The 113,699-nt window shown below is 69.7% G+C and carries 96 protein-coding genes, 2 tRNA genes and 1 riboswitch (1 of these 99 running past the window's edge); of the genes, 57 read left to right on the top strand and 41 right to left on the bottom strand.

Features of this window, described 5'->3' with window-relative positions:
• Together ACS5PM_RS24895 and ACS5PM_RS24890 are read left to right on the top strand one after the other, a co-directional pair.
• A protein-coding gene (locus ACS5PM_RS24895) for a methyl-accepting chemotaxis protein (RefSeq protein WP_439390467.1) crosses the window boundary here: on the top strand, positions 1 to 1,392 show its 3' portion. Its footprint begins 204 nt before the window's first position; only the last 1,392 of its 1,596 coding nucleotides appear in the window; the start codon falls outside the window, past its left edge; it ends in the stop codon at positions 1,390 to 1,392.
• 211 nt (positions 1,393 to 1,603) lie between these two features.
• Positions 1,604 to 1,813, top strand: a complete 210-nt coding sequence (locus tag ACS5PM_RS24890) for a hypothetical protein (protein WP_439390465.1) — start codon at positions 1,604 to 1,606, stop codon at positions 1,811 to 1,813.
• A 12-nt stretch (positions 1,814 to 1,825) separates the two neighbouring features.
• On the opposite strand, the gene ACS5PM_RS24885 is transcribed toward ACS5PM_RS24890, so the two are convergent.
• Complete coding sequence (locus ACS5PM_RS24885; RefSeq protein ID WP_439390464.1) at positions 1,826 to 2,029, bottom strand: hypothetical protein; 204 nt, start codon at positions 2,027 to 2,029, stop codon at positions 1,826 to 1,828.
• Between the two features lie 27 nt (positions 2,030 to 2,056).
• On the bottom strand, positions 2,057 to 2,215 hold the full coding sequence (locus ACS5PM_RS24880) for a hypothetical protein (protein WP_439390463.1): 159 nt from the start codon (positions 2,213 to 2,215) through the stop codon (positions 2,057 to 2,059).
• Positions 2,216 to 2,355: 140 nt separating this feature from the next.
• Here ACS5PM_RS24880 and ACS5PM_RS24875 point away from each other — a divergent pair, with 140 nt between their 5' ends.
• The 3 genes from ACS5PM_RS24875 (at position 2,356) to ACS5PM_RS24865 (ending at position 7,459) form a co-directional block, all read left to right on the top strand.
• Positions 2,356 to 3,918, top strand: a complete 1,563-nt coding sequence (locus tag ACS5PM_RS24875) for a YopJ family acetyltransferase (RefSeq protein WP_439390462.1) — start codon at positions 2,356 to 2,358, stop codon at positions 3,916 to 3,918.
• A gap of 146 nt (positions 3,919 to 4,064) precedes the next feature.
• Positions 4,065 to 4,994 (top strand): Gfo/Idh/MocA family protein, encoded by a 930-nt coding sequence (locus ACS5PM_RS24870; protein WP_439390460.1) that lies wholly within the window; start codon positions 4,065 to 4,067, stop codon positions 4,992 to 4,994.
• Between the two features lie 509 nt (positions 4,995 to 5,503).
• Positions 5,504 to 7,459, top strand: coding sequence for a hypothetical protein (locus ACS5PM_RS24865; protein ID WP_439390459.1), 1,956 nt, complete (start codon positions 5,504 to 5,506; stop codon positions 7,457 to 7,459).
• Between the two features lie 61 nt (positions 7,460 to 7,520).
• On the opposite strand, the gene flgF is transcribed toward ACS5PM_RS24865, so the two are convergent.
• The 5 genes from flgF to flgB are packed head-to-tail and all read right to left on the bottom strand — an operon-like array spanning position 7,521 to position 11,133.
• A complete protein-coding gene (gene flgF / locus ACS5PM_RS24860) occupies positions 7,521 to 8,255 on the bottom strand; it encodes a flagellar basal-body rod protein FlgF (RefSeq protein ID WP_439390457.1) in 735 nt (244 codons plus the stop codon).
• Between the two features lie 20 nt (positions 8,256 to 8,275).
• A complete protein-coding gene (flgE, locus tag ACS5PM_RS24855; RefSeq protein WP_439390456.1) occupies positions 8,276 to 9,529 on the bottom strand; it encodes a flagellar hook protein FlgE in 1,254 nt (417 codons plus the stop codon).
• 49 nt (positions 9,530 to 9,578) lie between these two features.
• Positions 9,579 to 10,220 (bottom strand): flagellar hook assembly protein FlgD, encoded by a 642-nt coding sequence (locus ACS5PM_RS24850; protein WP_439390455.1) that lies wholly within the window; start codon positions 10,218 to 10,220, stop codon positions 9,579 to 9,581.
• A gap of 31 nt (positions 10,221 to 10,251) precedes the next feature.
• On the bottom strand, positions 10,252 to 10,698 hold the full coding sequence (gene flgC, locus ACS5PM_RS24845; protein WP_439390453.1) for a flagellar basal body rod protein FlgC: 447 nt from the start codon (positions 10,696 to 10,698) through the stop codon (positions 10,252 to 10,254).
• 15 nt (positions 10,699 to 10,713) lie between these two features.
• The gene (gene flgB, locus ACS5PM_RS24840) at positions 10,714 to 11,133 is read right to left on the bottom strand and encodes a flagellar basal body rod protein FlgB (protein WP_439390452.1); all 420 of its coding nucleotides are present in this window, start codon (positions 11,131 to 11,133) and stop codon (positions 10,714 to 10,716) included.
• A gap of 160 nt (positions 11,134 to 11,293) precedes the next feature.
• Here flgB and flgA point away from each other — a divergent pair, with 160 nt between their 5' ends.
• The 13 genes from flgA to ACS5PM_RS24775 all read left to right on the top strand — a co-directional run bounded on the left by flgA (position 11,294) and on the right by ACS5PM_RS24775 (position 25,674).
• On the top strand, positions 11,294 to 12,055 hold the full coding sequence (gene flgA / locus ACS5PM_RS24835; protein WP_439390451.1) for a flagellar basal body P-ring formation chaperone FlgA: 762 nt from the start codon (positions 11,294 to 11,296) through the stop codon (positions 12,053 to 12,055).
• Positions 12,056 to 12,185: 130 nt separating this feature from the next.
• The gene (gene flgM, locus ACS5PM_RS24830) at positions 12,186 to 12,485 is read left to right on the top strand and encodes a flagellar biosynthesis anti-sigma factor FlgM (RefSeq protein ID WP_439390450.1); all 300 of its coding nucleotides are present in this window, start codon (positions 12,186 to 12,188) and stop codon (positions 12,483 to 12,485) included.
• 109 nt (positions 12,486 to 12,594) lie between these two features.
• Complete coding sequence (locus tag ACS5PM_RS24825; RefSeq protein WP_439390449.1) at positions 12,595 to 13,005, top strand: hypothetical protein; 411 nt, start codon at positions 12,595 to 12,597, stop codon at positions 13,003 to 13,005.
• Between the two features lie 391 nt (positions 13,006 to 13,396).
• Complete coding sequence (locus tag ACS5PM_RS24820; RefSeq protein WP_439390448.1) at positions 13,397 to 14,212, top strand: YopT-type cysteine protease domain-containing protein; 816 nt, start codon at positions 13,397 to 13,399, stop codon at positions 14,210 to 14,212.
• Between the two features lie 95 nt (positions 14,213 to 14,307).
• On the top strand, positions 14,308 to 15,090 hold the full coding sequence (flgG, locus tag ACS5PM_RS24815) for a flagellar basal-body rod protein FlgG (protein WP_439390447.1): 783 nt from the start codon (positions 14,308 to 14,310) through the stop codon (positions 15,088 to 15,090).
• A gap of 8 nt (positions 15,091 to 15,098) precedes the next feature.
• Positions 15,099 to 15,827, top strand: coding sequence for a flagellar basal body L-ring protein FlgH (locus ACS5PM_RS24810; protein ID WP_439390446.1), 729 nt, complete (start codon positions 15,099 to 15,101; stop codon positions 15,825 to 15,827).
• A 120-nt stretch (positions 15,828 to 15,947) separates the two neighbouring features.
• Positions 15,948 to 17,084: a flagellar basal body P-ring protein FlgI gene (locus ACS5PM_RS24805; RefSeq protein ID WP_439390445.1), complete on the top strand. Its 1,137-nt coding sequence runs from the start codon at positions 15,948 to 15,950 to the stop codon at positions 17,082 to 17,084.
• Position 17,085: 1 nt separating this feature from the next.
• Positions 17,086 to 17,964: a flagellar assembly peptidoglycan hydrolase FlgJ gene (gene flgJ, locus ACS5PM_RS24800; protein WP_439390443.1), complete on the top strand. Its 879-nt coding sequence runs from the start codon at positions 17,086 to 17,088 to the stop codon at positions 17,962 to 17,964.
• 29 nt (positions 17,965 to 17,993) lie between these two features.
• Complete coding sequence (gene flgK / locus ACS5PM_RS24795; RefSeq protein ID WP_439390441.1) at positions 17,994 to 19,955, top strand: flagellar hook-associated protein FlgK; 1,962 nt, start codon at positions 17,994 to 17,996, stop codon at positions 19,953 to 19,955.
• A 148-nt stretch (positions 19,956 to 20,103) separates the two neighbouring features.
• Positions 20,104 to 21,300: a flagellar hook-associated protein FlgL gene (gene flgL, locus ACS5PM_RS24790; protein ID WP_439390440.1), complete on the top strand. Its 1,197-nt coding sequence runs from the start codon at positions 20,104 to 20,106 to the stop codon at positions 21,298 to 21,300.
• Between the two features lie 14 nt (positions 21,301 to 21,314).
• Positions 21,315 to 22,529, top strand: coding sequence for an EAL and HDOD domain-containing protein (locus ACS5PM_RS24785; protein ID WP_439390438.1), 1,215 nt, complete (start codon positions 21,315 to 21,317; stop codon positions 22,527 to 22,529).
• 135 nt (positions 22,530 to 22,664) lie between these two features.
• Positions 22,665 to 24,932 carry a PAS domain S-box protein gene (locus tag ACS5PM_RS24780; RefSeq protein ID WP_439390436.1) on the top strand — a complete coding sequence of 756 codons (2,268 nt, stop codon included), beginning with the start codon at positions 22,665 to 22,667 and terminating at the stop codon, positions 24,930 to 24,932.
• Positions 24,933 to 25,050: 118 nt separating this feature from the next.
• Positions 25,051 to 25,674 carry a response regulator gene (locus ACS5PM_RS24775; protein WP_439390435.1) on the top strand — a complete coding sequence of 208 codons (624 nt, stop codon included), beginning with the start codon at positions 25,051 to 25,053 and terminating at the stop codon, positions 25,672 to 25,674.
• An 18-nt stretch (positions 25,675 to 25,692) separates the two neighbouring features.
• Here the strand turns inward: ACS5PM_RS24775 and ACS5PM_RS24770 are convergent, their stop codons facing one another.
• Positions 25,693 to 27,321 (bottom strand): sensor histidine kinase, encoded by a 1,629-nt coding sequence (locus ACS5PM_RS24770; RefSeq protein ID WP_439390434.1) that lies wholly within the window; start codon positions 27,319 to 27,321, stop codon positions 25,693 to 25,695.
• A 194-nt stretch (positions 27,322 to 27,515) separates the two neighbouring features.
• Here ACS5PM_RS24770 and ACS5PM_RS24765 point away from each other — a divergent pair, with 194 nt between their 5' ends.
• The 6 genes from ACS5PM_RS24765 to ACS5PM_RS24740 all read left to right on the top strand — a co-directional run bounded on the left by ACS5PM_RS24765 (position 27,516) and on the right by ACS5PM_RS24740 (position 38,761).
• Positions 27,516 to 27,917, top strand: a complete 402-nt coding sequence (locus ACS5PM_RS24765) for an Hpt domain-containing protein (RefSeq protein WP_439390433.1) — start codon at positions 27,516 to 27,518, stop codon at positions 27,915 to 27,917.
• Entirely contained in the window at positions 27,914 to 30,151 is a 2,238-nt protein-coding gene (locus tag ACS5PM_RS24760) for a putative bifunctional diguanylate cyclase/phosphodiesterase (RefSeq protein WP_439390432.1), read from the top strand. Before ACS5PM_RS24765 ends, ACS5PM_RS24760 begins: the two co-directional genes overlap by 4 nt.
• A gap of 167 nt (positions 30,152 to 30,318) precedes the next feature.
• Positions 30,319 to 32,067, top strand: coding sequence for a GGDEF domain-containing protein (locus ACS5PM_RS24755; protein WP_439390431.1), 1,749 nt, complete (start codon positions 30,319 to 30,321; stop codon positions 32,065 to 32,067).
• Entirely contained in the window at positions 32,055 to 33,425 is a 1,371-nt protein-coding gene (locus ACS5PM_RS24750) for a DUF2868 domain-containing protein (protein WP_439390430.1), read from the top strand. The genes ACS5PM_RS24755 and ACS5PM_RS24750 overlap by 13 nt, the downstream gene beginning before the upstream one ends.
• A complete protein-coding gene (locus ACS5PM_RS24745) occupies positions 33,418 to 34,821 on the top strand; it encodes a DUF3482 domain-containing protein (RefSeq protein ID WP_439390429.1) in 1,404 nt (467 codons plus the stop codon). The genes ACS5PM_RS24750 and ACS5PM_RS24745 overlap by 8 nt, the downstream gene beginning before the upstream one ends.
• A gap of 106 nt (positions 34,822 to 34,927) precedes the next feature.
• A complete protein-coding gene (locus tag ACS5PM_RS24740) occupies positions 34,928 to 38,761 on the top strand; it encodes a response regulator (RefSeq protein ID WP_439390428.1) in 3,834 nt (1,277 codons plus the stop codon).
• A 48-nt stretch (positions 38,762 to 38,809) separates the two neighbouring features.
• Here the strand turns inward: ACS5PM_RS24740 and ACS5PM_RS24735 are convergent, their stop codons facing one another.
• From ACS5PM_RS24735 to ACS5PM_RS24710, 6 genes are all read right to left on the bottom strand, one after another.
• The gene (locus ACS5PM_RS24735; RefSeq protein WP_439390427.1) at positions 38,810 to 39,760 is read right to left on the bottom strand and encodes a branched-chain amino acid ABC transporter permease; all 951 of its coding nucleotides are present in this window, start codon (positions 39,758 to 39,760) and stop codon (positions 38,810 to 38,812) included.
• 73 nt (positions 39,761 to 39,833) lie between these two features.
• Positions 39,834 to 40,718 carry a branched-chain amino acid ABC transporter permease gene (locus ACS5PM_RS24730; protein WP_439390426.1) on the bottom strand — a complete coding sequence of 295 codons (885 nt, stop codon included), beginning with the start codon at positions 40,716 to 40,718 and terminating at the stop codon, positions 39,834 to 39,836.
• A gap of 24 nt (positions 40,719 to 40,742) precedes the next feature.
• The gene (locus ACS5PM_RS24725) at positions 40,743 to 41,951 is read right to left on the bottom strand and encodes an ABC transporter substrate-binding protein (protein ID WP_439390425.1); all 1,209 of its coding nucleotides are present in this window, start codon (positions 41,949 to 41,951) and stop codon (positions 40,743 to 40,745) included.
• Between the two features lie 28 nt (positions 41,952 to 41,979).
• A complete protein-coding gene (locus ACS5PM_RS24720; RefSeq protein ID WP_439390424.1) occupies positions 41,980 to 42,684 on the bottom strand; it encodes an ABC transporter ATP-binding protein in 705 nt (234 codons plus the stop codon).
• Positions 42,685 to 42,686: 2 nt separating this feature from the next.
• The gene (locus ACS5PM_RS24715; protein WP_439390423.1) at positions 42,687 to 43,463 is read right to left on the bottom strand and encodes an ABC transporter ATP-binding protein; all 777 of its coding nucleotides are present in this window, start codon (positions 43,461 to 43,463) and stop codon (positions 42,687 to 42,689) included.
• Entirely contained in the window at positions 43,460 to 44,254 is a 795-nt protein-coding gene (locus ACS5PM_RS24710; RefSeq protein WP_439390422.1) for an IclR family transcriptional regulator, read from the bottom strand. The genes ACS5PM_RS24715 and ACS5PM_RS24710 overlap by 4 nt, the downstream gene beginning before the upstream one ends.
• Positions 44,255 to 44,442: 188 nt before the next feature.
• Here ACS5PM_RS24710 and ACS5PM_RS24705 point away from each other — a divergent pair, with 188 nt between their 5' ends.
• From ACS5PM_RS24705 to ACS5PM_RS24695, 3 genes are all read left to right on the top strand, one after another.
• Positions 44,443 to 45,315 carry a COG3904 family protein gene (locus ACS5PM_RS24705; RefSeq protein WP_439390421.1) on the top strand — a complete coding sequence of 291 codons (873 nt, stop codon included), beginning with the start codon at positions 44,443 to 44,445 and terminating at the stop codon, positions 45,313 to 45,315.
• 164 nt (positions 45,316 to 45,479) lie between these two features.
• Entirely contained in the window at positions 45,480 to 46,295 is an 816-nt protein-coding gene (locus ACS5PM_RS24700; protein ID WP_439390420.1) for a DUF72 domain-containing protein, read from the top strand.
• A gap of 129 nt (positions 46,296 to 46,424) precedes the next feature.
• On the top strand, positions 46,425 to 47,507 hold the full coding sequence (locus ACS5PM_RS24695) for a hypothetical protein (RefSeq protein ID WP_439390419.1): 1,083 nt from the start codon (positions 46,425 to 46,427) through the stop codon (positions 47,505 to 47,507).
• A gap of 73 nt (positions 47,508 to 47,580) precedes the next feature.
• On the opposite strand, the gene mddA is transcribed toward ACS5PM_RS24695, so the two are convergent.
• From mddA to ACS5PM_RS24680, 3 genes are all read right to left on the bottom strand, one after another.
• Positions 47,581 to 48,339, bottom strand: coding sequence for a methanethiol S-methyltransferase (gene mddA / locus ACS5PM_RS24690; protein WP_439390417.1), 759 nt, complete (start codon positions 48,337 to 48,339; stop codon positions 47,581 to 47,583).
• A gap of 163 nt (positions 48,340 to 48,502) precedes the next feature.
• Entirely contained in the window at positions 48,503 to 50,683 is a 2,181-nt protein-coding gene (locus tag ACS5PM_RS24685; RefSeq protein WP_439390415.1) for an alpha/beta hydrolase, read from the bottom strand.
• The gene (locus ACS5PM_RS24680; protein WP_439390414.1) at positions 50,680 to 51,381 is read right to left on the bottom strand and encodes a TetR/AcrR family transcriptional regulator; all 702 of its coding nucleotides are present in this window, start codon (positions 51,379 to 51,381) and stop codon (positions 50,680 to 50,682) included. Before ACS5PM_RS24680 ends, ACS5PM_RS24685 begins: the two co-directional genes overlap by 4 nt.
• A gap of 290 nt (positions 51,382 to 51,671) precedes the next feature.
• Between ACS5PM_RS24680 and ACS5PM_RS24675 the strand changes: the two genes are divergently transcribed.
• Positions 51,672 to 53,231 (top strand): methyl-accepting chemotaxis protein, encoded by a 1,560-nt coding sequence (locus ACS5PM_RS24675; protein WP_439390413.1) that lies wholly within the window; start codon positions 51,672 to 51,674, stop codon positions 53,229 to 53,231.
• A 16-nt stretch (positions 53,232 to 53,247) separates the two neighbouring features.
• Here the strand turns inward: ACS5PM_RS24675 and ACS5PM_RS24670 are convergent.
• From ACS5PM_RS24670 to ACS5PM_RS24650, 5 genes are all read right to left on the bottom strand, one after another.
• A tRNA-Ser gene (locus tag ACS5PM_RS24670) sits at positions 53,248 to 53,337 on the bottom strand.
• A 314-nt stretch (positions 53,338 to 53,651) separates the two neighbouring features.
• Positions 53,652 to 56,108, bottom strand: coding sequence for a TonB-dependent receptor (locus ACS5PM_RS24665; protein ID WP_439390412.1), 2,457 nt, complete (start codon positions 56,106 to 56,108; stop codon positions 53,652 to 53,654).
• A gap of 28 nt (positions 56,109 to 56,136) precedes the next feature.
• Positions 56,137 to 57,288, bottom strand: a complete 1,152-nt coding sequence (locus ACS5PM_RS24660) for an SO2930 family diheme c-type cytochrome (RefSeq protein WP_439390411.1) — start codon at positions 57,286 to 57,288, stop codon at positions 56,137 to 56,139.
• Positions 57,289 to 57,293: 5 nt separating this feature from the next.
• Positions 57,294 to 58,553, bottom strand: a complete 1,260-nt coding sequence (locus ACS5PM_RS24655; protein WP_439390410.1) for a parallel beta-helix domain-containing protein — start codon at positions 58,551 to 58,553, stop codon at positions 57,294 to 57,296.
• Between the two features lie 70 nt (positions 58,554 to 58,623).
• Complete coding sequence (locus tag ACS5PM_RS24650) at positions 58,624 to 59,523, bottom strand: LysR family transcriptional regulator (protein WP_439390408.1); 900 nt, start codon at positions 59,521 to 59,523, stop codon at positions 58,624 to 58,626.
• A gap of 83 nt (positions 59,524 to 59,606) precedes the next feature.
• Between ACS5PM_RS24650 and ACS5PM_RS24645 the strand changes: the two genes are divergently transcribed.
• Positions 59,607 to 60,131, top strand: coding sequence for a GNAT family N-acetyltransferase (locus ACS5PM_RS24645; RefSeq protein WP_439390407.1), 525 nt, complete (start codon positions 59,607 to 59,609; stop codon positions 60,129 to 60,131).
• 67 nt (positions 60,132 to 60,198) lie between these two features.
• On the top strand, positions 60,199 to 61,218 hold the full coding sequence (locus ACS5PM_RS24640; RefSeq protein WP_439390658.1) for an ABC transporter permease subunit: 1,020 nt from the start codon (positions 60,199 to 60,201) through the stop codon (positions 61,216 to 61,218).
• Here ACS5PM_RS24640 and ACS5PM_RS24635 read toward each other — a convergent pair.
• Positions 61,178 to 61,999 carry a symmetrical bis(5'-nucleosyl)-tetraphosphatase gene (locus tag ACS5PM_RS24635; RefSeq protein ID WP_439390406.1) on the bottom strand — a complete coding sequence of 274 codons (822 nt, stop codon included), beginning with the start codon at positions 61,997 to 61,999 and terminating at the stop codon, positions 61,178 to 61,180. The two genes, ACS5PM_RS24640 and ACS5PM_RS24635, sit on opposite strands and share 41 nt — an antisense overlap.
• 107 nt (positions 62,000 to 62,106) lie before the next feature.
• Between ACS5PM_RS24635 and ACS5PM_RS24630 the strand changes: the two genes are divergently transcribed.
• Together ACS5PM_RS24630 and ACS5PM_RS24625 are read left to right on the top strand one after the other, a co-directional pair.
• The gene (locus ACS5PM_RS24630; protein ID WP_439390405.1) at positions 62,107 to 63,411 is read left to right on the top strand and encodes a hemolysin family protein; all 1,305 of its coding nucleotides are present in this window, start codon (positions 62,107 to 62,109) and stop codon (positions 63,409 to 63,411) included.
• A gap of 2 nt (positions 63,412 to 63,413) precedes the next feature.
• The gene (locus tag ACS5PM_RS24625) at positions 63,414 to 64,181 is read left to right on the top strand and encodes a SapC family protein (RefSeq protein WP_439390404.1); all 768 of its coding nucleotides are present in this window, start codon (positions 63,414 to 63,416) and stop codon (positions 64,179 to 64,181) included.
• A gap of 42 nt (positions 64,182 to 64,223) precedes the next feature.
• Here the strand turns inward: ACS5PM_RS24625 and ACS5PM_RS24620 are convergent, their stop codons facing one another.
• Both ACS5PM_RS24620 and ACS5PM_RS24615 read right to left on the bottom strand, forming a co-directional pair.
• On the bottom strand, positions 64,224 to 65,465 hold the full coding sequence (locus ACS5PM_RS24620; RefSeq protein WP_439390403.1) for an MFS transporter: 1,242 nt from the start codon (positions 65,463 to 65,465) through the stop codon (positions 64,224 to 64,226).
• Entirely contained in the window at positions 65,462 to 66,757 is a 1,296-nt protein-coding gene (locus ACS5PM_RS24615; protein WP_439390402.1) for a GH1 family beta-glucosidase, read from the bottom strand. The genes ACS5PM_RS24620 and ACS5PM_RS24615 overlap by 4 nt, the downstream gene beginning before the upstream one ends.
• Before the next feature lie 69 nt (positions 66,758 to 66,826).
• On the opposite strand from ACS5PM_RS24615, the gene ACS5PM_RS24610 reads away from it, so the two are divergent.
• The 4 genes from ACS5PM_RS24610 to ACS5PM_RS24595 all read left to right on the top strand — a co-directional run bounded on the left by ACS5PM_RS24610 (position 66,827) and on the right by ACS5PM_RS24595 (position 70,569).
• Positions 66,827 to 67,444 (top strand): TetR/AcrR family transcriptional regulator, encoded by a 618-nt coding sequence (locus ACS5PM_RS24610; RefSeq protein ID WP_439390400.1) that lies wholly within the window; start codon positions 66,827 to 66,829, stop codon positions 67,442 to 67,444.
• A 168-nt stretch (positions 67,445 to 67,612) separates the two neighbouring features.
• Complete coding sequence (locus ACS5PM_RS24605; protein ID WP_439390399.1) at positions 67,613 to 68,659, top strand: TRAP transporter substrate-binding protein; 1,047 nt, start codon at positions 67,613 to 67,615, stop codon at positions 68,657 to 68,659.
• 81 nt (positions 68,660 to 68,740) lie between these two features.
• Positions 68,741 to 69,226, top strand: coding sequence for a TRAP transporter small permease (locus ACS5PM_RS24600; RefSeq protein WP_439390397.1), 486 nt, complete (start codon positions 68,741 to 68,743; stop codon positions 69,224 to 69,226).
• A 20-nt stretch (positions 69,227 to 69,246) separates the two neighbouring features.
• The gene (locus ACS5PM_RS24595) at positions 69,247 to 70,569 is read left to right on the top strand and encodes a TRAP transporter large permease (protein ID WP_439390395.1); all 1,323 of its coding nucleotides are present in this window, start codon (positions 69,247 to 69,249) and stop codon (positions 70,567 to 70,569) included.
• Positions 70,570 to 70,618: 49 nt separating this feature from the next.
• Here the strand turns inward: ACS5PM_RS24595 and ACS5PM_RS24590 are convergent, their stop codons facing one another.
• Entirely contained in the window at positions 70,619 to 71,809 is a 1,191-nt protein-coding gene (locus tag ACS5PM_RS24590; protein ID WP_439390393.1) for a choice-of-anchor tandem repeat GloVer-containing protein, read from the bottom strand.
• Positions 71,810 to 71,909: 100 nt separating this feature from the next.
• Positions 71,910 to 72,031: riboswitch (yybP-ykoY riboswitch) on the top strand.
• Between the two features lie 86 nt (positions 72,032 to 72,117).
• On the opposite strand from ACS5PM_RS24590, the gene ACS5PM_RS24585 reads away from it, so the two are divergent.
• Positions 72,118 to 72,687: a TMEM165/GDT1 family protein gene (locus tag ACS5PM_RS24585; protein ID WP_439390391.1), complete on the top strand. Its 570-nt coding sequence runs from the start codon at positions 72,118 to 72,120 to the stop codon at positions 72,685 to 72,687.
• Positions 72,688 to 72,698: 11 nt separating this feature from the next.
• On the opposite strand, the gene ACS5PM_RS24580 is transcribed toward ACS5PM_RS24585, so the two are convergent.
• Positions 72,699 to 73,868, bottom strand: coding sequence for a choice-of-anchor tandem repeat GloVer-containing protein (locus ACS5PM_RS24580; RefSeq protein WP_439390389.1), 1,170 nt, complete (start codon positions 73,866 to 73,868; stop codon positions 72,699 to 72,701).
• A gap of 275 nt (positions 73,869 to 74,143) precedes the next feature.
• On the opposite strand from ACS5PM_RS24580, the gene paaG reads away from it, so the two are divergent.
• Genes paaG through ACS5PM_RS24565 form a run of 3 tightly spaced genes read left to right on the top strand, consistent with a single transcriptional unit; the run spans position 74,144 to position 77,491 of the window.
• Complete coding sequence (gene paaG, locus ACS5PM_RS24575; RefSeq protein WP_439390387.1) at positions 74,144 to 74,959, top strand: 2-(1,2-epoxy-1,2-dihydrophenyl)acetyl-CoA isomerase PaaG; 816 nt, start codon at positions 74,144 to 74,146, stop codon at positions 74,957 to 74,959.
• Positions 74,960 to 75,409: a hydroxyphenylacetyl-CoA thioesterase PaaI gene (gene paaI / locus ACS5PM_RS24570; RefSeq protein WP_439390386.1), complete on the top strand. Its 450-nt coding sequence runs from the start codon at positions 74,960 to 74,962 to the stop codon at positions 75,407 to 75,409. It begins immediately after the preceding gene.
• Positions 75,410 to 75,430: 21 nt separating this feature from the next.
• Complete coding sequence (locus ACS5PM_RS24565; protein WP_439390384.1) at positions 75,431 to 77,491, top strand: M13 family metallopeptidase; 2,061 nt, start codon at positions 75,431 to 75,433, stop codon at positions 77,489 to 77,491.
• Positions 77,492 to 77,587: 96 nt separating this feature from the next.
• Here ACS5PM_RS24565 and ACS5PM_RS24560 read toward each other — a convergent pair whose 3' ends face one another.
• Entirely contained in the window at positions 77,588 to 79,705 is a 2,118-nt protein-coding gene (locus ACS5PM_RS24560) for a TonB-dependent siderophore receptor (protein WP_439390383.1), read from the bottom strand.
• A 298-nt stretch (positions 79,706 to 80,003) separates the two neighbouring features.
• Between ACS5PM_RS24560 and ACS5PM_RS24555 the strand changes: the two genes are divergently transcribed.
• Positions 80,004 to 80,999 carry a type 1 periplasmic-binding domain-containing protein gene (locus ACS5PM_RS24555; RefSeq protein WP_439390382.1) on the top strand — a complete coding sequence of 332 codons (996 nt, stop codon included), beginning with the start codon at positions 80,004 to 80,006 and terminating at the stop codon, positions 80,997 to 80,999.
• Between the two features lie 26 nt (positions 81,000 to 81,025).
• Here ACS5PM_RS24555 and ACS5PM_RS24550 read toward each other — a convergent pair whose 3' ends face one another.
• On the bottom strand, positions 81,026 to 81,952 hold the full coding sequence (locus ACS5PM_RS24550; RefSeq protein WP_439390381.1) for a diguanylate cyclase domain-containing protein: 927 nt from the start codon (positions 81,950 to 81,952) through the stop codon (positions 81,026 to 81,028).
• 183 nt (positions 81,953 to 82,135) lie between these two features.
• The gene (locus tag ACS5PM_RS24545) at positions 82,136 to 82,828 is read right to left on the bottom strand and encodes a Crp/Fnr family transcriptional regulator (RefSeq protein WP_439390380.1); all 693 of its coding nucleotides are present in this window, start codon (positions 82,826 to 82,828) and stop codon (positions 82,136 to 82,138) included.
• A gap of 243 nt (positions 82,829 to 83,071) precedes the next feature.
• Here ACS5PM_RS24545 and ACS5PM_RS24540 point away from each other — a divergent pair, with 243 nt between their 5' ends.
• The 11 genes from ACS5PM_RS24540 (at position 83,072) to ACS5PM_RS24490 (ending at position 92,927) form a co-directional block, all read left to right on the top strand.
• Positions 83,072 to 83,203 carry a hypothetical protein gene (locus ACS5PM_RS24540; protein WP_439390379.1) on the top strand — a complete coding sequence of 44 codons (132 nt, stop codon included), beginning with the start codon at positions 83,072 to 83,074 and terminating at the stop codon, positions 83,201 to 83,203.
• 212 nt (positions 83,204 to 83,415) lie between these two features.
• Positions 83,416 to 84,723, top strand: coding sequence for a phenylacetate--CoA ligase PaaK (gene paaK / locus ACS5PM_RS24535; protein ID WP_439390378.1), 1,308 nt, complete (start codon positions 83,416 to 83,418; stop codon positions 84,721 to 84,723).
• Positions 84,724 to 84,804: 81 nt separating this feature from the next.
• On the top strand, positions 84,805 to 85,806 hold the full coding sequence (gene paaA, locus ACS5PM_RS24530) for a 1,2-phenylacetyl-CoA epoxidase subunit PaaA (protein WP_439390377.1): 1,002 nt from the start codon (positions 84,805 to 84,807) through the stop codon (positions 85,804 to 85,806).
• A 20-nt stretch (positions 85,807 to 85,826) separates the two neighbouring features.
• Positions 85,827 to 86,117 (top strand): 1,2-phenylacetyl-CoA epoxidase subunit PaaB, encoded by a 291-nt coding sequence (gene paaB, locus ACS5PM_RS24525; protein WP_439390376.1) that lies wholly within the window; start codon positions 85,827 to 85,829, stop codon positions 86,115 to 86,117.
• A 10-nt stretch (positions 86,118 to 86,127) separates the two neighbouring features.
• On the top strand, positions 86,128 to 86,913 hold the full coding sequence (paaC, locus tag ACS5PM_RS24520) for a 1,2-phenylacetyl-CoA epoxidase subunit PaaC (RefSeq protein ID WP_439390375.1): 786 nt from the start codon (positions 86,128 to 86,130) through the stop codon (positions 86,911 to 86,913).
• A 53-nt stretch (positions 86,914 to 86,966) separates the two neighbouring features.
• Positions 86,967 to 87,488, top strand: a complete 522-nt coding sequence (paaD, locus tag ACS5PM_RS24515) for a 1,2-phenylacetyl-CoA epoxidase subunit PaaD (protein ID WP_439390657.1) — start codon at positions 86,967 to 86,969, stop codon at positions 87,486 to 87,488.
• 146 nt (positions 87,489 to 87,634) lie between these two features.
• On the top strand, positions 87,635 to 88,720 hold the full coding sequence (gene paaE, locus ACS5PM_RS24510) for a 1,2-phenylacetyl-CoA epoxidase subunit PaaE (RefSeq protein ID WP_439390374.1): 1,086 nt from the start codon (positions 87,635 to 87,637) through the stop codon (positions 88,718 to 88,720).
• A 12-nt stretch (positions 88,721 to 88,732) separates the two neighbouring features.
• Complete coding sequence (locus ACS5PM_RS24505; RefSeq protein ID WP_439390373.1) at positions 88,733 to 89,413, top strand: TetR/AcrR family transcriptional regulator; 681 nt, start codon at positions 88,733 to 88,735, stop codon at positions 89,411 to 89,413.
• Positions 89,414 to 89,454: 41 nt separating this feature from the next.
• Entirely contained in the window at positions 89,455 to 90,555 is a 1,101-nt protein-coding gene (locus ACS5PM_RS24500; protein WP_439390656.1) for an ABC transporter substrate-binding protein, read from the top strand.
• Between the two features lie 81 nt (positions 90,556 to 90,636).
• Entirely contained in the window at positions 90,637 to 92,682 is a 2,046-nt protein-coding gene (paaZ, locus tag ACS5PM_RS24495; RefSeq protein WP_439390655.1) for a phenylacetic acid degradation bifunctional protein PaaZ, read from the top strand.
• Positions 92,682 to 92,927: a DUF1653 domain-containing protein gene (locus tag ACS5PM_RS24490; protein WP_439390372.1), complete on the top strand. Its 246-nt coding sequence runs from the start codon at positions 92,682 to 92,684 to the stop codon at positions 92,925 to 92,927. The genes paaZ and ACS5PM_RS24490 overlap by 1 nt, the downstream gene beginning before the upstream one ends.
• A gap of 263 nt (positions 92,928 to 93,190) precedes the next feature.
• On the opposite strand, the gene gshA is transcribed toward ACS5PM_RS24490, so the two are convergent.
• The 3 genes from gshA to ACS5PM_RS24475 all read right to left on the bottom strand — a co-directional run bounded on the left by gshA (position 93,191) and on the right by ACS5PM_RS24475 (position 97,506).
• Positions 93,191 to 94,753 carry a glutamate--cysteine ligase gene (gshA, locus tag ACS5PM_RS24485; RefSeq protein ID WP_439390371.1) on the bottom strand — a complete coding sequence of 521 codons (1,563 nt, stop codon included), beginning with the start codon at positions 94,751 to 94,753 and terminating at the stop codon, positions 93,191 to 93,193.
• 70 nt (positions 94,754 to 94,823) lie between these two features.
• Complete coding sequence (locus tag ACS5PM_RS24480) at positions 94,824 to 96,764, bottom strand: B12-binding domain-containing radical SAM protein (RefSeq protein ID WP_439390370.1); 1,941 nt, start codon at positions 96,762 to 96,764, stop codon at positions 94,824 to 94,826.
• 13 nt (positions 96,765 to 96,777) lie between these two features.
• Positions 96,778 to 97,506 (bottom strand): BPSS1780 family membrane protein, encoded by a 729-nt coding sequence (locus tag ACS5PM_RS24475; protein WP_439390369.1) that lies wholly within the window; start codon positions 97,504 to 97,506, stop codon positions 96,778 to 96,780.
• A gap of 198 nt (positions 97,507 to 97,704) precedes the next feature.
• On the opposite strand from ACS5PM_RS24475, the gene ACS5PM_RS24470 reads away from it, so the two are divergent.
• Positions 97,705 to 98,316 (top strand): hypothetical protein, encoded by a 612-nt coding sequence (locus tag ACS5PM_RS24470; protein WP_439390368.1) that lies wholly within the window; start codon positions 97,705 to 97,707, stop codon positions 98,314 to 98,316.
• Positions 98,317 to 98,319: 3 nt separating this feature from the next.
• On the opposite strand, the gene ACS5PM_RS24465 is transcribed toward ACS5PM_RS24470, so the two are convergent.
• Together ACS5PM_RS24465 and ACS5PM_RS24460 are read right to left on the bottom strand one after the other, a co-directional pair.
• A complete protein-coding gene (locus ACS5PM_RS24465; protein ID WP_439390367.1) occupies positions 98,320 to 98,871 on the bottom strand; it encodes a methylated-DNA--[protein]-cysteine S-methyltransferase in 552 nt (183 codons plus the stop codon).
• 10 nt (positions 98,872 to 98,881) lie between these two features.
• Positions 98,882 to 99,886: a Bug family tripartite tricarboxylate transporter substrate binding protein gene (locus ACS5PM_RS24460; protein ID WP_439390366.1), complete on the bottom strand. Its 1,005-nt coding sequence runs from the start codon at positions 99,884 to 99,886 to the stop codon at positions 98,882 to 98,884.
• Between the two features lie 68 nt (positions 99,887 to 99,954).
• On the opposite strand from ACS5PM_RS24460, the gene ACS5PM_RS24455 reads away from it, so the two are divergent.
• Complete coding sequence (locus tag ACS5PM_RS24455) at positions 99,955 to 100,620, top strand: UPF0149 family protein (protein ID WP_439390365.1); 666 nt, start codon at positions 99,955 to 99,957, stop codon at positions 100,618 to 100,620.
• A 20-nt stretch (positions 100,621 to 100,640) separates the two neighbouring features.
• Here ACS5PM_RS24455 and ACS5PM_RS24450 read toward each other — a convergent pair whose 3' ends face one another.
• Entirely contained in the window at positions 100,641 to 101,324 is a 684-nt protein-coding gene (locus tag ACS5PM_RS24450) for a hypothetical protein (protein WP_439390363.1), read from the bottom strand.
• Positions 101,325 to 101,546: 222 nt separating this feature from the next.
• Positions 101,547 to 101,622: transfer RNA gene (locus ACS5PM_RS24445), tRNA-Thr, on the bottom strand.
• 100 nt (positions 101,623 to 101,722) lie between these two features.
• Here ACS5PM_RS24445 and ACS5PM_RS24440 point away from each other — a divergent pair.
• A complete protein-coding gene (locus ACS5PM_RS24440) occupies positions 101,723 to 102,712 on the top strand; it encodes a bifunctional heptose 7-phosphate kinase/heptose 1-phosphate adenyltransferase (protein ID WP_439390362.1) in 990 nt (329 codons plus the stop codon).
• Positions 102,713 to 102,714: 2 nt separating this feature from the next.
• Entirely contained in the window at positions 102,715 to 103,773 is a 1,059-nt protein-coding gene (gene rfaD, locus ACS5PM_RS24435; protein ID WP_439390654.1) for an ADP-glyceromanno-heptose 6-epimerase, read from the top strand.
• Here the strand turns inward: rfaD and ACS5PM_RS24430 are convergent.
• Entirely contained in the window at positions 103,760 to 104,368 is a 609-nt protein-coding gene (locus ACS5PM_RS24430) for a DUF1134 domain-containing protein (RefSeq protein ID WP_439390361.1), read from the bottom strand. The two genes, rfaD and ACS5PM_RS24430, sit on opposite strands and share 14 nt — an antisense overlap.
• Before the next feature lie 142 nt (positions 104,369 to 104,510).
• Positions 104,511 to 104,942, bottom strand: coding sequence for a response regulator (locus ACS5PM_RS24425; RefSeq protein ID WP_439390360.1), 432 nt, complete (start codon positions 104,940 to 104,942; stop codon positions 104,511 to 104,513).
• Positions 104,943 to 105,123: 181 nt separating this feature from the next.
• Between ACS5PM_RS24425 and ACS5PM_RS24420 the strand changes: the two genes are divergently transcribed.
• Complete coding sequence (locus ACS5PM_RS24420) at positions 105,124 to 105,441, top strand: EthD family reductase (protein WP_439390359.1); 318 nt, start codon at positions 105,124 to 105,126, stop codon at positions 105,439 to 105,441.
• A gap of 29 nt (positions 105,442 to 105,470) precedes the next feature.
• Here ACS5PM_RS24420 and rfaE2 read toward each other — a convergent pair whose 3' ends face one another.
• Entirely contained in the window at positions 105,471 to 105,962 is a 492-nt protein-coding gene (gene rfaE2 / locus ACS5PM_RS24415) for a D-glycero-beta-D-manno-heptose 1-phosphate adenylyltransferase (RefSeq protein WP_439390358.1), read from the bottom strand.
• A complete protein-coding gene (locus ACS5PM_RS24410) occupies positions 105,959 to 113,380 on the bottom strand; it encodes an O-linked N-acetylglucosamine transferase family protein (RefSeq protein WP_439390357.1) in 7,422 nt (2,473 codons plus the stop codon). Before ACS5PM_RS24410 ends, rfaE2 begins: the two co-directional genes overlap by 4 nt.
• Positions 113,381 to 113,699 lie beyond the last annotated feature (319 nt).

The raw sequence follows: 113,699 nt of genomic DNA, 5'->3' as shown, positions 1-113,699 counted from the left end.
GCGGCCAAGACGGCGGTGCTCGGTGCCCGGGACCTCGAGATCAAGCACAGCCGCACGGCGGACCAGAGCTACCAGTCGGACTACGAAGCGCAGATGGCCGATGCGGCCAAGGCGGTCGACAAGGCCCTGTCCGCCTATGAGGTGGAAGTGGCCGGCGATGAAGAGCGCGCCTTGGTCGACAAGTTGAAGAAGACCTGGGGCGCCTACCTTCAGTCGCAGCGGCGCGTCGTGGACCTGGGCCATGCCGGCAAGCAGACCGATGCGGCCGACATCAGCGACGGTGCCTCCAGCATGGCGGCCGACGAGGTGCTGCTGGCCCTGGAGGGCCTGTGGACCTTCAACTTCCACAGCGCGGCGCAGGCCAGCGAACGGGTCGAGGCCACTTACCAGCGGGTCCGGTGGGGCATGAGCGGTTTGCTGGCGGTGGCCGTGCTGGTCGGTGTGGGCGTGGCCTTGCTGTTCAGTCGCGCCCTGCTGCGTCGCCTGGGCGGCGAGCCCGGCCATGCCGTGGAGGTGGCCCGTGCCGTCGCGCAGGGGGACCTCTCGACGCCGGTGGCCGTGCGGGCGGGCGACACCACGAGCCTGATGGCCCAGCTGCACGCCATGCAGGGCAGCCTGGCGCGCGCGGTGGACGAGGTCCGCCACGGCTCGCAAGGCGTGGCGAGCGCCAGTGCCGAGATCGCCCATGGCAACCAGGATCTGTCCCGGCGCACCGAAGAGCAGGCCAGCGCCCTGCAGCAGACGGCCGCCACCATGGACGAGCTGGCCGCGACCGTGCGCAACAACGCCGACAACGCAAGACAGGCCAGCGAGCTGGCGCGGGGAGCCTCGGACGTCGCCCGGCGCGGCGGCGAAGTGGTGAGCCGGGTCGTGCAGACCATGAAGGGCATCCACGATGCGTCGAACAAGATCGGGGACATCATCTCGGTGATCGACGGCATTGCCTTCCAGACCAACATCCTGGCGCTCAACGCGGCCGTGGAGGCCGCGCGCGCCGGCGAGCAGGGAAGGGGCTTCGCCGTCGTGGCCGGCGAAGTGCGCTCGCTGGCCCAGCGAAGCGCCGCCGCCGCCAAGGAGATCCACGGCTTGATCACGACCAGCGTCGAGCGCGTGGGCCAGGGCGCGGCCCTGGTCGACAACGCCGGCAAGACCATGGACGAGATCGTGGTCGCCATTCAGCGGGTGACCGGCGTGGTCGGCGAGATCAGCGCGGCCAGCGCCGAGCAGAGCACCGGCGTCTCGCAGGTCGGCCAGGCCGTGGCGCGCATGGACCAGACCACTCAGCAAAATGCCGCGCTGGTCGAGCAGAGTGCCGCCGCGGCGGAGAACCTGCGGGAGCAGGCCCAGCGCCTGCTGCAGTCCGTCGAAGTGTTCAGGCTGCTCCAGGATTGACGGGCCGCTCCCGAGTTCCCTGACCCCCACGGGAGCCCCCGGAAGGCGCCGGTCCGAGCGATCTGCCTCCCCAGCCTTGGGGAGGCCGGGCCCGGTTGGTGTCCGGTATCTGGCGGGCAATCCGTTTGTCTGTATGACAACCCGTGAACTGCCGGCGCGTCCGAAAAGGCCGCCACCGCGTATCACCGGGCATGGACGAAGGAGCAGCGAAATGGATGCGAACACCACCCCCATGGCGCCCAGCGGCTACGAGCTGCGTTTCATGTCGCTGTTCCGCGAAGGGCGCGGTTTGAGCTTCCCTTGCGATCCCGATGGCGGCGTGCACCTGGACGAACTGAGCGAACGGGCCCGCACCAACTACTTCTACGCCCGCACCGTGATCGGCCGCGAGTTCGCCACCCCGGCCGTCGTGGCGCACTGAGGACTGCCGCCCCTAGCCGCGGTGGCCGAGGAGGCGGGCCGGCAGGAAGAGCAGGGCCTTCATCAGCGCGAAGACACCCTCCACCGCGATGCCGACCAGCCGAAAGGGCAGGGCGATCAGCCAGACGATGGGAAACAGCACCAGCGCCAGCAGCGCCACCGGCCAGGCCAGCACGAACAGGATGCACCAGCCGACGAACAGGATCAGGGCCTTCATGGTCACCTCGGTGAAACTCGCGCGAGCTTAAGCCTTGTCGTGCCGGCTGTCGGCCGGCTCCGACTGCTCCTGGCCGGGCCGGTTGGCCTGCGGCGGCGCGAACGGCGGCGGGAAGCCGACGAAGGCCAGGAACACCAGGATGGGCAGCAGCAGGTAGAAAAGCGGCCGCCTCCAGTTCAGGTTCATCTGCCCGTTGTGGGGATGGCGCGCTGGCGTTCAAGCCCCCGGTTCTTCGGGCCACCAGGCTGAGCTTCGCATCGCGGGCCTGGGCGTGCAGGGTCGGGTCATAGGCTGGACTCGTCCCCGCCGTCCCTTTGCGAACTCCCATGCCCAACCACGTCAGCCCATCCCACGCCCACCCAGGTGCCCGGGTGCGCGGAGCCGAAGACCATCCGCAGGCGCCTGCGGCACAGCGACGTCGCACAGGGGGCGAAGCCACGCCGGCATCAGGCCCGCTCGATGGCCTGGCGGCGCGGCAGCCGGGCCCCACGCTGCCGGTGACGCGGGCCCGAGCCGAACTCAACCAGTGGGTCCGGCAGCCCGGCCTTCTCATCGACAACCCGACTGCCTTGGAGATGGCCGGCGTGGAACGCCTGCCCACGGACCCGTCCGCGGCGGCCCGGGCCCCGTCCACCGCCGCGGTCAGTGACCTGCACCTGCCGGCCTCCCTTCCCATCCCCGAGGCGCCGCGAGTGCAATTGCCCGCCGGCGAGAGCGCCGAGGTGAGCGCCGCGCGACGCCAGGTCGTCGACTGGCTGGGCGAGCTGCGGCAGCTGTCCGCCGAGGTTCATGCCGAAGGCGTCAGCCCCGACGATGAGGCCGATGCCTTCAGCAAGCTCGACGTGCTGGCCATGCCGGCCATCGTCGCCGCGCTCAATGCCGAGAAGCCTGGCTTGAACCTGGTCTACGCCCATTGCATCGCCGAGGGCGACACCAGGGCGGGCAGCCGGGAGGGCTTTGGTTCTGTCGACTGGGCGTCCCTCATGCAGGACATGCGACCCGGTCGCTGGCGGGTGCTGATGGACAATACTGCGCACGGCATGGCGCTGGACGTGGCCGTGGTCAACGTACCGGGCCGGCCGCGGCCGCATGCGTCGGTGCTGGTGCTGAACGCCATGCAGTCGCCCGAGATGATCCGTGCCGGCGTGGTGGCCGAGATCGCGGATCAGCTGAAGCTGCCGCCGGATTGGCCACTGCTCGTGGCCGAGGTACCGGCGCAGAAGGATCTGCGCTCCTGCAGGATCTTTGCCTTGTCGATGGCCTTGAAATGCGGGGGCGGCACCTTCGACGGGCTGCATCTGGCCCGCCTGCGTGGTGAACAAGTGCCGCTGGCGCTGCGCGACATCGATGCCGCGCTGGCACGGCCCGACGAGATCGACAGCACAGACGATTCCTATTCCACCGGGCACAGCGACCCCGGCAGCGATTCGGACAGCGATGCCGAGAGCGTGAGAGGCCGCGGACGTGAGCGACAGCCGCCGACGCAGGCCGGCCCATCGGGGCCGATCATTCTGGGCCAGGAACTGCTGCACCCCGCGCAGATCATCGGCCCGCAGTTCATGAAGCACGCGCAGTCCAGGGGCGACGTCCAGAGTTACATCAGGGCGCGCGGGCCGCAAGCCCAGCAGGCGGTCAACAAGCAGCCCCAGACGCTGCTCGAGCGGCACGAAGCCCACCGCGTGGCCCGCTGGCCGGCACCCGCGCCGGGCGCCCGCGCCGCGGCGAGCGACCGCATGCCGCGGATCTCCAGCGCCTCGATCGAACTCAAGCGGATCAGCTTCCTCGACAAGGCCATCCGCCACGCGGCGACTTGCGACCCGGCGCAGGTGATGGCGATGGCGGGCGCCATGCGCACGGTCGACGCCAACTGGCGGGATCGCTACGCGTAAGGGCCACGCCGCCATGGCCGTCGTCTGCCTGCAGCCTGCCGCCACGCCGGCTCGCCTTCGTGCGGCCACGGCCCGGCCCTCCATGTCGGAGAGCTGAGAGTCGGCAGGCGGCTCGGTAACATCGGCGGTCAACTTCCAGGAAAGCCATGCCACTGAAGATCGGCCTGTTGGGGATCGGCAAGATCGCGCGAGATCAGCACATTCCGGCGCTCAAGGCGAGCGCCGACTTCGAGCTCGTCGCCTGTGCGAGTCGCAACGCGCGCGTCGAGGGCGTCGCGAATTTCACCGATCTCGAGACCATGCTGGCGCAGATGCCGGAACTCGAGTGCGTGTCCATCTGCACGCCGCCGCAGGCGCACTTTGCCGCGGCGCTCACCGCCCTGCGCGCGGGCAAGCACGTGATGCTCGAGAAGCCGCCCGCGGCGACGACGCGCCAGATCGCGCTGCTGGCCGACGAGGCTGCGCAACACGGGCGGACCTTGTTCCAGTCCTGGCACTCGCGCTTCGCGGCCAGCGTGGATGCGGCCCGCGAATGGGTGGGCACGCGCACGCTCACGGGCGGGCGAATCGTCTGGAAGGAAGACGTGCACCAATGGCACCCCGGGCAGCAGTGGATCTGGGAGCCCGGCGGCTTCGGCGTCTTCGACCCGGGGATCAATGCGCTCTCGGTGTTGACCGAAGTGCTCTCGAACGAGGTCTGCGTCGAGACCGCCGTGCTGGCGTTCCCCGAGAACCAGCAGGCGCCCATCGCCGCCGAGGTGCACATGCGCACCGAGGAAGGCGTGACGGTCGAGGCCGAGTTCGACTTTCGACAAAAGGGCGAGCAGAGCTGGGACATCGAGCTCTACACCACCACCGGCCGCCTGAAACTCTCGCAAGGCGGCGCGACGCTCGAGATCGACGGCGAGCTGATCGCGGCCGATGAGGGCCTGGCGGGCGAATACCCACGGCTTTATTCGCGCTTTGCGTCGCTGTGCTCGGCGGGCCGGTCCGAAGTGGACTGGCGGCCGTTCCAGCTCGTGGCCGACGCTTTCCTGATCGGTGAGCGGCGCATCGTCGCACCGCATCAGGTGTAAGACGCCGCCGGCGCGGCGGCGCCGGCCTGTACGTGTGTCGGATCAGCGCCCTGCGATGCCCGTCGGGCCGACCGGCCAGAACCGTCCCCGATGTTGATGATGCGCCTGCCCCCGGGCCGCCCGACATTCGGGCGCGGCCTGCCAATACCGCGGCGTTTGCGTCGCGGGCCGGCACATTCCTCGCGCAGCGTCTTACCCTAACAGGGCGCTGTGTTTGTGCGGCTGGCGGCGGGCCGTCTTTTCCAGCGCCGACGCCTTGTCAGTCCATTCGATCGCCTGGCGCGTGCGGTGCCTTACGGGCGCAGGCCGGATCTGTTCGATCAACTCGCGTTCCTTGAGTCTATCGACGCCTGCCTCGCCGCGGCCTGTGACAAACCTCCTACCGCGATACGGGAGAAAGCAGCCAGGCCGGCACGCACATGCTCCGCTGGCGTCGCCTGCATGACCACGCTACCGTGACTCGACCGGCCCATCGGCTGCCGGTTCAAGGTTCATGACGGGAGGGATCCATGCGTACGATGATCGCGGCCGTGCTCGCCGCAGTAACCCTGGCCTTGAGCGGCTGCGGCGGAGGCGGTGGCGGCTCGGACGAGACCGCCCAGGGCTGCACGCCCACGATGGCCGATCCGGATGCTTGCGCGCCCAAGCTGCAGCTGGTGCTCACGGACGCCGCGGGCGCGGAAACCACGCAGGTGTCTCCGGACAGTGCGGGCGTCCTGAGGGCCGTGCTGAAGCATGGCGATGGCGCCCCGATTCCCAACGTCGTGGTCACCTTCACCTCCACTGACAAGGGCGGCGCTTTTGTCCCGGCCTCCGGCACCGCGCTGACCGGGGCTGACGGGGTGGCGCAGGTCGGCTTGCCGGCAGGCCCCCTGGCCGGCGCCTTCACCGTCAGCGCGAGCGCGTCGGTCGAGGGCCGCGCGCTCAGCTCACCCGTCAACTATGCGGTGACCTTCCCGGTGCTCACGTTCTCACCGATCGAGATCAGTCCTTCGCCCTTGTCGGCTGGCGGCAGCGCGAGCGTGAGCGTCACCGTGATGAAGGGCGACGCACCGTATACGACGCCGCTGTCGGTGTCGTTCACTTCGTCCTGCGTGAACGTCGGCAAGGCGACGCTGGATGCACAGGTCACGACCCGCAACGGCGTGGCCACGGCGAGCTACGCCGACATGGCGTGCGCGGCGGTCGACACCATCACCGCTTCGGTCACGCTCGGCGGTGCGACCGTGACGCGCAGTGGCGACCTGACGGTGATGTCGGCCTCGGCAGGATCGATCAAGTTCGTCGGCACCGACACGCCCAACATCGCGCTCAAGGGAACGGGTGGCGTGGGGCGGCAGGAGTTTGCGGTACTGACGTTCCAGGCCTTCGACGACACCGGGCACCCGGCGGTGGGCAAGGGGGTGGATTTTGAGTTCTCCTATCCCTCGCATGCCGAGGACGTTTTCGGCCTCAAGCTGGGGCCCACTCACGCGACGACCGATGCGGACGGCAAGGTCACGACGACGGTGTTTGCCGGGACGATCCCCACCTCGGTTCGCGTGAAGCCTTCGATCAGCGACTCGCCCGACATCACGACCTTGTCCAACTTGCTGGTCGTCTCGACGGGAGTGCCCGATCAGATGCATTTCTCGTTGTCGACGGAGACGGGCAACTGCGAGGGCTGGAACTTCGACCAGCTGTGCAGCCGCGTCAAGGTCGTGATGGGCGATCACTTCGGCAACCCGGTGCCTGACGGTACGGCCGTGAGCTTCACGGCAGAGGGCGGAGTCATCGACCCATCGTGCGTCACGACCACAGGGACCTGCACCGTCGAGCTTCACTCGTCCAATCCCCGGCCCGCGGGGGCTCGGGTGACGGTGTTGGCCTTTGCGCTCGGCGAAGAGGACTTCTTCGATGCCGACGGCGACAACGTCTATGACGCGGCAGGCGACAGCTACACCGAGAAGAGCCCGGACATCTTCCGTGACGACAATGAGAACGCTGCATGGACGGCGGGCGAGCCCTGCGTCGGTCCGAACGCCAGCGGAGATTGCGCGACGCCGGGGAACGGCCAGTACGACGGCGTGCTGGGCATTCCGGACCCCAACAAGCGACAGACCTTGTATGTGTCCAGTCAGCTCGTGCAGATCTTCTCGGCCAGCGAAGCCGACATCCGGTTCAGTCCGGCGCACCTGAGCTGTTCGGGTGACACAGCCGACTTCCAGGTCACGGTGAAAGATGTCAACGGCAATCTGATGCCGGCGGGCACGACCATTTCGTTCACCGCGCTGTTCGGCATCTACTCGGCGCCCGTCGTGCCGAACAACATCGCGGTTCCCAATGTCGTGCTGGCGATGGGTGAGCCCATGTTGATCCCGACCTACACGGCAACGGTCGGATGTGCAGGTGGCAGCGGCACCTTGACCGCCACCGTGACCACGCCCAACAAGGTCGTCACTTACGCCAGCATCCCGATCAACTGAGCGCACGCCAGCAACGCAAAAGGCCCGCTGAGCGGGCCTTTTGAGTTGGGGGACGGCTTCGTCAGCCGTTCGCCGACAGCAACTTCGCCGCCGTCTGCTCCTGCTTCTCCGATGTCTGGATCAGCTTCATCTGGTGCTCGAACTGGCGCGCGGCCGAGATCATGGCGACCATGGTCTCGACGGGGCTGACGTTGGAGCCTTCGAGCACGCCGTCCTGCAGGCGCGCGTTGGGGTCGGCGGCGAGGTCGCCGTTGGCCGAGCGGAACAAGCCGTCGGTGCCGCGCTGCAGCTGGTTGTCGGCTTCGGGCGTGACCATCTTCAGCTTGGCGATGGCCTGGGGCTTGCCGCCTTCGACGGTGGCGCTGACCGTGCCGTCCGGCGCGATCTGCACCTCGGCCCGGGTGGGCACGCTGATCGGGCCGCCGTCGCCCATGACCTGCAGGCCGCCGCGCGTGACGAGCAGGCCTTCGGCGTTCACCTCGAGCGCGCCGGCCCGGGTGTAGGCCTCGGTACCGTCCAGCCCCTGGACGCTGAGCCAGGAGTTGCCCTTCATCGCGACGTCGAGGTTGCGGCCCGTCGGTTGCGCCGCGCCGGCGTCGGACTTGTAGCCCACGGTCGTTTCCAGCGCGTAGACGCGGGTCGAGGCGCCGTCGCCACGCACCGGCACCGCGCGGAAGGCGGCCAGCTCCTCGCGAAAGCCGGTGGTCGAGGCGTTGGCCAGGTTGTGCGCGAGCACGTCCTGGCGCGTCATCGCCGCCTTCGCGCCGGCCATCGAGAGGTAGATCATCCGGTCCATGGCGGTCCTCTAACTCACTGTTATCGCAAGTTCACCAGGGTCTGCATCACCTGGTCCATCGTCTTGATGGTCTGCGCGTTGGCCTGGTAGTTGCGCTGCGCGGTGATCATGTTGACCAGCTCGCCGGTCAGGTCGACGTTGGATTCTTCCAGCGCGCCGGCCTGCAGTGCGCCGAAGGCTCCCGAGGAAGGCGTGCCGAGGATGGGGTCGCCCGACGCGTAGGACGAGCGCCAGCCGTTGCCGCCCAGAGGCTGCAGTCCTTGCGGGTTGCGGAAGTTGGCGAGCTGGACCTGGCCGGCCGGCTTGGTCTGGCCGTTGGTGTAGCGGGCCATCACCACGCCGGAAGAATCGAAGGTGATCCCGGCCAGCGAGCCGGCCGAGTAGCCGTCCTGCTGCAGGTCGGTGACCGCGAAGGTCGCCTTGAACTGGGTCGAGCCGTCGAAGTTCATGGCGATGCCGGGGATGGCCAGGGTCTCCACGCCATTCGCGTCGGTGGTGGCCGGCACGTCCAACGTGCTGGCGCTGGAGGTGAAGGTCGAGCCGCTGCTGTCGAAGGTCAGGGTGGTCACCGGCTGCGGGTCGGCGTCGGTGCCGCCAATCGTCTTGCCGTTGGCCGTGGCGAAAACGTCCCAGGTATCGGTGGCCGTCTTCTGGAAGTAGTAGCTCAGGACGACCGGCGCACCCTTGGTGTCGTAGACCGTCATCTCGGTCGCTTCGGAGTAGGTGGCCTTCTTGTCGAACTCGATGCGCGGCGACTGGGTGGGGATCACGGCGTCGCCGGAGTTCAGGTTCATCTCCAGGTCGATCGAGCTCGTCGCGGCGGGTTCGATGCCGGCGGTCGGCAGCGTCAGCGGCACCGCGGCGCCGGGCTGGATGGTGCCGGTGCCGTCGGCCTGGTAGCCCATCAGCTTGGAGCCGGCGTTGTTGACGATGAAGCCGTTCTGGTCGACCTTGAACTGGCCGTTGCGGCTGTAGCTGATGGCGCCGCTCGTGTCGGTGAGCTGGAAGAAGCCGGCGCCGTTCAGGGCCAGGTCCATCGGGTTCTCGGTGGCGGTGATGCCGCCCTGGGTGAACTGCTGCGCCACCGAGGCCAGCGTCACGCCGATGCCGATCTGGTTCGTTCCCGCGCCGTTCAGGGCGGAGGCGTACATGTCGGCGAACTCGGCGCGCGAGCCCTTGGCACCGAAGGTGTTGGCGTTGGCGATGTTGTTGCCGATCACCTCCAGGCTCTTGGACGTGGTGTTCAAGCCTGAAAGGCCTTGCTGGAAGCTCATGGGTTGCTCCTGGGCGGATTCGCGGGGGTGGAGGTGATGGGGATGGAGTTCAGAGGAAGGCCCAGACGGCGTCGTAGGCCACCCGGTCGCCGTTGGCCAGCTCCAGCGCGAGCGTGTCGCCGAAGGTGCTGACGGCCTTGATGCGCTGGTGCTGCAGGGCCATGCTCTCGACGGCGGTGTTGCCGTTGGTGGCCGTGACCTTGAAGGTCAGGGGCGAGTTCTTGTAGCTGTCGGGCACGGCGTAGCTGAAGTCGTGCCGGCCGGACTCCAGGTTGGTCATGTCGACCGTGCCGATGGTGCTGCCGGCCGCGTTCTGGATCTCGACCTTGACGTTCTGGGCGGCACTGGAAAGCTCGAAGCCGCCATCGCCCGTGCCGTCGGTCACGCGCAGGCTGTTGCCCTCGACCGCGACGTCGCGGCCGATGAGCGCGGCGCTCTGCATCGCCTGCAACTGCACGAACTGGCCGTTCAGGCCGTTGACCGTGGTGTTGAGCTTCTCCAGGCCCGAGACGGTGCTGATCTGCGCCATCTGCGTCGTGACCTGGGCGTTGTCCATCGGGTTCAGCGGGTCCTGGTTCTGCATCTGCGCGACCAGCAGCTTCATGAAGCGGTCCGATTGCTCGGACGCGCTGGTGGCGCTGTTGGAGACCTGGCTGCTGGTGGTGGTGTCGGTGACGCCGCTGACGCTCATGGAGGGGTCCTAGGCTGTGAGGTGAGGGCGATCAGCCCTGGCCGAGCTGCAGCGTCTTCTGCAGCAGGGTCTTGGCGGTGTTCATCACCTCGATGTTGTTCTGGTAGGAACGCGAGGCCGAGATCATGTTGACCATCTCCTCCACCGGGTTGACGTTGCTGAAGGTCACGTAGCCCTCGGCGTCGGCCGCGGGGTGGCCCGGCTGGTGCACGCGGCGGCCGGGCGTCTGGTCTTCGCTGATGGTCGACACGCGCACGCCGGCGCTGCCATCCACCGGGTTGGCGGGGTCGCCGTTGGCCACGCTGCCGGAGGCGCCCATCAGCACGGTCTGGAACACGACCTGGCGCGCCTTGTAGGCCTGGCCGTCCGGGCCCGCCACGCTGTCGGCGTTGGCGAGGTTGGAGGCGACCACGTTCAGGCGCTGGCTCTGTGCCGAGACGGCACTGCCGGAAATATCAAACACCTTGAACATGCTCATTTCAAGCTTCCTTCATCAGCCCTGGCTCGGGCTCTTCATCGCATCCAGCATCTCGCGCACGTGGCCGTTGATGAAGCGCAGGGTGGCCTCGTACTTCACCGAGTTCTCGGCGAAGCTGGCGCGCTCGCGGTCCATGTCGACGCTGTTGCTGTCGAGGTTGGTCTGGCTGGGGGTGGCGTAGCGCAGGGCGGCTTCGGTGGCGGTGGCGCCGCCGGGCAGGGCCATGTGGCCGGCTTTCGTCGTGGCCATCTGCGCGGCGCCCGGGAGCTGGTTCGTCGCGGCCTTGAGCGCGGTCGAGAAATCCAGGTCGCGGGCCTGGTAGCCGGGCGTGTCGGCGTTGGCGATGTTGCTCGCGATCACGCGCTGTCTTTCGGCGCGCAGCGTCAGCGCCTGGGCTTGGAAGTCCAGCGTGCTGGTCAGGCGGTTGACGTTCATGGTGGGCCTTCAGTTCGGTGGCGGCCCGTCCGATAACCAGATGTAAGGCCGCGTTCACCGATTGTGGAAGTCGGCCCTGCCGCCAAAGCGCCGAATAGGGGCCTCCGCCCCCTGCATTTCCCCTCCTTGCCGGGGGACGGCCTGCCTAAAGTCACAGGCCATGAGCTGCCCCTTCGTCCTGACCTCACGCGCCCGTGCGTCCACCCGGTGGACATGGCATGCGGCCCTGCTCGCGCTGCTGGGCGGCGGAGCGGCCTGGGGCCAGCAGGCGCCGGCCGCCGCGTCCGAATCCGACCTTGCCGCCGTCAGCGCCCAGGTGCAGCAGATGGCCCGCGACAGCGCCGGCCGGGCCGGCCTCGGCTCGGCGCGCATCGAGGTCGAGGTGGGCAGCCTGGACCCGCGGCTCAAGCTGGCCCCCTGCCTGCGCATCGAACCTTATCTGCCGCCCGGCCTGCCGGTCTGGGGGCGCACCCGCATCGGCCTGAAGTGCACCCAGGGCGAGAAGCTCTGGAACGTGACGATGCCGGTGACCGTGCATGTCTACGCCCGATCCCTGGTCACCCAATCGGCCCTGCCGGCCGGCACGGTGCTGGCGCCCGAGCATTTCACCGAGGCCGAGGTCGACCTGGCTGCCGCGCCCGGGTTGCCCATTGCGCAGCCGGGGCTGGCCGTGGGCCGCACGCTGGTGCGCACGCTGGCCGCCGGCAGCGCCCTGCGCCAGGCCGATCTCAAGGCCCGCCAGTTCTTCGCCGCGGGCGAGACGGTGCGGGTCGTCGCCGTGGGCAACGGCTGGCAGGTGGTCACCGAGGCCGAGGCGCTCAATCCGGGCGTCGAGGGCCAGGTCGTGCGCTTGCGCACGGAATCCGGCCGCATGCTGCAGGGCCGCCCGGTGGGCGACCGGCAGGTGGAGGTGACGCTGTGAGTCCTCCTTCGGTTCTTGGGACCCTTGCGAAAAATAGTTCTAAAGTTGGGTCGGAAAGCTCCGAAACCCGATCCATGCCGAAAGGATCCTGCCAGGGTCCGGCTTCGGCGAAGGCATCCAGGAGAGCATCATGAAAATCGGTTCGCTTGATCCCAAGAACGCGGTGGCGCCGATGCAGAACGACCGCAAGTCGGCCGGCGCCGACAAGGCGGGCAGCCCGGCCAGCACGGCCGAGCCGAGCGCGACGGTCCAGATCTCGAGCGCCGCCAGCCTCATCAGCAGCGCGGACAGCGACGGCACCTTCGACGCCGAGAAGGTCCAGCGCATGGCGCAGGCCATCCGCGAAGGCAAGTTCGAAGTCGACGCCGACAAGATCGCCGACAAGCTGATCGCCAACACCCAAGAGCTGTTGCGCAAGTACTCGTCGTGAGGCCGGCGGCTCGGCTCCAGGCCGCGCCGGCTTTCCCGCATCTCTTTGCCAGGCCGCCGCCGATGCGCGCGCGGCCGGCTTCCGTTCACCTGGCATCACCCGAGGCACCATGCTGAGCTCGCCCGCCGAACAGAACGCGCTGCGCCTGACCTCCGACCTGGAGGCGGCCCTGGGCGCGGTGGAATCGCGCCTGGCCGAGCTGGCCGATGCCCTGAAGCGCCATGACGCCGACGCCACCGAAGCGGCTTCCACGGCGCTGCACCGCTCGCTGATCCTGGCCGTGGACCGCTCGACCCAGGCGGCCCGCAACGGCGGCATGCCCCCGGCCCTGCGCCGCCGCCTCGCCATGGCCGGCGGCCAGGTCGCCGCCCTGCGCGAGGCCATCGCCCGGGCCACGGTCTCGCTCGACAAGTCCATAGAGATCCTGCTGCCTGAAGCCGCCGCTGCGACGCCGTCGCCGGTCTACGGTGCCCAGGGCAACCCGTGGCGCGCGGCCTCCAGTGGGGTGGCCGAAGCCTGACCGGCTGTTCCTCCTGACTCGAACGGCTCGCCTCGGCGGGCCGTTTTGCTTCCGCGGGTGGGTGCTTCGGAATTCCCGCCAGGGCATCGCCTCTGCACAGCCGTGGACCCGCAACCGCCTCAACCATCCCAGCGGATGCCCCTCAAGCTGCGGAATCCCCATGCCCGAGCCGATCGCCCCGCCGCCCTCATTCCCTGCGATCCGTCCTGCGACGGCCCGACCGGCCGAGGGCTCCGCCGCGGCCGCGAGCAGCGGCCGGCCCGCTCCATCCCCGCTCGCTGCACCTGAGGGGCTCTCCCGGCGGCCACCCATTGCGGACCCGCGCAGCGAAGGCTCTCATCGCCAACCCCGGGCCGCGCAGATCCTGTCTGACCGGAACTGGGGCGGGGAGGTGTCCGATGTCCTGAAGGGCTATCTGAAGGCGCGGACCAATCAGGCCGGGGCGTTCCTGACGCACTTCTCGGAAAGCCACTACGCCAGGTGGACCGGAGCCTGCCTGGGCCAGACCTTCCTCTGGATGAGGCTGAACGCCGCCAATCCGGGGGCCGCCGCGACCGACCGGCTGGATGCGCTCGCTTCCTTCGAAGGGGCGACGCATGCCACCATCCACCAGCGGGCGTACGCCGACAACCGCTCGGAGGGCTACACCGTCTCCAGGATGTTCGGCATCGACAGCTGGAGCGCCAAGCCCGGCACGCACGACGCCGTCTACAACCGCCCGATGAACGAGCTCCACCGCATCGGGGCCCACGTCCATTCGCACACCGGCCTGACCCTGGAGCAATTGCCGCAGGCGTTGCGTGACGTCGACGGCTACGCCACCGTCGAGCTGGACCTGCCCCGCGGCGAACGCCACGCCTGGGGCCTGCACAAGACGAGCGAGGCGGAGGTCACGATCTTCGACTCCAACTACGGCGAATTCCGCGTGCCCGCCGGTGAGCTGCCCGACTTCCTGCGCCACATCAACCAACAGATTGGCGCGGATCTCGCCGGGCCCGTGGTCCGCGTCTGCGTTCGACCCTGCGTGGTGGATGCCCGCTACGAGGACACCCCGGCGGCCGATCTCTGTGGCTGGCTGGCGACTTCGGCGCCGGGTTCGCAGCAGGCGCCGGCCGTCCCCGAGGCTGTCATGGACGAGGCGCACCCGTCCGACCTCGATGCCGCCGCCCCCCTGCTCAGACGACGCCCCACGGCAGGAAGCCCCTGATTCGCCCCGCTTATCGGAGCCTAGCGACCCTCAAGTCCAACGGATCATCCTCGGCAAGACCCTTCGGGGCACGTCACACCGCGGGAGCCCGCCACATGATCCGCTCGCTCTGGATTTCGAAGACCGGAATGGAGGCCCAGCAGACCCAGCTGGACCACATCTCCAACAACCTCGCCAACGTCGCCACCAGCGGCTACAAGCGCGCTCACGCGCAGTTCGAGGACCTGATCTACCAGAACCTGCGCCAGTCGGGCGCGGCGAGCTCCGAGCAGACGCAGCTGCCGACCGGCCTGCAGGTCGGCCTGGGCACCCGCGCCGTGGCCACCGCCCGCAATTTCACGCAGGGCAACCTGCAGCAAAGCGGCGGCAACCTCGATGTCGCGATCAAGGGCAACGGCTTCTTCCAGATCCAGCTGCCCGACGGCGGCACGGCCTACACCCGCGACGGCTCCTTCCAGCTCGATTCGCAGGGCCAGCTCGTCACCAACAACGGCTACCTCGTTCAGCCCGGCATCACCATCCCGGCCCAGGCCCAGAGCGTGACCATCGCCGCCGACGGCACGGTCACCGTCGCGCTGCCCGGCCAGGCCACGCCGCAGTCGGTGGGCCAGCTGCAGCTCGCGAGCTTTGTCAATCCGGCCGGCCTGGAGCCGCGCGGCAGCAACCTCTTCGGCGAGACGGCCTCGTCCGGCACGCCCGCCAGCGCCTCGCCCGGCCAGTCCGGCCTGGGCAGCCTGCAGCAGGGCTTTCTCGAGACGAGCAACGTCAACGTGGTCGAAGAGCTGGTCTCGATGATCCAGACCCAGCGCGCCTACGAGCTCAACTCCAAGGCCATCTCGACCTCCGACCAGATGCTGCAGCGCCTGGCGCAGCTGTGAGGCGTGCCATGAACACCTTGCTCCGCGCCCTCGCCACGGCCCTTCCGCTGCTCTCGCTGGCGGCCTGCCAGTCCGTCCTGCCCACCGAGGCCAAGGTCGACTTCCAGACCGCCACCGCCCCCGAGATGCCGGCCTCCGGCCCGCCGCCCATGCCGGCGCAGACCTTCGTCGCCCAGGCCGCGATGCCGCAGGCGCCCCTCACCGGCTCGATCTACCAGGCCGCGGCCTACCGGCCCCTGTTCGAGGACCATCGGGCGCGGCTGGTCGGCGACACGCTCACCATCCAGATCGTCGAGAAGATCTCGGCCAGCCAGAGCGCGAACTCCACCGTCGACAAGACCGGCGAGATCTCCGGCAGCGTCACGGCCCTGCCCGGCGTGAAGACCTCCTGGCTGGGCGGCGCCAAGGTCGGCGCGTCCAGCAGCAACACCTTCGAAGGCAAGGGCGCGACGACCAGCAGCAATGACTTCACCGGCACCATCACCGCCACCGTGGTCGGCGTGCTGCCCAACGGCCATCTCGTCGTCGCCGGCGAGAAGCAGATCGGCGTCAACCAGCACGTGGACGTGCTGCGCTTCACCGGCCAGGTCGACCCGCGTGCCATCCAGCCCGGCAACTCCATCCCGAGTGCCCAGGTCGCCAATGTGCGGGTCGAAAAACGCGGCCGCGGCGCCATGGCCGACGCCCAGGGAATTGGCTGGTTGGCGCGGTTCTTCTTGAACCTTCTGCCGGTGTGAATTTGCACAGAATCGTTGGCAAGAGCCCTCAAGGAACGCCGGCTCGCTGCCGAGTTCCTTGACCCCTTGGGGGGCGGGATCGTCGAAGACGAACCCAGGGGGCACCAACCGGTTGCCGACATGAACACCCCCACCGACCGACTCCTGCGCGCAGCGATGGCACTGACCGCCCTGGTGGCCAGCGCGGCCCTGTGGTGGCCCTGGCCGGCGCAAGCGGCGCAGCGCATCAAGGAAGTCGCGACCGTGCAGGGCGTGCGGCCCAACCAGCTGATCGGCTACGGCCTCGTGGTCGGCCTGGACGGCACCGGCGACCAGACCCAGCAGACGCCATTCACGCAGCAGGGCATCACGTCGATGCTGCAGCAGATGGGCATCACCGTGCCGCCCGGCACCTCGATGCAGCTGAAGAACATCGCGGCGGTGCTGGTCACCACTTCGCTGCCCGCGTTTGCGCAGCCGGGCCAGCAGATCGACGTCAGCGTGAGTTCCATCGGCAATGCCAAGAGCCTGCGCGGCGGCACGCTGGTGGCTACGCCGCTCAAGGGCGCCGACGGCCAGGTCTATGCCGTGGCCCAGGGCAACCTCATCGTGGGCGGAGCCGGTGCTTCGGCCAACGGCTCCAAGGTGCAGATCAACCACCTGTCCGGTGGCCGCGTGCCGCAGGGCGCGACCGTCGAGCGTGCCGTCCCCACGCCGCTCAACCAGGGCGACTCGATCCAGCTCGACCTGAATTCGGCCGACTTCGCCACCGCCCGCTCGGTGGCCCAGGCCATCAATGCCGTCAAGGGCGCCGGTACGGCGCAGGCGGTGGATGGCCGCGTCGTGCGCGTGAAGGCGCCGATGGACAGCGACTCACGCATTTCGTTCCTGGCCGACATCGAGAACCTGCCGCTCGACCTGGCCAAGCCCGCGGCCAAGATCGTGCTCAACCCGCGCACCGGCTCCATCGTGTTGAACCAGTCCGTCACGCTCGCGCCCTGCGCGGTGGCGCACGGCAGCCTGTCGGTCACCATCAGTACTTCGCCCGTCATCAGCCAGCCCGGCGCCTTGTCGTCCGGCGAGACGGTGGCCAAGGAGAAGTCCGACATCTCCATCACCCAACAGGGCGGCTCCATCATCGCGCTGCCGGCCGGCGCGCAGCTGGCCGACGTGGTCAAGGCCCTGAACTCGCTCGGCGCGACGCCGCAGGACCTGCTCGCCATCCTGCAGGCCATGAAGTCGGCCGGCGCGCTGCAAGCCGAGCTGGAAGTCATCTGAAATGAGCGTCGGCAATCCCGCGTCACTCGCCCGCACCGGCTACGGTGACGCGCGCGGCCTGGAGTCGCTGAAGACCTCCGCGGCGAAGGATCCGAAGGCCGCGGTGCGCGAGGCCGCGAAGCAGTTCGAGTCGATGTTCATGCAGCAGCTGCTCAAGACCATGCGCGAGTCGACGCAGTCGTCGGGCATGCTGGACAACGAGGCCACCAAGCTGGGCTCGGAGATGCTGGACACCCAATGGGCCGGCAAGCTCTCGGGCCAGCCGGGCGGGCTGTCCGACGTCATCGCGCGCCAGCTCGAGCGGCAGATGGGCATGAACCCCGGCCCGATCCCGAAGAACGAGAGCGCCAACCGCACGCCCATCAATCCGTTCAAGCCGAATGCGGAAGTCAAGCTGCCGCAGCAGGCCGCCGCCGGCTTCGTGCAACAGCACCAGACCGCCGCGGCCCGTGCCGAGCAGGCGACCGGCATCCCGGCCTCCTTCATGATCGCCCAGGCCGCGCACGAGACGGGCTGGGGCCGCAAGGAGATCCGCCACGAAGACGGCACGCCGGCCCACAACCTGTTCGGCATCAAGGCCGGCAGCAACTGGAACGGGCCGACCGCCGACGTGGTGACCACCGAGTACGTCAACGGCCAGCCGCGCAAGATGGTGCAGAAGTTCCGCGCCTACTCGAGCTACGCCGAGAGCTTTGCCGACTATGCGCAGCTGATGAAGACCAACCCCCGCTACGAGCAGGTGGTGGCCGCGCGCAACAACGCCCACGGCTTCGCCCAGGGCCTGCAGCGCGCGGGTTATGCCACCGACCCGGCCTACGCCGAGAAGCTGTCCAAGGTCATCAACACCACGCTGCGCCTGCAACGCAGCACCACCGCCTGACGGCGCACGCCTGCTGACGGGAGCCACGCATGCCCAGTTCCACCCTTATGTCGATCGGGATGCGGGCGATGTTCGCCAACACGGCGCAGCTCAACGTCACCGGCCACAACATCGCCAACTCCAGCGTCGAGGGCTACTCGCGGCAGGAGGCCGAGCTGGCCACGGCCAACGGCCAGTTCACCGGCGCGGGCTTCTTCGGCAAGGGCGTCAACGTCGTCAACGTCAAGCGGGCGCACGACCAGTTCCTCACCATGCAGGCCGCGGCCGCCAAGGCCATGGCCTCGGCGGATGACGCCCGCCACACCCAGCTCACGCAGCTCGAGGACCTGTTCCCCACCGGCGAGCAGGGGCTGGGCTATGCGATGGGCGACTTCTTCTCCTCCATGGTCGACCTGGCCAACGCGCCGGCCGACAACGCGGCGCGCCAGGCGGTGCTGGCCCGCGCCTCCGACGTGGCCGATCGCTTCTCCAACACCGCGGCACGGCTGGACATCCTGCAGGCCGGCGTGAGCAGCGACATGAAGACCTCGGCCGCCACGGTCACCGCGCTGGCCGCCCGCGTGGCCGACATCAATGCCCAGATCTCGGCCAATCGCGGTTCGACGCAGCAGCCCAACGACCTGCTCGACCAGCGCGACCAGCTCATCGCCAAGATCAGCGAGTACGTCAACGTGACCACCATCCCCGCGTCCGACGGCACCATGGGGGTCTTCGTGGCCGGGGGCCACCGCCTGGTGCTCGGCGCCGAGTCCGCCACGCTGACGGTGCAGACCGATGACCTGGACCCTTCGCGCGTGTCGCTCGCCATTTCTTCCGACGACCAGTCCCTGGCGCTGGGCGACGAGCTGATCACCGGCGGCTCGATGGCCGGGCTGCTGAAGTTCCAGAACGAGGACCTGGTCGATGCGCGCAACCGCGTGGGCCAGATGGCCGTGGCCTTCGCCGCCGAGGTCAATCATGCTCAATCGCTGGGCGTCGACCTGAACGGCAACACCGGCAGCCCGCTGTTCACCATCGGGGCGCCGCAGGCCCTTGCGGCCGCGAGCAACGCGCGCGATGCCAACGGCGAGCTGATCTCCGACGTGACGCTGGACGTGTCCGACGCCAGCCTGCTGCAGGCCAGCGACTACTCGCTGCAGGCGGACCCGAACAACGCCGGCCAGTACAAGCTCGTGCGACTGTCAGACGGCGTGACCCGCAGCGTCGCCGACGGCGACTCGGTGGACGGCTTCACCATCCACATCGGCACGCCCGCGCCCGCGGCCAGCGACCGCTTCCTCCTGCAGCCGGTGGGCCGCGCGGCGGCCGGCATGGCCCGCGCCGTCGACGACCCGAACGGCATCGCCGCCGCGCAACCGGTGCAGGCCGCCATGGGCGTCGACAACACCGGCACCGCCTCGGTCGAGAAGCTGTTGATGACCGACGGCAGCGTCGACCCCAACCTCACCGCCACCATCACCTTCAGCAACGACACCGGCAGCTACACCTGGGAGCTTAGGGACCGCAACACCGGCGCGCTCAACAGCAGCGGCACCGGGACCTGGACGGCGGGCGAGCCCATCGAGATGAACGGCTTCGCGCTTTCGCTCAACGGCGTGCCGGCCACCGGCGACAGCGTCACCGTCGACAAGACGCTCTACCCGGCCACCAACAACGGCAATGCACTCGCCCAGGCCGGCCTGGCCGACGAACGATTCGTCGGCCGCACGCTGGACGCGAGCGGCAATTACATCGAAGGCTCCAAGGTCACCGACGCCTATGCGGACACCATGGCCGACGTCGGCGTGCGCGTGCAGAGCGCCAGCGTCTCGGCCGACATCTCCGCCGCCGCGTCGACGCAGGCCCAGGAAGCAGTGGCCTCCAAGACCGGGGTGAACCTCGACGAGGAGGCGGCCCGCCTCATCCAGTACCAGCAGGGCTACCAGGCCGCCGCCAAGGTGCTGCAGGTGGCCCAGTCGGTGTTCGACACCATGCTGCAGATCGGCAGCTGAACATGAGGCCCCCACGCTCCCTGCCGGTCGCTGCCCCCCGAGGGGGCTTTTGCAGCGGACCGGCAAAGCCGGATCCGCGCAAATCCCTTGGTTCGGTTGATGGCGTGTCATCCGGGACGCGTTGGACTCACTGAGACGAAATACCACGATGCGTACCTCCTCCTATCTCAACTACGCCGCCTCCATCAACAACCTGCAGACCCGGCAGAACGAGCTGACCGACGCGCAGCAGCGTCTGACGAGCGGCCTGCGCGTGCTGCGCGCGAGTGATGACCCGACCGCCGCGGCGCGCGCCGAGCGGGCGCGGGCGCTGATCCAGCGCTCGGAGTCCACCCAGCGTGCGGTCGACGCGAGCCGCACCTCGATGACACTGACCGAATCGGCACTGGCCGATGGGGGAGAGCTGATCCAGCAGGCCCGCGAACTGGTCGTGGCGGCCGGCAATGCCAGCTACAGCGATGCCGAGCGCGCCGACGTGGCCAACCAGATCGCGGCCATCCGCAAGCAGCTGATGAGCGTGGCCAATCGCAGCGATGGCTCGGGCGGCTACGTCTTCTCCGGACAGGGGGCCGGGCGCCCGCCGTTCCTGGAGCGCCCGGGCGGCGTCGACTATGTCGGCACGGGGGGTGCGGTGCGCGTCGCATCGGAAGAGCCTCTGCCCTTGACGCTGGACGGCGGCGAGGTGTGGCTGTCATCGCCCAGCGGCAACGGCATCTTCGAGACGCGCAACGTCGACAGCACCAACGCCTGGATCGATGCGGGCCGCGTCACCGCGCCCGACAAGATCACCGGCGCGAGCTACACCATCAGCTTCAGCAACAGCGGCGGCTCGACGACCTACTCGATCACCCGCTCCGATGGCGTGGACACCGGCATCGCCAACCAGCCGTTTGTGTCGGGCCAGGCGATCGAGGTCGACGGCATGGCCGTGAACATCACCGGCACGCCCGCCGACGGCGACGACTTCGAGCTGGCCCCGGCCAGCGACGACCTCAGCGTCTTCGACGCGCTGGACCGGGTGGTGAGCGAGCTCAAGACCCCGCTGCGCACAGGGGCCCAGGTGACCCAGACGGTGCAGAATGGCCTGCGCGACCTCGATGGCGCCGCGGACCACCTGCAGTCGGCCCGCGCCATGACCGGCGAAGTCCTCAACCGCATTGACGCTGTCGACGGCCGGCTGGATGATCTCAAGCTGTTCGGCGAGTCGACCCGCTCCGATGCCGAGGACCTCGACATGGTCCAGGCGATCTCGGATTTCCAGAACCAGCAGACCGGCTACCAGGCCGCGTTGCAGACCTACTCGACGATGCAGCGCATGTCGCTGTTCGACTACATCAAGACCTGAGAAAAGCACCGCCCATGAGCAATGCCCCCGGCACGCATCCCATCCTCGAGCACCTCGTCCTCGGCTGCGGGGCGATGTTCGATGCCAAGCGCCAGCCGATGGCGGTGCGGCTGACGGTGCATCCGGCCAGCGAGGCCACGCCGGTCGACCCCCACGGGCTGATGGCGGCGCTGCAGGAGGCCTGGCCTTCCGAGTCGGGCCCGATGTCGCTGAACCTCACCAGCGAAGGCTGGCTCGCGGCGCTGATGGACATCAAGACGCCGCCTCACCTGATGGTCGAGGTGCCCGCCTTCCTCGCCGGCGAGCCCGCCTGGGGCGAACGCATCCGCCAACGTGCCGGCGAAGGCCTGGCGATGGTGCTCAAGGGCCGTCCGCTGGCGCCGTTGCCGTCCGACCTGATGACCTGCTTCAAGCTCGCCATCGTCGACCGCGCCGACGACCGCCGCCTTACCAACGCGCCGCCCCCGGCCGGCACCGCACGCGTCCTGCCCTTCGTGCAGTCCGGCAATGCCACCCCGGCCGAGGCGGGTGAAAGCTTCAAGCGTGGCGCGCAGGCCGTGCTGGGCTGGCCGCTCGGCGAGGCGCCGGACGGCAGCAAGCCGAAGAAGGGCGTCCCGGGCAGCGTGCAGGTCGTGATGGACCTGATCCAGCGCGTCGATCGCGAAGAGCCCGCGGCGAAGCTGGAGGCGGTGCTGCGCAGCGACCCGTCGCTGGCCTTCCGGCTCATGCGCTACATCAACTCGCCGGGCTTCGGCCTGTCGGTGGAGATCAACTCCTTCTCGCACGCGCTGATGATGCTGGGCTACGGTCGGCTCAAGCGCTGGCTGGCGCTGCTGATGACCAGTGCCATCGACGATCCGGACCTCAAGCCGATGATGTTCCTCGCCGTGCGCCGGGGCGTGCTGATGGAAGAGCTGGCCCGCCAGCACGGCGATGAGACGACCCGCAACGAGGTCTTCCTGTGCGGCGTGTTCTCGCTGCTGGACCGGATGCTGGGACAGACCTTCGGCCAGCTGCTGGGCACGCTGCCGGTGCCCGAGCGGGTGCAGCAGGCGCTGGTCGATGGCGAAGGCCCGTACCAGCCCTACCTCGACCTGGCCATGGCGGTGGAGATGGAGTCGCCCATAGACATCCGGGAATGCAGCAGCGCCATGCTCATGTCCTCGGGCGAGGTGAACCGCGCGGCGCTGAAGGCCATGGGCATCGCCCGGCAGTTGAGGAACGAGTAGCCCTTCGGATCCGCGCACGCGCCTGGAGGCCCGCCGCGGGGCGGGACCGGTCAGGAGTGCCAATTCGTGCGCGGCGCGGTCGGTCCGGGCGCAAAAGACGGCCCTTAAACTCGGCCGGTTGTACCCTCGCTGCCCATGCCACCCATCTTCTCGTCCCGCCGCCAGCAGAACCGATTGACGCAGGACGAGGGCGGCCACGAGGTGTCGGCCGAGCTTCGAGCGCTGTTCGAGCTGAGCCCCGTGGGTTTGGCCCTGGCCGATCCCGGCGGGCGGCTGCTGCGCACCAACGGGCCGTGGGAGGCCCTGAGTCCTGCAGGTGCCGATGCGCGAGGATTGCCCGCACTGCCACCAAGCTGGCAACACCTGCTGGGCTGGCAGGCCGGGCAATGGCTGGGCTGGCCGGAGGACGTCGCCGAAGAAGCCTGGGTCGATGGTGTCGGCGGCCGCCGCGTGCACGTTCGTGCGCGGGTGCGCCGACTGGTCGCACCCACTCTCGGTTCGCCGGCGCGCTGGCTGCTGCAGGTGGAGGACCTGGCCCTGCAGGATGACGCGGCCCGTGCGGCGGTGCAGATCAACGCGCTGATGGGCACCGCCGGGGTGGGCGTGGCCACCTGGGATGTCGAGCAGGGCTGGACATCGGCAGCCGCACTGCGTCCGCCGGCCGGTGCGCAGACGGCAGCAGCGGTTTCCGGCAGCTCCTCTACGTCGCAGCTCTCGCAGCTGTCGATCGGCCGCGACGTCGTCGAGAGCGAATCGCTGGCCGACTACGGCCGACTGCAGCAGGCGTTGCGCAGCCGCGAGCGCGTCGAGGTGCGCTACGCGGTGCGTCACCCCGACACCGGCCGGCGCTGGCTGCTGACCCGCGTCGAGCCCGCCGAGCTGGGGCCGCAACGGCCGGCCATGAGCGTGGTCACGCTCGACATCACCGACGAGGAAAACGCCCGCCGCCACAACGAGCTGCTGCTGGCCGAGCAGGCGAGGGTGCGCGAATCGCTTCTGCTGCAGACCGACCGCACCCGCGCGGTGCTGGATTCGGTGCTGGTCGGCATCGTCACTGTCGACGCCAACCGCATCGAGTGGATGAACCGCTCGGCACGCCGGATGTTCGGCGGCGAGCTGGCGGACTTCCAGGGCCAGCCCATTTCGGTGGTGGCCTCGCCCGAGCCAGGCCACCCCTTGCGCCGCACGGACTGGGCCAGCATGCTGGCCGAAGGCCAGGCCGAGACCTTCGAGTGCAAGCTGGTCGCGCGCGACGGGCGCGAGTTCTGGGTCGTCGGCAATGCGGTGCTGACCGGCAGCGAGGCCGGTGCCGGGCAGCTGACGTTCGCCTTGCTCGACATCGAGCGCCGGCGCCAGGCCGAGAACCAGATCGCGCAGGCCCAGGCGAGCCTGCAGCGCATCATCGAGACGGCTCCCCTGGCCATCGCGCTGTTCGACGGCCGCGGGCTGCAGGTGCTCCAGCTCAACCAGATGCTGTCGGAGTTCGCGCGTCGTCCGGCGGCCGAGATCATCGGCCGGCCGCCCTCGCTGTGGCTGCCCGGCCCCGAGGCGGCGGCCCTGTCCACCGACTTGCACCACGCCGTCGCGACGCGGGAGGTGGTGAGGCGCGAGCTGCACCGCGATGCCGACCCGGACACCGGCGAGCCGGCGCGCGAGTGGGACGTGCGCATCGTCTCTCTGCGCGACACCGCCAATGGCGGCGAGGACCACCTGCTGCTGGTGGCCAGCGACGTGACCGAACAGCGCGCTGCCGAGCAGGCCCGTTTCGACGCGGCCATCGCGCAGCGCGAGATGCTGGTGAAGGAAGTGCATCACCGCATCAAGAACAACCTGCAGGGTGTCGCCGGCCTGCTGCAGCAGAACGCGCAGCGCCACCCCGAGGCGGCGGCGGCCCTGGCCGAGGCCGTGGGCCAGGTGCATGCGATCGCGCAGGTGCACGGCCTGCAGGTGGGCATGACCGGCCCCTTGCGGGTGCGCGGGGTGATCGAGGCGATCTCGCAGTCGGTCCAGCGCATGTTCGGCCGCGCCATCCGCTGCGAGGTGAACGGACCGGCGCCGCACCGCTTTGCGCTGACCGAGGCCGATTCGATCCCGATTGCGCTGACCGTGAACGAACTGCTCACCAACGCCGTCAAGCACAGCGCGCAGCAGGGCGGCGAAGCCTCCGTGGCCTGCCGGCTGGATTGCGAGGCCGCCGCGGTGCGCATCTGCGTGAGCAGCCACAGCCGCCTGCCGGCGGGCTTCAACCTGGCCCAGGTGCCCCCTGGCATCTCCGGCCTGGGCCTGGTGCGGGCCTTGCTGCCTCGCAAGGGCGCCGCCATGACGCTGGAACAGCAGGGCGAGGAGGTGGTGGCAACGCTGCGCCTGGAGCGGCCGGCGGTGACGCTGCTGGAGCCGCTGTGAGCAGCGCTTGGGCGACAATCGTGAGGACGGATTCCGCGGAAAATCGCGCGGAGGGATTCCGCGGAAATGAGCGCCGCCCGGCCGCCGGGATCGATGCAAGGCATCGCAAGGGATTGAAATGAGCGCCACCGGCATGAAGGGCAAGATCCTGGTCGTCGACGACGACCGGCTGGTGCTGGCCACCGTCACCCACGGCCTGGCGCGCGCCGGCTACGAGGTGATAGACGCCGACAACGGCGACGACGCCATCCTCCTGGCCCGCGAGCACAAGCCCGACCTGGCGCTGCTGGACATCCGCATGGAGGGCAAGTCGGGCTTCGACGTCGCCGCCTACCTGCGCAGTTCGCTGGGCACGCCGTTCATGTTCCTCTCGGCCTTCGCCGACGACGCCACGGTGGCGGAGGTCAAGGCCCTCGGCGCCGTGGCCTACCTCGTCAAGCCGCTGGACATCTCGCAGATCGTGCCGACGGTGGAGGCGGCGCTGTCGAGCGTGCGCGCCCGCCGCATCCCGACACTCCCGGGCCCCCAGCCAAGCGCGATGGCAGCCGCACCGGCGGGCGACGCCTTGTCAGATCCGGTGCCCATCGCGGTGGGGGTGCTGATGCACCGCTACTCGCTGCCCCGCGCCGAGGCCCTGGCTCGATTGAACCGCCTGGCCGAAGCCGACGGCCGCTCGCTGCACGCGCAGGCCACCGCCCTCATCGACGCCGTCGAACTCCTCTCCCGCCCCGGCGCCGGCTAGCGTGGGGGCTTCAAGTCCTCAGCTCAAGGTGAAGTAGAAGCGGGCGCCTTTGCCGACTTCGGCCTCGGCCCAGATGTCGCCGCCGTGGCGGCGAATGATGCGGCGAACCGAGGCCAGGCCGACCCCCGTGCCCTGGAAGTCGTTGGCGCTGTGCAGGCGCTGGAAGACGCCGAAGAGGCGGTCGGCGAAGCGCATGTCGAAGCCGGCGCCGTTGTCGGCCACCATCAGCACCCGCTGGTTCTGGTGCGACTCGTGGCGGAACTCGATCTTCGCCACCGGGACCTGGCCCGAGTACTTCCAGGCGTTGCCGAGCAGGTTCTCCAGGGCGATGCGCAGCAGGGTCGGGTCGCCGTGCACCAGCATGCCGGGCTCGACGTGCGCCTCCACCACCCGGTCGGGATGCTCGCGGCGAAGGTCCTCGAGGATGTAGGTGGCCAGCTGGGACAGGTCGACCGGCTTCTTCGACAGCGGTTGCTGCTGCAGCCGGGACAAGGCGAGCAGCGCGTCGATCATGCTGTTCATGCGCGCGGCGGCGGCCAGCACCCGCTCCAGGTGGTCGTTGCCGATGCGGTCCAGGAAGCGGCCGTAGTCTTCCTTCAGGATGCGGGCGAAGCCTTCGACCACGCGGATGGGGGCGCGAAGGTCGTGCGAGACTGAATAGGCGAAGGAGGCCTGCTCTTCGACCGCCGCGGCGTCGGCCGGCTCGGCGGCCGTCTTCGGCCGCAGCAGCAGCAGGCGGCCTGCGCAGGCGCCATCCTCTTCGCCCAGCTTCAGCACGCAGGCGGTCCAGTCGCCCGCGTCGAGGGTCTGCCCGGGCTCCAGCGTGTCCAGCGACTCCGCCAGGGGGGCCGGCAGCCGGCTGCGGGCCTCGGTCCAGGTGGGCAGGGCGCCGTCGTGGGACTCGCCCCATTGCAGCAACTGGGCCGCATTCGAAGACAGCGCGGCGACCTGCCAGTGGCCGCCGTCGCGCGCCCTGGCGCCGTGGCCCCCGTCACGCAGCGCCAGGGCGGGCACGTCCAGTTCGGGCCAGACCTTGGCGAGCAGCGCCTGCGCGAAGCGCCGCCGCTCGTCGTCGCCCAGCGGCTCGGCGGTGCCGACGTAGCCGTTGAAGCGACCTTCGCCGTCGAACTGCGGGTAGGCGCGCAGGCGCCAGGGTTGTGCATCGGCCTGGCGGCGCACGCGCAGCGGCTCCAGCGGCGCCTGGGCCTCCAGCCGCGCCCGCAGCGCGCCGGCGTGCTCGTCGCCCAGATCGAACTGCTCCCACACCGGGCTGCCCAGCGGACGGGCATCGGCCCAGTCCGCGGCCGGTGCGCCAGGCGGCGGACGCCACTGGCGCAGGCGGTGTTGAGCGTCGCTCTCCCAGAGCCAGGCATCCACCAGCTGCGAGGCGAGCTGCTGGCCCAGACGCGCTTCGCGCAGGCGGCCGGCGTTGCGCTGGTGGCTCCACGCCATGCCCGCCGCGGCACACGCCGCACCGAATGCGAGCATGGCAAGCCATGCATAGCTGGCTGCCGGGGACGTGGCCGACGGCACCGCGATCTGCCACAGCAAGGCCACGATGCCGGAGATCAGCGCCGAGACGATCAGCGCCATCGTGAGGCCGCGCCCGCGCAGGAGGCCACGAGGCGGGCGGGTGAGGCGAGCCATGCGGTCCATTGTAAGGAGCGCCCCTGCATCCGCTGCGGTAGGAACCCCTGTGCCGAAGGCGGTCGCCGCTGTCAAAAGATCCGCAAAAAAGACGGGATCGGCGGATTTTGCGGGCCAATGCAACCTTGACGCGACACCTCGGCTCGACCGATGCTCTCAGGATGTATATTGGGTCCGCAGCCCCCCTTGGAACCATGTTGGAAGCCCGGCCCACGTCCTCTGCCGACGACCCGAACCGCACCGTGCTCGACCCGGCCAGCCTCGATCAGCTGCGCCAGCTGGATCCGAGCGGCGGCACCGGCTTCGTCGCTCGCGTGCTGGGCACCTATATCCGCTCGCTGGAGCGTCACGAGGCCGAAGCGCGCCAGGCCCGCGCCAACGGCCAGTGGGATGTCCTGGCCCGTGCGGCGCACACGCTGAAGTCCGCCTCGGCCAGCGTCGGCGCCTTGCTGTTCTCCGACATCTGTGCCGATGTCGAAGGCCGGATCCGGCGCCAGGAGTTCGACCAGCTCGAGCCCCGCCTCGACCGGTTCTTCAGCGAGGCGGCCCGCGTGCGCGATGCAGTCCAGGCGCAACTGGGGCCGGCAGCCTCATGACGGCCGCGGGTACCAATCTCGGATTCAGCCATGCCGAGCGGCCCCGTGTGCTGCTCGTCGACGACGATGAGGTGAACCTGATGCTGGTGTCGGCCGCGCTGACCCAGCACGGCTTCGACATCACCGAGGCCACCGATGGCGAATCGGCCCTGCGCCTGCTGCGCGACTGGACGCCCGACCTCGTCGTGCTCGACGCCCGCATGCCAGGCCTCGACGGCTTCGAGACCTGCCGCGAGCTGCGGCGCATGTACGGCTTCGAGAACATCCCGGTGCTCATGCTCACCGGCCTGGACGACGAAGGCTCGATCAACAAGGCCTACCAGGCCGGCGCGACCGACTTCTTCGTCAAGTCCAACCAGTGGAGCCTGCTCGCCGGCCGCCTGCGCTACATGCTGCGCGCCTCGCGCACCAACCTCGAGCTCGCGCGCAGCAAGTCCAAGCTGGCCCGCGCCCAGGATCTCGCCCGCATGGGCAGCTTCGACTGGTGGTACGACCCCAGCCAGCCGCTGAGCCGCGGGCTCGACCTGTCGGAAGAAGCGCTGCGGGTGTTCGGTTTCGGCCCCGACGACCAGCCGGGCCTGAACTACCTGATGCGCTCGATCCCGCCGTCGGATCGCCGCGCGCTGCTGCGCTCCGCGCGCGAGGTGCTGCAGCAGGTCTCGGTCTTCGCCACCGACGTGCCGATGAACCTGCCCGACGGGCGCTTCCGCATCCTGCACGTCGAGGCCGAGCCCGAGTTCGCCGAGCACGGCCACTGCATCGGCTACACCGGCATCGTGCAGGACGTGACCGACCGCCGCCAGGCCGAGGACACGGTGCGCCGCCTGGCCAACAACGACGCGCTGACCAGCCTGCCCAACCGGCGCCAGCTGGTCTGGCGCACCGAGCGCGCGCTGGAGTACGCGCGCCGCCTGGGCCACCAGGTGGCCCTGCTGATGATCGACCTCGATCGCTTCAAGAACATCAACGACACGCTCGGCCACACCGCGGGCGACGAGCTGCTGATCGAGGTGTCGGCCCGCCTGCGTAGCTGCGTGCGTCACTCCGACCAGATCGTCGAGGGCGTCGTCGAATCGGCCGGCACCCGCACCCACCGCTCGCTGGAGGCGGTCGGTCGCCTGGGCGGCGACGAGTTCATCGCCCTGCTGCCCGAGGTGGGCGACGAGCACGATGCCGAGCGCGTCGGCCAGCGCATCCTCGATGTCCTTCGCGAGCCCGTCTACGCCGGCGGCCAGGAGTGCTTTGCCACCGCCAGCGTCGGCATCGCGCTGTACCCGCGCGACGGCACGAACGTGCACGACCTGATGCGCAACGCCGACGTGGCGATGTACCGCGCCAAGGACGACGGCCGCAACCGGCTCGCGGTCTACAGCCCCCAGGGCGCCACCCGCGGGCGCGAGAAGCTCGAGCTCGAGACGGCACTGCACAAGGCGATCGAGCGCGACGAGCTGGTGCTGCACTACCAGCCGCAGGTCGAGGTCTCCACCGGCCGCATGGTCGGCGTGGAGGCCCTGATGCGCTGGAAGAGGGGCGACCAGCTGGTGCCGCCCAACGAGTTCATCCCCCTGGCCGAGGTGACCGGCCTGATCGTGCCGATGAGCGAATGGGTCCTGCGCGAGGCCGCCAAGCAGGCCCGCGAATGGCAGCAGGAGTTTGGCTTCGACGGCACGGTGGCGGTCAACATGCCCTATCGCATGTTCCTTCAGAAGGACATGGTCGAGCTGGTGCACGCCGCGGTGAGCCCGCACGGCCTGCCGCACCGCATGATCCAGCTCGAGATCACCGAGGAAAGCCTGGTCAAGGACTTGCAGAGCATCCAGCCCACGCTGCAGCGCCTGAACGAGATGGGCGTGCAGATCTCGGTGGATGACTTCGGCACCGGCTACTCCTCGCTCTCGCGCCTGACCGACCTGCCCATCTCCGAGGTCAAGATCGACCGCTCGTTCGTCAAGAACATGGCCGTGACCCACAAGGGCACGGCCGTGGCGAGGACCATCATCTCGCTGGCCCAGGTGCTGGAGCTCAGGGTGATCGCCGAAGGCGTGGAGACGCTGGCGCAGCAGCAGGCGCTGGTCAACGAGGGTTGCGACCTGATGCAGGGCTTCCTGTATTCGCGCCCGGTGCCGGGCCACCAGATCGGCCCCTGGAACCAGCAGCAGATCATCGCCGGCCAGGGCGACTGGCAGCGCAGCCCGGCCCTCGCGCCGCGGGCGCGGCGCGAACACGGCACCTGACATGGAGCCCCCACGGCCCCTCCCGGGGCCTGCCCCCGAGGGGGCTCGAGACATGGTGCCCCCACGGCCCCCTGCCAGGGGCCTGCCCCCCGAGGGGGCTCGCGCAGCGGACCGGCGGAGCCGGATCCGCGCACGCCCTGGGGTGGTTCGCGTAGTCGCAGGGTGAGATGAACACGCCGGCTCAGATCGCGAAGGCCGCCTTGCGCCGCTTGGCGCTGGCGAAGCTGGAGCCCACGCCAGAGAACTACGCTCAGGCGTGGGCAGAAGAAAGCGGCGAGGCGCGCGCCACCGGCGGGCTGCCCGCGCGTGCCAGGCCGCTGGCCGAGCGCATCGCGCAAAGACTGTCCGAAGACCCTGCGCAGCGGGCCGAGCTGGTGCAGCTGCTGCAGAACGGCGAATGGGACGACGCCCTGCGATGGCTGGAGCGCAGCGGTGAAGCGGCGGCGGCGCAGTCGCAGGCCTGGGCGCAATTGATCGAGCGGCTCACGCGCGGCCTGGAGCGCGGAGGCAAGCAGTGGACGAGCGCGCGCAAGAAGGAGAGCCTGCAGCGCGTGCTCGATTCCAGCCGCGGTGACATGCAGCGCCTGCTGCATCGGTTGCGCCAGCTGGTCGGATCCTGGGATGGCGACGAGGGCTCGGCGCCCTCGGCGCCCGGCACCGAAGAGGCCCCCGCCGCGCCGGCCGAGGCGGCACACGCGCCGCCTGCCCTGGCCGCGGAAGTGCCGGCCGCCTGGCCGGACGTCGTCGCCCCTTTGCACGGCACGGTGCAGGCCGCGCTGCCCGCGGATTCCGAGCGGGCGATGGAGCTGGCCGACGAGCTGAAGGCCGTCGCCAGGCGGATAGCCCACGAAGGCGCGACGCCCGAGCTGGCGGCCGAGACCAGCGCCCTGTGCCAGCGCGCCAACCGCCTGCTGGCGCACAGGCATCACCTGCTCGACCAGGTGCACCGCTTCAGCCGCGAGCTGACCGAAGGCCTGACCGAGCTGGCCGAGGACGACAGCTGGGTCCAGGGCCAGGTGGCCAGCCTGCGCGAGCGCCTGTCCGGGCCACCGAGCGCGCGGGCCGTCCAGTCGGCCAGCCTGCTGCTGGCCCAGGCGCGCGCCCGCCAGCAGGAGCTGCGCGGCGATCGCGACAAGGCGCGCGATGCACTCAAGCAGCTCATCCAGCGCATGCTGGCCGAGCTCGGCGAGCTCGACCAGCACACCGGCCGCTTCAGCGAAGGCATGCTGCGCTATGCCGAGACGGTCGAGCGCGCCGATTCGCTGGAGTCGCTGGCTGGCGTGGTGCGCGAGATGGTCGACGACAGCCGCGCGGTGCACGGGCTGGTGTCCAGCACCCGCGAGCGACTGGCCGGCGAGCACCAGCGTGCCACTGAACTCGAAGAGCAGGTGAGGTCGCTGGAGCTCGAACTGCGACGCCTGTCCGACGAGGTCGGCACCGACGCGTTGACCCAGGTCGCCAATCGCCGGGGCCTGATGCAGGCCTTCGAGGCCGAGAGGTCGCGCCTGGAGCGCGACGGCGGCCCGCTGGCCGTCGGCCTGCTCGACATCGACAACTTCAAGCGCCTGAACGACAGCCTGGGCCACGCCGCCGGCGACCAGGCCCTGGTCGCGCTGGCCCAGCACGTGCGGCGCTCCCTGCGGCCGGTCGACGTGGTCGCCCGCTTCGGCGGCGAGGAGTTCGTCGTTCTGCTGCCCGGCACGCCGGTCGACGAAGCCCAGAAGGTCCTGACGCGTCTGCAGCGGGATCTCAGCGCCAGCCTGTTCATGCACGACGGCAAGGAGGTCTTCGTCACTTTTTCCGCCGGGGTGACGCCCTACCGCATGGGCGAGAAGATCGAATCGGCACTGGAACGCGCCGACGAGGCGCTGTACGAGGCCAAGCGCACGGGCAAGAACCGCACGTGCGTGGCCTGAGCACCATGGGACGCTCGCGCTGGCTCGATGCCATCGTCGTGCGCACGGTGCGATCGGTCGACCAGGCGTCGGGCCTGGCGGATGAGCAGGAGGCCGTGCAGGCGGGGGCGCGTGCCTCGGGCGGCGCGCGCGAACGCATCGTGGCCTGGGCCTGGGCACGGGCCGGCCGGCTCGGGCTGACCGACGAGATCGAGCGCTGGCGATCGCTCCTGCCCTGGCTCGTGGGCGGCGCCGCCGTGGGGGTGGGGCTGCTGTCGGTGCCGCTGCTGAAGTCCGTCATCGGGCACGACCGCCACATCAACCTGCTGGGGGCGCTGGCGGCCGTGCTGGCCTTGCCCACGCTCAGCCTGCTGCTGTGGTGCGGCAGCCTGATGATGGGCCGTGGCCATGCCGGCGGCGGGCTCGCACGCGGGGTGGTCTCCCTGTCGATGCGGCTGCCCGGCCTGCGCACCCGCCACAGCCCGCACCTGTGGGCCGCGGCGATAGAGACCTTGCGCGAGGCCGGTCTCGGCCTGTGGGCCCTCGGCGCGCTCAACCACGGGTTCTGGATCCTGGCCTTCAGCGGCATCCTGATGGGACTGCTGGCAAGCTTTGCCTTCTGGTCGTACACGCTGGGCTGGGAGACCACCATCCTCAGTCCCGGCTTCTTCGCCTCGGTCGTGCAAGCCATCGGCTGGTTGCCGGCGAGCCTGGGCTTCCCCCTCATCGACCCGGGCCTGGCCAACTCCACGGCGGCCGCCGGCGACCAGGCTTCGCGCGCGTGGTGGTTGATCGGTTGCACCCTCGTCTATGGCCTGCTGCCCCGCCTGGTGGCTTTGGCCGGCTGCGCCATCGTCGCCTGGCGGCGCTGGCCCGCCTTGGGCCAGGCGGACATCGAATCCGCCGCGGGCCGAGAACTCGCCGAGCGCATGGCCCGCATAGCCGCATCGGCCGCAATCGGAGCGCTGCAGACGCGCACCGACGGCCCGCGCGTGCCCCTGGCGCTGCTGGGCTTCGAGCTGCCTGCCGACACCGCCTGGCCGCCCCAGCCGCTGGGCGAGCCCCTCCCCACCGGCGCCTGGTCACGGGCCATCGCGGGGACGGCCGAGGAGCGCCGCGCTTGCATCGAGCAGGCGCTGGCCACGCGCCCGCACCGTCTGCTGGTGGCGTGCCGCGCCGCTGCCACGCCGGACCGGGGCACGGAGCGGTTCCTGCAGGCGCTGTTCGCCCCCGCAGGGCAGGGTGCGCTCTGGCTTCAGGGCGAGCACGAGCATCCGGCCTGGCAGGCCTGGCTGCAGGCATCGGCCTTGCGCGGGCTCGCGGTGGTGCGCGATGGCGACTCCGCCAGGGCCTGGCTGGCCGGACGAGGCCATGACTGACCGGCCGCTGCGGCTGGTCGTCGTCGGCCACGTGAACGCCGGCAAGACCACGCTGATCCGCTTGCTGGCCCGGCAGCCGGGGTTTGGCTCGGTGAGCGTGCAGCCAGGGAGCAGCGACCGCATCGAGCCGCTGCCCCTCCGACTGGGCGATGCGCTGCTCGACTGGGTCGACACCCCGGGCTTCGAGGACCCGATCGCCCTGTGCGAACGCCTGGCGCGGCTGGCCCAGCCGGCGCCGGCCGAACGCCTGAAGGCGCTTCTCGGCCAGCCGGAGGTGGTCGCCGAGCATGCGGGCGAATGGCGGGCGCTGGGAGCGGCGCTGGAAGGCGACGCCATCGTCCTGGTGCTCGACAGCGTCGAACTGGTGCTGCCCAAGCACCGCGGCACGCTGGAGCTGCTGCGGGCCTGCGGCCGGCCCGTCGTGGCGCTGCTGAACCGGCCCGGCCACCCCGCGGCCCGGCCGGATGAATGGGCCGCGGTGCTGGCCGGCCATGGCGTGAACGAAGTGCTGCGGCTGGATGCCTTCGCGCCCGATCCGGCCGCCGAGCAGGCGCTGATGCGCGCGCTGGCGGGCCTGCTCGCCGGGCGGCAGCCCTTGGCAGGCGGCCTCGAGGCGGCCTGGAGGTCCGAGAGGGAACGGCGTCGCGAAGCCGGCCTGGCCCTCATTGCCGACACGGTCGTCAGCCTGGCGGCCCGGCGGGAGACCTTGTTCAAGGCGGATGTCACGGATCCTGCACGCAAGCAGCAGGCCATCGAGCGGTTCCGGAGCGCGGTGATTGCCGAAGCCGAAGCCTGCGAGCGCCGTCTGATCGCCCAGCATGGCTTGCCGCCGGAAGAGCCGGGGCCGCAGCCGGCGAGCCTGGTCGACGGCGTCGCCGGCCGCTGGGAGGACGACCTGTTCAACGCCGAGGTGCTCAAGGATGCCGGCGGCAAGCTGGCGGGCGGTGCGGCCCTGGGTGCGGCGATCGGGCTGGGTGCCGACGTGGCGCTGGCAGGGCTGTCGCTCGGGGCGGGGGCTGCCCTCGGGGCGGCGGTCGGCAGCATCGCCAGCCAGGGCCTGGCACCCACCGGCCGGAAGCTCCTGCACCGCGTCACCGGCCAGCTCGACCTGACGCTCGAAGATGCTGTGCTCGTGGTGCTCGCCGGACGGCTGACGGCCGTGCAGGAGGCCGTGGAGCGTCGCGGCCATGGAGCAAGTGGCCCCTGGCCGCGGGCGGTCGTTCCGGCCATCGATCCGGCAGCCGCCGAGGCGCTGGTGCGCCTGGTCACCCCGGCCCGGGGGCACCCCGAATGGGCCGCCGGTGCGCAAGGGCAGGACACCGGGGATCCGGCGCGCCGCAAGCTCGTCGCGCGGCTGGCCGGCCCCCTGGGCCAACTGCCCCGAAGCCCGCCGTGAACGGGTGAGACCTGATGGCGGATTCGGCGGCGCAAGGGCGAAATATGATCCAGACCCGGCGCACGCCAGCGTAGTCGAGGGAAGCTGGCGGCCCGACACCACCCCCATGTCCAAGCTGAAGAGCTGCCCCGGTTGGTTCGCGTCCTCGTGCGCATGGGGGCTGGCGGCGGCGCTGGCCTGGGCGCTGCCCGTGCATCCGGCATGGGCCGCCTCGCCGCTGGAGGATTGGCGAGCGCAGGTCACCCAGACCCGCAAGCTGGCCGACAACGACGGCCCCGCAGCGTATGAGCAGGCTTTGAAGTTGCAGGCGCTGCCGGCGCAAGCGACGGAAGCCGACAGGGCGCGTGCGCTGAACCTGCTCTCTCGCACCGAGATCCACCTGTTGCTGACGAAGGAAGCCGGGCAGCACGCCAGCCACGCGCTCCAGATCGCCACGGCGGCCGGCGACCGCATCGGCCAGGCCGAGGCCGACATCAACCTGGCGCTCACGGCCATCAACGAAGGGCGGATGGACGACCTCGTGCAGTCCACCGTGCAGAGCATCTCCATCCTCGAGGGCATCACCGACCAGCCCGGCGTGCTCGCCGAGGCCCTGCTGCGATGCGCCGTCATGTACCGGCGGATCGGCCAGGTCGACGATGCCGTGACCATGTCCATGCAGGCCATGGACATCGCGCAGCGATCCGGCGACTCGGTCGCCCTCGTCTATGCCCATCACGGCATGGCGATCTCGTACGACCAGAGCGGACGCTTTGCCGAGGCGATCGAGGAGTACCAGCAGATGCGCCGCTATGCCCAGGCGATAGGGTCCAGGATCCTGGAGGGCTACGCGCTGATGGGCATTGCCGGGATGGCGGGCCAGCGGGGGCAGCCCGAGGAGCCAGACACGGCGGAATCCCTGGTGCGGCAAGCGATCGACATCTTCGCGGCCACCCGCACGCCGGGGAACCTGGCGCTGGGCCACTACACGCTGGCCTACCACCTGCACCGTCGGGGCCGTCTGGACGAAGCGATGGCGGAGATCGGCCGGGCCGTGGCGATCTACGAGGAGAAGCCGCATCGCATCGGCATGTGGTTCGCGCTGAAGGAGCGCAGCGAACTGCACGAGGCGCTGGGCGATCGGGCCGCGGCGGTGATCGATGCCGATCGCGGCTATGCGGTGGCGCAGGACATGGGCTTCCCGTACTACCGCGCCGAAAGCGCGCGCCGGCTGGCGCACCTGGCCGCGGCCGCGGGGGACTACAAGCGTGCCTACGCCCTGACCACCGAGGCCACCGAGATGCAGACGCGGGCCGCCAACGACCGCAGCGCGACCCGGATGCTGGAGCTGTCCCAGCGCTACCGCACCGAGACGCGCCAGCGCGAGCTGGCGGAGCTTCAGCGGCGAGGTGAGCAACAGGCTGCCGCGCTGCAGGCGCGCGAGCTGCAGCAGCGCTGGTTGTGGACGGTGCTGACGGGCAGCGTGGTCGCGCTGCTGGGCACGGTGGTTTTCGTGCTCCGCCTGCGCCGCTCGGGGACCGAGCTGAGGGACCAGACCCGCATCCTGCGCTCGGTGCTCGACGGGATCGGCGACTCGGTGCTGGTCGTCGATGAACACGCCGAGCTCGTGCTGATGAACCCGGCGGCCGAAAAGCTGGCGGGGCCGGGTCTGACGACCGGCCGGCACGGCAACTGGCCGCAGCGCTTCACCCTTTACATGGCCGATCGGAGCACGCCTTTCCCCATGGATCAGCTGCCCATAGCGCGGGCGCTACGCGGCGAGTCGGTCGATCACCTGGACCTGTTCATGCTCCGCACCGGCGAAACGCAGGATCAGGGCCGGTGGCTCACCGTGAGCTGCCGTCCCCTGCACGATGAACGCGGGACGGTGCGCGGAGCGGTCGCGGCGTTCTCCGACACCACGGTGCGCCGGCGGGCGGAGGAAGAGGTCCGCGCGCTGGCCGCCGGCCTGGAGCAAAGGGTGAAGGAGCGCACCGAGCAGCTCGAATGTGCACAGCGCGCCGCCGAGGCCGCCACGCAGGCCAAGAGCGAGTTCCTGGCCAACATGAGCCACGAGATCCGCACGCCGATGAACGCCATCCTCGGCATGTCTCACCTCGCCTTGCAGACGGGGCTCGATGCGCGGCAGCGCAACTACGTCGAGAAGGTGCACCGGTCGGCGGAGTCGCTGCTGGGCATCGTGAACGACATCCTTGATTTCTCGAAGATAGAGGCCGGCATGCTCGAGATCGAATCGATCGCTTTCGATCTGCACGACGTGCTCGACCAGTTCGCCAGCGTGGTCGGCACGCGGGCGGACGAGAAGGGCCTGGAGCTGCTGTTCGAATTGCCGATCGACCTGCCCACGGCGCTCGAGGGCGACCCTTCGCGGCTCGGCCAGATCCTGCTCAACCTGGGCAACAACGCCGTGAAGTTCACCGAGCATGGCGTGATCACGCTGGCCGTGCGCGAGGCCGCGCGCGAGCAGGGGCATGTGACCTTGCGCTTCGAGATGCGCGATACCGGGATCGGCCTGGACGAGCAGGCCCGCACCCGGCTGTTCCAGCCTTTCACCCAGGCCGACGCGTCGACCAGCCGCCGCTATGGCGGCACGGGACTGGGCCTGGCGATCTGCCGGCACCTGGTGCAGACCATGGGAGGCGAGATCGGCGTGGAAAGCGAGCCCGGCCACGGCAGCTGCTTCGGCTTCAGCCTTCGCTTCGGGTGCGGGCCGGTGCAGCCTGCGCCCATGGGGCGCGAAGCGCTGCAGGGCACGAGGCTGCTGATCGTCGAGGATGGCGCGGCCGCGCGGTCCCTGCTGTGCCGGCTGGCCGCCGACCTCGGCATGCAGGCCGAGTCGGCGCCCGACGGCCCGTCGGCACTCGAAGCCGTGCAGCGCGCCGCCGCGCAAGGCCAGCCGTTCCAGCTGCTGCTGCTGGACAGCGCGATGCCCGGCATGGACGGCGTCGATTGCCTGGTCGAGCTGAGCCGGCGCAGCGAGCCCGTGCCTCCGGCGGTCCTGATGGTCGGAGCGTTCGACGGCGACGAACTGGAGCGCCAGATGAAGCTGCGCCGGCTGCGGGCGGTGGTCGCGATCTCCAAGCCGGTCGTCCCGGCCGCCCTGGCCAAGGCCTGCGCGAACGCGCTGGGCCATTCGACGGCCGCTCCATCGAGCCGCGAGGGCTCGGGCCAGACGCCGCTCGAGCGGCGGGACGAGCTCGCCGGAGCACGCATCCTGCTGGTCGAGGACAACATCATCAACCAGGAGCTCGCGAGCGAGCTGCTCAGCCGAGCCGGCATCGTCGTCAGCCTGGCCGAGGACGGCCGCGAAGCGCTTGAGGCCGTGCAGCACGGCAGCTTCGACGCGGTCCTGATGGATTGCCAGATGCCGGTGATGGACGGCTATGCGGCCACGCGGGCCCTGCGCCAGCATCCCGAGTGGAAGGACCTGCCGGTGATCGCGATGACGGCCAACGCGATGGCCGGCGACCGCGAGAAGGCCCTCGAGTGCGGCATGAACGATCACATCGCCAAGCCGATCCGCGTCGAAGAGTTGTTTCGCACCCTCGCGCGTTGGGTCAAGCCCGCATCCGGCCACGGCAATGGCCGCCGGCTGACCGGCCTGCCCGGGCTGGATGCCAGCGCCGGCCTGGCCGCCGCCATGGGCGATGAAGCCTTGTACCTGCGGCTGCTCGGGATGTTCCGCGAGCGCGAGGCCAGCTTTGCCTCACGCTTCCAGAAGGCGCGCGAGGCGGGCGACGCCGCCGCCTGCGCCCGCTACGCTCACGACCTGAAGAACGTGGCCGGCAGCCTCGGCATGGTGACTCTGCAGCGCGCCGCCGCCGCCCTGGAGGCGGCCTGCCAGCAGGCCGGCAGCCGGCTCAACGGGGTGCCGATGGACGAGGTCGTGCTGGTGCTGGAGCCGCTGCTCGGCGCGCTGCGCCGCGAACTCGCCGAGTAGCCGGGAAAGCGGGCGGCATGCCGCCCGCCTGGCGATTGACCGAGTTGCCTAGTGCCCCTTCGGCGGGCGACGCTGCCGTGCAAGGAGCTCGCCGACGAAGCCACGGCGGAAGGCCACCACGCACACCACGAAGATGGCGCCGATGATCACGGTGACCCACGAGCCGACGCGGTCGGCCAGGAAGTTCTGCAGCCCGATGATGGTGAAGGCCCCCACGACCGGGCCGGCGAAGGTGCCCATGCCGCCGAGCAGCGTCATCAGCACCACCTCGCCCGACAGCGACCAGTGCGCATCCGACAGCGTGGCGAAGCCCAGCACCAGCGCCTTCATCGAACCGGCCAGCCCGGCCAGGGCCGTGGAAAGCACGAAGGCCAGCAGCTTGTAGCGGTCGACGTTGTAGCCCAGCGAGACCGCGCGAGGCTCGTTCTCGCGGATCGCCTTGAGCACCTGGCCGTAGGGCGAGTGCACCACGCGGATCACGAACAGGAACACGGCGACGAAGACGGCCAGCACGACGAAGTACATCGCCAGGTCGTTGTCCAGCGGCACCACGCCGAGCAGCTTGCCCCGCGGCACGCCTTGCAGCCCATCCTCGCCGCCGGTGAAGGGCGACTGCAGGAAGACGAAGTACACCATCTGCGCCATCGCCAGCGTGATCATGGCGAAGTAGATGCCCTGGCGCCGGATCGCGATCGCGCCGACGACCAGCCCCACCGCCGCCGAGATGACGACGCCGGCCAGCACGCCCAGTTCGGGCGGCCAGCCGGCACTGCGCACCAGCCAGCCGGTGGCATAGGCCGCGGCGGCCAGGTAGGCCGCATGGCCGAACGACAGCAGCCCCGTGAAGCCCAGCAACAAGTTGAACGCGCAGGCGAAGATCGCGTAGCAGAGCGCGGTCATCATGAAGATGGGGTAGACGCCCAGGAAGGGCGCCGCCGCCAGCAACGCCAGGCCGATGGCCCAGGTCCAGCGCGAGCGGGTCACCAAGGCGGCGCTCATCAGTGCACCCTACGGCCTACGGCCGGTCCCGCCAAGCGGGAATGAGCCTCTACGGGCGGCCGGTCGTGGCTCATCAGCGCTCCTTCCCGAACAGGCCGGCCGGCCGGATCATCAGCACGATGGCCATGATGACGAACACCACGATGTTGGAGGCCTCGGGATAGAAGACCTTGGTCAGGCCCTCGATGACCCCCAGGCCTAGGCCGGTGAGGATGGAGCCGAGGATGGAGCCCATGCCGCCGATCACCACCACCGCGAACACCACGATGATGAGGTTGCTGCCCATCAGCGGCGTGATCTGGATGACGGGCGCGGCCAGCACGCCGGCCAGTGCGGCCAGCCCCGCACCGGCGGCGTAGGTCAGCATCACCATCACCGGCACGTTGATGCCGAAGGCCTGCACCAGCGCCGGGTTCTCGGTGCCCGCGCGGAGGTAGGAGCCTAGCCGCGTGCGCTCGATGACGAACCAGGTGCCCAGGCAGATCACCAGCGAGGCGACCACCACCCAGCCGCGGTAGTTGGGCAGGATCATGAAGCCCAGGTCAGTGGCGCCCTGCAGCGCCTCGGGCACCGAATAGGACTGGCCCGAGACGCCGAACTGGTCGCGGAAGATGCCTTCGGCGATGAGGGCCAGGCCGAAGGTCAGCAGCAGGCCGTAGATCGGGTCGATCTTGTACAGGCGCTTGAGCAGCGTGCGCTCTATCACCACGCCGAGGGCGCCGACGACGATGGGCGCGACGATCAGCGCCAGCCAGTAGTTCAGGCCGAAGTTCTCCAGCCCGTACCAGGCGACATAGGCGCCGATCATGTAGAGCGCGCCGTGGGCGAAGTTGACGATCCCCAGCAGGCCGAAGATCACCGCCAGCCCGAGGCTGAGCATGGCGTAGAACGAGCCGTTCACCAGGCCGAGCATCAGCTGGCCGAGGAAGGCCTGCAGGGGGATGCCGAAGATGTCCACGACGCGCGCCGCTTCAAGAGCCCGTCATTTCCAGAGCGAGCACTTGGTCTCGGCCTTGGTCGTCCAGGCCTCTTCGCCCTTGAAGGTCTGCACCACGCTGTAGTAATCCCAGGGCTCGGTGGACTTGTCCGGCGACTTCACCTGCATCAGGTACATGTCGTGGATCATGCTGCCGTCGCCGCGGATCCAGCCGCCCTTGGTGAAGATGTCGTTGAACTTCATCTTGCGCAGCTGGGCCAGCACCTTGTCGGGGTCGTCGCTGTTCACCGCCTTCACCGCGTTCAGGTACTGCAGCGTGGCGGAGTAGTCGCCGGCCTGCAGCGAAGAAGGCATGCGCTTGACCTTCTCGAAGAAGCGCCGGCTCCAGGCGCGTGCCTCGGGGTCCCGGTTCCAGTACCAGCTGTCGGTCAGGTACATCCCCTGCGTGGTCTTCAGGCCCAGGGAGTGGATGTCGTTGATGAAGACCAGCAGGCCGGCCAGCTTCATCGACTTGGTGATGCCGAACTCGTTGGCCGCCTTGATCGAGTTGATGGTGTCGCCGCCGGCGTTGGCCAGGCCCAGGATCTGCGCCTTGCTGGACTGCGCCTGCAGCAGGAAGGACGAGAAGTCGCTGGCCGACAGCGGGTGCTTGACCGAGCCGACGACCGTGCCGCCGGCGGCCTTGACCACCTCGCTGGTGTCGTTCTGCAGCTGCGCGCCGAAGGCGTAGTCGGCCGTGAGGAAGTACCAGGTCTTGCCGCCGGCCTTGACGACCGCGTTGCCGGTGCCCTTGGCCAGCGCCATGGTGTCGTAGGCCCAGTGGATCGTGTAGGGGTTGCACTGGTCGTTGGTCAGTGCCGAGGTCGCGGCGCCGATCGAGATGAAGGGCCGCTTCTTCTCGGCCGCCACCTTGGCCATGGCCAGGTTGGTGCCGGAGTTGGTGCCGCCGACCAGCATGTCCAGGCCCTGGGTGTCGAACCACTCGCGGGCCTTGGCGGCGGCCACGTCGGCCTTGTTCTGGTGGTCGGCGTAGACCACCTCGACCTTCTTGCCGCCGACGGCTCCGCCCATGTCGGCCACGGCCATGCGGATCGCCTCGACGCCGGCGGGGCCGTCGATGTCGGAGTACAGCCCCGCCATGTCGGTGATGATGCCGATCCTGATCACGTCGCCGGAGTACTGGGCGTGGGCGGTGGAAGCGCCCAGTGCCGCGGCGGCGAGGGTGCAGGCGGCAGCGATCTTGGTCAGTTTCATGCGGATCTCCTTCAGGGACGGCGGGGACTCAAACACCGAGGTATTCATGCAGCCGCTCCATGCGCGACGGCAGCTCGGCCTGGGTGAACTGCTGGATGACCTGGCCGTGCTCCATCAGCAGGAAGCGATCGGCCAGCGGGGCGGCGAAGCGGAAGTTCTGCTCCACCATCACGATCGTGTAGCCCTGCCGGCGCAGCGCGACCACCATCTCGGCGAGCTTGTGCACGATCACCGGGGCCAGGCCCTCGGAGATCTCGTCGAGCAGCAGCAGCTTCGCGCCGGTGCGCAGGATGCGGGCGACCGCCAGCATCTGCTGCTCGCCGCCCGAAAGCCGCGTGCCCTGGCTGGCCGCGCGCTCCTTCAAATTGGGGAACATGGCGTAGATCTGCTCCAGGCCCATCCCGCCCCGGGCCAGCACGGGCGGCAGCAGCAGGTTTTCTTCCGCCGACAGGCTGGAGAAGATGCCGCGCTCTTCCGGGCAGTAGCCGATGCCCATGCGCGCGATGCGGTGGGTGGGCAGGCCGATGGTCTCGGTGCCATGGACCTTGACCGAACCCTTGCGGAGGCCGGTGAGGCCCAGGATGGCCCGCAGCGTGGTGGTGCGGCCCGCGCCGTTGCGCCCGAGCAGGGTGACCACCTCACCCTCGTCGACGTGGAAATCCACGCCGTGCAGGATGTGGGACTCGCCGTACCAGGCGTGCAGGCCTTTGACCTCGAGGAAGCGAGAGGCCATGCTCAATGCGCTCCCTTGAGCTCGACGTTCGCCGTGCCCATGTAGGCCTCGATGACGGCCGGGTCCTTCGACACCTGCTCGTACGGACCTTCGGCGAGCGTCGCCCCGCGCTGCAGCACGGTGATGGTGTCGGCGATGCTGGCGACCACGCTCATGTTGTGCTCGACCATCAGGATGGTGCGGTCGGCCGAGACCTTCTTGATCAGTTGCCGGATGCGGTCCACGTCCTCCAGGCCCATGCCCTGGGTGGGCTCGTCGAGCAGCATCAGCTTTGGGTCCATGGCGAGCGTGGTGGCGATCTCGAGCGCGCGCTTGCGGCCGTAGGCCAGCTCCACCGCGGGCGTGGCGGCGTAGGCGCTGAGGTCCACCGCGGCGAGCAGTTCCATCGCGCGGCCATTGAGCCCGTCGAGCGTGCGCTCGCTGCGCCAGAAGTCGAAGGAATGCCCGCGCTGCCGCTGCAGGGCGACGCGGACGTTCTCCAGCACCGTCAGGTGAGGGAACACGGCCGAAATCTGGAACGAGCGGATCACGCCGCGGCGGGCGATGCGCGCGGAGCTCTCGCCGGTGATGTCCTGCCCGTCGAAGACGATGCGCCCCGCGCTCGGCGTGAGGAACTTGGTCAGCAGGTTGAAGCACGTCGTCTTGCCTGCACCGTTCGGGCCGATCAGCGCATGGATGTGGCCGCGCCGGACCCGAAGGTTCACCTTGCTGACCGCGACGAAGCCCTTGAACTCCTTCGTCAGGTCCTCGGTCTCGAGGATGTAGTCGCCACTGGTCATTTCGGCAACCTTGCCCCCAATCGCTGAGACAGCGTCCGCGCCGCCTGTTGCACCACCAGCCGTTGACGCTGGAGCTGCTCGTCGTTCAGCACGGCCTTGTTCAGGCACACCCCCAGGCCCGCCACCGGCTGGCCGGTGGCATCGAAGATCGGCGCGGCCAGCGCCACCACGCCTTCACGGATGCCCTCGTCGTCCAGGCTGTAGCCCTGCTCGCGGCACTCGGCCAGTTCGTCCATCAGCGCTTCGACAGAGGCGGGCCCATGGCCGGTGAGCAAGGGCAGCGGGCCGGCGGGCAGCAGGCTGTGCACCCGGGCCGCGGGCAGGAAGGCCAGCATCGCCTTGCCGGTGGCCGCCAGATGGGCTGGCAGGCGCATCCCGACCGTGAAGGCGAGGCCCAACGGGCGCGATCCATTTCGCACCGCCACGTAGACCACCTCGGCGCCTATGAGCACCGACAGGATCAGCGTCTCGTCCGGCGCCGGGGCGCCGCGCCACAAGGCCTCGAACTCGCCGGCGACGCTGGTGCTGGCGACGAAGGCCTCGGCCAGGCTCATGACGCCAGGCCCGATCTGCAGCGCGCCGTCACCGGCCCGGCGCAGGTAGCCGAAGCTGAGCAGGGTGTTGCACAGGCCATGCACGCTGCTCTTGGGCAGCTCCAGCGCGGCGGCGACGTGGGCCATGCTCATCGGCTGGCGCTCGCGTGCGATGAGGTCCATGACCGCCACCGCACGGGCCACGGCGGGCACCAGCGCAGGCGCGCGCGGTGTGCCATGGGTGCTCGGGTGGGTCATGCGATGAAAGCTCCGGTTCGATGGGCTGAACACGGTTCAGTGCTTCGAACGCCGAGTCTTGAACGGCTGTTCAGGCGCGTCAACCGGGGCAGCGCGAAGCTGAGGGAAAACACCGATCGGCCGAACTGAAGCCGGATTCGCCGGGTTCTCCCTCATTCCACGCGGCAGGCCGTTCCTAGCATGGCTCCATGCAGCGCACGGATGGCCTTTGCACGGACCTCGCGCCGGCCCCGGCCGGCACGCAGGCGGGGCAGCGCCCGCTGGCCTGGCTGGCCGCTGCGATCCCCTTGTGCGCCTTGGCGGGGCTGACCGACCTCGGCGCCCGGACCGCCTCCAGCCTGGCCGGATCGGCCACCTGGCAACTGGCGGGCATGGCCTTGATGCTCGCGGCGCTGGTCTGCGCCGAATGGGGCGCCTGGCACGGCATCGGCCGATGGGAGCGTGTGCAGGGCGCGTCGGCCCGCACACGCCTGGCACGGCTGCTCGTCATCGCGCTGGCGCTGGCGGGCGGATCGGCGATGGTGATTCGCCACCGGGCCGAGCAGGCCCTGGAGATGGCCCGCATCGCGATCGGTCGCGATCCGCTGCCGGCCGTCGAGCTCCGGCTGGAAGGCGAAGGCCGCGTGCTTCGGCTGGTCGGCCCGCTCGGCGCCGGTTCGTCCGAACGGGTACGGCAGGCATTGCAGGTCTCGACGACCGTCCGGCTGGTCCGCCTGGACTCGCCCGGCGGGCGGGTGTTCGAGGCGCAGGCCATCGCGGCCGAGATCCGCCGCCGCGGGCTGGATACCTACGCCGAGGGCCTGTGCGCCAGCGCCTGCACCATGCTGCTGCTGGCGGGGCATGACCGCGGTGCGGCGCCGCAGGCGCGCATCGGCTTCCACCGGCCGCAATTCGCGGGCCTCGATGACGAGCAAATCGGCGACAGCCATGCGCTGCTGGCCGCCTACCGCGAGGCCGGCCTGGGCGCCGCCTTCGTGGCCCGCGTGCGGGCGACCCGCAGCGACGCCATGTGGTACCCCAGCCGCGGCGAGCTGCAGCGCTGGCAGGTGCTCACACGCTGAGGCGCTGACTCCCTGGCTGGGGTCTGGACGCCCCTCGCGCCACCTACGGCCCCGGCCACCGGGATCCGTCGCTGGGGGCCGCCCGCAGACGCGCGAGCCCGTTATGCTCGCCGGCCTGGCGCCGGGCGACCTGCCGGGCGCGCCCACTCGTACGGGAGCCACAAATGACGAGCAGCTCGGCCACCATCCGCGTCGGCATAGGCGGCTGGAACTTCGAACCCTGGCGCGAGACCTTCTATCCCCAGGGCCTGCCGGCCAGCCGGGAGCTGGAGTACGCCAGCTCGAAGCTCTCGGCGATCGAGGTCAACGGCACCTACTACAGCAGCCAGAAGCCGGCCACGTTCGCCAAGTGGCGCAGCGAGACGCCCGAGGGCTTCGTCTTCTCGCTCAAGGCCTCGCGCTTCGCTACCAACCGCCGCGTGCTGGGCGAGGCGGGCGAGTCGGTGCAGCGCTTCGTCGACAGCGGCATCTCGGAGCTGGGCGACAAGCTCGGGCCCATCGTCTGGCAGTTCGCCCCCACCAAGCGCTTCGACCCGGCGGATTTCGAGGCCTTCCTGAAGCTCCTGCCGGCCGAGGTGGCCGGGCTGCCGCTGCGCCATGTCATGGACGTGCGCCACGACAGCTTCAAGGTGCCCGAGTACCTCGCGCTGGCCCGCCGCTACCGGGCCGCGACGGTGTTCACCGACTCCGACCACTACCCCTCGTTCGCCGACCTCACCGCCGACTTCGTCTACACCCGGATGATGCGCACCGACTCCAGCCTGGCGCTGGGCGTGACGCCCGAAGCGCTGGACCAGCTGGCCGCGTGCGGACGGGCCTGGCGCGACGGCGGTGAGCCGGCCGAAGTGCCGCGGGTGGAGCCGCCCACCGGCCCGGCGGCACCGCGCGACGTCTTCATGTTCTTCATCAGCGGCGCCAAGGAAAAGGCACCGCTCGCCGCGATGGCCCTGCGCGAACGAATCGACGGAACAGCGGGGTGATTTGCCCCAGATGCTTCAGGTTGTAGTGGCGCGCCCCGGATCGGGGCGCCCTTGTGACATGCGTACACAGGGGGGTATAGGCCGCACCCTATCGTCCGCCGCTCGATGACTTACCCATTTGTGGCCACGATGACCCGTCAACCCACCCGCCGATTCGCCCAGGCCTCCCGCTGGGCCTTTTCAGTTTTCGCCCTCGCCGCCACGGCCTCCTGGGCCGCCGGCAACCCCGATGGGCATTGCACGGTGCCCGTCGAAGCCCGTGCCGACAGCATCGCCAATCCCGCGCACGTGATCGGAAACGGCACCCCGGCGAGCTGCACCTCGGCCGCCTTCGTCGCCGCAGTCGCCCAAGGGGGCGTCATCACGTTCAACTGCGGGCCGGATCCGCTGACGATCGTCCTGAAGCAGACGGCCAAGCTCTTCAACGACAAGCCGAATGTCGTCATCGACGGCGGCAACAAGATCACGCTGAGTGGGTATGGGTCGCGCCGCATCCTGTACATGAACACTTGCGACGAGGCCCAGCACTGGACGAGCGAGCACTGCGATACCCAGGACTATCCCCGCCTGACGGTGCAGAACATCACCCTGATGCGCGGCAACTCGACTGGACAGAGCTACGGTTTGTCCGAGGTTTACGGCGGGGGCGCGATCTTCGTGCGCGGCGGCCGGCTCAAGGTGGTCAACAGCCGCTTCGTCAAGAACGTGTGCGAGTCGACAGGGCCGGATCTGGGCGGTGGCGCCATCCGGGCCTTCGGAGGTGCGCCGGGGGCTTCGGTCTACATCACGAAAAGCAGCTTTGGCGGTGGCGCTGGCTACGGCAACACCTGCTCCAACGGCGGGGCCATCAGCGGTCTCGCGACCAACTTCGCGGTCTACAACAGCCTGTTCAAGAACAACACGGCCGTCGGCTGGGGTGCCAACCCCGCTCGCGGCGGCACCCCGGGCGGCGGCAGCGGCGGCGCCATCTACCAGGATGGCAACACCATCTCGCTGAAGTCCTGCGGCAACCAGGTCGAGAGCAACCACGCCAACGAAGGCGGCGGCGCCTTCTTCTTCGTCAGCAACAACCTGACCGGCACGATGTCCATCACCGACTCCGTGCTGCGCGGCAACCCCAATGACCAGTTCGAAACTGACGGCCTGCCCGGCATCTTCGTCCTGGCCAAGCCGGGGCAGCCGGTGATCACGAATTCGATCATCGAGCGCTGAGGAAGCTGGCCGAAGCCAGCTCTTCCACCCATGAGCAGGACGGCGGGCCAGGGCCCGCCGTCTTCGCTTGCGGTCAGGATTGGGCCGGGCCCTTGCGGTGGCGGGTGCCGATCCTGGGCAGCAGCATGCCCACCTGCTGGCGATAGGCGAGATAACGCTGGCCGAACTGCGCGATGAGGTCACGCTCCTCGAACCAGATGCCGATGAGGATGTAGCCCGTGCTGGCGGCGGCGAACAGCAGATGGCCGGCCGTCATCTGCGGCGTGGCCCAGAAGGCGAGCACGAAGCCCAGGTAGATCGGGTGTCGCACGTGGCGGTAGAAAAGCGGCGTGTGGAAGACCGGCGCCGGCAGCGGCTGGCCCCGCAGGTTCGCCCACACCTGGCGCAGCCCGAAGAGCTCGAAGTGGTTGATCAGGAAGGTGCTGACCAGCAGCCCGCCCCAGCCGAGCCAGAACACCGCCGCCAGGGCGAAGCGGCCCACTGGGTCGCTCACCGACCACAGCACCGGCTCGGCCATGGGCCGCCATTGCCACAGCAGCAGCGCGAGCGCGGCCGTCGCGGCCAGCACGAAGGTGCTGCGCTCCACCGCTTCCGGGATCACTCGGGTCCACCAGCGCTTGAAGCCGCGCCGCGCCATGACGCTGTGCTGCATGGCAAACAGCCCCAGCAGCGCGAGGTTGACGGCCAGTGTTTCGACGAGCGGCGCGGCGGTGCCGCTGTCGATCGTCCTGGGCAGCAGCGGCAGGTTGCCGACGAAACCGATGGCATACAGGAAAGTGGCGAGGAAGAAGAGGTAGGCCACCACGCCGTAGACGGCATTGAGGATCGCCATGGGGGATCTCCCGGTGAGAAAGTGCGGACGAACTCACCCAGACCCGCCGCGGCGGGCCCGGGAAGTTCGACGAGGAAGGGCCGGCAGCAGCGGCCGCGCTACGGCACTTCGCAGCCCGGCGGCGTGTGCGGCGGGCGGCCGTCGATGGCGTGGGCTTGCCGGCTCATCGCGCCCACCCACGGTTGTCCAGCACCTGCGCGATGCGCAGGGCGGCACGCGCGGCGCCGTCGGTCTCCACCGGCCGGTAGCGCACCGGCTCGTGCATCGCCTCCAAGGCGCGCCGGGCCAGTTGATCGGGATCGAGCGTCGCCGCGTAGTCCATCGAGCGGTCGGCGGCGTAGTTGGCCAGGCGCTGCCGCACGTGGACGCACTGCTCGAAGTGGCGCTGCAGCGGGAAGCTCAGGAACGGCCGGCGCGTCGCGACCAGCTCCATCGTCGTCGACAGCCCACCCTGCACCAGCGCGAGGTCGCAGCAGGCCAGGTGCTCGTACAGGTTGTGGACGTAGGGCCGCAGCTCCAGCCCGGGCTGCGGCTCGAACCCTTCGGTCGACAGCCGCGGGCCGGTGACCATGATGAGGCGCAGCTCGGGCAGCTCGCGCTTCATGCGCGGGAACGCCGCCGCGATGCGCTTCAGCAGGTGGCCGCCGGTGGCGGTGCCGCCGACCGCGGCGATGGCGATCTTCTCGTCGCTGCGGTAGCCGTGAAGCGCGCGCAGCCGCTCGGTGTCGGCCAGCGCCTGCGGATCGAAGGGCAGGCAGTAGCCGCAGTAGCAGAAGTTGCGGTCGGTCCATTCGCGGATGACGGGCAGGCCGGGGCCGAAGGTCTGCTCGGTCACGTCCTCTCGGTTGCCGACGAAGATGGCCGCGTCGCGCAGGTACGGGTAGCGGGCCACGTGCTCGATGTCGTCGGCGTTGCGGTCGGCGCACAGGGCGGCCTCGCGCTCGTTGCCCTCCTCCATCGGCAGGCAGCCGACGAAGTCGGTGAGGAAGACATAGGGCTGGCGCTTGAGCTCCGGGTTCTCGTGGTAGTGGTAGTCCACGTCCCAGGCCTCGTCGCCGATCACGATGTCGTAGTGCTCGCCCTCGACCAGGTCGACGAAGGTCATGAAGTTGCGGCTCATGATCTCGTCCATCGTGCGCAGGGCGAAGAAGGCGGACAGGTCGTGCTCGTCACCCGCGGCGGCCACCTGCTCGAAGTGGCGGCTCTCGTTGGCCAGGCGCTGCGTGATGGGGTGCAGGCGCTCGCCCTCGCGCTCGAGGTAACGCGCGGCGGGGTCGACCGTGAACCAGTCGATGGCCAGGTCCGGCTGCAGCTTTCGCAGCTCGCGGGCGATGGCGAGGTCGCGTTGGACGTGGCCGAGCCCGATGGGGCTGGAGATGAACAGCGCGCGGCGCGGGCGCTTCATGCCGCGCACCCAGGTGCGCTCGCGCGGCGACCCGGCGACGAAGTCTCGCAGCGCGCGGTTGAAGGCCACCGGGTCGCGTGCCGCGGTGACATGCCCGCCGCCGGCGATGGTCAGCATCTTCGAGCCGGGCACGAGCGCATGGATCTCCTCGCCCTTGGCATGCGGGACGCGCCAGTCGTGGTCGCCGTGGATCACGAGCGTGGGGCAGCGGACGCGGCGCGCCAGCTCGCGCACGTCGTTGCCCAGCCAGGCGTTGCGGCACCAGCCGAGCCATTCGGCGCTGGTGGCCCAGGCGTAGTGGGCACCATCCTCGTAGGGCTTGGTCGAATGCGGCTCGTTGAAGATGGTGTTCATGAACCAGTCCACGTAGGCGGGCCAGTCGCTGGCGAGCAGTTGCCCCTCCATCTTCAGCCGCTGCGCGAGGGCTTCGTTGCTCGGCAGCGAATCGGCGAATCCTCCGGCCGTGACGACGTGCGTCACGCGCTCCGGCTGTTCGGCCGCCACGCGCAGCACGGTCATGGCCGCGGCCGAGATGCCGACCAGCGCCACGCGATCGGCGCCGACCTCGTCGAGCACGGCCACGAAATCGGCATGGAAGTGCTCAAAGCTGTAGGCCTGCTGCCCGTTCGGCCGATCGGAACGACCGTTGCCGCGGCCATCGGTCGTGACGACGCGGAAGTGCTGCGACAGATACGGCACCGTGCCCTTGAGCATCTGGCTGTGCACGATCTGCAGCGGCGGCGCGAAGGCGAGCCAGGGGCCGCTTTCGCCCCAGACGGCGTACCAGATCTTCACCCCCTCGCGGTCCACGAAACCCTGGCGGACGGGCTGCACCGTCTCGTACGGCGAGGCTTCGGCTGCCGGCACCGCACCGGGCTCGGGCAAGGGCCCCGCGAACCGGTCCAGGCGTTCGGGCCGGGGGCCACCGGAAGTGCTCATCTCGGGCTCCTTCGGCGAGGGGCGGGCGGGGTCGCCTTGCCGGCCTGGGCGTCCAGCCACTCCAGCAGCCACTGGACGGCGTCCAGCGCCGCAAGGTGCTGCATGTCCTCCTCCTTCACGCCGAGCAGGTCGCTGAATTCCATGCCAAGCCAGAACTCGGAGATCCAGCAGGCGATCACATCCGGCGTGAACGGAGGTGGCAGCCGGTTGCCGTGGGCCTCCAACGCGTTGATGGCCTCGCGCACCGCCTCGAGCACCAGCTTCTTCCAGGCCAGCACGCGCGGCACGAACTTCTCGCGCAGCTCCGGGTTGGAGAAGCTCGCCGCCCACAGCTCGGCCTGCAGGCGCACGAAGCCCGAGGCGAGGTCATCCTCGTAGAAGCTCCGGGCACTCGCCCACTTCTGGGCGAATCCCTCGCCGCTCGCGTACATCGATGCCTGGCGTGCCAGCAGCCGCTGGTTCATGGCATCCAGCACGTCGATCACCAACTGATCCTTGCTGCCGAAGTGGTAGTTGATCAACGCGTGGTTGACGCCGGCATCGGTGGCGATCTCGCGCACGCTGAGCGCCGCGTAACCCTGCGTCACCAGTCGACGGAAGGTCGCATTCAGGATGCGATCGCGCGTCTGGCCGGCGTCTGCTTCGCGCAGGTTCGGCGTGGCGGTGCGGGACTTGCGAGCCACCGGGTCTGAGGCCATGGTTGAACGCCTGGTTTAAACAGTCGTTCAAGTATTGGTCGGGCTCGTGGGACTGTCAATCCCTGTGGATGAGGGGGCGCCCGGGGGCGACTCCGAGGCTTCGGCGTGGCGCGGGCAGGCGCTCCCAACCGACCCGCCTGCTTCCATCGCTTACAGCTCTGGGAGAACGAGGGCACGCCTGGGGCTCAAGCGCCGTCTGAAACGGCCGATAAGTCTCTGACAAGACACAACCGTCTAGGGAGTCACGAGCGGGCGCAACGGCGCGCTGCGCTCCATCACCGGGATGAGTTGTGAACACATTGAAGATCTCGACGCGGCTGGCCCTTCTCATTGGCCTTTTCGCCCTCTTGCTCGCCGCTTCGGGCACCCTGGGGCTGTACGCCGCCAGCCGAGCCAACGACTCCCTGCAAACCGTCTACGAGGACCGCACGGTCTGCCTCGCGCAGCTCGCCGAGGTCGAGCGGCGCATGCTGTCCAACCAGGTGGCACTCCATGACGCCGCGTTGGCGAGCGCCAGCGCCGAAGCCGTCGCGGCAGGTGTCGCCACCGTCGAAGACAACATCGCGGCGATCAGCAAGGTCTGGAAGGACTACACCGCCACCTACCTGACACCCCGCGAGGCCGAGCTGGCGAAGACTTTCGCGCAGGAGCGCGGCGCCTTTGCGGAGCAGGGCCTGCGGCCCGCGCTGCAGGCGCTGAAGGCGGGCAACCGGGAGGCTGCGCAGCGCCTGATGGTCGAGCAGGTCGGGCCGCTGTTCACGGCGCCGGCGCGCACCCTGCACCAGCTGGTACAGCTGCAGATCGACGTGGCCAAGCAGGAGAACGACGCCGCCGTGGCCCGCTACGCGACGATGCGCTCGATCGCCATCGGCGCGATCGTCCTGGGCGTGCTGGCCGGCTCCCTCTTCGGGGCCGCGATGGCACGCGGCATCGTCCGCCAGCTCGGCGGCGAGCCGCACGAGGTGCTCGGCATCACGCGTGCCATCGCCGCCGGCGACCTGGGGACCGAGATCCGCGTGCCCCCCAACGCATCGGCCAGTGTCGTCGCCGGCATGGCCGAGATGCAGCAGTCCCTGCGAGAGATCGTTCGCACCGTGCGGGCGAGCAGCGAATCCATCGCGACCGGCTCGTCCCAGATCGCCACCGGCAACGCCGACCTGAGCCAGCGCACCGAGGAGCAGGCGTCGAACCTGCAGCAGACCGCGGCGTCGATGGAGCAGCTCAGCGCCACCGTGAAGCACAACGCCGAGACGGCGCAGGAGGCCTCCCGGATGGCCTCGTCGGCGAGCAGTGTCGCCAACCGCGGCCAGGAGGTGGTGAGCCAGGTCGTCAGCACGATGGACGACATCTCGCAGGGCTCGCACCGGATCGCCGACATCATCGGCGTGATCGACGGGATCGCCTTCCAGACCAACATCCTCGCGCTGAACGCCGCGGTCGAGGCCGCACGCGCAGGCGAGCAGGGACGCGGTTTCGCCGTCGTGGCTGGAGAGGTGCGGTCGCTCGCGCAGCGCTCCGCTCAGTCAGCCCGCGAGATCAAGCAGCTCATCGAGACGAGCGTCGACAAGGTCGCCACCGGCGCCAGCCTGGTGGCCGATGCCGGCAGGACGATGGAAGAAGTGGTGGGGCAGGTGATGCGCGTCAACCAGCTCATCTCCGACATCAGCGCCGCAGGCCACGAGCAGACGACCGGCATCGGCCAGGTGAGCAACGCGGTATCGCAGCTGGACCAGGTCACGCAACAGAACGCCGCGCTGGTGGAGGAAAGCGCCGCCGCCTCCGAGAGCCTGAACCAGCAGGCCCGCAGGCTGGTGGAGGCGGTGGCGGTGTTCAAGCTCGCCGCCGCCTGAGCCGAGTGCCGCCGGGTGGCGGAAGCGGTGAGATTCGAACTCACGGAGGGGGTAAGCCCTCGCCGGTTTTCAAGACCGGTGCCTTAAACCACTCGGCCACGCTTCCACAGGTTGGCGGCGATCGTACCGCCGGTTTTGCCTGCGCTCACATCGCTGGCGCGATATGAGCACTGGCGCAATGTCCGCAAGCGGCCATTGTCAAGACCGGTGCCTTGAACCACTCGGCCACGCTTCCACAGGTTGGCGGCGATCGTACCGCCGGTTTTGCCTGTGCTCACATCGCTGGCGCGATATGAGCACTGGCGCAATGTCCGCAAGCGGCCATTGTCAAGACCGGTGCCTTAAACCGCTCGGCCACGCTTCCGCGGTAGGAAGGGCGCTACTTTAGCGCAGGGGCCGGACCCTTCCTGCGCGGACGCGTCAGAGCTTGACCTTCACCTCCAGCTGAATGCGCCGCGGGTCGGTCAGGCCGGCGTAGTACGGCGAGCCCACGACAGACGACAAGTTGCTGAGGAACCGCACGTACTGCTTGTCGAACAGGTTGTTCACGATGAGGCCGACGCCCCAGCGTTTGGACGGGGCCTCCCAGCCGATGCGGGTGTCGACGCGGGTCTGGGCTTCGCCGACTTCCCAGCCGGGGGCCTTGAGGCAGCTGCCCTGGGCGACCGAGTCGTCGTTGCAGCGGGTGCGGCCGAGGTAGGAGCCCTGCAGCGTCCAGTTGGCCGTGCCGTCGGCCAGGGCCCATTGCACGTCGGTGCCTAGCGTCAGGGTGTTGATCAGGGGCGTGCCGTAGGGTTGGCCGGAGAGGTCGGGCTGGTCGCCGGCCAGGTGCCGCTGGCGCTTGTAGGTCTGGTCGATGTATTCCATCGAGCCGAAGAGGCGCCAGCCGCGCGAGACCTGCCATTGAGCCTCGAGGTCCAGGCCGGTGGCCTGCACGTCGGTACTCGTGACGACGTAGGCCGGAATGGGCAGGCTGCGGTCCAGGACGATGCTCTGCAGGTCCTTGAACACGTAGTGGAAGAGCGACGCACCGTAGCTCAGGCCGCTGTTTCCCAGGCGACCCTTGATGCCGAGCTCGTAGCTGGTGATGTTCTCCGGCGCAAAGTTGCCGCCGTTGACCGAATTGAAGCCACCCGCCTGGTAGCCCCGCGTCGCCGAGGCGAACACCATGGTGTCCTTGTCGAGGTGGTGGTCCAGCACCAGGCGGGGGCTGACGTTGTTCCAGCGCTTGCTCGCGTAGACCGGGGCGGCGCGCCAGTCGGGGTTGTCGAACTCGACGTTGTGGGTGCGCAGGTAGTCGGCAAAGAAGGCGAGCTGCGCGGCGGTCGCGGGATCGAGCGCGCCGGCGGCCACCAGGGCGTCGAAGAACTCAGGCGTGAAGACGGCGAGCTGCGGATCCAGTCCCGGCGCCGAGCGCAGCGGGTTGTACCAGCTGAACTTCTTCTCGTCGCGGGTGAAGCGCACGCCGGTGGTCAGGTTGGTCGACGGGCCCAGGTGCCAGATCAGGTCGCCGAAGACGGCGTAGGCCTTGGCATCCAGCGTGTTGTGCATGTCCTCCTGCCAGGTCTGGCCGAGCAGGTCGATCTGCGGCAGCCCGGCGGCGAGCGCGAGCTGGTCGAAGGTGAGGAAGGGCGCGAAGCCGACGTCCGGGTTGTGCGAGAACAGCGTGTCCAGCGAGGTGCTGCTGGTGTTGATCTGGCTGGTCTGCTCGGCCTTCTCGCGTGAAAGGCTCAGGCCCGCCAGCCAGTCCACGGTCTCGTTGTTGCCGGCCAGTCGGAACTCCTGCTGCCAGGCGGTGTTCTTCTCGAAGTTGCTCGTGTTCAGTTGCGAGGCGATGTTGTCCGTGCCGTCGTTGTCCTGCGCGTTGGCGCTGTTGAAGTGGCGCCAGCCGGTCAGGCTGGAGAAGGTGGCGAAGCCCAGGTCGTGCTCCAGGCGCAGCGTGAGGCTGTCGAGCTTGCGTTCCTCGCGTCCATCAGCCGGGTCGTTGCGCAGCGGCTGCTTGCGCGGGTCGACGAAGCTGGAGGTGTCGGTCGGGAAGACCGGCGTCGTCGCGGTCACGGCCCAGACCGGGCGCGGCCGCTGGTCCAGGTCCTCGTGCTCCCAGGCGAGCACGGCACTGGTGGCACTGGCCGGGTTCCAGCCCATCGCCAGCCGGGTGCCCCAGGCGTTGTCCTGCGGTGCGCGCTGGGCGGTGGTCACGTTGGTGGTCCAGCCCTCGCGACGCTGGGTGACGGCCGAGAAGCGCAGCGCGAGGTCGTCGGTCAGGGGTTGATTGACCATGGCCTCGGTGTGCAGGGTGGCCTGGTTGCCCAGGCGCACCAGCCCGCTGGCGGCGAACTCGCCGACCGGGTCGTTGGTGACGATAGAGATCGCGCCGGCGGCCGAGTTGCGGCCGAAGAGCGTGCCTTGCGGGCCCTTGAGCACCTCGATGCGCTTGATGTCGTTGAAGTTGACGAGCGCACCGCCCGTCTTGCCGGCGTAGATGCCGTTGACGTAGACGCCCACCGGCGAATCGGTGCCTATGCCGAAATCGGCCGTGCCCAGGCCGCGGATGGTGAAGTTGGGCTGGGTCGGCTCGGTGGCGTCGATCTGGACGCCCGGCGTGAAGCTGGAGATCTCGGCGATGTTCACCGCGCCGACCTTGGCGATCTGCTCGGGGCCTATGAGCTGGATGGCGATCGGAACCTGCAGCACCTCCTGCCGGCGGCCTTGGGCGGTCACCTCGACGACCTGGGCGTCGTTGCCCACTGGCTTGGCATCGCCGGCGGCCGGCTGCGCCTGCCCCCAGGCCGAGGCGCCGAATCCGGCGACGGCGCACAGCGCGGCGGTGGCCAGCGCGCTGCGGCGAAGGGGGATGCATCGGGTGAATCGGGTCATGGGGACTCTCCTCCGGATCACGAATTTGTCAGGGCGAGGTGCAGCGGCCCGGCAGCGAGGCTATCCATTGCCGCACCAGCCTCAGGCCGTCCTCGTGGACCGTGTTGCGGCCCAGCTCGGGCATCATCACGCCGCCCTCGTTGCTGGCCAGGCGGAAGGCCATGATCGAGGCGTCAGGCTGGCCCGGCACGATGCCGAACAGCCGGTCGCCCGTGCCCTTGCCGGCCGCCACCGGCGGCTTGCACAGGCCCATGTGCCAGTCCACCGGCGCGAAGGCATCGAGCCGCAGGGCGGTGTTGCTGGCCGTGGCGTTGGCCTGGTGGCAGTGGGCGCAGTTGATGTCGAGGTAGGCGCGGGCACGCTCGGCCAGTGGGGCGCGCTCGTCGCGCCAGTCGGCCGCGTGCGGCAGCTCATGCCAGTCGGCCGAGGTGGGCACGCCGGTGAGGAAGCCGGCCTTCACCCAGCGCGCCAGCTGGTTGTCGTTGCCGTCCGCGTAGTGCAGCTCCCGGTTCAGATGCCGCGCCTTGGGGCCTATGGGCGTGAAGACCTTGTTCTTCAGGTTGACGACGTGGCAGGAGGCGCACTGGTTCTCGTTGGGCACGACGTAGGTGAAGCGCTGGTGCCGGCCGCGGTCGTCCACCAGCTCGAGCTGCTTCTGGTCGCCGGTGCGCTCCAGCGTGGCCTCGGTCTGCGCCTCGTTCCAGACGTAGGGCAGGGCCTCCCAGCCGCTGTCACGGCGCACCAGCAGGCGGGTCTCTATGAGGCGCACCTGGGTGAGATCGAGGCCTTCGGCGGGCGAGGGCGTGGAGATGGCGCTCGTCTGCCGTACCAGCGCCGAATCGGTGGGCGCACCATCGACCTTGGGGTAGTAGAAGGTCTTGCTGAGGATGGTGCCGACCGGAAAGTCGAAGGCCTGTTCCGCGTCATAACGAGCGGCCCGGCCGGCCGGCACCCAGACGGTTCTCAGCTTGTGGGCGTGGTCGCTGAACAGGGGCGTGTTCAGGTCGTAGGGCAGCACCCCGGCGTTGAGCTGCAGCCGCTGCCCGCTGCGCTCGACGACATGCCAGTCGGACAGCTTCTCGGGCTTGCCGTCGGCAATGAAGTTCACCGGCGCAGGGGCGCGCTGGCAGGCCGCCAACAACGAAGCGAGCGCCAGCGGCGCAACCCAACGACAGCGCATTCGGATCAGGATGATTTGGCGGTCAGCGTCACTTGAGACAACCGCGGCAGGTCGCAGCGCATCTCGTCGGTCACCAGGCGGGGGTTCTTGTACTTGTTGGGCCCGTCGGCGTTGAGCACCCCGGCCTGGCCGTTGTTGACGCAGACCCGCGCCTCCGGCTGGCCGGCCGTCTTGGGGTCGGCGTAGCCGTCCCACAGCACGTCGGGGAAGCGACCGTTCAGGCCGAACATCGCGGTCTTCAGCACCTTGAGGTCGACGCCGTCGGGCGAATCCCCACCGCCGGAGAAGCGGTTGTCGTGCACGTAGATCGCCTTGGGGTACGGGTCGTAGCCCGGCTCGACGCCCTTGTCGCTGTAGTAGCCGGTGGAGAAGTAGCTCGAGATGATGACGTTGGCCGTGCGGTTGTCGAGCACGTCGTTGTCGAAGATCTCGACCTTGGCGTTGGAGTTCACCACCACGCCGGAGCCTGCCGGCACGCTGGCCACCGCCGTGCCCTTGGCGCCGAAGTTGCCGAGGTTGTTCTGCTCGACGCGGTTCTTGTAGACGCGGGTCGAGTGCCCCGGCTGCGAAAGGTTGGGCATGTTGAACACCAGGATGCCGCCGGTGTTGCCGGTGGCCACGTTCTCGGTCACGTCGGCATCGATGGTGTTCTCGATCTCTATGCCGGCCACGTTCTGCTCGGCGCGGCAGCGGCGCACGATCACGTTCTTCGACTGGCCGACGTAGATGCCGGCATCCGAGGCGCCGAAGGACTGCGAATCCTCGATCAGCACGTTGCGGGTCTTGACCGGGTAGATGCCGTACGCACCGTTGCTGGTCTTGGGGCCGTCGGTCCAGCGCACCCGCACGCTGCGGATGGTGATGTTCTCGCCGTCGTTGATCTTCAGGCCGTCGCCCTGGCTGTCCTCGATCGTCAGGCTCTCGATGGTGAAGTCGCTGGCCTGCACCATGAGCCCTTCAGGGCCGGCGACCTGGCCGCGGAAGGACAGGATGGTCTTGTCCAGGCCGGCACCGCGCAGCGTGACGCCGTCGACGCGCAGCGACAACCCGCGGTCCAGGTGCCAGCGGCCGGCCGGGATCTCGATCACCGAGCCGGGCTTGGCATCCAGCAGCTGGGTCTGCAGCTTCTTCTGGAAGGCCGCGTCCACCGGCAGGTCCCCGGCGCGCTGGTTCGCGTCAGGAGCCGTCTTGCTGCAGCCGGCGAAGCCCAGCGCGGCTGCGGCGGCGCAGGCCGCCGCACGGCGGCTCCATCGTGACAACTGCATGGATTGACCTCGCTCAAATTCCTCGGGCTGAAGAAAATGTAGCAAAGGCTATCGTTTGCGGCGTCCGGAGTTACCCCGGTGGCCGTCCGCCCAACTGCTCGCGCAGGTGATCGACGAACACGCGCACCTTCGGCGAAAGCTGCCGGCTCGAACTCCACAGCGCGTTGAATCGGCCGTTGGCGCCGACGAGATCCGGCAGCACGGGCAGCAAGCGGCCGTCGGCCACGGGCTCGCGCACCAGGAAGTCCGGCAGGCACACGATGCCCAGGCCTCGAAGGGCGGCGCCGAGCACGGCCTCGATGTGGTTGCAGGCCAGCGTGGTGCGCACGCGCAGTTCGGCCGTGTTGGCGTCGTCGAGCAAAGGCCAGTCGAGCAGCTTGCCGGAGTTGGGATGCCTGAACCGCGCGGCGGTGTGCCGCTCCAGGTCGCGCAGCGTGGCGGGCGCTCCCATGCGACGCAGGTAGCCTGGCGAAGCCCAGAGCCCGAGGCGGAAGGCCTGCAGCGGCCGGCAGACGAGGCCGGAGTCGGGCAGGTCGCCGCTGCGGATGGCGACGTCGATGCCGGCCTCGACCAGGTCCACCGTGCGGTCGGTGAAGTGCAGGTCCAGCTCGATCTCGGGGTGGCGCGCCAGGAAGTCGGGCAGCACCGGCAGCAGGAAGTGGTGGCCGACGACAGGCGCGCTGATGCGCAGCAGGCCGCGTGGCGCCTCACGCGAACGGGCCAGCGTTGCCTGTGCATCGTCGAGCTCATCCAGGATGCGCCGGCAGCGCTCGTGGAAGAGGCGGCCCTCGGGGGTCAGCTGCATGCGCCGGGTGCTGCGCTGGAGCAGGCGCACGCCGACCTCCTGCTCCAGCCGCGCCACGGCCTTGCCGACGGCCGAAGGCGACAGCCCCAGCGCACGGCCCGCGGCGACGAAGCTGCCGAGGTCGGCGGTTCTCACGAAGGACATCAGTCCGTTGAGTTTGTCCATGAACGGATTGAAGCGATTTCTTCCGCAATGTACCTACCGAACGGACGTTCTTGGCCTATTCAAGCTGGGATAGCCTCTGTGGCATGCCCGCACTGACCTTTGTCGCCGTTCGCTCCTGGCCACCACCCGACGGGGTGGAGGAGCTGCTTCGCGAATACAAGGCCTGGCTCTTTCGCGAGGCGGCGCAAGGTGGGTTGGCGCTTGACCTGGAAGGCGGGCCGAGCGGGGCCCACGACGAGGTGCTGGCCGCCATCTGCTCCGCGACCCCATCGGCCGGTGCGCTCTACCTGCTGACGATGGACGGCCAGCCCGCGGCGTTGGGCGGCTGGCGCGTGCTGCAAGACGGAGTAGCGGAGATCAAGCGCCTGTACGTGCGCCCCTCTCTGCGCGGGTCGGGCCTGGGGCGGCGGATGCTGCAGCAGTTGATGTCCGACGCGCGGAGGCAAGGCTGCCTCGAAGTCTGCCTCGACACCGCGCCGTTCATGGCGTCGGCGCGCCGTCTCTATCTCGCGGAAGGCTTCGTCGACGGCGCTGCGTGCGAGGGCACCGAAGTTCCGGTCGAGTGGCATGCAAGGTGGCACTTCATGCGGCGTTCGCTGCAGGAGTAAGTCCGTGCTTTCGTGCCGGTCACGCGCCTCGCTGCGCCTTGTCTTCGCACTCGTGCTGCTGCCCTTGATGCTGCAGGCGGTGGGCCTGCACTGGGTACGGATGCTGGACACCTGCCTGCTGTACGTGATGCTGGGCCTCGGCATGAACATCGTCGTGGGCTATGCGGGCCTGCTCGACCTGGGCTATGTCGCCTTCTATGCCGTCGGCGCCTATGCCGGCGGCCTGCTCGGGTCCACGCACCTGACCGACCACCTGGGCGCACTGGGCGCGATGTTCCCCGGCGGCCTGCATGCGCCCTGGTGGCTGACGCTGCCCCTCAGCGCCGCGCTGGCCGGCCTGGGCGGCATGCTGCTGGGCGCGCCGACGCTGAAGCTGAGGGGCGACTACCTGGCCATGGTGACGCTGGGCTTCGGCGAGATCGTGCGCCTGTTGATGGTCAACCTGACGGATCCGGTCAACCTCACCGGAGGCGCGCGAGGCCTGGGGCCCATCGACGCCATCCGCCTGGCCGGGCTGGACCTGGGCCGGCCGCTGTCGATCGGCCCGTGGGAGATCGCCTCGGTGACGCTGCATGGCTACCTGCTGCTCGCGCTGGCCGGCCTGACGGTGCTGGTGAGCCATCGGCTCCAGCGCTCCCGCATCGGCCGCGCGTGGATGGCGATCCGCGAGGATGAGCTCGCCGCTGCCGCGATGGGCCTCCGGCTGCGCGACCTGAAGCTCGCCGCCTTCGCCATCGGCGCCAGCTTCGGCGGCGTCACGGGCTGGGTCTTCGGCTCGCTGCAGGTCTTCATCTCGCCTGAGGCCTTCAGCCTGCAGGAGTCCATCCTCATCGTGGCCATCGTCGTGCTCGGCGGCCCGGGCCAGGTGCGCGGCGTGGTCCTGGCCGCTGTTCTCCTGTCGGGCCTGCCCGAGCTGCTGCGCTACCTGGTGGTGCCGCTGCAGGCACTGAGCGACGGCCGCCTGGACGCCGGGGTGATGCGGCCGCTGTTCATCTCGCTGGCCATGGTGGGCACCATGCTTTGGCGCCCTCAGGGGCTGTGGCCCGCTATCCGGGAATCTGCGACTGCGCGCAACGGACCTGGGTGACCTCGCGACGGCCCCCGTCCACGCGCACGGCGGTGAGTTCGCCGCCCCAGACGCAGCCGGTGTCGAGCGACAGCAGGTCGGGCCGGTTGATCAGGCCCAGCGTCGACCAGTGGCCGAAGGCGATCGGCTGGCCGGCGCTGGCCCGATGCGGGTGCTCGAACCAGGGTGCGAAGCCCGGCGGCGCGGTCTCGGCCGCGTCCTTGCTGTCGAACTCCAGCGTGCCGTCGGCCGAGCAGAAGCGGATGCGGGTCAGCACGTTGACGATGAACCGCATGCGCTCTATGCCGGTGTGGGCCTCGTCCCATCGCACGGGCTCGTTGCCGTACATCTGCGGCAGGAAGTCGCGCAGCGCCGGGCCGCGCAGCATGGCTTCGACTTCGCCTGCCAGTGCCATCGCGCGCTCGGCGCTCCACTGCGGCACCAGGCCGGCGTGGACCAGCAGCCAGCCTTCGGCCCGGTCCGCCAGGCGGCCCTGGCGCAACCATTCGAGCCAGGCCTCGCGCCGGGGGTGGTCGAGGATGTGGGTCAGCGTGTCGCGCTTGTGCGCCGGGCGCACGCCGGCGGCCACTGCCAGCAGGTGCAGGTCATGGTTGCCCAGCAGGTAGCCGGCGCTGGAGCCCAGGCCGTGCAGGCGCTCCAGCACCTGCAGCGAGCCCGGACCGCGGTTGACCAGGTCGCCGAGCACGTGCAGGCGGTCGCGCGAGGGCGAGAAGCCGATCTCTTCGAGCAGGCGCTCGAAGGCGTCGCAGCAGCCTTGAAGGTCGCCGATGAGGTAGTGCATTTGGTGATTCCGTCCTGGAAGTGGCGGCCGTCGCGGGCGATTCTGCTACGCTCACGCCCCATTTCCTGTCTCTCCCGCGGCGCCTGCGTCCCCCCGGCCCGCCCCTCATGGACGTCGCGCTCCTCGTTTTCCTGATCCTGCTCAACGCCTTGTTCGCCATGTCCGAGATGGCGCTGTCGGCCAGCCGCAAGGCACGCCTTCAGGTGATGCTGGAGGCCGGTGAATCCGGGGCCCAGGCCGCGATCGACCTGCACGACAACCCCACCAAGTTCCTCTCGACGGTGCAGATCGGCATCACCTCGATAGGCATCCTCAACGGCATCGTCGGCGATGCGGCGTTCTCCGGGCCGCTGTCCGCCTGGCTGACCGGCACCTTCGGCCTTTCGGAGCGCCCGGCCGACATCACCGCCACCGCTCTGGTGGTCTTCATCATCACCGTGCTGTCGATCATCTTCGGCGAGCTGGTGCCCAAGCGCCTGGGCCAGATGTACCCCGAGACGGTGGCGCGCCTGGTGGCGCGGCCGATGGAGTGGCTGTCGGCCGCAACCCGTCCGCTGGTGGCGGCGCTGGCCTTCTGCACCGAAGGGATCCTGCGCCTGATGGGCGTGCGCGGCGGCCCGCCGCGCAGCGTGACCGAGGAAGAGATCGCCGCCAGCCTCGAAGAAGGCCTGGACGCCGGCGTGATCGAGGCGCAGGAGCACCAGATGGTGCGCAATGTGTTCCGCCTCGACGACCGGCAGATCGGCTCGATGATGATCCCGCGCGCCGAGATCAAGTGGCTCGATGCGAACGCCTCGCTGGAGGAGGTGGTCTCCACCGTCACGTCGGAAGAGCATTCGCGCTATCCGGTGTGCCGCGGCGGCCTCGACGACGTGATCGGCGTCGTCGCCGCGCGCAGCCTGCTCAGGCCGCTGGCTGACGGCACCATCACGGCGCTGGCGGATCACCTGCAGGCGCCTGTGTTCGTTCCAGAGACGCTGTCGGGCATGGAGCTGCTGGAGCACTTTCGCACCTCCGGTGCCGAGCTGGTGTTCGTGGTCGACGAGTACGGCGCGGTGCAGGGCGTGATCACCGTACGCGACGTGCTCGAGGCGATCACCGGCGAATTCGGCACCCCCAGCGACGACGATGCCTGGGCGGTGCAGAGAGAGGACGGCAGCTGGCTCATCGACGGCCTCATCCCCGTGCCGGAACTGAAGGACCGACTCGAACTGAAGGACCTGCCCGAGGAAGACCGCGGGCGCTACAACACCCTGGCCGGCATGATCATGCTGCTGCTGGGCCGGCTGCCCCGCATCACCGACCTGGTGGAGTGGGAAGGCTGGCGTTTTGAGGTGGTGGACCTCGATGGCAAACGGGTCGACAAGGTGCTCGCGACGAAGCTGCACGACCCGCACGATTCTGGAGACTGAAAGTGATCAACCCCGAGCTGCACAAGAAGCCCATGGCGCTGGACCGTGTGGCGCACCGCGACCTGAAGATCCGCCGCGAGCTGAGCGCGCTGGACGCCACCGCGCACCTCAACGCGTTCTTCATCACCGCCGCCGAATTCTCGGACGCCTGCAAGGAGTACCCCATCCTCTTCCTGCGCGCGGGCAAGGACAACGAGGGGCGCGAGCTGTGCGCGCCGGTCACCGTATTCGGCCTGCAGAAGGGCGAGAACCTGGTCTACCGCCACGGCCGCTGGAATGCGCGCTACGTGCCGGCACTGATCCGCGCCTACCCGTTCGCGATGGCGCCCACGCCGGACCAGCAGTACGTCGTCTGCTTCGACGAGACCTCGCCGGTGTTCTCCACCACCGAGGGTCAGCCGCTGTTCAAGGAGGACGGCGAGCCCACGCCCTACCTCGAGGACGTGCGCGGCTTCGTCGAGAAGATCGAGGTCGAGGTGGACCGCACCCGGCTGGCTGGCCGCAAGCTGATGGAGCTGAAGCTGCTGCAGGACAAGCGCTTCGATGCCACGCTGCCCGACGGCAGCAAGGTGGTGGTGGACGGCTTCATGGCGATCGACGAGGAGCGGCTGAAGAACCTCTCCGACGCGGAGGTGCTGGAACTGCAGCGCACCGGCCTGCTGGCGCTGATCCACTTCCACATGACCTCGATGAGCAACATGAGCCAGCTGCTCGAGATCCATGCAGAGAAGCGTGCCGCCGAAGCGGCCAATGCGTCGCCTGCGTCCTGACAAGGCTGCAGGCCAACGGCAGCCGCGGCGCTCGGCGCGCGGTCACTCCACGGCGCGGATCTTGCGCACCAGCATCCCGCCCAGCAGCGTGACCACCGCCGAAGCCGCATACAGCGCCGGGTAACCCCCGGCCTGGGTGACCAGCACGGCGGCGACTGCCGGCGCCAGCACCTGCGGCGCGGAGTTGGCGATGTTGATCACGCCGAGGTCCTTGCCGCGGTCGCAGGCGGCGGGCAGCACTTGCGTGACGAGCGCCTGGTCCACGGCCAGGTAGATGCCGAAGCCCAGGCCCATCAGCACCGCGGCGGCCATCGCCACCGGCCACGTGGGCCACAGCGCCAGGAGCGCGTTCGCGGCGGCCATCACGACGCCCGACAGCAGCACATGCGACTTGCGCCGGCCCGTGCGGTCCGACCAGGTCCCGCTGGCGAACGCGGCCGCCAGCACGCCCGCGGTGTACAGGCCGATCAGCAGGAGCAGGCCATCCTCGGCACGCTCGCCCGGGAACAGCAGCTCGTAGTGCACCGCGTCGCGCAGGAAGTACAGCAGGTACAGCGTCGCCAGCGCGTTGCCCAGGTTCAGCAGGAAGCGCGTGAACCAGGCCCAGGCGAAGTCCGGCGCCCGGCGCGGGCTGATCCACAGCCCCAGCAGTGCCTCGCGCCAAGGGGCCGACGATGCACCCGGCACGGCCGGCACGCGCCACACGAACGGCAGCCCGGCGGCCACCAGCAGCATCGCGACCAGGGCGTAGCCCGTTTCGATGCCGTGGCCATCTCCGGTCGTCGCCACCGCCGTGACCACCACGGTGCCGAGCACCACGCCCAGCGGCTGGCTTACCCCGGCCCAGGCACTGCAGCGGGCGCGCTGCGACACCGGCACCTGGTCCGGCACCTCGGCCGTCAGCGCCGAGAGCATCGCGTTCAGCGCTGCCTGCGCGAGGCACCACCACAGCGCGATGCCGGTCAGCGTGGCCTGGCGCCCCAGCATCACGAGCGCGCCGGCGCCGACCAGCGCGCCGCCCAGGGTCCAGGGATGACGGCGGCCGAGGCGCGTGCGCGTGCGGTCGGAGGCGGCCCCGAACAGAGGATTGGCGATCATGGCCACCAGCGCCCCGGCGGCGGTCACGTAGCCCAGCGCTGCTTCCTTGGCCGCCGGCGCCACGGCTTCCATCTGCTGCGCCAGCAGCACCTGGATAGGCGCGAACAGCGCCATCCACAGCCCCAGGTTCGCCAGCGCCAGCAGCACCATGAAGGCGGTGCCGACAGGGCGGGTCGGCTCGTTCACCGTTGCGCCGCGATCAGGGCGCGGTACCAGCGGTACGAGGCCTTCGGGGTGCGCCGCTGCGTCTCCCAGTCCACGTGCACGAGGCCGAAGCGCGGCCGATAGCCTTCGGCCCACTCGAAGTTGTCCAGCAGCGACCAGACGAAGTAGCCGCGCACATCGACACCGGCGTCCATCGCGTGGTGCAGTGCCTGCAGGTGGCTGTCCAGATAGGCGATCTGCCGCTCCTCGGGCAGCGCGGCGCCGTTCTCGGTGATCAGGATCGGCGGAAGGCGCTCGCCGAAGCGTGCCTTCAGGCCGACCAGCGCCTCGGTGAAGCTCCCGGGCAGCACCGGCCAGCCCATGTCCGTGCGTTCGACCCCGCCCGGCGGCTCGGCCTCGACGATAGGCACCGGGGCGTCCGCAGGCGCGGCACGCACGATGTTGGCGTTGTAGAAGTTGATGCCGAGGAAGTCGAGCGGCTGCGCAATCGTCTCCAGGTCGCCCGCCTGCACGACTCCAGGGTCGACCATCGGCAGCTCAGAGTAACGGCCCCGCAGCAGCGGCTCGATGTGCAGACCGAGGTGCAGGCGGTCGAGCAGGGCCGCGGCCTCCACATCGGTGGCCGCGTCGGACGCGGGCCATGCCGGCGCAAGGCTTTGCGCGATGCCCACCTGCGCCGCCGGCGACTCGGCCCTCAGCACCTGCACGGCCAGCCCGTGCGAAAGCAGGAGGTGGTGCACCACCGGGAACAGCCCGAGGCCGAGTTCGAGCGCCGGCGCATGCGTGCCCAAGGCGTGCCCGAAGACCGCATGCTCGAAGGTTTCGTTGTGCGTGATCCAGCGCGCCACCCGGTCACCGAGCCGCTGCACGATGAGTTGCACGACATCGGCGAAACGCTGTGCCGTGGCGCGGTTCAACCAGCCGCCGTCGTCTTGCAGGGCCTGCGGCAGATCCCAGTGGTACAGCGTCGGCAGCGGCTCGATGCCGCGAGCGAGCAGGCCGTCGACCAGGCGCTCGTAGAAATCCAGGCCGACGGCGTTCGCCGGCCCCTGTCCGCTCGGCTGCACGCGAGGCCAGGCGATCGAGAAGCGGTAGGCTCCGACGCCCAGGTCGGCCAACAGGGCCAGGTCTTCATCGACGCGGTGGTAGTGGTCGCAGGCGACCTCGGCAGTCTCGCCGCGCGCGATGCGGCCCGGCTCTGCGCAGAAACGGTCCCAGATCGACGGCCCGCGACCGCCCTCGGCCAGCGCGCCTTCGATCTGGAAGGCCGAGGTCGAGACGCCCCAGAGGAACCCGGACGGGAAGCGCTTCACGGGCCGACCCTCCTTGAACATGAGCATTGATCAGAATATATTGTGAGCGTTGATCATGTGTCAAACCCGATGACCCTCGAACACCGCGCCCCCCGGCAGCAGCGCAGCAAGGACCGGGTCGAAGCGATCCTGGAGGCCGCGCTCGGGCTGGTCGTCGAGCAGGGCGCCGAGGCGCTGGCCATGCGCGAGGTCGCGCGCCGGGCGGGCGTGCAGATCGGCTCGATCTACCAGTACTTCCCATCCAAGGCGGCCGTCATTCGCGAGCTGGCCTGTCGCAACCTCGAGCGCGTGCACGAGTTGCTGGCCCACGAGGTGGAGCAGCTCTTCGCGGGCCGGCGCCGGCCGGCGCCGTCGACGGCGGTCAACCGCGTGGTGGATGCGTACTTCGCGCACTACCGCGACCAGCCCGAGGCCATGGCCGTGTGGGCGGGTGCGCAATCCGACCCCGAACTGCACCAGCTCGAGGTGGAGGACACCCGCAGCACGGCGCGCTTCATGGTGTCGCCGCTGGCGAAGGTCCTCCGCCGTGACGACGAGGAAGCGATCTACGCGCTGGCGCTGCTGATGAACGAGGTCACCAGCGCGGCGGTCCGCCTGGCGCTGTCGGTGGAGTCGCCGCTGCGCGAGCAGCTGGTGAAGGACCTGAAATCGATGCTGATTGCCACGCTGCTGGCACAGCGCGCATGACCCCAGCGAGGCGAAGCATGAGGATGCCGCTCGAATCTTGGGCTGCCGATATCTGCCCGCCATGGCAGCTATGGCCAGGCGGGCCCGGCAACATGGGAGTTCCCCGCTTGGGCTGCCGGCAAGCCGCGGCGTAAGCTGCCGCGGCTGTCCCCACCGAGGAGCTCCCGCATGAACAGAACGATCCGCTCGTTGGCCGGCTTCGCCGCCGCGATGGCCGGTGCCCTGCTGGCCGCCCCTGCCGCGGCGCAGGAAGTGACGCTGAAGTTCCACCACATCTGGAACCCGCAGGCCATGGCCTCGGTGAACCTGATCCAGCCCTGGTGCGACAAGGTGGCCAAGGAGTCGTCGGGCAAGCTCAAGTGCCAGATCCTGCCGGCCATGTCCGGCGGGGGCACACCACCGCAGCTGGTGGACCGCGTCAAGGACGGCGTCGACGACCTCGTCATCACGCTGCCGGGCTACACCGCCGGCCGATTCCCGGCGATGGAGGTCTTCGAGCTGCCCTTCATGTGCAACTCGGCCGAGGCCGGCGCCCGCGCCGCCTGGGATTACCTGCAGAAGTACGCGCTCGGCGAGTTTCCGGGCACCAGGATCCTGGCCATCTGGGTGCACGACGAGGGCTACATCCACACCCGCGACAAGCAGGTGAAGACGCTGGCCGACTTCAAGGGCCTGAAGATGCGAGCGCCCACCCGGCAGACCAACAAGCTGCTGGCCTCGCTGGGCGCCTCGCCGGTGGGCATGCCGCTGCCGGCCATCCCCGACGCGGTGAGCAAGGGCACGATCGACGGCTTCCTGCTGCCCTGGGAGGTGATGCCTTCACTGAAGCTGCAGGAGCTGGTCAAGTACGACAGCGAGACCGATCCGAGCCGGCCGGCGCTGTACAGCGCGGTTTTCATCTTCGCGATGAACCAGGCCAAGTACGACAGCCTGCCGCCGGACCTGAAGAAGGTGATAGACGCCAACAGCGGCGCTGCCTTGTCGCAATCCGTGGGCAAGCTGTGGGACAACAGCCAGGCGGCCGGCCGCAAGGCCGCGGTGGACCACGGCAACGTGCTCTACACCATCCCCGGCACTGAGCTGGACAACTGGGTCAAGGCCTCGGCGCCGCTGTACACGGCCTGGGTGTCCGACGTCGAAGGCAAGGGCCTGCCCGCCAAGCAGATGCTGCAGGATGCGAAGGACCTGCTGGCCAAGTACAAGACCGCTCCATGACGATCTCCAACCGGCCCACGGCCCGGTCCGTCGTCGGGGAGCGGTCGCGTTGCGTGCGGCTGCGGTGACAGGCAGGCCGCTGTGAACCACTTGCTGCGACAGCTGTCGCTGCTTTTCGCCGTGCTGGGGGGCGGGGTCGCCTGCATCGTCGCTGCAATGACGGTGACCTCCATCGTCATGCGGGCCGGCCTCTCGCGCCCCATCGCCGGCGATGTCGAGCTGACGCAGTTCGGCATCGCGCTGGCCATCTCGCTGTGCCTGCCCTGGGCCCAGCTGCACGGCGCCAACATCATCGTGGACTTCTTCACCCAGGCGCTGCCCGAGCGGGCCAACCGCCGGCTCGATGCGTTGGGCGCGCTGCTGCTGGCGGCGATGTGCGCGCTGCTGTCGTGGCGCACTTCGGTCGGCGCGATCGCGGTGCGCGAGGCGGGCGAGACCTCGATGATCCTGGACCTGCCGATGTGGTGGACCTACGCCTCGCTGGCGCCGGGGCTGGCCTTGTCCGCGCTGGTGGCGCTGGTGCAGGCCTGGCGAGGCGGTCGCGGGCAGGCCCTGGTCGAGAACTAGAAGCTTTTTCAGAGGGACGCATGGACCCGTTGTGGATCGGGCTGGCGATGTTCGCCGGCATGCTGCTGCTGATGGCGCTGCGCGTGCCCATCGCCGCCGCCATGTTCATCCCCGGCGCGCTGGGCTACTGGGCGATGACCAGCGAGCCGGCGCTGCTGAACCAGCTCAAGGGCAGCGCGGTGGCCCGGCTGACGGTGTACGACCTGTCGGTGATCCCGCTGTTCCTGCTGATGGGGCAGTTCGCCACGCAGGGCGGTCTGTCGCGCTCACTGTTCCAGGCGGCTGCGGCGTTCGTCGGCCACATCCGCGGCGGCCTCGCCATGGCGGCCGTGCTGAGCGCGGCGGCCTTCGGCGCCGTGTGTGGCTCGTCGGTCGCGACCTCGGCCACCATCACGCAGGTCGCCTATCCGGAGATGAAGGCCCACGGCTACAGCGGCCGGCTCGCCACGGCCACGCTGGCCTCGGGCGGCACCCTGGGCATCCTCATCCCGCCTTCGGTGCCGCTGGTGGTCTACGCGATCCTCACCGAGCAGAACATCGCCAAGCTGTTCGCCGCGGCGATGGTGCCGGGCATCCTGGCGACGATCGGCTACCTCATCGTCATCGCGCTGGTGTGTCGCTGGCGGCCGGCCCTGGCGACGCCGAGCGAGCCGCTGCCGTGGCCCCAACGCTGGCGCGCGTTGGCCGGCGTGTGGCCCATCGTCACCATCTTCCTGGTCGTCTTCGGGGGCATCTACGGCGGGCTGTTCTCGCCGACGGAAGGCGCCGCGGTGGGCGCACTCGGCACCTTCGTGGCCGCCATCGCCAGGCGCGAGCTCAGCCGCGCCGGCGTGGTGAAGAGCTTCATCGGCACCGCCGAGACGTCGGCGATGGTGTTCATGATCTTCCTCGGCGCCGACATGATGAATGCCTCGCTGGCCCTCACGCAGATGCCGCGCCTGCTGGCGGACTGGGTGGCTCACCTGCATGTCGCGCCGCTGCTCATCGTCGGCGCGGTGATGCTCTTCTACCTGCTGCTGGGCTGCGTGATGGACGAGCTGTCGATGATGCTGCTCACCATCCCCGTGCTGTTCCCGGCCATCATGGGCCTGGAGCTGTGGGGCCTGAACCCCGAGATGAAGGCGATCTGGTTCGGCATCCTGGTGCTGATGACGGTGGGCATCGGCATGACGGCGCCACCCGTGGGCCTGAACGTCTACGTGGTCAACAGCATCGCCAAGGACGTGCCCATGAGCGAGACCTACAAGGGCGTGTTCCCCTTCCTCGCCACCGATGTGCTGCGAACGCTGGCGATGCTGTTCTTCCCGGGGCTGTGCCTCGGGCTGGTGGAGTTGTTCTACTGAGCGCCCCGGGAGGTTCGGGCCCTCTCGGGGTGACGCGGCACCCGGATCGTCAGCCGCCCGTCCTCAGCCGGTAGATCCCGCCGCCCGAGTCGGTGGTGCCGTACAAGCGCCCGTCCTGCGCGAGCAGCAGTTCCCCGGAAGGCCAGAAGCCGTTGACGTAGTCATCCTCGACGAATCGGTGCAGGAGCTTCAGCGTCCCGTCCGGGTTCAGGCGATAGACGGTGCCGGCCCCCAGGCCACCTTCTTGGGTGACGCCGTACAGGCGGCCCGCGGCATCGCTGATCACGCCGCCGCTGGGGCTGGCGCCGTCGTGCGGTTTGCCGGTGAAGTGATGCAGCACGGTCAACGCGCCGTCGGTGCCAAGCCGGAAGATGGTGCCCTGTCCGAGCGGCCCGGGGCCGTCGCCGCCGAGGCGCGCGGTGCCGACGAGCGAGCCGTCGGGCATCGGCAGCAGCGGCGTGGAGGGCACCATGCCGTCCGGATCCTTCCAGCCGAAGAAGTGGACCTCCTCCTCGCTCGATCCGTCACGCGCGAAGCGGAGGATGGAGCCGTTGCCAGTCTGTCCGCCGTACTCGGTCACGGTGTAGAGGTAGCCGTCCGCCGCCTCGGCGAGCCTGGCGGAGGCGGTGGCGCTCTCCACGCTGCGCATCGCGGTGAAGACGCCATCGGGCGTCAAGCGGTAGAGCACGCCGTGACCGTACTGGCCGCCACTCTCCGTGACCCCGTAGAGGCTGCCGTCGCTGGCGCTCAGCGGCGCGGTCATCGGGTAGGAGCCGTCGCTGCCGGCAAAGGAGTGCACGAGCGTGGCCTGGCCCGCGGCGTCGACGGCGAACAGGGTGCCCAGCTGGCTGCTGCCGCCGTAGCGGTTGCTGCCGTACAGGCGCCCGTCCGGACCCAGGCAGAGCGGCGCATAGGTATCCCAGCCCAGCTCGCCGGTCTGGCTGAACGAGGCGACGACTCTCAGCCGGCCCCCGGGCGTGCCGCGGAACACGCTGCCCGACCGCTTCCTGCCGCCCACGCGGCTGGTGCCGTGCAGCCGGCCATCCGGCGTCTGGACCAGGCTGCCGGCAGGAAGGAACGCCTCCTTGAGAGCGAAGTCGTGGACCACCTCGAAGCCGTGGTCCGCGGCGGCCCATGTCCGTGGGCTGCATGCCATGCCCGCCAGGGCCGCCAGCATCGTCCGGCGGCCGATGGCCGCGTGTCCTGCGAGGTCCGACGCTTCTTCATCTCGTTCGATCATGGAATCTCCCCGTTTGAAAGTGGATTCGAAAGTCCGTGGCGTGGTGCCAGGGGCGCAAGCGGGCCGGCGAGGGGCCGTCCCTGGCCCGATACAATCGCGCCCTCTCGTCATGGGGGAGTAGCCACGCGGCACCGCGACGCCAGTCGTTCCTGCCGCGGCCGCTGTCAACACACTTGGCGCCTCGCGCGCCATGGCAGCGGCAGCCCGATGCGGCATCGGGCCCGGCCAGACCTTTGACCTGTGCATCCTCGCGTGGCCGGGAGGATGCATCGGTCATCGGTATCCCGCCGGCCCCGGACCCCCTTTCGATGCAAGCCTTCCTCATCTCCACCGGTGTCGTCGCCCTGGGCGAAATGGGCGACAAGACGCAACTGCTGGCCCTGCTGCTGGCCGCGCGGTTCAAGCGACCCTGGCCCATCATGGCCGGCATCCTCGTCGCCACCCTGGCCAACCACGCCGCCGCCGGCTGGCTCGGCGCCGGCATCGCCGCCTGGCTGGGCCCGCAGCTGCTGCGGTGGGTGATCGGCCTCTCGTTCATCGCCATGGCGGCCTGGATGCTGGTCCCCGACGAGGCGGACGAAGCGCCTGGCGGCACCGGCCGCTTCGGCGTCTTCGGCACCACGGTGGTGGCGTTCTTCCTCGCGGAGATGGGCGACAAGACCCAGATCGCCACCGTGGCCCTGGCCGCCCGGTATGCGAGCCTGGCCGCGGTGGTGGCGGGCACCACCCTAGGCATGATGATCGCCAACGTGCCCGCTGTGCTGCTGGGCGACCGGGTGGCGAAGAAGGTGCCGATGCGGCTGGTGCACGCCATCGCCGCCGCGATCTTCGGCGTGCTGGGCGTGGCGACGCTGCTCGGCGTGGGCGGCACCCCCTAGCCGGGAACGCATCAAGGCTTCAGACGGAAGATCCCGCCGGCGAAGTAGGTCGTGCCGTACAGGCGGCCATCGCTGGCGGCCAGCAGCCGGCCCTTCGGCCTGTATCCGGAGACGTTGTCCTGGTCGGCGAAGCGGTGGAGCACCCGCAGCGAGCGGTCCGGATCCAGGCGGTAGACCACGCCGCCGTCTCCCGTCCCTCCGTGGGTGACGCCGTGGAACTGCCCCGGGGACAGCTCGATCAGCCCGCCACCGGGATGCCCGCTGCCGCGGCCGCCCGTGAAGCCGTGCAGCACCTCGAGGCCGCCGCCCAGGCCGACGCGGAAGACGGTCCCGAAGCCGGCTGGTCCGCCGTCGTGGGCCACGCCGACGAGAGAGCCGTCGGAGGCCTGCAGCAGCGCCGCGTCCGCCTGCGTGCCTTCGTGGCCATCGGCGGCAAAGGCGTGCACCTCGTCCAGCGTGGCCCCGTCCGGACTCAGCCGGATCACGGCGCCCTGGCCGACCCCGCCGGACGAGGTCGTGCCGTAGAAGTACCCATCGCTGGCCTCGATCAACTCGCCCTTCGGCGCGTTCTCCAGGCTGCGCAGCACGGTGAATGCGCCGGAGGGTGTCAGCCGGTAGAACACGCCGGCGAAATGCTCCCCGCCCGAGGACGTGCAGCCGTACAAGTTGCCGTCGCTGGCGGCCATCAGGCCGGCCAACGGCAGGCTGCCATCGGTGTAGCCGAACTGATGCATCGGGGTCACGTCGCCCGTGGACTCGACCGCGAACAGCGTCCCGAAGTTGCCGGGACCCCCGTAGTAGTTCGCGCCGTACAGCCGGCCGTCCGCTCCGATGCACAGCGGCGCGTAGGGATACCAGCCTGCCGCGCCGTGCTTGCTGAACGAGGCCTGGACCTTCAGCCTGCCGCGGGTCGAGCTGCTGAAGACGGTGCCGTGCCAGCGCTGGCCGCCGCCGTGGGTGGTGCCGTGCAGGCGACCGTCGGGTGTCTGGACCAGGCTGCCGTTCGGGTTGTAGCCGTCATCGACCTCGAAGAAATGGACGACCTCGAAACCGTGGTCGGCGGCGCGGGCCGAAGGCGCGAGGATCGTGCCTGCAAGGCAGCCCAGGGCGGCCCGGCGGGTGAGCTGCGGCATCGTTGGAACTGTGGTGACGGCACTGGTCTGGCTTTGCTCGATCGGCATGGGGCTCCCGTGGTGGTCTGGTTCGCCGGTGCGAAGTGCCGGCGGCGTTGCATGCTCCGGGCAGCGACCGCTGGCTTCCATCCCGTGGAGAAGGGGAGCGGGATCCCCCCGAAAATCCGTCTTAGGGCCGGCAGCCGGGGCGCTGCGCTCGTGGGCCTCTTCCACTTTGTTCTGCGGGTTCGCACCGAGCAGGGCAGGGCCCGCCCCCTGGACGAGAATGCAGGCCTGATCGCCGACCGCCTGGTCGGCGAATGCTTGCAGCCCAGGAGATGCCCATGTCCGACCCGCTGGTGTCCCTATCCGACCCGCTGGTGCTGGTGGCCGATGCCGGCCCGGTCCGTACCCTCACGCTCAACCGGCCCGCTGCCCTCAACAGCTTCACCGGCGCCATGCACGCGCAACTGCGTGAAGCGCTGGATGCCGCGGCTGCCGACGGCAGCGTCCGCGCGCTGGTCCTCACCGGGGCCGGTCGCGGCTTCTGTGCCGGCCAGGATCTCAACGACCCCGGCATGGCGGCCGGCCCCGATGGCCACGTCGACATCGGTGCGGTCATCGAGGCGAACTACAAGCCGCTCGCGCAGAAGATCCGCGCCATGCCGGTGCCGGTCATCGCCGCGGTCAACGGCGTGGCCGCCGGCGCCGGCGCGAACCTGGCGCTGGGCTGCGATCTGATCATCGCCGCCCGCAGCGCCAGCTTCATCCAGGCCTTCTCCAAGATCGGCCTGGTGCCCGATTGCGGCGGCACCTGGCTGCTGCCTCGCCTGCTGGGCCGCGCCCGCGCCCTGGGGCTGGCGCTCACCGGCGACAAGCTGCCGGCAGAGCAGGCCGAGCGCCTCGGGCTGATCTGGCAATGCGTCGATGATGCAGCGCTCATCGACACCGCCACGGCCCTGGCCCAGCGGCTGGCCGCGATGCCGGTCAAGGCCCTGGCCGCCACGCGCCAGGCCTTCGACGAGGCCGCGCAGATGAGCATGGACGATGCGCTCTCGCTCGAGGCCCGCGTGCAGCGCGAGCTGGGCCGCGCGGCGGACTTCGCCGAGGGCGTGGCGGCCTTCCAGCAAAAGCGTGCACCACAGTTCAAGGACCGCTGAATGACGACGACAGACCCGCAGCGGCTGGCCGAGGCCGTGCGCGATGCGATGTGGCGTGACGACCGTGCCTCCCAAGGCCTGGGGATGCAGGTGCTGGCCATCGGCCCGGGCACCGCGACGCTCACGATGCCGGTGCGCGAAGACATGCTCAACGGCCACGACATCTGCCACGGCGGCCTCATCACGACGCTGGCCGATTCGGCTTTCGCCTTTGCCTGCAACACCTGCAATGAAGTCACGGTGGCCTCGGGCTTCGATGTCAACCTCGTCACCGCCGCCCGTCGGGGCGACGTGCTGACCGCCGAGGCGCGCGAGGTGCATCGCGCGGGCCGCACCGGCGTCTACGACGTCGAGGTGCGCAACCAGCGCGGCGAGCGCGTCGCGGCCTTTCGCGGCCGCTCCTACACCCTCAAGGGCCGCCACGTGGTGGACCCGTCGACCCTGGCCTGACGCTCCAACCCTCCCGCCGACATGACGAACCGCCTCCGGACCTTGCTGTGCCTGACGGCCACCGTGCTGGCCACCACCGCCTTCGTGGCTGCAGCCGCCGACGAACCGCTCAAGGAGCTGCCCTACACGCCGGGCCTGGACCTCCAGGCCATGGACACCGGCGCCTCGCCCTGCGTGGACTTCTACCAGTACGCCTGCGGCGGTTGGCTGAAGAACAACCCGATACCCGCGGACAAGGCGCGCTGGGACGTCTACGCCAAGATGGCCGAGGAGAACAAGCGCTTCCTCTGGGGCATCCTCGACACGCTTTCTCGCCAGTCCGAGGGCCGCTCGCAACCGCAGCAGCAGATAGGCGACCTGTTCGCCGCCTGCATGGACGAGCGGGCCATCGAGTCGGCCGGCGCTGCTCCGCTGAAGCCCTGGCTGGAGCGGATCGAAGCGCTGGCCGGCACTCGCGAGCTGCCGGCGCTGCTCGCCGAGCTTCACCTGGCCACCGGCGATGCAGGCTTCCTGTTCGGCTTCGGCCAGGGCCAGGACTTCGGCGATTCGTCGCGCGTCATCGCCTTCGTCGGCTCCGGCGGCATCTCGCTGCCCGATCGCGACTACTACCTCAAGGCCGATGCCCGCATGCGAAAGATGCGCGAGGACTTCGTGGCGCACGTGGCGCAGATGTTCCAGCAGCTGGGCAGCCCGCCGGCCGCCGCCCGTCGCGATGCGCTGGTCGTGCTGAGGCTGGAGACGGAGCTCGCGCGCCACACCCTCACCAAGGTGCAGCAGCGCGAGCCCAAGCGGCTGCACAACAAGTTCGATGCGGCGCGGCTGCAGAAGCTGTCGCCGCGCTTCGACTGGGCCGCCTACCTGCGTGCGCTCGGCGTGCCTGAGCTGCGTGAGTTCAACGTCACCGAGCCGGCCTTCGTGCGCGCCGTCGACCAGCTGCTGCGGACTCGGCCGCTGCCCGAGGTCAAGACCTACCTGCGCTGGCACGTGGCCCATTCGATGGCTCGGGTGCTGTCCGAGCCTTTCGTGCAGGCTGACTTCGCCTTCTTCAGCAAGACCCTGCGCGGCATCCCCGAACTCAGCCCGCGCTGGCAGCGCTGCGTGACCTTCACCGACCAGTTGCTGGGCGAGGCACTGGGCCAGGAGTTCGTCCGCCGGGCCTTCAGCCCTGATCAGAAGCGCCAGACCCAGCACATGGCGGAGCAGATCGAGCAGGCGATGGCCGCCGAGATCCGCTCGCTGGACTGGATGAGCGAGCCGACCAAGAAGAAGGCACTGGAGAAGCTTTCGACCCTGGTGAACAAGATCGGCTACCCCGAGCGTTGGCGCGACTACGGCCCGGTGAAGATCGCCCGCGACGATTTCATGGGCGACGTGCTGCGTGCGGTCGAGTTCGAGCAACGCCGGCAGCTCGCCAAGATCGGCCAGCCGGTCGACCGCGGCGAGTGGAGCATGACGCCGCCGACCGTCAACGCCTACTACGACGCGCAGAAGAACGACATCAACTTCCCGGCCGGCATCCTGCAGCCGCCGCTGTTCGACCCGAAGATGGACGACGCGCCGAACTACGGCAACACCGGCGCGACCATAGGCCACGAGCTGACCCACGGCTTCGACGACGAAGGCCGGCAGTTCGATGCGCAGGGCAACCTGAAGAACTGGTGGGCTCGCGCCGACGAGAAGGCCTTCAACCAGCGCACCCAGTGCCTGGTCGACCAGTACGCGAAGTACACGGTCATCGACGACATCAAGATCAACAGCCGGCTCACGCTCGGCGAAGACCTGGCGGATCTCGGGGGCACCGTGCTGGCGCTCATCGCCTGGAAGATGGAGGTCACGACCAAGGGCCTGCCCGGCGACCGCGACGGCTTCACTCCCATCCAGCGCTTCTTCATCGGTTTCGCCCAATGGGCCTGCGAGAACGTGCGGCCCGAGGAGGCCAGGGCGAACGCCCTGACCGATCCGCATTCGCCGGGCCGCTGGCGCATCAACGGGCTGGTGGTGAACTTCCCGGAGTTCGAGCAGGCCTTCGCCTGCAAGCCCGGCCAGCCGATGGCGCCGGTCAAGCGCTGCAAGGTCTGGTGAGGCGCGGGGCGAGGACGTTCTCAAGCAAATGTGGCTTTGCCACTTTGCTTGAATTCCCTTGGGGGTGGGCCGGGCGCAGGCAGGCCCCGGTGGCACTCAGTAAGTCCAGCGCAGCGTGACCAGCAGGTTGCGCGGAGCGCCGCGGTAGCTCTGCGCCCACAGCAGGCTGGTCAGGTAGCTCTCGTCGGTGGCATTGCGCAGGCTGGCGGTCAGGCTCAGGTTCTTGTGGAACTCGTAGCCGGCCATCAGGTCGAGCAGGGCATAGGCATCCTGGCGCGCGGTGCCGTTGGAGATTTCGCTTTGCCACTTCACGCTGGCGCCGAGCTTGAGCGCCGGCAGCATGGGCAGGCGGTAGCTCGTGCTGGCGCGCAGCGTGCGGCGCGGGACATAGGTACGCACGTCGTGGCCGTCAGGGTCCTTCAGCGCCAGCAGGGTGTAGCCGGCGCTGAGCTCCCAGCCCTGGGCGATCTGGCCGGCCACGTCCAGCTCGAAGCCGGTGGAGGTGGCGTCTACGCCACTGTAGTAGGAGCGGCCGTTGGCCCAGCCTGCGTAGACGGCGGTGTTGTCCTGCCGGGTCTGGAAGACAGCCGCCGAGCCGGTCAGCTTTCCGCCCAGCCACTCTCCCTTGGCGCCGAGCTCGGCGTTGCTGCCTTCAATCGGGTCCAGCGTCTTGTTGCTGACGTCTGTCTGGTACTGCGGATTGAAGATGGCCGTGTAGCTGCCGTAGACCGAGTAGCCGGGCGCCAGGTCGTAGACGATGCCGGCGTAGGGCGTGGTCCTGGTCTTGGCGAAGTCGTGGGCTTCGCCGTACTGCTCCCCCACGCTGGTGGTTCGGGTCAAGGTCGCGCCGGCGAAGACCTTCAAGTCGTCGGCCAGGTTCAGGCGGGTGGCGGCATACAGGCTGGCCTGGCGGTTCTTGAAGTGCGCGTTGCCGGTGATGCCTTCGTCGAAGGCAGGGCGGGCAAAGCTGCCGGCGAGCATCTCGTCTTCGGTCAACGGCAGGCCGACGTCGTCGTCGCTCGAATGCATCTGGTTGATGCTCTGGCCGCCGCTGAAGCCCAGCATCAGCTCATGGCGGCGCCCGGCGAGCGTGAACGGGCCGGTGGCGTGGACATCGCCGATCCACTGGCGCTCGGTGTGGCCGTACCTGGACGGGTAGCTGAACAGGCCCTCGCCGGTGCTGGCGTCCGGATCGCCGTAGAGGTAGAGCAACTCGGCGTCCGAAGCGATCAGGCGGCGCGTGAGCGTGGCCTTGGCCTGCCAGTCGCCGGGCAGTTGATGGGTGAGCTCGGCGAAGGCCTGGCTGTCCTCGCTGGCCCAGTAGGTCCAGCTGGTGCCGGTGCTGGCCGAGCGGTCGTAGTTCGTCGGCGTGCCGTCGCTGTACGCCAGGGGCAAGGCGCCCCACATCGTGCCGCGGGGCAGGTTGTATTGGCGCGAGATGCCGGCGGCCAGCAGCGTGTTGTCGGTGAGGTCGGCCTCGACCACGCCGCCCGCCACGCTCTTCTTCAGCGAATAGCGGGCCAGCCAGGAATCCTTCTCCTCGCCCGCGACGATGAGTCGTCCGCGGACGCTGCCGGCGCTGCCCAGCGCGCCGCTGACGTCAGCTTCCGCCCGGCGGTCGTTCCAGGAGCCGAGCGTCAGGGCGGCGGAGGCCTGGAAGTGGGCGGTGGGCCGCTTGCGCACGAAGTTGACCGTGGCCGACGGGTTGCCCGTGGCGGTGACGAGGCCGTTGGCGCCGCGCAGGATCTCGACCCGGTCGTGGAGCACGGTGTCCAGGTCGCCGAGCTGGTCGCCGGTGGCGAAGGGCAGTCCGACGCCGTCGACCTGGAAGTTCGAGACCTCGAATCCGCGCACCGAGAAGTAGCTGCGGTCAGGTTCCACCCGCTCGACGTTCACGCCGGTGGCCAGCGACAGCAGGTCGTTCACGTTGGCGAGGCTGAAGTCCTGGACGACGGCGTGAGTGAGCACGGTGATCGATTGCGGGGTCTCGCGCGGCGACAGGTACATCCGGGTGGCCGTGCTGGTCGAGCGCACGGCGAAGGCGTCGGTGCCCTCGGTGGCCGCATCGGCCCGTGCGCTGACGGTGATGGCGGGCAGGGGCTGCACGGCGCCGCTGGAGGCCCCGTCAGGCCCCGCTTGCGCCTGGCCATGCGCGGGCAGGGTGGCGGCCAGCGCGAGAGAAAGAAGTGCGGACGAGGACAGGGCCGGCGGCACGGGGACTCCTTGGATGGCGGCTCCAGGGCAGGGAGCCGGATAGCGCGGGAGGCGGCGGCGGCGCTGGGGAAGTGACGGTGGCGCAGCTTAACGCAAATGAGAATCAGTCGTAATAGCCGGGAATGATCGCCATCACCTGCGGAACGTGAGCTGTGGCCGGTTACGGCCGATTACATCCATCCTCCTGGGGTAATCGGCATTGCCCGCCACCCGGCCGCGGGCGATACAGCAGCCCGACGCGGCCGTTCCCTCACGAAGGGGGCGGGTCCTCAAGGCAAGAAGCACAAGGAGTGGAAGGATGGGAAGTGCAGTTCGTCGCGGCATCGCGTCATGGCCGCGCAGTGCCTGGTTGTGTCTGCTGGCCGCCGCCGGGTGCTTCGCGCCGGTGGCCTCGACACAGGCCGCGCCGGGCCTGACGCTGGGAGCCATCGTGCCCCAGAGCTGGCCGCATCCGAACGAGGGCGAGGAGATCCTGCTGGGCATGCAGCTGGCGATCAAGACCTGGCCTGGCCAGCCGGCCCCCACCCTCATCGTCAAGGACAGCGCCTGCGACCCGCGCAAGGCCGAGGCGGCCGCCCGCGAGCTGCTGGCGGCCAAGGTGGACCTGGTGCTGGGCAGCTGGTGCGCCATCGGCACCGCTCCGAAGGTGGTCACCGAGGCCGGCGTGCCCTATGTGTCTGCCAACGCCGAGCGTCTGGCCAAGCCGCCCGAAGGCCTGCTGCAGCTCGGTCGCATCGAGGTCTACGCAGCCGAGCAGATCGCGACGAAGCTCCGGGCGGAGACGGGGCTGCGCATTTCGGCGCGCACGTCCTGCTGGATGGATTTCGAGCCCATCGTCTTCAGCCAGTACGACGGCGTGCTTTGCCCCGTTCTCGGCCATGACAAGGCCCGTTGGGAACAGGCGGAGGCGACCTACACGGCGGCCCTGCGCAAGCCCTTCACCCTGTCTGCCGCGCGCGGCTATGCCGCCATGGAGGTCGCGCTGGCGCAGTTGCGGCGCGTTCGCAGTGGGGCCAAGGGCCACGGCGAGCCCATCGTGACGATCTTCGGCCCGCTGCCTTCGGCCGACGCCCCCGCGCCTCCAGATGCCCTGCAACTGGTCTTCGCCCAGCAGTTGCCCAAACTGGCGCCGCGCGAGCAGTCGGCGGTCAGCCAGTTGTTGCAGGTCCGCAGCTGTGCCTGCGTGCCGGAAGGCAACTGCCCGAAGACCGGCCCCTGGGCCGACCAGCCCTTCGTGGTGCGCGGCCACTCGGCCCGATGCCCGGTGCTGGCGTCGAACGCGGGGCCTCACTAGCGCTCACAGGCCCGCACCCCCGGGGCTCAGTCCGCGCGCTCCCCGAATGCAAATCCGGTGCGTTGCTGCTTGGCGCGGTACATCGCGGCATCGGCCACCCGAAACAGGGCCTCGGCGTCGTCCGCGTGCGTCGGAAAGATCGCCACGCCGATGCTCGGCCGCACCCTGAGCTGCACGCCGTTGACCATCAAGGGAGCCGACACGGCTTCGATCAGCTTGCGCGCCAGGCGTGCGAGCTGGGGGCCGCTCAGCGGCCCTGCGGGCAGGCAGGCGAACTCGTCGCCGCCCAGGCGGCAGGCCACGTCGCCGGCGCGCAGGGCGCGGTTCAGCCGCGCCGCCACGATCCGAAGCACCGCGTCACCGGTCGCGTGGCCATGGTGGTCGTTGATCTCCTTGAACCCGTCCAGGTCGAGGTAGAGCAGGCCCGCCTGGGTGTGGCGGGCCGCTGCCACGCCCAGCGCCTCAGCCAGCCGTTCCTGGCAATGGCGCCGGTTGGGCAGGGAAGTCAGGTCGTCGTGCAGGGCCTGGTGGCGGGCATCCAGTTCGCCGGCCTGGCTGTCCTGCGCCTCCAGCAGGGCTCGGGCCCATTGCCCCTTGGCATGGTTCAGTTCGCGTTCCAGCCCGTCACGCTCACCCGCCACGAGCGTCATGCCTTCACGCAGTCGCCCCAGCGCGGCCGCGCATTCGAGCGCGAGCGTGTGGATGCGGCGAGCGGAAGGCCGTGACCGTTCGTCGACGGGAATCGCGTCCAGGATGGCGCTCAGGCGCCCGGCGACGGCCTCGAATTGCTCCGTGAGAGCGAGCGCCGCCGCGCCGCTCGAGCCTGCCGCATTCAGGCCGGGAGTGACGACGGAAAAGGGCCGGGAGTCCGGGCTGTCGACCAGCAGGCTGGTCGCGTCCGGGCCGTGACGCTCGTCGCGGGTGCTGAACGGGGCGCGGTCGGAGCTCAGCATCGTTGGCCTGTCGCGCGCTCGATGTCGCGAGTGGATCTGCGGGTCACGTTCCTCCCTCGTGCAAACGGCAGTCCATCCGACTGCCGCAGGCAGAGCTTGCCGGCGGCGGCGACTGCGCACCGTGCGTCACCGAACATAACGTCGAACCACGCGGCCTGTGCCTGGCGCCGCCTGCAGGCCGGATCAGCCCAGGTAACGGGCATAGACGCTGCAATCGGCGGCATAGCAGCTGCAGGCGGCGGCCTCTAGCGCCGCGCGGTCGAGCACGCGGACCTCACCCCGCCGGTAGGTGATGAGGCCTTCGCGCTGCAAGACTCCTGCCGCCACCGTGACCCCGACGCGGCGGATGCCGAGCATGCAGGCCAGGAACTCGTGAGTGGCATGGAAGTTGTCTGCATGGGCCCTGTCCTGGCTCATGAGCAGCCAGCGCGCGAGCCGTGGGCCGACGAGGTGGTAGTGCAGGCAGGTCGTGTTGCGTGCCAGTTGAGCCGTTCGCACGTAGTGATAGCGCTGGAGGTTTCGTTGCAGCACCTCGCTGCGCGCGAGCTCGGCGAGGAAGTCGGCGGAGCGCATGCGCCAGGCCTCGCCCGCTCCCTGGACCAGGGCGCGCAACGGGGCCACCGCGACGCCCAGGCTCACGGACGCGCCCAGCACCCCTTCGCGACCGACCATGCCCACCTCCAGCCCGGGGTGTCCATCCATCAGCGCCAGGAGCGAGACGAAGCCGTGAACCGGGAAATAGACGTGGCGGATGTCCTGGCCCGCATCGCACAGCACCTCCTCCAGCACCAGGTCGACGCGCTCGCAGGAGGCCAGCAGGCGTTGGCGTGCCCTGGGCGGCAGTTGCTGGAGGAGGTGGTTTTCGGCGTGGGGCACATCGGTCTGCGCAACGCGGCAGCGGGGAAACGGGGCGATCGCTCTGCCGTCAAGGCCGCCCAGTCAGGCGTCGATCGATCGAGGCCGAGTCTGGCATCCGGGCGGCCACCGGCACTGTCTGCCAGCGCACACAGCTGACGATCGCTTGCTGTGTGCGGTGGCGGACAGACTCGCAGGCACCTTGGCCCCACCCTGACGGCGGTCCAGCAACGAGCGCTGGCGGATCAGCTGAAGGAGTCCATCATGTCCAAGGGACAACGCGGGAACAAGGAAGCCAAGAAGCCCAAGAAGCCTCCGGAGCCCAAGCCGGTGACCGCCGGGGGCCAGGCGGCGCGGCTGGCCGATACGGTGGCCGCGGCACCGCTCAAGAAGTAGCGCGGGGAACCCCGTCGGCCGGTTTTCGGGCGCCGTGCCAAGGTGCCGAAGCCGGGGGCTCTTGCCCGTGCGCTCGCGGGGCGAGGGCAGGGTCGTGGAACGGGGCTGGTGAAAACCCTGTGACCTTTGCCTTGCGTCAAAAGGCGACGTGCGCTTATGATTTACCGACCGTTCGGTAGATTAATTCCGGCGGCCCACCGGAGACGCCACGCATGCCCGTCAAGACGCCCCGCCCCGGCGAGCTGGAGGCCATAGAGACCGCCAGCCGAGACGAGATCTCGGCGCTGCAGCTGCAGCGCCTGCAGGCCACCCTGGCGCGGGTGTACGAGCACGTGCCCCACTACCGCGCGGCGTTCGACGCCAAGGGCGTTCATCCTGCGGATTGCAAGGCGCTGGCCGACCTGGCGAAGTTCCCCTTCACGACCAAGCACGACCTGCGCGCCAACTACCCGTTCGGCATGTTCGCCGTGCCGCGCCAGCAGGTGGCGCGGGTGCATGCCTCTTCGGGCACCACCGGCAAGCCGACGGTGGTGGGCTACACGAAGAACGACATCGAGATGTGGGCCGGCCTGGTGGCCCGCTCCATCCGCGCCGCCGGCGGCCGCGCCGGCGACATCGTCCACATCGCCTATGGCTACGGCCTGTTCACCGGCGGCCTGGGCGCGCACTACGGCGCCGAGAAGCTGGGTTGCACGGTGATCCCGATGTCCGGCGGGCAGACCGAGAAGCAGGTCCAGCTGATCCGCGACTTCCAGCCTGACATCATCATGGTCACGCCCAGCTACATGCAGGTGATCATCGAGGAGTTCCGCCGCCAGCAGCTGGACCCGCGGGAGATGTCGGTCAAGGTCGGCATCTTCGGCGCCGAGCCCTGGACCGAGGCGATGCGCGCGCAGATCGAGGCCGATGCCGGGATCGACGCGGTCGACATCTACGGCCTGTCCGAAGTGATGGGCCCGGGCGTGGCCAGCGAGTGCGTCGAGAGCAAGGACGGCCCGGTGATCTGGGAGGACCACTTCCTGCCCGAGATCATCGACCCGGAGACCGGCGAGGTATTGCCGGAAGGATCGGAGGGCGAGCTCGTCTTCACCTCGCTGACCAAGGAGGCCTTCCCGATCATCCGCTACCGCACGCGCGATCTGACGCGACTGCTGCCGCCCACCTCGCGCGCCTTCCGTCGCATGGGCAAGATCGTCGGCCGCTCCGACGACATGCTCATCATCCGCGGCGTCAACATGTTCCCGAGCCAGGTCGAGGAGCTGGTGCTGCAGACCGAAGGGCTGTCCGGCCAGTACCAGATCGTCGTCACCCGCGAGGGCACGCTGGACGAGGTGCAGGTGCTGGCCGAGGTGCTGCCGTCGCACGCCGCGGCCGATCGCGAGGCGCTCGGCAAGCAGCTGCAGCACCGCATCAAGACGCTGATCGGCGTCAGCACTCGCGTGGCCGTCGGCGCGCCCGAATCGATCGAACGCACGCTGGTCGGCAAGGCCCGCCGCGTCATCGACAAGCGGCCCCGCTGATGTCTGCCCCGCAGGCTTCGCTTGCGCGCCCCGAGGGGGCCGGGGCACCCGCAGTTCAACTTTCTCACTGAGGAGACCCTCATGTACACCCAGGCGATGGACACCGCGCCGAAGGAAGAGCGCAAGGCCGTGCGCTCGGCCGAAGAGGCCGTGCTGGACGAGCGCTTCGAGGCCCGCATCGACGAAGGCGCCTTCATCGAGGCCAAGGACTGGATGCCCGAGCACTACCGCAAGACGCTCGTGCGCCAGATCAGCCAGCACGCGCATTCCGAGATCGTCGGCATGCTGCCCGAGGGCAACTGGATCACCCGAGCGCCCTCGCTCAAGCGCAAGACCATCCTGCTGGCCAAGATCCAGGACGAGGCCGGCCACGGGCTCTACCTGTATTCGGCCGGCGAGACGCTGGGCACGAGCCGCGACGAGATGCTCGCCGCGCTGCATTCAGGCAAGGCCAAGTACAGCTCGATCTTCAACTACCCCACGCTGACATGGGCCGACGTCGGCGTGATCGGCTGGCTGGTCGACGGCGCGGCGATCATGAACCAGATCCCGCTGTGCCGCTGCTCCTATGCGCCGTATGCGCGGGCCATGATCCGCGTCTGCAAGGAAGAGAGCTTCCACCAGCGCCAGGGCTTCGACTCGCTGCTGGTGATGATGAAGGAAGGCACGCCCGAGCAGAAGGCGATGGTGCAGGACGCGACCAACCGGTGGTGGTGGCCCAGCCTGATGATGTTCGGCCCGCCGGATGCCGAAAGCCCCAACACCGCGCAGTCGATGCGCTGGGGCATCAAGCGCCTGTCCAACGACGACCTGCGCCAGAAGTTCGTCGACGCCACCGTCCCCCAGGCCGAGCTGCTGGGCGTGACGCTGCCCGACCCGCTGCTGAAGTGGAACGAAGAACGCCAGCACCACGACTTCGGCCCCATCGACTGGACGGAGTTCTGGCGCGTCGTCAACGGTGACGGACCGTGCAACCGCGAGCGCCTGCAGGCTCGGGTGAAGGCGTGGGACGACGGCGCCTGGGTGCGCGAAGCCGCACTGGCCCATTCGCGCAAGAAGCGGACCGCTGCCCAAGCTGCCTGAACAATCAAAGGAACATCGACATGAGCACTCAAAACGAATGGCCGCTGTGGGAAGTCTTCGTCCGCCCCAAGGCCGGCCTGGACCACAAGCACTGCGGCAGCCTGCACGCCAGCGACGCCAAGATGGCGATCCAGCTGGCGCGTGACGTCTACACCCGCCGCATGGAAGGCACCAGCGTCTGGGTCGTCCGCTCGGAGCAGATCGTCGCCTCCGACCCGGCCGACAAGGACATGTACTTCGACCCGGCCGAGGACAAGGTGTACCGCCACCCGACGTTCTACACGCTGCCCGAGTCCGTGAACCACATGTGAGAAAAGCGCAATGACGCCCTCCATCCAACCGCCGCGCGACCTGCGCTCGCGCTACCTGCTGCGTGTGGCGGACACCTGCCTCATCCACGCCCAGCGTCAGTCCGAGTGGTGCGGCCACGGCCCCATCCTCGAAGAGGACATCGCCCTGACCAACATGTCGCTCGACCTGCTGGGCCAGGCGCGCGCGCTGCTGACGCACATCGGCCAGGGCGCCTCGCCGGCGCTCGACGAGGACCAGCTGGCCTTCCTGCGCGACGAGCGCGACTACCTCAACATGACGCTGGTCGAGCTGCCGGGCCGCCGCGCCGGGCGCGACTTCGCCGATGCCGTGCTGCGCAACCTGCTGCTCGGCAGCTGGATGCACCTGACGTGGCAGCGGCTGCAAGCCAGCAGCGACGCCGAAGTGGCCGCGATCGCCGGCAAGGCGGTGAAGGAGGCGCGCTACCACGTCGAGCATGCGGCCGACTGGGTCGTGCGGCTGGGCGACGGCACCGAGGAATCGGCTCGCCGCCTGCGCCAGGCGCTGGACCAGCTCTGGCCCTACACCGGCGAGCTGTTCGAGGACGACGAGGCCGACACGCAGGCCGAAGCCACCGCGCTCGGCCCGGCCCGCAGCAGCTTGCGCGCCGACTGGCTGGCCGCGGTCAGGCCGGTGCTGGCCGATGCGAAGCTGGAGCTCCCCAAGGACAGCCCCTTCCGCGCCACCGGCAGCCAGGGCGTCCACAGCGAGAACCTCGGCTTCATGCTGGCCGAGCTGCAGCATCTGCAGCGCAGCTATCCCGGGGGCAAGTGGTGATCGACACCCGCGGCCTGTTCCCGGCGCTGCCGGCGGCCGACCCGCGCTGGGCGCTGCCCGAGCAGCCTGCGCACCGGGCCGGCGAAAGCCGCATCGAGCGGGCCTGGGCCGTGCTCGGGAGCGTGCCCGATCCGGAAGTGCCGGCACTGTCGGTCGTCGACCTGGGCCTGGTGCGCGAGATCGTCGAGGAAGGCGCCGGCCTGGGCGTGGTGGTGACGCCGACCTACTCCGGCTGCCCCGCCACCGAGCAGATCAACGAAGCCATCTGTCGCGCGCTGGAAGAAGACGGCCTGGGCCCGGTCCAGGTCACCATGCGTCGCGCGCCGGCCTGGACGACCGACTGGATCAGCGAGGCCGGCCTGGCGCGACTGCACGCCTACGGCATCGCGCCGCCGGGCCGTTGCGGCGACGCCTCGCAGGGCGCGCCCATCCGCATCCTGGCGCGCGGCGTCGAATGCCCCCGATGCGGCAGCGCGCAGACCGAGCGCCTGTCCGCCTTCGGCTCCACGGCATGCAAGGCGATGTACCGATGCCTCTCGTGCCGCGAGCCGTTCGAACACTTCAAACCCATTTGAATGGACCCCCACGCTTCCTTCCGGTCGCTGCCCCCCGGGGACCTCAAAGGGCCCTTTCATGACCCTGGGGCTCGCGCCGCGGGACCGGCCAAGCCGGATCCGCGCACGCCCTTGAATCGAGCGGCGCTTCGCGCGCCCGTGAAACCATGAGCACACTTCACTTTCACCCTCTGCGCGTCCGCGAGGTCAAGCCAGACACGGACGAGGCGATGATCGTTTCGTTCGACGTGCCGGGCGAGCATGCCGAGCTGTTCAAGTTCAACCAGGGGCAGTACCTGACGGTGCGCCGCGACGTGGACGGCCAGGACGTGCGTCGCTCGTACTCGATTTGCGCCGGGCTGGACGACGGCGAGCTGCGCGTCGGCGTGCGCAAGGTCGCGGGCGGCATCTTCTCGAACTGGCTGCACCAGCACCTCAAGGCCGGCGACACGCTCCAGGTGATGCCGCCCCAGGGCAAGTTCTTCGTCCCGCTGGCTCCGGAGCAGTCGCGTCACTACCTCGGCCTGGCCGGCGGCAGCGGCATCACGCCCATCCTGTCGATCATGAAGACGGTGCTGGCGCGCGAGCCCGGCAGCAGCTTCACGCTGGTCTACGGCAACCGCCGCCCCTCCTCGACGATGTTCAAGGAAGAACTCGAGGACCTGAAGAACCTCTACATGACGCGGCTCACGCTGCACCACGTGTTCAGCGACGAGCAGGTCGATTCGCCCCTGAACACCGGCATGATGAACCGCGAGAAGATCGCCGAGTTCCTGCGCACGGTGATCGACCCGAAGCAGGTCGACCACGCCTTCGTCTGCGGCCCCTACGCGATGAACGACGAGGGCGAGGCCGCGCTGCTGGAGGCGGGCGTGCCGCAGGAGCGCATCCACATCGAGCGCTTCGGCATCGCGCTGCAGTCCGCCGGTGACCTGGCCAAGCTGCACGCCCCCAAGGAAGGCGACGCCGACAACGCGAAGATCACCATCGTGCGAGATGGGCTGACGCGCGACATCGTCTTTCGCAAGACCGACCCGAGCATCCTCGACGCTGCTGCGGCGGCCGGCATGGATGTCCCGTACTCTTGCAAGTCGGGCGTGTGCGGCACGTGCCGCGCCAAGCTGACCGATGGCCAGGTGCGCATGGACCGCAACTTCGCCCTCGAGAAGCACGAGGTCGCCGATGGCTTCATCCTCACCTGCCAGGCGCATCCGCTGACGCCCTGCGTGACGGTCTCGTTCGACGACCGCTGAGACCGACGCTGCATGGCCCGACCCCGTTCCGCCGGCTACGACGACCAACGCGACCTGATCCTTTCGCAGGCGGCGGCCCTGTTTGCGCAGCAGGGCTACACGGCGACTTCGATGAACCAGGTGGCGGCCGCCTGCGAGCTTTCCAAGGCGGCGCTCTACCACTACGTTCGCGACAAGCACGAGCTGCTGGCGCTTGTGGCCGTGGGGCATGTGAAGCGCCTCGAAGCCGTGGTCGACGAAGTGCTGGCCGAGCCGCGAGCGCCCGAAGCGCGCCTGCGCGAGCTCATCGTGCGCTTCGTGCGCCAGTACGCCAACGCCCAGAACGAGCACCGCGTGCTGACCGAGGATGTGCGCTTCCTCGATGAACCACAGCGCGAGGCCGTTCTCGGCATCGAACGGCGCGTGGTCGATGCATTCGCCAGCACCGTGGCCGCGGTCCGCCCGGCGCTGAAGCCGGTGGACCTGCACAAACCGTTGACCATGCTGCTTTTTGGCATGATCAACTGGATGTTCACCTGGCTCAAGCCGGCCGAGGAGGACGATGGCCAGCGGCTGACCCACGAACAGATGGCGCCGATGGTGGCCGAGTTGTTCTTCGGTGGTTTGCACGCCGTCAGCCTCCCCCGCCCAGGTGCCGAACCACAAGCTCCGGCTCCCCGCAAGAAATCCGCACGTAAGGAGACAGCCCTGTGAAAGTCCTCAAGACCCTCATCGCCGTGGCCGGCCTGCTGGCCATGGGTGGCGCGTTCGCCGACATCAACGTCGGCGTCACCGTGTCCTCCACCGGCCCGGCGGCGTCGCTCGGCATCCCCGAGAAGAACACCATCGCCATCATGCCCACCACCATCGCCGGGCAGAAGGTGAACTACATCGTGCTCGACGACGCGTCGGACACCACCAAGGCGGTCGCCAACGCCCGCCGCCTGATCGCCGAGGACAAGGTCGACATCATCCTCGGCTCGACCACCACGCCGAATTCGCTGGCGATGATCGACGCGGTCGCCGAAGCGCAGGTGCCGATGATCTCGATGGCCGCGTCGGCACGCATCGTGGAGCCCATCGACGCCAAGAAGCGCTGGGTCTTCAAGACGCCGCAGAACGACATCATGATGTCGCTGGCCATCGCCTCGCACATGGCCGACGCGAAGATCAAGACGGTGGGCTTCATCGGCTTTGCCGATGCCTACGGCGAGGGTTGGTACAACGAGTTCAGCAAGGCCGCGGGCCTGAAGGGCATCCAGATCGTCGCCAACGAGCGCTATGCCCGCACCGACCAGTCGGTGACGGCACAGGTGCTGAAGATCGCCGGCACCAAGCCCGATGCCGTGCTCATCGCCGGCTCCGGCACGCCGGCGGCGCTGCCGGCCGCCGCGCTGGTCGAACGCGGCTACACCGGCAAGGTCTACCAGACGCATGGCGTGGCCAACAACGACTTCCTCCGTGTCGGCGGCAAGAACGTCGAGGGTGAGTTGCTGCCCTCCGGCCCGGTGCTGGTGGCCGATCAGCTGCCCGCCGGCCATCCGGTGAAGAAGTCCGCACTGGAATACGTGACCAAGTACGAAGCCGCCTACGGCAAGGGTTCGGTCTCGACCTTCGGCGCCCACGCCTGGGATGCCGGCCTGCTGATGACCGCCGCCATCCCGGTGGCGCTGAAGAAGGCCAAGCCCGGGACCGCCGAGTTCCGCGCTGCGCTGCGCGATGCGCTGGAGCAGGTCAAGGAACTGCCCGGCGCCCACGGCATCTTCACCATGTCGCCCAACGATCACCTGGGCCTCGACCAGCGCGCCCGCGTGATGGTGAAAATCGAGAAGGGCGCCTGGAAGTACCAGCCCTGACGAGACGCTTTGACCTTCGGGCCTGCGGCGCCCTGCGCGCAGGCCCTGTTTCTTTGATCGAGAAAGATTTCCATGAGCGTGATGCAACTCCAGAGCTTCATCGGCGGCCGTTGGGTCGGCAGCGAGGCGGCGCAGACCCTGCGCAGCGCCATCAACGGCCAGCCCGTGGCCCGCACCCATGCCGAGGCGATCGATTTCGGCGAGGCGCTGGCGTATGCGCGGGGCACCGGCCTGCCGGCCCTGCTGAAGCTGAACTTCCAGGAGCGCGCGGCGCGCCTGAAGGCGCTGGCCAAGTTCCTGGTCGAGCGCAAGGAGCAACTCTACGCCATCTCGGCCCATACCGGCGCGACCCGCGTCGACAGCTGGATAGACATCGAGGGCGGCACCGGCACGCTGTTCGCCTACGCCAGCATGGGCTCGGCCGAGTTGCCCAGCAGCAACCTGGTCCATGAAGGGCCGGTGATCCCGCTCGGCAAGAAGGGCGGCTTCGCGGGCACCCACATCCTGGTGCCGCGCCAGGGCGTCGCGGTGCACATCAACGCCTTCAACTTTCCCATCTGGGGCCTGCTGGAGAAGTTCGCACCGACCTTCCTGGCCGGCATGCCCTGCATCGGCAAGCCGGCTACCGCCACCAGCTACCTCACCGAGGCGATGGTGCGCCTCGTCGAAGAGTCCGGCATCCTGCCGCCGGGCAGCCTGCAACTGGTGATCGGCGGCACGGGCGATCTGCTGGACCGCTTGACCGGCACCGACGTGGTCACCTTCACCGGCTCGGCCGACACCGCGGCCAAGCTGCGGGTGCATCCGAACATCATTCGCCAATCCGTGCCCTTCAACGCCGAGGCCGATTCGCTCAACTGCGCGATCCTGGCGCCCGACGTGCAGCCGGGCGACGAGGAGTTCGAGCTCTTCGTCAAGGAAGTGGCCCGCGAGATGACGGTCAAGGCCGGCCAGAAGTGCACGGCGATCCGCCGCGCCATCGTGCCGCGCCAGCATGTGGATGCGGTTGCCACCGCGCTCAAGGCTCGCCTGGCCAAGACGGTGGTGGGTGACCCGTCCCTCGAGGGCGTGAAGATGGGTGCGCTGGCTTCGCACAGCCAGCAGGCCGACGTGGCCGAGCGGGTGGCGATGCTGCGCGAGGGCGCCGAACTGATCTGCGGTGCCGAAGCCTTCACGCCTCAGGGCGCAGGCACGGCCGAGGGTGCCTTCTTCCCGCCGACGCTGCTGCTCGCCAGGAACCCGCTCACCAACGACGCCGTGCACGACGTCGAGGCCTTCGGCCCAGTGAGTACGCTGATGGCGTACGACGATTTCGACGAGGCGCTGGCGCTGGCCGCGCGCGGCAAGGGCAGCCTGGTCGGTTCGCTGGTGACCAGGACGCCGGCCATTGCCGCCCAGGCCATCCCGGCGGCGGCGGCGTACCACGGCCGCCTGCTGGTGCTGGACCGTGAAGCCGCGCCGGAATCCACCGGCCACGGCAGCCCGCTGCCCATGCTCAAGCACGGCGGCCCGGGCCGTGCAGGTGGGGGCGAAGAGCTGGGCGGCATCCGTGCCGTCAAGCACTACCTGCAGCGCACGGCGGTGCAGGGCTCCCCCACGATGCTGGCCGCGGTGACGGGCGAGTACGTGCGCGGCGCCGCCCGCATCGAGACCGAGGTGCACCCCTTCCGCCGCCACTTCGAGGACCTGCAGATCGGCGAGAGCCTGACCACGCACCGCCGCACGGTGAGCGAGGCCGACATCGTCAACTTCGGCGGCGTCTCGGGCGACTTCTTCTACATGCACTTCGACGAGATCGCGGCCAAGGACACCCAGTTCGGCCAGCGCATCGCGCACGGCTACTTCGTGCTGTCCGCTGCCGCCGGCTTGTTCGTGAGCCCGGGCCCGGGCCCGGTGCTGGCCAATTACGGCCTGGACACCCTGCGCTTCGTCAAGCCGGTCGCGATCGGCGACACCATCCAGGCGCGCCTGACCGCCAAGCGCAAGATCGACCGCATGAAGACCGACGACAAGGGTCGCGGCCAGGGCGTCGTCGCCTGGGACGTCGAGGTCAGCAACCAGCACGGTGAGCTGGTGGCGAGCTACGACATCCTCACCCTGGTGGCCAAGCGGCCCGTGGCGGCCTGATGGCGCGCGTGGAGGACGGCGACCTGCCGCCCTTGCCCGCCACGCCGCCGGGCCGGTACCGCCACTACAAGGGCGGCGAGTACCAGGTCCACGGCGTGGTGCGGCACAGCGAGACGCTGGAGCCGCTGGTGCTCTACACGCCGCTGTACAACAGCACCGGCCTGTGGGTGCGGCCGCACGCCATGTTCTTCGGCGAGATCGAGGTCGAAGGGCGACGCGTGCCGCGCTTCGAGCTGGTCGGCTAGACGCCGCTCAACACGGTATCCGACCCGCGTCGACCATGGGCCGGGCCTTGATTACCAAGCGAGGAGATCGTCGCTCCAGATGCCGTGCTTGTCGACGGCTGCATTCTGGGCGGCGATCCACTGTGTGTACGGCTCGCTGAGCGGTCCGCCCGCGGTCGGAGGATTCGGTGCAGTCCGACTGCTGTTCTCGATAGCCGCAGGTGCGGCCCCCATGGCCTGCCGGCAGGGGACGCCAACAGCGTTCTGTGCTTCGGTCGACCAGCTCACCCCAGCTTCGCCGGCGAAAGATAGTCCGCCAGGAACTCCTCGAAGGTCAGCGTCTCGGCCTCTTCCATCCGTCGCTGCTCGACCAGCGATTGGGCGGCTTCGGCGGCCCAGCGGGCCTGTGCGTCCGGGTCGGGCAGAGGCCGCGAGAGGATCTGTTCGGCGGCCTGGGTGGACCGCGCGTCGATGAAGGGCGCGAACTCGCCGCGGTACTCGCGTTGCATCACCTCGATCACGCGGGCCGAGGGCAGGGTCGCCGGGATGGCCAGCGCGCGCTGGGCGGCGGCGAGGGCATCACGGTGGGCCGTGCCGCCATGCAGCTCATCCAGCGTGCGGGCGATGGGGGCGCACTGGTCGACGATCTCGGCCGCCCAGTCGACCAGCCGCACTTCGCGGCCCTGGCGCTCGAGCTTCAGGCCAGGCTCGCGGCCACGGGCGGCCGTCAGGTGCTGGTTGCGGCCGAGCGCGGCGATCTCGTCGGGCGTGTCGGGCGGGCTGTCGAGCAGCAGGCAGTGCAGCAGGAAGACGTCGAGGAAATGGGCCGTGGTCGCGCCTATGCCGATGGTCTCGAACGGATCCAGGTCCATGCAGCGGACCTCGATGTACTCGACGCCGCGCTCGCGCAAGGCGTGCAGCGGGCGCTCGCCGGTGCGGATGGTGCGCTTAGGGCGGATGGTGCCGTAGAACTCGTTCTCGATCTGCAGCAGATGGGTCGACAACTGCTTCCAGTTGCCATCCTCGTCGCGCAGGCCGATCTTCTCGTAGGGCGGGTAGGGCGCGGTGAGGGCGGCCTGCAGCGAGCCGCCATAGCCGGCCAGGCCGTTGTAGCTCACCGCCAGCCGCGACTGCGCGTCGCTCTGGTAGCCGAGGCGGCCCATGCGCAGGGAGGTGGCATGGGGCAGGTGCAGCGTGCCGGGGCCCAAGGGATCGAGGCCGTGCGGCAGGCCGTCGACGAAGCTCTTGCACACCGCCGGCGAGGCGCCGAACAGCCACAGCAGCAGGAAGCTCTGGCGGCGGAAGTTGCGGATGAGGCCGAAGTAGTCGTCGCTGCCTGCGCCGGGAATCGACCAGTTGTAGTGGATGCCCGAGATGGTCTGCATGCGCCGGCCGTAGCGGTACGACAGGCCGGTGCGGTAGACGGTCTTGGCGCGGCCCACGTTCGAGTGGCCGTATTGGCCGATCGGGATGTGCTCTTCGTCGGGCAGGCAGCAGGGCATGCTGGAAACCCACAGGCGTTCGCCGTGCCCCTCGGCCTGCAGCGCGTGGTAGACGGCCTGGTGGGTGTCGGCCAGGTCGGCCAGGCACTGGGCCACGGTCAGGTGCGCACCGGTGATCAGTTCGACCTGGGATTCGCTGAAGTCGGTCGTCACCCGAGGGTGGGTGAGCGCGGAGCCGAGCAGAAGGGGATGGGGCGTCTGCGCCAGGGCGCCGCCCGGCAGCGCGCGCAGGCTTTCTTTCTCGATGCCGCGCCGGATGCCGCGCAGACGTTCGGCAGACAAGGCCTGCAAACGGGTCGTCAGGATGCTCACGGCGTCGTTGGTGTTCTGGTGGGGGAGCGCCATTGGATGTCAGCTGGATGACCGCAGCGTGGCGTGGGGAAATGCGCAGATGTGATACGTCGCCGGGTGCCGACTATAGGCCGGCGGCCTCGAGGGCGCGCGCGATGCGCTGGCGGGGCACGGTGGGACGGGGGATTTTGCCCTTGACGTCGGTGAACCAGGCCCGCACGTCCTCCTCCATCCCGATGCCGTGCATGTAGTTGTAGATGGCCTTCTTCAGGCCGCGGCCGAGGGCATCGTGGTCGGCGCCCGTGGGGTCGACGAAGCCGACGTCGTTCTTCGCGAAGCGGCCCTCGGGCAAGGGCATCAGCGTGATGCCGTAGTTGCCGGGCTGCTGGCCGACGGGCGAGTGCACCGTGCAGGCGAAGCGGTGGAAGAAGCCGGAGTGGATGCAGCCGTTCTCGAACAGCTGGCGCACGTACTCCAGCGCATCGACGGTGTCCTGCACGGTCTGCGTCGGGAAGCCGTACATCAGGTAGGCGTGGACCATGACGCCGGCATCGGCGAAGCCCTTGGTCACGCGGGCCACCTGCTCGACCGAGACGCCCTTCTTCATCAGCGTCAGCAGCCGGTCCGAGGCCACCTCCAGGCCACCCGAGATGGCGATGCAGCCGCTGGCGGCCAACTGCTCGGCCAGCTGCGGGGTGAAGGTCTTCTCGAAGCGCACGTTGCCCCACCAGGAGATCTCGACACCGCGGCGCTCCAGCTCGTCGGCCAGGGCGCGCAGGGCCTTGGGCGGCGCAGCCTCGTCCACGAAGTGAAAGCCGGTCTGGCCGGTCTCGTCGACGATGCGCTCGATGCGGTCGACCAGCACGGCGGCGGAGGCAGCCTCGTAGCGGGAGATGTAGTCCAGCGTGACGTCGCAGAAGCTGCACTTCTTCCAGTAGCAGCCCTGGGCGACGGTGAGCTTGTTCCAGCGCCCGTCGCTCCACAGCCGGTTCATCGGGTTGAGCATGTCGAGCAGCGACAGGTACTGCCCGAGCGGCAGGCCGTCCCAGGTGGGCGTGCCGGTCTCGTCGAAGGGCAGGTCGGGCTCGGGCCAGTTGACGTATCGGACGTGGCCGGTGGCCTTGTCCCGCACGAAGCTGCGCACCAGGCGCTCGGCCGAGCGCTCGCCGGCCACGCGCTCCAGCAGGGCCAGCAGCGGCCGCTCGCCGGCATCCAGCGTGACCACGTCGACGTAGTCGAACAGGCGCGGCTCGGCGAGCTCGCGCAGCTCGGTGTTGACGAAGCCGCCCCCGAGCGCGACGGTGGTTTGCGGCCGCGCCTGCTTGATCGTCTGGGCGATGCGCAGCGCGGCGTAGACGGCGCCGGGGAAGGGCACCGAAAGCAGCACGACGTGCGGCTCGTGGCGGGCGAGCGCCTCGAGGGTCAGCGCGTGCAGCGTCTCGTCGATCAGGTGGCGGGGCGCGGCGAGCGCCTCGGCCAGCGGGTCGAAGTGGGGCTGGCTCGTGGCCAGCTGCTCGGCATAGCGCACGAACTCGAAGCGGCCATCGACGGCGTCGCGCAGCACGTCGGCCAGGTCGTTGAGGTACAGCGTGGCGAGGTGGCGTGCCCTGTCCTGCAGGCCGAGCGCGCCGAAGGCCCAGCCCAGCGGATCCGCCTCTTCGGGATACAGCTCGCCGTAGACCTCGAGCGAGCGGAAGCGCTCGCCCTCGGGCAGGAAGCCGCGGCTGGCGATGCGGTGCGCGAGCGTCGGGTCCTCGCCTTGCAGATAGGCGACGGTGCGCGCGACGGTGGCGGCATAGCGCGGGTACTCGGCAGCGAAGTGCCGCGTCTGCGCCGTCTGGCGCGCGGCGGGAAGGGCCTGAACGCGCTCGTGCAAGGCAGCCAGGCTTTCGGCCGAAAGCAGCCGCAGCACCAGCGCCAGGGCCAGGTCTTCCTGCACGGCCTGGATGCCGCGCGAGCGCAGGAAGCCGGTGAGGTAGGCCGTCGAGGGGTAAGGCGTGTTCAGCTGCGTCATCGGCGGGATCACCGACAACACGCGCAGCGCCTTCACCCCGGTCGTGGCCATGTCGCGTGCAGTTTCAGCGGCCGAAGATGTCGCGGTACGACACGTGGATCGTCAGCAGCATCACCGGCAACAACGCGATCCAGCCCAACCCGAAGGGGATGGACGCGACGATGCTGAGCACCAGGCCGAGCACGCCGTAGATGAGGAAGGGCATGACGTTGCGCAGGCAGGCCGCGAAGCTGGCCTTGACGGCCTCCACCGGTGCCGTGCCCTCGAACACCACCAGCGCGGGCGCGAACCAGAAAGCCATGGTGATGGGCACGAACAGGGCCATTCCCACGAGAAGTGCGAGCATCGCCGTGCCGGCCCCGGCGAGCGCTCCGCCCGCACTGTGGCTCGACATGCCGAAGGCCATCAGCGCACCGAAGCCCAGGCCGAAGACCGACATCACCAGCACCACGACGAGGGTGGCCGCCAGCGACAGCGCACCCAGCACGAGCAGGGGGTTGAGCTGGTCCTTGAAGCCGAGGAAGAGGTCCCCCACCTCGATGGCGGTGCCGCCTTCCTGCTTGCGCGAGGCCAGCATCCAGCCGCCGACGAAGACGGGTGTCAGCAGGGCGGTGGCGAGGCTGCCCAGCAGCGGGATCACGCTCAGCACGATGCAGACGATGATGAAGATCAGTCCCAGCACGATCCACATGCCCGGGTTCTTCATGAACAGGGCCCAGGCATCGGTCCACCAGTTCACGCCGCGCCCGGCATCCACCCCGCGCGGCGCCGGCGCTGTCGTCGTCGAATCCATGTCCACCTCCGTAGTGAAGGCCAGCACGATAGCCTGTTTCCGGTGCCTTGCCGTGCGTCGGCCGGGTTCGGAATCCGTCGGGCGAAGCGGACACCGCCGGCGCCCCTAGCGCCCGGGATGGTGCTGCGCGCGGCGACGCCCACACTGGCGGGGCCGGGTGCGCCTCACCCGGCGCCCATGCAGCCTCGGGAGTCCGCCATGATGAGCTTCAAGCCCTTGCTTTCCTGCGCCGCCCTGCTGGCCTTCGCAGGCGCCGCCTGCGCCACCTCGCCAGCGTCCATCTACTGCCCGCCGATCGGCTTCGTCACCGGCAACACGGCCATCAACGCCAACTTCGAGAACGCCCAGGCTGGCGTACCGGTGGGCACCACCACCTGCTGGACACCCCGCTCCGGCTCGACCGACTCGGCGGCCGCCCACTGGACCATGCACAGCAGCAACGACGGCGACAAGGTCTGCTCGACGCTCGTGCCCTCCAATGCCCCCTATGCCAAGGGCACGCTGATGCTGAAGTTCCAGGCCGGCGGCAACGAAGGCGGGATCTTCCAGCCCGTCCCCGGCACGGCCGGCAAGACCTACATGTTCTCGGCCTGGGTGAAGGTGGCCAAGGGCCAGGTGGCCTTGCAGTCCAGCGCGGGCAACACCGGCCCGGTTTCGTGGAGCACCAAACACGGAGAGTGGGAGGAGCTGCGGGTGTGCACCGACTCCTCCGGCGCCACCGACACCCTGGTCATCTACAACCAGGATCCGAATGGAGGCCTGTTCTACGTGGACCGTGTGGAGCTTCGTGAGACCGTGCCCGGACCCTGAGCCCTAGAACAGCCCCGGCTGCACGCCCGGCCAGGCTCCGAGGGCCGCGCCTTCGAGCTGCAGCAGCCTGAGCTTGGCGTGCAACCCGCCCGGCCCCGAGAACCCGCCCGCCTGGCCGTGCGCGGCCATCACCCGGTGGCAGGGCACGAGCGGGGCGAAACGGTTGCGCGCCAGCGCCTGGCCCACCGCGCGCGCAACGGCCGGGCCGCCCAGCTCCTGGGCCAGGTCCCCGTAGGTCCGGGTCTGCCCCGGCGGGATGCGGCGCGCGAGGGCGTAGACGCGGCGGTGGAAGTCGGGGATGTCGGCGTCCGACAGCGGGACGTCTTCCAGCGCGTCCGGTGCGCCCTGCAGCGCCGCGGCCAGGCGCTTCAGGACGGAGGCGATGGCCGGCGGAGGATCGGCAGCCTCGACCCAACCCGGATGGCGCTGCTGCATCCGCAGCCGGGTCAGCTCTTCGGTGGCCTCCGGCAGCTGGCCGCCGCTGATGGCCAGCGCGTCGTCCCAGGCCAGGCCCACGAGGCCGGCCGGGGTGCCGAAGAAGGCGAAGCCGGCCACGTGTGCGGCCTTACTGCGGCACGAAGCCCGTGGCCTTGATGATTCGGGACCAGGTGGCCGTGTAGGCCCGCTCGCGCTGGCCCAGCTGTTCGCCGCTCATGTGGGCGACGGCCAGGCCCATGGCCGACAGGCGCTCATGCAGGGCCGGCCTGGCCAGCACCTTGGCCAGCGCGCTCGAGATCTGGTCCAGCGTCGGCTTGGGCGTGCCGGCGGGCGCGAAGAGGCCGTAGTAGGGCACGTCCTCGAAACCCGCCAGCCCCAGCTCGGCGAAGGTCGGCACCTCGGGCAGTGCCGGCTGGCGCGCGCTGCCCATCACCGCCACCACGCGCACCTTGCCGCTCTTGTGGTTCTCGATCAGGTCCGGCACCGATCCGACGCCCGCCGCGATCAGGTTGCCCAGCATGTCGGCCATCATCGGCGCGCTGCCGCGGTAGGGCGCGGCGACCAGGTCGAGCTTGTACTTCTCGCCGACGAGCTTGACGAGGAATTCCGGCACCGAGGCGGGGGCCGGTACGCCGACCGCGCCCTTGCCGCCGCCGGCACCCTTGACCCAGGCCACGTACTCGTTGAACGACTTCGCAGGCGTGCCGCCCGAGACGGCAAAGGCATTGACGAAGGTGGCGAAGCCGGCGACCGGGACGAAGTCCGCCGCGGGATCGAAGCCGGGCGACTTGACCACCTGCGGCAGGATCGAGATGGTGTGGTCGTGGCTGATGAACAGTGTCGTGCCGTCCGGCGGCGCGGCCTTCAGCGCCTGCGCGGCGAGCTGGCCGCCCGCGCCGGGCCGGTTCTCGACGATGACCGTCGCGCCCAGCTCGTCCTTCAGTGCTTCGGCCAACAGGCGCGCGATGGCGTCCGTGCCGCCACCGGCGGGGAACCCGACCAGCAGGTGCACCGTCTTGCCGGCCAGCGGCTGCTGGGCCAGCGCGGCGCCCGGGGCGAAGGCGGCGGCGGCAAGCGCCAGCAGGGCGGCTAGTCCGGTGCGGCGGCCGAAGCGGGTCGACGGAAGGGCCATGGCGATTCTTCTCCTGCTGGTTGGGTGATGGCTTCGAAGCGTAACCCGCGCGCGCCACAATCGCCGCCATGACGTATCCCCAATTCGACCGCGGCTCGAACAACTCCCCGCTGGACGACGAAGAGCTGCAGGCCTTCGACGAGCTGCTGCAGAACGTGCAGGCCGACGGCGCCATGACCCTCGAGGGCGTGGACGGCTACCTGACCGCGATGCTCCTCGCGCCGCCGCAGTGGCTCGACCAATGGCCCACGGCCGACTGGCTGCCGCTGATCTGGGGCGGCGACGGCCCGGACGGCGAGCCCTTCGTGAGCAACCGGCAGCGCAAGCGGGCGACCCTGTTCGCGCTGCGGCACCTTCAGGCCGTGGCCGTGGCGCTGCGCGAGCATCCGCGCTTGTGGGAACCCCTGTTCAGCATCGTCGAGGCCGAAGGCGAGGACGGGCAGACGCAGGAGTGGATCGATGCCCAGGACTGGTGCACCGGCTTCCTGCAGGCGATGGACCTGCAGCCCGAGGCGTGGCACGCCTGGCTGCAGGATGCCGAGCTGGGGCCGACGCTGCGCACGATCGCGCTGCTGGGCGGCGACGAGGCCACGGAGGCTCACTGCGAAGAAGCCGAGGCGCTGGACGATCCGCAGGCGCGAGACGGCATGGCGCGCCAGGTGGTGGACGGTGTGCTGGCCATGCACGCCCGGCGTGCCGGCGCGGCTCGCGGCGCCCCGGCCGCCGCCGACTGAAGTCGCCCCTCAGTCGGTCATCAGTCGGCCGCGAGCCCGGCCTTCCACAGCGCGGTCACGCCGTCGAAGAGCGTGGGGCCGTCGAAGGCCCGGCCGTCGACGGCCAGCCTGACCCAGGCCAGCGTGTCGTGGTGGCTGCCGGGGATGAGGTCACGCGAACGTTCCTTCAGCAGCCAGTTGCGCACCTGGCCGTACAGCTCGGGATGATGCTGCTGCGTCCAGGACAGGCCGACGAGGTCACCGTAGCCTTCCTCGCGGCGCGTGGCCTTCATGTCCATCCACGCCTGGCGCTGATCGGGCTTGAGGCTCGTCGGGACGGACGAGGTGACGAAGCCGGCCGGCGTGTTCATCCAGGCGCCGTCGAGGTAGCGCCGGCAGTGGCCTATCTCGTGGGCGGCCATCAGCTCCAGCACCGGGCCGCGCAAGGCCGGCTCCATGCGCTCCAGCGTGGCCTCGGCCTCGGGGTTGCCGCGCATCGAAAGCACCAGCTTGCAGCGGCCTTCGATGAAGGCCAGCGCGAGCGGCGCCAGGCCGGCCGAAGGCTGTGGCTGCACCACGATGTCCAGCGGGAGCTTCAGCTGCTGGGCATGGGCGATGACGGGCATCGCACCTTGCAGCCAGCGGGTCTCGGTCTCGGTCAGGTCGGCGGCGCAACAAGCCACTGACGCCAGCGCCAGGGCGCCAGCGGTGAAGATCTTCGGCACGGGGAAGGACTCCTGTTGCCTCGATCATCGTCATGGCAAGCAGAGTCAAAAGCCCGAGAAACCCGGTTTCGGCCCCCTATGTCGTGCGCTGCTTCGCGCCCGGCCGGATCTTTACAAGGACCGGGGCCGCGCCGGGGCCGAGCGGCGGCATCGAAGGCCCGCCATGGCACCCAAACGAAACGGGCGCCAGCGGGATGCGAACCTGCTGGCGCCCGTGGGCATTGGTGCCGGTGAAGAGAGTCGAACTCCCGACCTTCGCATTACGAATGCGCTGCTCTACCAACTGAGCTACACCGGCGAAAGCGCGAATTCTAGCAGAGGGTTTGGGCCCGAAATGGGCTGCGCGAGGGCGGCTTTTCGAGGGCTTCGAGCGCCGGGGCCGATGGGAACATGGCCGCGTGAAGAACAGCCAACCCATCCTGGTGGTCGGCGACGCCATGCTGGACCGCTACTGGGACGGCAGCGTCGACCGCATTTCGCCCGAGGCTCCGGTGCCGGTGCTGCGGGTCACGCAGCGCTATGACCGGGCCGGCGGCGCCGCGAACGTGGCGCTCAACCTGGCCGCGCTCGGTTCGCCCGTCACGCTGTTGGCGCTGGCCGGCCGAGACGAGGCCGGCGACACCCTTCAGGCTCTCCTGGCCGAGGCCAACGTGCGGCTGGAAAGGGTGGCCGCGCCCGGCTACCAGACCATCCAGAAGATCCGCTGCGTGGCGCGGCGCCATCAGATGCTGCGTGCCGACTTCGAGGGCGCCCCGATGCCCGGCATGCTGGACATGCTCGCCGCGCGGTACCAATCCCTGCTGCCCGACCATGGCCTGGTCGTGCTGTCCGACTATGCCAAGGGTGCCCTTGACCGCTGCGAGGGCCTGATCGACGCCGCCCGTGGCGCCTTGCGGCCGGTGCTGGTCGACCCCAAGGGCCTGGACTGGGCGCGCTATGCCGGGGCCACGCTCGTCAAGCCCAACCTGGGTGAATTCAAGGCGGTCGCCGGCCCCTGGGCCGACGCGGCGGCGTTCCAGCGCCAGGCCGTGGCCTTGCGCAAGCGCCTGGGGTGGACCTACCTGCTGGTCACGCAGGGCGAGGCCGGCATGACGATGTTCAATGGCCGCGGCATGGTGCACGAGCCGGCGCGCGTGCGCGAGGTCTACGACGTGAGCGGTGCGGGCGACACCGTGCTGGCCACGCTGGCCTGGCGCATGGCGCAGGGCGACGACGGCTTCGAGGCGATGCGCTGGGCCAACCGCGCGGCCGGCATCGTCGTGGGCAAGTTCGGCACCTCGACCGTCGGCCGCGAAGAGTTGCTCGCGGCGATGGCGCAGGCCGAGCCGGCACCCGCGCCCACGCCCTTGCCGAGGCGCCCGCGCGCCGCCGCGCTGGAGGGCGCGTGAGCATGCGCGTCGTCGTCACCGGCGCCGCCGGCTTCATCGGCAGCAACCTGGTGCATGCGCTGAACGCGCGCGGCATCGACGACGTCATCGCCGTCGACGATCTCAGCAACGGCCAGCAGTTTCGCAACCTGGTCGGCACGCAGCTGGCGGCCTACGTCGACCTGGACGAGTTCTATCCACGCTTCGAATGCGGCGACTTCGGCCGCGTCGACGCCGTGCTGCACCAGGGCGCGTGCTCGGACACCATGCAGCACGACGGCAAGTTCATGATGGCGCGCAACTACGAGTGCTCGCGCCAGCTGCTCGAGGCCTGCCAGCGTCAGGGGACGCGCCTGATCTACGCCTCTTCGGCGGCGGTCTACGGCGGCTCCACGGTCTTTGCCGAGGAGCCCGCGAACGAGCGGCCGCTGAACGTCTACGGCTGGTCCAAGCTGATCTTCGACCAGACCGTGCGCCGCGCCTTGCGCGCTGGTGCCAAGACCCAGGTGGCGGGCCTTCGCTACTTCAACGTGTATGGCCCGCGGGAGCAGCACAAGGGCCGCATGGCCTCGGTCGCCTTCCACCACTTCGGGCAGTGGGGCACGCAGGGCCACGTGGACCTGTTCGGCGAGTACGGCGGCTACCGCCCCGGCGCGCACCAGCGAGATTTCGTCTGGGTGGGAGACGTGGTCGACGTGAACCTGTGGTTGCTCGAGCACGGCGGGGCCAGCGGGATCTTCAACCTCGGCTCCGGCCGGGCCGAGCCCTTCAATGCCGTCGCGGCGGCGATGCTCAACACCTGCCGCGCCGCGAAGAACGAGGAGCCCTTGCCGCTGGCCGGCCTGGTGGAGGCGGGGCTGTTGCGCTACGTCCCCTTCCCGCAGGCGCTGCACGGCCACTACCAATGCCACACGCAGGCCGACCTGCGCTCGCTGCGGCGTGCCGGCTACGACCGCCCGATGACCAACGTGTCGACCGGCGTCGGGTTGTATGCGCAATGGCTGATGGATCCGACGGACGGCCTGCCGGCGGCCGCGCCGACGCGCAGCCGCTCGGGCCGCCGCCCCGTCACAGCGGGTTGAGGGATTTCTCGCGCCGGTAGTGCACGTAGCCGACGCTGGCGCCGCTGCGCAGGCCCACGCCCAGGCGAATCGGGGCGAGCGTCACGCCGTCCAGGCGCTGGTAGTTGATGCCCGCGCCGCCCACGAAGTACAGGCTGCCGTCCACGCCGGGATAGCGACGGTAGATCGCTTCCACGTTGGGCAGCTTGTAGACGAGCGTGAAGACCTTGGAGGCGTTGGCGCCCGCATCGAAGCCGATCGATGGACCCGCCCAGTAGACCTTGGACGTGCCGCCGCGCTTCATGATCAGTTCGCCGTCGCCGTAGCGCAGGCCCACCGTGAGCGCACCGGACACTTCCTCTCCGCGGATGTAGCCGTTGGGCCGGCCTTGCTCGCGGAAGGCCTTCTCGACCACCTTCGCCAGGCCCTCGGTGGTCTCGCCGAAGAAGTCGGTCACCGCACGCAGGGTGGAGTCCTGATCGAAGGTGTCGTCGTCGGTGGCCGCCGCGGCCCACGTCGGCAGGCCCCAGGCCAGGGCGCAGCCGCCGAGCTGCCCCAGGAGTTGGCGGCGTTGAGGGTCGTGGAGGGTGGTCAGGTCGAGGAAGGGCGAAGCCATGTTGATCTCTCCATCAAGCGATGCGCGGCGCGATTCGCCACTGCTGGAGAAAACTCTGGCGACCGGTCCGGCCAGCGTCTGTCACCGGTAATCCCGAGCGCGTGTAGGCCGTCGCCTATAGCCCTCGAGGCTTGAAGAATCTTTACGTCCTGCGCTTGGCCTTGGCGGCCAGCGCGCGCCCCAGCGACGCCTCGAGAAGCTCACGCTTGACCGGCTTGACGAGGTACTCGAAGGCGCCGAGGCTCATCGCCTTGAGCACGTCGATGTTGAGCTTGTCGGCGGTCAGCAGGATGACGCGGAAGGCGCCGGCCGAGATGTCCTCGCTCAGGCGCCGCACCACCTCGATGCCGGAGATGTCGGGCAGGTGCATGTCGAGCAGGATCGCATCCGGACGCTGGCTGCGGGCCAGCTGGACCCCTTCGTCCCCGGTCTGCGCGCGCACGAGACGCACGCCCGGATGACCGGCCAGCAGCGCCTCCACCATCATGAAGTTGATGGGCTCATCCTCGATGTACAGCACGGAGCCCTGCAGGGGGGGCGGGGGTGCTTGTTCGGTCGGGTGCGATTGAGGCATGGTGCGCTCCACGAACTCTGTGGATGGCTTCCCCCATTCTCACGCTTTTGACGCACGCCCGGATTGCCACTCGCGGGGCCGGGGCATGCCTGGTGTTCGCGAGCGGCGCGGCGTTGCCGCAGAGTGCCTATGCCGGCATGATCGGCGTCCCACTGGAGACCGCTGCAGCAAGGAGAAAAGCATGATCAAGGTCAGCGTGATGTACCCCAACACCCCCGGCGCCCGGTTCGACCACGACTACTACCGCGACAAGCACATGCCGCTGCTGAAGGAGCGCATGGGCGAGCACTGCCGCTACTACACCATCGACAAGGGCCTGTCAGGCGGCGCGCCCGGCGAGCCCGCCACCTACATCGGCATGTGCCACGTCTTCTGCGATTCCGTCGAGGCTTTCCAGGCCGGCTTCGGCCCGCACGCCAAGGAGATCCTGGGCGATATCCCGAACTACACCGACCTGAAGCCGGTGCTGCAGATCAGCGAGGTGGTCGTCGGGGGTTAAGGGCCTGGACGGCGGAGCCGCTCGCGCCCTCAACCCCTGATGCGCCTGACGAGGGCCGTCGTGGAGTAGCCGTCGACGAAGGGCAGGGCGAGGGAGCGGCCGCCCCAGCTTTGCACCAGGGGCGTTTCGGCCAGCCTGGCCATGTCGTAATCGCCGCCCTTGACGTAGATCGAGGGCTTGAGCTTGGCGAGGACGGCCAGGGGCGTGTCTTCGTCGAAGAGCACGACTGCGTCCACGCTTTCCAGGCCGGCGAGCAGGAAGGCGCGGTCGCGTTCGGTGTTCAGCGGCCGGTCCGGGCCCTTGCCGAGGCGGCGGGCGGAGGCGTCGCTGTTGACGCCGATGACGAGTCGGTCGCCGAGGGCGCGCGCGGCGGCGAGATAAGCCACGTGACCGCGGTGCAGGACGTCGAACACGCCGTTGGTGAAGACGGTGCCGGGCAGGCCGGCGAACCGCGCGACGGCGTCGTCCTGGCTGAGCAGCTTGCGGGCGGGGTCGAAGGGGTCGAGGGTGTCGGCGTTCACGCGGGCGATTGTGACGCCAGCTTTGCGGCCCACGCGCGTTCGATGAGCGCTTCGAGATCCGTCACGAAGCGGCGGGTATCGAATAGCGGAGCGCGCTGGCGTGCGTCGCGCAATTGCTGCTTCCAGGCCTTCCTCATCTGCGGATCGGCGATGAGGCGGCCGGCCAGCGACTCGTACTCGGCCACGCTGTGGGTGATGCCCTGCGGCAACCCTGCGGCCTGCAGCAGGCTGGCACCGACGCGGCCGGCGAAAGCGCTGCCCTGCAGCGTCAGCACCGGCACGCCGGCCCACAGCGCATCGCTGACGGTCGTGTGGCCGTTGTAGAAGCGCGTGTCCAGCACGAGGTCGGCCAGCGCCAGCCTTTCCAGGTGCCTGTCCTTGGATCGAACCGGCGCGAACACCAGGCGCTCCGGCGCCACGCCGGCAGCGACTGCCGCGGCACGCAGGCGAACCTGTGCCGAGGCATGGCCTTCGACCAGCCACAGCACCGCGCGCGGTTCTCGGCACAGCAAGCGCATCCACAAGGCGAACAGTTCCGCGTCGAGCTTGTAGTGGGTACAGAAGCAGGCCACCACGATGGCATCTTCGGGCAGGCCTGCGTCGGCGCGCGTCACGCCGGTCGACGCGATCGCCTGTGCATCGTCGGTGCACTGGTAGCTGTTCGGCAGGTTCGCGATCGGTTCGGCAAAGGCAGGCTGAGCCGAAGCCGGCGTGACGATGGGGTCGCCGATGACGGCGTCGAACCAGTCCGCGCCGCTGGAGCCGGGATAGCCCAGCCAGGTGAGCTGCACGGGCGCAGGCTTGAGGGCGAACACGCCGGGGCGAGCATCGCGCGTGTAGCCCTTGAGGTCGACCAGGATGTCGATGCCGGCATCACGCATGGCCTGCGCGACAGCACGGTCGCCTGAGCGCGAGACGTCATGGAAGCGCTCGACGTCGCGCTCCAGGCCGCGTCGGTACTCGCTGCCGTCGTCGGCCCCGAAGGACCAGGCGCTGAGCTCGAAGCGCTCGCGGGAGTGCCGCGCGAACACGCCACGCATCAGGTGCATGGTGGCGTGGTTGTGGAAGTCGGCGGAGGCATAGGCCAGGCGCAGCCGCGGCTTGTCGACCGCGGCGATCGCCGGCAGCGGTTGCCCTGCACGGCCGGCGATGAGGTGCGCGTGCCGCTGCGCGACGGGCGCGATCTCCGCATCGCTCAGCGCGACCGGCAGCGAAAGCAGGGAGAACGGTGAAGGGGCGTCGAACGCGGGAGCTGCCGCCGGCGGCTCGCTGCCGAGTTGCTTCACCAGCCCCCGCAGCGCGGCCTCGCCGGGCAGCGCTGCCCAGTCGCACAGCTGCTGCCGCAGGTGGACGATCTGAAGCGCGACGCCTGCGTGCAAGGGTTGCAGTTGCTGGCAGACCTCGAAGGCGGCGAGCGCCTCGGCATGCCGGCCGAGCGCGAGGTGCACCGCAGCGAGGTTGAACCGGGCGGCGAAGTGCTCGGGTCGGCCCCGCAGCAGCGCCTCGTACTGCGCTTGCGCATCCGATGGACGCCCGGCGGCTTGCAGGGCCAGGCCCAGGCTGTAGCGGCCGCGCTCGTGCGTCGGGTCCGTGGCCAGCACCGCTTCGAAGTGCGTGACGGCCTCGGCGGGTCGATCGTCGCGCTGGCAGGCGATGCCCAGGTTGAACCGGGCTTCGAGCCAGCCGGGCTGCAGGGTCAGCGCGCGCTCGAACGCGACGCGCGCTTCGGCGAAGCGGTCCGCATCGATCAAGCCGTTGCCCAGGTGCAGCGCGGCCTCGGCCAGCGCCGGCCGGTGGGCCAGCGCCGCCTGCGCGTCGCGGATCGCTTCGTCCGTTCGACCTTGCTGGCGATGCAGGTCCGAGCGTTGCGACAGGGCCAGCGCATCGTCCGGAGCCAGGCGCAACGCCTCGTCCAGCAGACACCCGGCCTCGGCGTGCTCGCCGCGTGCCTTGTGCAGACCCGCCAGGTTGCGCCAGGCGTCGGGGTAGCGCGGCTCGACATCGATCGCGCGGCGGTACGCCTCGGCGGCTCGTCCGGGTTGACCGGCTCGGCGCTGAATCGCCCCGAGCAAGGCCCAGGCATCGGCACGTTTCGGTGCGCGTTGCAGGGCGCAGACCACGTCGCCTCCGGCCTTCGCCGCATCGAACGCTGGCGACTGGTAATTGCCGAACGCACGCTGCAGCCAAGCATCGGCATCGGCGGGCGCCGCTGCATCGCGCGGCAGGATGTGCCGCACCCACTGGCCCAGGGCGCCGGCGACCGCATCGCGCACGCCGGACCAGTCGCCTCGGACCGACTGGCGGAACAGCCGCGCGCTGGGATACCAGTCGCTGCGATCCGCCTGCAGCCCCCAGCGCCAGTCGTGGTGCCAGGGCAGGGTGACGAAGACCGGCTTGCCCATCGCGCCGGCGAGGTGCGCCACCGAAGTGTCCGAAGTGATGACCAGGTCCAGCTCGGCGATCACCGCGGCGGTGTCGTCGAAGGTGCCGATCTCGCTGTCGAGGTCGATGAAGTGCGCGGGCAGCGGGGCATGCGCGGCCAGGTCGCGCCGGCCATCGCCCTTCTGCAGAGCGAACCAGCGCAGGCCGGGCAATCGCAGCCAAGGCGCGAAGGGAGCGAAGCGCGGCGAGCGCTGCGCGTCGTTCTTGACGTTGGGGTTGCCGGCCCAGACCCAGCCGACCGCCAGCTCGCGCTCGCGTTGCCAGCCGTGGGCGAGCAGGCGATCGCGCCAGCGCGTGCAGGCACCGGCATCGGCGTGGACGTAGGGCACGAGCGTGGGCAGCGCATCGTCCGCGAGGGCCAGCACGTGCGGCAGGCTCATCAGCGCCACGTGCGTGTCGAAGGCCACCGGCGTCGCGCCGCGCTGGCTGACGGCCTCGACACCCGGCGTGCGGGCGACCAGCGCCATCATCTCGCCCAGCACCTCCACCACCACGCGGCAACCCGCGCCGGCGCGGCGCTTCACCTCGGGCAGGAAGCGCAGGAACTGCATCGCATCGCCGAAACCCTGTTCGGCCCAGACGAGCAGGGTGCGCCCGGGTTGGGGCGTGCCGTCCCACACCGGCTGGGGGCAGAGGCGGGGCTCGGGCTGGCGCCGGTCGAAGCGCCATTCGTAATCCTTGAAACCCTCTCGGAAGCGGCCGTGCAGCAGCAGGGCGAGTGCGCGGTTCCAGTGGCCGTCCACATGCTTCGGATCGGCCTGCACCGTGGCATCGAAGGCGGCATGCGCGTCGTCCCACTGCCCGAAGTGCTCGAGCGCGACCCCGAGGTTGTGCAGCGTCTCGGCGTTGCCGGGGTTCAGGCGAACGGCCTCGCGGTAGGCGGCCAGTGCGCCGTCGCGGTCCTCGCGATCGCGCCGCAGGTTGCCCAGGTTGTTCCACGCGTCGGGATAGGCGGGGGCGAGCTGCAGGGCGTGGCGGTAGGCGGCCTCGGCGTCGTCCAGGCGGCCGGCGCGCTTGAAGAGGATGCCCAGCAGGGTCCAGCCGTCGGGGCGTTGCGGCTCCTCGCGCAGCGCGGCCTGGGCGTAGGCGATGGCCTCGTCGTCGGCGGCACCGGCCTGGTAGAGCGCGAAGGCGCGTTCGATCGAGGTCGCCGGCCAGGGCGTGCGCACGGCGGCGAGCGCGGAGGGTGCCAGGCCCTGGCGTTGCCGCCAGGCCATGCGCTCGAACAGGTCCTCCAGCCCGCGCGTCCAGGCGGCGCTGTCGAACAGGGGCACTGACAGGCGCTGCGATTGCAGTCGCTGCTTCAGCGCGGCCAGGCGGGCCGGTTGCGTGGCCAGGGCCACAGCCAATTCAACGTAGGTTTCGGCGCTCGCGGTCGCGAGCTCGGGCACGCCAGCGGCCTGCAGCAGGCTGGTCGCCACGCGCGAGGGGAAGGTGTCGCCGGTGCGGGTGAGGACAGGCACGCCAACCCACAGCGCATCGCTGCAGGTGGTGTGGGCGTTGTAGGGCTCGGTGTCGAGCACCAGATCGGCCAGCTGCAGGCGGCCCAGGTGGCGGGCGAGCGGCAACTCCGGCGCGAAGAACAGGCGTGACGGATCGAGCCCGCGCGATTGCATCTCGCGCTTCAGGTTCGCTTCAGCCAGCGGGTTGGAGCGCAGCAGCCACAGCACGGCGTTGGGCACGCGGCCGAGGATGCGGCACCAGCGGTCGAACACGGCCTCGGTGATCTTGTAGCTGTAGTTGAAGCAGGCGAGGACCACCGGCGGCTCGGGGAAAGAAGGGCCGCTCCCGAGTTCCCCGATCCCCCCCGGGGGGCGGGCGGGGCCAGGCCCCGACCTGGGGGCCCATTCCGGCAGACCGGCTTCGAGGCGCGTGGGGGCCGGGCCGACGGCGCGCTGGCGGTCGTTGGGCTGGTAGCAGTGCGGCAGCTGGGCGATGCGCTCGTCGTAGTCCGCCGCGTGGTCCAGCGGCGTGACGATGGGGTCGCCGATCAGGTAGTCCGCGAAGCCCGCACCCAGCGTGCCGGGATAGCCGAGGAAGTTGACCTGCACCGGCGCCGGCCGCAAGGCCAGAACGCCGCTGCGCGTGTCGCGCGTGTAGCCCTTGAGATCGACCAGGATGTCGATGCCGTCGGCGTGGATGCGCCGGGCCAGGTCCTCGAGGCCGAGCGTCGAGCACTCGACGAAACGATCCACCGCGCGCATCAGCCGCGCACGCATCGGGCTGCCGTCGTCCGGCCCGCAGCTGTAGGCGATGACCTCGACGCGTTGGCGATCGTGCCGCTCGAAGACCTCGGCCATCAGGTAGGCGGTGGCATGGGCGTGCAGGTCGGACGAGAGGTAGCCGATGCGCAGCCGCTGATCGCCGCCCTCGCGCGCCGGCGCGGGCGCATAACGCATGTGCGGAGCGCGGGCGAGCGGCCCGGCGTACTGGCGCGCCACCCACTGGCGGGCGCAGCGGCGCTGCTGGGCTCGCGTGGCGGGCAGGGCCAGGTAGGCGAAGGGGAAGACGGGTTGCGCAGGGCCGGCCAGCGGCTCGTCGCCACCCGCATCGACCGTGGCGATCACCTGAGCCGTGGCCTCGCGCGCGCCGGCGAAGTCGCCCGCCGCCTGCAGGGCTCGCAGCAGCGAGGTCTGGGCCAGCGTGTAGTGCGGGTCCAGCGCCAGCGCGGCTCGGTAGTGCGCGATGGCGTCGGCATGGCGGCCGGCGTCGTTGTAGAGGTTGGCGAGGTTGTATTCGGTGGGTGCGCTGGGCGCGTGGTGCAGCGACTGCAGGAACATCGACTCGGCCTCGTCGCGCCGGCCGCGGCGTTGCGCGGCGGCGGCGAGCAGGTTCAGCAGGCCGGCAGGCGCGGCGCCCTGGGCGAGCCCATCGCGCCAGGCGGCCTCGGCCTCGTCATGCCGGCCCTGTGCGGACAACGCCTGGCCGAGGGCACACCAGGTGTTGCCTTCGCGCGGTGCGAGTTCTATCGACGCGCGGTAGCTGCGCACGGCGGCTTCGAGATCCCCTGCAGCCTGCTCGGTGTTGCCCCGGTTGGCGAGGATCACGGCGCGGAAGGCCGGCTCCTGGGCGAGCGTGAGCGCGCGTCCGAACGCGGCGAGGGATTCGGCGAAACGCTGCTGGCGCTTGTGGGCCAGGGCCAGCAGGTGCCAGCCGTCGATGGCTCGTTCATCGCGTGCCAGCGCCTCGCGACACAGGGACTCGGCCGCGGCGTCGTCGCCGGCGTTCAGCGCGGCCATGGCACGGTGGAGCAGGGGTGCCGCGGGCACATCGAGGGCCTGCGGTGACCAGACGGACAGGCGTTCGCGCATCGTCTCCACCACGCCATCCCAATCTTGCGCAGCACGCTGGCGGATCAGCCTCAGGCTGGGATACCAGGCCGTGGCTTCGCCTTCGCGCTGCCAGCGCCAGTCCGGCCCGTGGGCCACCATCACCCAGCAGGGCCTGTCCATCGCGCCAGCGAGGTGCACGACCGAGGTGTCGACCGAGATGAGCAGGTCGATGGCCTCCATGGCCGCGGCGGTGTCGGTGTAGTCGTTCAACTCGGCGTCGAGGTCGAGCACCTGGTCGCGCCAAGGCGATGCGCGCAGCTCCTCGGCCGGCTCGCCCTTCTGCAGGCTGACGAAGCGCAGGCCCGGCAGCGCCAGCAGCGGTGCGAGCGTCTCCAGACGAGCCGAGCGGTTGCGGTTGTTGGCGTGGTCCTTGTTGCCGCCCCAGACGAGGCCGACCGTGGCGCGCACGCCGGCTGGCCGGGCCAGGCGAGCACGCCAGGCCGCGGCCTTGTCGGCCGGCGCGCGAAGGTAAGGCACGCTGGCGGGGACGTTGCCGGTGTCGGTCCCCAGCCGGTGCGGCAGGCTGAGCAGGAAGGCCCAGAAGTCGTAGCGATGCGCGTGCATCTCGCCGGGAGCGATGACGCGCGTCGGGCCTTCCAGGCTGCGCATCAAGGCGACCAGCGGGCCGTCGACGATGAGGGTGACCTCGGCGCCGGCATCGCGCAGCTGGGCAGCGTAGCGGCAGAACTGCAGCTGGTCGCCCAGGCCCTGCTCGCGCACCAGCGCGATGTGCTTGCCGGCCAGCGGCTCGCCCTGCCACATCGGGCAGCCGAGGGCCGGGGCCCGCGGCGCGCTCTTGTTCTGCGAACGCGGGTGGTAGCGGATCTCGTAGCCGGCGAAGCCGCGCTTCAGGTGACCGAACAGCAGGTCGGCCAGAGCGATGTTGTAGAGCGTGTCGGCGTTGCCGGGCGCCAGGTCGAGCGAGCGGCGGTAGCAGCGCATCGCCTCGTCGTGGTCGCCACGCTCCTTGGCCAGCTGGCCGAGGCTGTTCCAGCTGCGGTGGAACGAGGGGTCGATCTCCAGCACGCGGCGATACAGGGCCACGGCTTCGTCGGTGCGGCCGGCCTCCTTCAGCAGCGTGCCGAGGTTGTTCAGGGCGTTGACGTGCTCGGGCCGGCTGGCCAGCACGGCGCGGTAGCAGGCCTCGGCCTGCGCCGGGCGGCGCAGCTCCTGGTGCAGGGTGCCCAAGTTGTTGGTGGCTTCCAGGTGACCGGGTTTCAGGGCCAGCGCGTGGTCGTAGGCCGCCTGCGCTTCGGCGTGGCGGCCGCGGGCCTGCAGCACCAGGCCCAGGTTGTTCCAGGCCTCGACGTTGTCGGGCAGCAGCTCCAGGGCGCGGCGCAGCGCGGCCTCGGCCTCGGGCCAGCGGGTGAGGGTGCGCAGCACCTCGCCTCGGTTGACGTGCAGGTCGGCCGCGTCGGGCTTCACGGCGGCGGCTCGGTCCAGCCAGGCGAGGGCTTGCTCGTGCTCGCCGAGCAGGTGCTGGGCCACGCCCATCAGCTGCAGCGCCTCGGGCGAAGTCGGCTGGATCGCCAGCGCGGCGCGGCACGCGTCTGCCATGGCCCGGGGCTGGCTGCTGCGGAAGGCGGTGACGGCCTCGCGCAGGCGGTCCAGCACGGCGCCCGTGGGCGCGGGAGTGACGGGCACGGCGGACGTGGGGGCGAGGAGCTCCATATCCTGGCAAGGGTAGGGGCCGCGCGCGAGACCAGACGCGGGAAAAGCGGCCCGCTCAGGTGGCATTTCCTCATCACCCTCCGGGATGAGTTCGTGAAAGGCCGGCGGCGTGCGCGCTCACCTTTCGACAAGCTCAAGGCGAACGGAGTGGAGGTGCGCCGGGGCTTGTCGAAGGCCCCGTGGTGCATGCCGTTCACCTTTCGACAGGCTCAAGGCGAACGGGGATGGAGAGGTGGAGGCGCATGGCCTCCGGCAAGACGAACCCTCCTTCCCCGTTCGGCCTGAGCCTGTC

This window comes from Ideonella flava (assembly GCF_051857595.1).
Taxonomy (GTDB): Bacteria; Pseudomonadota; Gammaproteobacteria; order Burkholderiales; family Burkholderiaceae_C; genus Ideonella.
This window is presented reverse-complemented; position numbering and strand designations above follow the sequence as displayed.

Coding starts and splice junctions, on each gene's coding strand:
- ACS5PM_RS24890 (WP_439390465.1), top strand. CDS start 1,604: ATGGATGCGAACACCACCCCCATGGCGCCCAGCGGCTACGAGCTGCGT.
- ACS5PM_RS24885 (WP_439390464.1), bottom strand. CDS start 2,029: ATGAAGGCCCTGATCCTGTTCGTCGGCTGGTGCATCCTGTTCGTGCTG.
- ACS5PM_RS24880 (WP_439390463.1), bottom strand. CDS start 2,215: ATGAACCTGAACTGGAGGCGGCCGCTTTTCTACCTGCTGCTGCCCATC.
- ACS5PM_RS24875 (WP_439390462.1), top strand. CDS start 2,356: ATGCCCAACCACGTCAGCCCATCCCACGCCCACCCAGGTGCCCGGGTG.
- ACS5PM_RS24870 (WP_439390460.1), top strand. CDS start 4,065: ATGCCACTGAAGATCGGCCTGTTGGGGATCGGCAAGATCGCGCGAGAT.
- ACS5PM_RS24865 (WP_439390459.1), top strand. CDS start 5,504: ATGCGTACGATGATCGCGGCCGTGCTCGCCGCAGTAACCCTGGCCTTG.
- flgF (WP_439390457.1), bottom strand. CDS start 8,255: ATGGACCGGATGATCTACCTCTCGATGGCCGGCGCGAAGGCGGCGATG.
- flgE (WP_439390456.1), bottom strand. CDS start 9,529: ATGAGCTTCCAGCAAGGCCTTTCAGGCTTGAACACCACGTCCAAGAGC.
- ACS5PM_RS24850 (WP_439390455.1), bottom strand. CDS start 10,220: ATGAGCGTCAGCGGCGTCACCGACACCACCACCAGCAGCCAGGTCTCC.
- flgC (WP_439390453.1), bottom strand. CDS start 10,698: ATGAGCATGTTCAAGGTGTTTGATATTTCCGGCAGTGCCGTCTCGGCA.
- flgB (WP_439390452.1), bottom strand. CDS start 11,133: ATGAACGTCAACCGCCTGACCAGCACGCTGGACTTCCAAGCCCAGGCG.
- flgA (WP_439390451.1), top strand. CDS start 11,294: ATGAGCTGCCCCTTCGTCCTGACCTCACGCGCCCGTGCGTCCACCCGG.
- flgM (WP_439390450.1), top strand. CDS start 12,186: ATGAAAATCGGTTCGCTTGATCCCAAGAACGCGGTGGCGCCGATGCAG.
- ACS5PM_RS24825 (WP_439390449.1), top strand. CDS start 12,595: ATGCTGAGCTCGCCCGCCGAACAGAACGCGCTGCGCCTGACCTCCGAC.
- flgG (WP_439390447.1), top strand. CDS start 14,308: ATGATCCGCTCGCTCTGGATTTCGAAGACCGGAATGGAGGCCCAGCAG.
- ACS5PM_RS24810 (WP_439390446.1), top strand. CDS start 15,099: ATGAACACCTTGCTCCGCGCCCTCGCCACGGCCCTTCCGCTGCTCTCG.
- ACS5PM_RS24805 (WP_439390445.1), top strand. CDS start 15,948: ATGAACACCCCCACCGACCGACTCCTGCGCGCAGCGATGGCACTGACC.
- flgJ (WP_439390443.1), top strand. CDS start 17,086: ATGAGCGTCGGCAATCCCGCGTCACTCGCCCGCACCGGCTACGGTGAC.
- flgK (WP_439390441.1), top strand. CDS start 17,994: ATGCCCAGTTCCACCCTTATGTCGATCGGGATGCGGGCGATGTTCGCC.
- flgL (WP_439390440.1), top strand. CDS start 20,104: ATGCGTACCTCCTCCTATCTCAACTACGCCGCCTCCATCAACAACCTG.
- ACS5PM_RS24785 (WP_439390438.1), top strand. CDS start 21,315: ATGAGCAATGCCCCCGGCACGCATCCCATCCTCGAGCACCTCGTCCTC.
- ACS5PM_RS24780 (WP_439390436.1), top strand. CDS start 22,665: ATGCCACCCATCTTCTCGTCCCGCCGCCAGCAGAACCGATTGACGCAG.
- ACS5PM_RS24775 (WP_439390435.1), top strand. CDS start 25,051: ATGAGCGCCACCGGCATGAAGGGCAAGATCCTGGTCGTCGACGACGAC.
- ACS5PM_RS24770 (WP_439390434.1), bottom strand. CDS start 27,321: ATGGCTCGCCTCACCCGCCCGCCTCGTGGCCTCCTGCGCGGGCGCGGC.
- ACS5PM_RS24765 (WP_439390433.1), top strand. CDS start 27,516: ATGTTGGAAGCCCGGCCCACGTCCTCTGCCGACGACCCGAACCGCACC.
- ACS5PM_RS24760 (WP_439390432.1), top strand. CDS start 27,914: ATGACGGCCGCGGGTACCAATCTCGGATTCAGCCATGCCGAGCGGCCC.
- ACS5PM_RS24755 (WP_439390431.1), top strand. CDS start 30,319: ATGAACACGCCGGCTCAGATCGCGAAGGCCGCCTTGCGCCGCTTGGCG.
- ACS5PM_RS24745 (WP_439390429.1), top strand. CDS start 33,418: ATGACTGACCGGCCGCTGCGGCTGGTCGTCGTCGGCCACGTGAACGCC.
- ACS5PM_RS24740 (WP_439390428.1), top strand. CDS start 34,928: ATGTCCAAGCTGAAGAGCTGCCCCGGTTGGTTCGCGTCCTCGTGCGCA.
- ACS5PM_RS24735 (WP_439390427.1), bottom strand. CDS start 39,760: ATGAGCGCCGCCTTGGTGACCCGCTCGCGCTGGACCTGGGCCATCGGC.
- ACS5PM_RS24725 (WP_439390425.1), bottom strand. CDS start 41,951: ATGAAACTGACCAAGATCGCTGCCGCCTGCACCCTCGCCGCCGCGGCA.
- ACS5PM_RS24720 (WP_439390424.1), bottom strand. CDS start 42,684: ATGGCCTCTCGCTTCCTCGAGGTCAAAGGCCTGCACGCCTGGTACGGC.
- ACS5PM_RS24715 (WP_439390423.1), bottom strand. CDS start 43,463: ATGACCAGTGGCGACTACATCCTCGAGACCGAGGACCTGACGAAGGAG.
- ACS5PM_RS24710 (WP_439390422.1), bottom strand. CDS start 44,254: ATGACCCACCCGAGCACCCATGGCACACCGCGCGCGCCTGCGCTGGTG.
- ACS5PM_RS24705 (WP_439390421.1), top strand. CDS start 44,443: ATGCAGCGCACGGATGGCCTTTGCACGGACCTCGCGCCGGCCCCGGCC.
- ACS5PM_RS24700 (WP_439390420.1), top strand. CDS start 45,480: ATGACGAGCAGCTCGGCCACCATCCGCGTCGGCATAGGCGGCTGGAAC.
- ACS5PM_RS24695 (WP_439390419.1), top strand. CDS start 46,425: ATGACCCGTCAACCCACCCGCCGATTCGCCCAGGCCTCCCGCTGGGCC.
- mddA (WP_439390417.1), bottom strand. CDS start 48,339: ATGGCGATCCTCAATGCCGTCTACGGCGTGGTGGCCTACCTCTTCTTC.
- ACS5PM_RS24685 (WP_439390415.1), bottom strand. CDS start 50,683: ATGAGCACTTCCGGTGGCCCCCGGCCCGAACGCCTGGACCGGTTCGCG.
- ACS5PM_RS24680 (WP_439390414.1), bottom strand. CDS start 51,381: ATGGCCTCAGACCCGGTGGCTCGCAAGTCCCGCACCGCCACGCCGAAC.
- ACS5PM_RS24665 (WP_439390412.1), bottom strand. CDS start 56,108: ATGACCCGATTCACCCGATGCATCCCCCTTCGCCGCAGCGCGCTGGCC.
- ACS5PM_RS24660 (WP_439390411.1), bottom strand. CDS start 57,288: ATGCGCTGTCGTTGGGTTGCGCCGCTGGCGCTCGCTTCGTTGTTGGCG.
- ACS5PM_RS24655 (WP_439390410.1), bottom strand. CDS start 58,553: ATGCAGTTGTCACGATGGAGCCGCCGTGCGGCGGCCTGCGCCGCCGCA.
- ACS5PM_RS24650 (WP_439390408.1), bottom strand. CDS start 59,523: ATGGACAAACTCAACGGACTGATGTCCTTCGTGAGAACCGCCGACCTC.
- ACS5PM_RS24645 (WP_439390407.1), top strand. CDS start 59,607: ATGCCCGCACTGACCTTTGTCGCCGTTCGCTCCTGGCCACCACCCGAC.
- ACS5PM_RS24640 (WP_439390658.1), top strand. CDS start 60,199: ATGCTGCAGGCGGTGGGCCTGCACTGGGTACGGATGCTGGACACCTGC.
- ACS5PM_RS24635 (WP_439390406.1), bottom strand. CDS start 61,999: ATGCACTACCTCATCGGCGACCTTCAAGGCTGCTGCGACGCCTTCGAG.
- ACS5PM_RS24630 (WP_439390405.1), top strand. CDS start 62,107: ATGGACGTCGCGCTCCTCGTTTTCCTGATCCTGCTCAACGCCTTGTTC.
- ACS5PM_RS24610 (WP_439390400.1), top strand. CDS start 66,827: ATGACCCTCGAACACCGCGCCCCCCGGCAGCAGCGCAGCAAGGACCGG.
- ACS5PM_RS24605 (WP_439390399.1), top strand. CDS start 67,613: ATGAACAGAACGATCCGCTCGTTGGCCGGCTTCGCCGCCGCGATGGCC.
- ACS5PM_RS24595 (WP_439390395.1), top strand. CDS start 69,247: ATGGACCCGTTGTGGATCGGGCTGGCGATGTTCGCCGGCATGCTGCTG.
- ACS5PM_RS24590 (WP_439390393.1), bottom strand. CDS start 71,809: ATGATCGAACGAGATGAAGAAGCGTCGGACCTCGCAGGACACGCGGCC.
- ACS5PM_RS24585 (WP_439390391.1), top strand. CDS start 72,118: ATGCAAGCCTTCCTCATCTCCACCGGTGTCGTCGCCCTGGGCGAAATG.
- ACS5PM_RS24580 (WP_439390389.1), bottom strand. CDS start 73,868: ATGCCGATCGAGCAAAGCCAGACCAGTGCCGTCACCACAGTTCCAACG.
- paaG (WP_439390387.1), top strand. CDS start 74,144: ATGTCCGACCCGCTGGTGTCCCTATCCGACCCGCTGGTGCTGGTGGCC.
- paaI (WP_439390386.1), top strand. CDS start 74,960: ATGACGACGACAGACCCGCAGCGGCTGGCCGAGGCCGTGCGCGATGCG.
- ACS5PM_RS24565 (WP_439390384.1), top strand. CDS start 75,431: ATGACGAACCGCCTCCGGACCTTGCTGTGCCTGACGGCCACCGTGCTG.
- ACS5PM_RS24555 (WP_439390382.1), top strand. CDS start 80,004: ATGGGAAGTGCAGTTCGTCGCGGCATCGCGTCATGGCCGCGCAGTGCC.
- ACS5PM_RS24550 (WP_439390381.1), bottom strand. CDS start 81,952: ATGCTGAGCTCCGACCGCGCCCCGTTCAGCACCCGCGACGAGCGTCAC.
- ACS5PM_RS24540 (WP_439390379.1), top strand. CDS start 83,072: ATGTCCAAGGGACAACGCGGGAACAAGGAAGCCAAGAAGCCCAAGAAG.
- paaK (WP_439390378.1), top strand. CDS start 83,416: ATGCCCGTCAAGACGCCCCGCCCCGGCGAGCTGGAGGCCATAGAGACC.
- paaA (WP_439390377.1), top strand. CDS start 84,805: ATGTACACCCAGGCGATGGACACCGCGCCGAAGGAAGAGCGCAAGGCC.
- paaB (WP_439390376.1), top strand. CDS start 85,827: ATGAGCACTCAAAACGAATGGCCGCTGTGGGAAGTCTTCGTCCGCCCC.
- paaC (WP_439390375.1), top strand. CDS start 86,128: ATGACGCCCTCCATCCAACCGCCGCGCGACCTGCGCTCGCGCTACCTG.
- paaE (WP_439390374.1), top strand. CDS start 87,635: ATGAGCACACTTCACTTTCACCCTCTGCGCGTCCGCGAGGTCAAGCCA.
- ACS5PM_RS24505 (WP_439390373.1), top strand. CDS start 88,733: ATGGCCCGACCCCGTTCCGCCGGCTACGACGACCAACGCGACCTGATC.
- ACS5PM_RS24500 (WP_439390656.1), top strand. CDS start 89,455: ATGGGTGGCGCGTTCGCCGACATCAACGTCGGCGTCACCGTGTCCTCC.
- paaZ (WP_439390655.1), top strand. CDS start 90,637: ATGCAACTCCAGAGCTTCATCGGCGGCCGTTGGGTCGGCAGCGAGGCG.
- ACS5PM_RS24490 (WP_439390372.1), top strand. CDS start 92,682: ATGGCGCGCGTGGAGGACGGCGACCTGCCGCCCTTGCCCGCCACGCCG.
- gshA (WP_439390371.1), bottom strand. CDS start 94,753: ATGGCGCTCCCCCACCAGAACACCAACGACGCCGTGAGCATCCTGACG.
- ACS5PM_RS24480 (WP_439390370.1), bottom strand. CDS start 96,764: ATGGCCACGACCGGGGTGAAGGCGCTGCGCGTGTTGTCGGTGATCCCG.
- ACS5PM_RS24475 (WP_439390369.1), bottom strand. CDS start 97,506: ATGGATTCGACGACGACAGCGCCGGCGCCGCGCGGGGTGGATGCCGGG.
- ACS5PM_RS24470 (WP_439390368.1), top strand. CDS start 97,705: ATGATGAGCTTCAAGCCCTTGCTTTCCTGCGCCGCCCTGCTGGCCTTC.
- ACS5PM_RS24460 (WP_439390366.1), bottom strand. CDS start 99,886: ATGGCCCTTCCGTCGACCCGCTTCGGCCGCCGCACCGGACTAGCCGCC.
- ACS5PM_RS24455 (WP_439390365.1), top strand. CDS start 99,955: ATGACGTATCCCCAATTCGACCGCGGCTCGAACAACTCCCCGCTGGAC.
- rfaD (WP_439390654.1), top strand. CDS start 102,715: ATGCGCGTCGTCGTCACCGGCGCCGCCGGCTTCATCGGCAGCAACCTG.
- ACS5PM_RS24430 (WP_439390361.1), bottom strand. CDS start 104,368: ATGGCTTCGCCCTTCCTCGACCTGACCACCCTCCACGACCCTCAACGC.
- ACS5PM_RS24425 (WP_439390360.1), bottom strand. CDS start 104,942: ATGCCTCAATCGCACCCGACCGAACAAGCACCCCCGCCCCCCCTGCAG.
- ACS5PM_RS24420 (WP_439390359.1), top strand. CDS start 105,124: ATGATCAAGGTCAGCGTGATGTACCCCAACACCCCCGGCGCCCGGTTC.